At 66.1% G+C, this 114,659-nt stretch carries 106 protein-coding genes and 1 pseudogene (1 of these 107 running past the window's edge); 60 read left to right on the top strand and 47 right to left on the bottom strand.

Annotation, left to right across the window (positions count from 1 at the left end; all coding sequences use genetic code 11):
• A protein-coding gene (locus DFR24_RS12040; RefSeq protein ID WP_133881669.1) for a YCF48-related protein crosses the window boundary here: on the top strand, window positions 1-1,082 show its 3' portion. It extends 4 nt beyond the left edge of the window; the window shows 1,082 of its 1,086 coding nt (coding positions 5-1,086); its start codon lies off the left edge, out of view; the stop codon is at window positions 1,080-1,082.
• An 86-nt stretch (window positions 1,083-1,168) separates the two neighbouring features.
• Window positions 1,169-1,483, top strand: a complete 315-nt coding sequence (locus DFR24_RS12035; protein ID WP_133881668.1) for a hypothetical protein — start codon at window positions 1,169-1,171, stop codon at window positions 1,481-1,483.
• 372 nt (window positions 1,484-1,855) lie between these two features.
• Here DFR24_RS12035 and DFR24_RS12030 read toward each other — a convergent pair whose 3' ends face one another.
• The 4 genes from DFR24_RS12030 to DFR24_RS12015 form a co-directional block, all read right to left on the bottom strand.
• Window positions 1,856-3,295 carry a UdgX family uracil-DNA binding protein gene (locus DFR24_RS12030; protein WP_133881667.1) on the bottom strand — a complete coding sequence of 480 codons (1,440 nt, stop codon included), beginning with the start codon at window positions 3,293-3,295 and terminating at the stop codon, window positions 1,856-1,858.
• The gene (locus DFR24_RS12025; protein WP_133881666.1) at window positions 3,292-4,506 is read right to left on the bottom strand and encodes a putative DNA modification/repair radical SAM protein; all 1,215 of its coding nucleotides are present in this window, start codon (window positions 4,504-4,506) and stop codon (window positions 3,292-3,294) included. Before DFR24_RS12025 ends, DFR24_RS12030 begins: the two co-directional genes overlap by 4 nt.
• 76 nt (window positions 4,507-4,582) lie before the next feature.
• Window positions 4,583-5,524: a prolyl aminopeptidase gene (gene pip, locus DFR24_RS12020; protein ID WP_133881665.1), complete on the bottom strand. Its 942-nt coding sequence runs from the start codon at window positions 5,522-5,524 to the stop codon at window positions 4,583-4,585.
• Window positions 5,521-5,979 carry a hypothetical protein gene (locus tag DFR24_RS12015; RefSeq protein WP_133881664.1) on the bottom strand — a complete coding sequence of 153 codons (459 nt, stop codon included), beginning with the start codon at window positions 5,977-5,979 and terminating at the stop codon, window positions 5,521-5,523. Before DFR24_RS12015 ends, pip begins: the two co-directional genes overlap by 4 nt.
• 245 nt (window positions 5,980-6,224) lie before the next feature.
• Between DFR24_RS12015 and DFR24_RS12010 the strand changes: the two genes are divergently transcribed.
• A complete protein-coding gene (locus DFR24_RS12010; protein WP_246051638.1) occupies window positions 6,225-7,982 on the top strand; it encodes a lytic transglycosylase domain-containing protein in 1,758 nt (585 codons plus the stop codon).
• A gap of 123 nt (window positions 7,983-8,105) precedes the next feature.
• On the opposite strand, the gene DFR24_RS12005 is transcribed toward DFR24_RS12010, so the two are convergent.
• Window positions 8,106-8,249: a DUF3096 domain-containing protein gene (locus DFR24_RS12005; RefSeq protein WP_133881662.1), complete on the bottom strand. Its 144-nt coding sequence runs from the start codon at window positions 8,247-8,249 to the stop codon at window positions 8,106-8,108.
• A 41-nt stretch (window positions 8,250-8,290) separates the two neighbouring features.
• Window positions 8,291-8,794 carry a DUF456 domain-containing protein gene (locus DFR24_RS12000; protein ID WP_162851180.1) on the bottom strand — a complete coding sequence of 168 codons (504 nt, stop codon included), beginning with the start codon at window positions 8,792-8,794 and terminating at the stop codon, window positions 8,291-8,293.
• Between the two features lie 326 nt (window positions 8,795-9,120).
• Between DFR24_RS12000 and DFR24_RS11995 the strand changes: the two genes are divergently transcribed.
• Complete coding sequence (locus DFR24_RS11995) at window positions 9,121-10,560, top strand: DUF3336 domain-containing protein (protein ID WP_246051636.1); 1,440 nt, start codon at window positions 9,121-9,123, stop codon at window positions 10,558-10,560.
• 277 nt (window positions 10,561-10,837) lie between these two features.
• Window positions 10,838-11,494, top strand: a complete 657-nt coding sequence (locus DFR24_RS11990; protein ID WP_133881660.1) for a TetR/AcrR family transcriptional regulator — start codon at window positions 10,838-10,840, stop codon at window positions 11,492-11,494.
• Between the two features lie 92 nt (window positions 11,495-11,586).
• On the opposite strand, the gene DFR24_RS11985 is transcribed toward DFR24_RS11990, so the two are convergent.
• From DFR24_RS11985 to DFR24_RS11970, 4 genes are all read right to left on the bottom strand, one after another.
• Window positions 11,587-12,255 (bottom strand): glutathione S-transferase family protein, encoded by a 669-nt coding sequence (locus DFR24_RS11985; protein WP_133881659.1) that lies wholly within the window; start codon window positions 12,253-12,255, stop codon window positions 11,587-11,589.
• Between the two features lie 14 nt (window positions 12,256-12,269).
• Window positions 12,270-13,115: an AAA family ATPase gene (locus DFR24_RS11980; protein ID WP_133881658.1), complete on the bottom strand. Its 846-nt coding sequence runs from the start codon at window positions 13,113-13,115 to the stop codon at window positions 12,270-12,272.
• Between the two features lie 159 nt (window positions 13,116-13,274).
• Window positions 13,275-14,426: a fatty acid desaturase family protein gene (locus tag DFR24_RS11975; protein ID WP_133881657.1), complete on the bottom strand. Its 1,152-nt coding sequence runs from the start codon at window positions 14,424-14,426 to the stop codon at window positions 13,275-13,277.
• A 43-nt stretch (window positions 14,427-14,469) separates the two neighbouring features.
• Window positions 14,470-15,561, bottom strand: a complete 1,092-nt coding sequence (locus DFR24_RS11970) for a ferredoxin reductase (RefSeq protein WP_133881656.1) — start codon at window positions 15,559-15,561, stop codon at window positions 14,470-14,472.
• A gap of 186 nt (window positions 15,562-15,747) precedes the next feature.
• Here DFR24_RS11970 and fabR point away from each other — a divergent pair, with 186 nt between their 5' ends.
• Together fabR and DFR24_RS11960 are read left to right on the top strand one after the other, a co-directional pair.
• Complete coding sequence (gene fabR / locus DFR24_RS11965; protein ID WP_162851179.1) at window positions 15,748-16,386, top strand: HTH-type transcriptional repressor FabR; 639 nt, start codon at window positions 15,748-15,750, stop codon at window positions 16,384-16,386.
• A gap of 212 nt (window positions 16,387-16,598) precedes the next feature.
• The gene (locus tag DFR24_RS11960) at window positions 16,599-17,936 is read left to right on the top strand and encodes an OmpP1/FadL family transporter (protein WP_162851178.1); all 1,338 of its coding nucleotides are present in this window, start codon (window positions 16,599-16,601) and stop codon (window positions 17,934-17,936) included.
• A 94-nt stretch (window positions 17,937-18,030) separates the two neighbouring features.
• Here the strand turns inward: DFR24_RS11960 and DFR24_RS11955 are convergent, their stop codons facing one another.
• The 11 genes from DFR24_RS11955 to DFR24_RS11905 form a co-directional block, all read right to left on the bottom strand.
• Complete coding sequence (locus DFR24_RS11955) at window positions 18,031-19,371, bottom strand: phosphohexomutase domain-containing protein (protein WP_133881653.1); 1,341 nt, start codon at window positions 19,369-19,371, stop codon at window positions 18,031-18,033.
• A gap of 27 nt (window positions 19,372-19,398) precedes the next feature.
• Window positions 19,399-20,826 (bottom strand): mannose-1-phosphate guanylyltransferase/mannose-6-phosphate isomerase, encoded by a 1,428-nt coding sequence (locus DFR24_RS11950; protein WP_133881652.1) that lies wholly within the window; start codon window positions 20,824-20,826, stop codon window positions 19,399-19,401.
• A 126-nt stretch (window positions 20,827-20,952) separates the two neighbouring features.
• Window positions 20,953-22,392, bottom strand: coding sequence for an NAD(P)(+) transhydrogenase (Re/Si-specific) subunit beta (locus DFR24_RS11945; protein WP_168710417.1), 1,440 nt, complete (start codon window positions 22,390-22,392; stop codon window positions 20,953-20,955).
• 5 nt (window positions 22,393-22,397) lie between these two features.
• Entirely contained in the window at window positions 22,398-22,706 is a 309-nt protein-coding gene (locus DFR24_RS11940) for an NAD(P) transhydrogenase subunit alpha (RefSeq protein ID WP_133881650.1), read from the bottom strand.
• A 10-nt stretch (window positions 22,707-22,716) separates the two neighbouring features.
• A complete protein-coding gene (locus tag DFR24_RS11935; protein ID WP_133881649.1) occupies window positions 22,717-23,841 on the bottom strand; it encodes an NAD(P) transhydrogenase subunit alpha in 1,125 nt (374 codons plus the stop codon).
• Window positions 23,842-23,940: 99 nt separating this feature from the next.
• Window positions 23,941-25,251 (bottom strand): hypothetical protein, encoded by a 1,311-nt coding sequence (locus DFR24_RS11930; protein ID WP_133881648.1) that lies wholly within the window; start codon window positions 25,249-25,251, stop codon window positions 23,941-23,943.
• Between the two features lie 80 nt (window positions 25,252-25,331).
• Window positions 25,332-25,733, bottom strand: a complete 402-nt coding sequence (gene mscL, locus DFR24_RS11925; RefSeq protein ID WP_133881647.1) for a large-conductance mechanosensitive channel protein MscL — start codon at window positions 25,731-25,733, stop codon at window positions 25,332-25,334.
• A gap of 190 nt (window positions 25,734-25,923) precedes the next feature.
• Entirely contained in the window at window positions 25,924-26,787 is an 864-nt protein-coding gene (locus DFR24_RS11920) for an SDR family oxidoreductase (RefSeq protein WP_133881646.1), read from the bottom strand.
• A gap of 21 nt (window positions 26,788-26,808) precedes the next feature.
• Window positions 26,809-27,300: a DUF4124 domain-containing protein gene (locus tag DFR24_RS11915; RefSeq protein ID WP_133881645.1), complete on the bottom strand. Its 492-nt coding sequence runs from the start codon at window positions 27,298-27,300 to the stop codon at window positions 26,809-26,811.
• Window positions 27,301-27,346: 46 nt separating this feature from the next.
• Window positions 27,347-28,699, bottom strand: a complete 1,353-nt coding sequence (locus tag DFR24_RS11910; RefSeq protein WP_162851176.1) for a DUF1329 domain-containing protein — start codon at window positions 28,697-28,699, stop codon at window positions 27,347-27,349.
• A 57-nt stretch (window positions 28,700-28,756) separates the two neighbouring features.
• Window positions 28,757-29,947, bottom strand: coding sequence for a murein hydrolase activator EnvC family protein (locus DFR24_RS11905; protein WP_133881643.1), 1,191 nt, complete (start codon window positions 29,945-29,947; stop codon window positions 28,757-28,759).
• A 78-nt stretch (window positions 29,948-30,025) separates the two neighbouring features.
• Here DFR24_RS11905 and DFR24_RS11900 point away from each other — a divergent pair, with 78 nt between their 5' ends.
• From DFR24_RS11900 to DFR24_RS11885, 4 genes are all read left to right on the top strand, one after another.
• The gene (locus DFR24_RS11900; protein WP_133881642.1) at window positions 30,026-30,448 is read left to right on the top strand and encodes a rhodanese-like domain-containing protein; all 423 of its coding nucleotides are present in this window, start codon (window positions 30,026-30,028) and stop codon (window positions 30,446-30,448) included.
• Between the two features lie 10 nt (window positions 30,449-30,458).
• Window positions 30,459-30,716 carry a glutaredoxin 3 gene (grxC, locus tag DFR24_RS11895; protein WP_133881641.1) on the top strand — a complete coding sequence of 86 codons (258 nt, stop codon included), beginning with the start codon at window positions 30,459-30,461 and terminating at the stop codon, window positions 30,714-30,716.
• Between the two features lie 78 nt (window positions 30,717-30,794).
• Complete coding sequence (gene secB / locus DFR24_RS11890; RefSeq protein WP_133881640.1) at window positions 30,795-31,322, top strand: protein-export chaperone SecB; 528 nt, start codon at window positions 30,795-30,797, stop codon at window positions 31,320-31,322.
• 10 nt (window positions 31,323-31,332) lie between these two features.
• Window positions 31,333-32,331, top strand: coding sequence for an NAD(P)H-dependent glycerol-3-phosphate dehydrogenase (locus DFR24_RS11885; protein WP_133881639.1), 999 nt, complete (start codon window positions 31,333-31,335; stop codon window positions 32,329-32,331).
• 6 nt (window positions 32,332-32,337) lie between these two features.
• Here DFR24_RS11885 and DFR24_RS11880 read toward each other — a convergent pair whose 3' ends face one another.
• From DFR24_RS11880 to DFR24_RS11865, 4 genes are all read right to left on the bottom strand, one after another.
• The gene (locus tag DFR24_RS11880; protein WP_133881638.1) at window positions 32,338-32,517 is read right to left on the bottom strand and encodes a hypothetical protein; all 180 of its coding nucleotides are present in this window, start codon (window positions 32,515-32,517) and stop codon (window positions 32,338-32,340) included.
• Window positions 32,518-32,677: 160 nt separating this feature from the next.
• The gene (locus tag DFR24_RS11875; protein WP_133881637.1) at window positions 32,678-33,427 is read right to left on the bottom strand and encodes an anti-sigma factor; all 750 of its coding nucleotides are present in this window, start codon (window positions 33,425-33,427) and stop codon (window positions 32,678-32,680) included.
• Window position 33,428: 1 nt separating this feature from the next.
• Window positions 33,429-33,995: a sigma-70 family RNA polymerase sigma factor gene (locus DFR24_RS11870; RefSeq protein ID WP_133881636.1), complete on the bottom strand. Its 567-nt coding sequence runs from the start codon at window positions 33,993-33,995 to the stop codon at window positions 33,429-33,431.
• Between the two features lie 81 nt (window positions 33,996-34,076).
• The gene (locus DFR24_RS11865) at window positions 34,077-34,871 is read right to left on the bottom strand and encodes a sterol desaturase family protein (protein ID WP_133881635.1); all 795 of its coding nucleotides are present in this window, start codon (window positions 34,869-34,871) and stop codon (window positions 34,077-34,079) included.
• 39 nt (window positions 34,872-34,910) lie between these two features.
• Here DFR24_RS11865 and hemB point away from each other — a divergent pair, with 39 nt between their 5' ends.
• Window positions 34,911-35,915: a porphobilinogen synthase gene (hemB, locus tag DFR24_RS11860; RefSeq protein WP_246051635.1), complete on the top strand. Its 1,005-nt coding sequence runs from the start codon at window positions 34,911-34,913 to the stop codon at window positions 35,913-35,915.
• 30 nt (window positions 35,916-35,945) lie between these two features.
• Window positions 35,946-36,836, top strand: coding sequence for a shikimate dehydrogenase (aroE, locus tag DFR24_RS11855; RefSeq protein WP_133881633.1), 891 nt, complete (start codon window positions 35,946-35,948; stop codon window positions 36,834-36,836).
• A gap of 81 nt (window positions 36,837-36,917) precedes the next feature.
• Here aroE and tatC read toward each other — a convergent pair whose 3' ends face one another.
• The 9 genes from tatC to dtd all read right to left on the bottom strand — a co-directional run bounded on the left by tatC (window position 36,918) and on the right by dtd (window position 42,181).
• Window positions 36,918-37,649 carry a twin-arginine translocase subunit TatC gene (gene tatC, locus DFR24_RS11850; protein ID WP_133882518.1) on the bottom strand — a complete coding sequence of 244 codons (732 nt, stop codon included), beginning with the start codon at window positions 37,647-37,649 and terminating at the stop codon, window positions 36,918-36,920.
• Between the two features lie 41 nt (window positions 37,650-37,690).
• A complete protein-coding gene (tatB, locus tag DFR24_RS11845; protein WP_133881632.1) occupies window positions 37,691-38,008 on the bottom strand; it encodes a Sec-independent protein translocase protein TatB in 318 nt (105 codons plus the stop codon).
• A gap of 25 nt (window positions 38,009-38,033) precedes the next feature.
• Window positions 38,034-38,261 (bottom strand): Sec-independent protein translocase subunit TatA, encoded by a 228-nt coding sequence (tatA, locus tag DFR24_RS11840; RefSeq protein ID WP_133881631.1) that lies wholly within the window; start codon window positions 38,259-38,261, stop codon window positions 38,034-38,036.
• A gap of 42 nt (window positions 38,262-38,303) precedes the next feature.
• Complete coding sequence (locus tag DFR24_RS11835; RefSeq protein WP_133881630.1) at window positions 38,304-38,639, bottom strand: phosphoribosyl-ATP diphosphatase; 336 nt, start codon at window positions 38,637-38,639, stop codon at window positions 38,304-38,306.
• A 10-nt stretch (window positions 38,640-38,649) separates the two neighbouring features.
• Window positions 38,650-39,444, bottom strand: a complete 795-nt coding sequence (gene hisF / locus DFR24_RS11830; protein ID WP_133881629.1) for an imidazole glycerol phosphate synthase subunit HisF — start codon at window positions 39,442-39,444, stop codon at window positions 38,650-38,652.
• A gap of 30 nt (window positions 39,445-39,474) precedes the next feature.
• On the bottom strand, window positions 39,475-40,197 hold the full coding sequence (gene hisA / locus DFR24_RS11825) for a 1-(5-phosphoribosyl)-5-[(5-phosphoribosylamino)methylideneamino]imidazole-4-carboxamide isomerase (protein WP_133881628.1): 723 nt from the start codon (window positions 40,195-40,197) through the stop codon (window positions 39,475-39,477).
• 142 nt (window positions 40,198-40,339) lie between these two features.
• Window positions 40,340-40,984 carry an imidazole glycerol phosphate synthase subunit HisH gene (gene hisH / locus DFR24_RS11820; RefSeq protein ID WP_133881627.1) on the bottom strand — a complete coding sequence of 215 codons (645 nt, stop codon included), beginning with the start codon at window positions 40,982-40,984 and terminating at the stop codon, window positions 40,340-40,342.
• Between the two features lie 11 nt (window positions 40,985-40,995).
• Window positions 40,996-41,589, bottom strand: a complete 594-nt coding sequence (gene hisB, locus DFR24_RS11815; protein WP_133881626.1) for an imidazoleglycerol-phosphate dehydratase HisB — start codon at window positions 41,587-41,589, stop codon at window positions 40,996-40,998.
• A 154-nt stretch (window positions 41,590-41,743) separates the two neighbouring features.
• On the bottom strand, window positions 41,744-42,181 hold the full coding sequence (dtd, locus tag DFR24_RS11810; RefSeq protein ID WP_133881625.1) for a D-aminoacyl-tRNA deacylase: 438 nt from the start codon (window positions 42,179-42,181) through the stop codon (window positions 41,744-41,746).
• 103 nt (window positions 42,182-42,284) lie between these two features.
• On the opposite strand from dtd, the gene DFR24_RS11805 reads away from it, so the two are divergent.
• Window positions 42,285-43,157: a lysophospholipid acyltransferase family protein gene (locus tag DFR24_RS11805; protein WP_133881624.1), complete on the top strand. Its 873-nt coding sequence runs from the start codon at window positions 42,285-42,287 to the stop codon at window positions 43,155-43,157.
• Between the two features lie 6 nt (window positions 43,158-43,163).
• Here DFR24_RS11805 and DFR24_RS11800 read toward each other — a convergent pair whose 3' ends face one another.
• Window positions 43,164-43,892, bottom strand: coding sequence for a TetR family transcriptional regulator (locus tag DFR24_RS11800; protein ID WP_162851175.1), 729 nt, complete (start codon window positions 43,890-43,892; stop codon window positions 43,164-43,166).
• 139 nt (window positions 43,893-44,031) lie between these two features.
• On the opposite strand from DFR24_RS11800, the gene DFR24_RS11795 reads away from it, so the two are divergent.
• From DFR24_RS11795 to DFR24_RS11745, 11 genes are all read left to right on the top strand, one after another.
• Complete coding sequence (locus DFR24_RS11795; RefSeq protein WP_210772417.1) at window positions 44,032-44,940, top strand: metal-dependent hydrolase; 909 nt, start codon at window positions 44,032-44,034, stop codon at window positions 44,938-44,940.
• 87 nt (window positions 44,941-45,027) lie between these two features.
• Entirely contained in the window at window positions 45,028-45,855 is an 828-nt protein-coding gene (locus DFR24_RS11790; RefSeq protein ID WP_210772416.1) for an SDR family NAD(P)-dependent oxidoreductase, read from the top strand.
• Between the two features lie 95 nt (window positions 45,856-45,950).
• Window positions 45,951-46,880 (top strand): ferritin family protein, encoded by a 930-nt coding sequence (locus DFR24_RS11785; protein WP_133881621.1) that lies wholly within the window; start codon window positions 45,951-45,953, stop codon window positions 46,878-46,880.
• Window positions 46,881-46,969: 89 nt separating this feature from the next.
• Window positions 46,970-48,511 carry a flavin-containing monooxygenase gene (locus tag DFR24_RS11780; RefSeq protein ID WP_133881620.1) on the top strand — a complete coding sequence of 514 codons (1,542 nt, stop codon included), beginning with the start codon at window positions 46,970-46,972 and terminating at the stop codon, window positions 48,509-48,511.
• 31 nt (window positions 48,512-48,542) lie between these two features.
• On the top strand, window positions 48,543-49,376 hold the full coding sequence (locus DFR24_RS11775; protein WP_133881619.1) for an SDR family NAD(P)-dependent oxidoreductase: 834 nt from the start codon (window positions 48,543-48,545) through the stop codon (window positions 49,374-49,376).
• A 129-nt stretch (window positions 49,377-49,505) separates the two neighbouring features.
• A complete protein-coding gene (locus DFR24_RS11770; RefSeq protein WP_133881618.1) occupies window positions 49,506-50,657 on the top strand; it encodes an alpha-hydroxy acid oxidase in 1,152 nt (383 codons plus the stop codon).
• 33 nt (window positions 50,658-50,690) lie between these two features.
• Window positions 50,691-51,392, top strand: coding sequence for a dienelactone hydrolase family protein (locus tag DFR24_RS11765; protein ID WP_133881617.1), 702 nt, complete (start codon window positions 50,691-50,693; stop codon window positions 51,390-51,392).
• 185 nt (window positions 51,393-51,577) lie between these two features.
• On the top strand, window positions 51,578-52,660 hold the full coding sequence (locus DFR24_RS11760; protein ID WP_133881616.1) for an LLM class flavin-dependent oxidoreductase: 1,083 nt from the start codon (window positions 51,578-51,580) through the stop codon (window positions 52,658-52,660).
• Window positions 52,661-52,682: 22 nt separating this feature from the next.
• Window positions 52,683-53,369 (top strand): SDR family oxidoreductase, encoded by a 687-nt coding sequence (locus DFR24_RS11755; RefSeq protein ID WP_133881615.1) that lies wholly within the window; start codon window positions 52,683-52,685, stop codon window positions 53,367-53,369.
• Between the two features lie 51 nt (window positions 53,370-53,420).
• Window positions 53,421-54,272: a glutathione S-transferase C-terminal domain-containing protein gene (locus DFR24_RS11750; RefSeq protein ID WP_133881614.1), complete on the top strand. Its 852-nt coding sequence runs from the start codon at window positions 53,421-53,423 to the stop codon at window positions 54,270-54,272.
• 4 nt (window positions 54,273-54,276) lie between these two features.
• Entirely contained in the window at window positions 54,277-55,071 is a 795-nt protein-coding gene (locus DFR24_RS11745) for an SDR family NAD(P)-dependent oxidoreductase (RefSeq protein ID WP_133881613.1), read from the top strand.
• A gap of 9 nt (window positions 55,072-55,080) precedes the next feature.
• Here the strand turns inward: DFR24_RS11745 and gcvA are convergent, their stop codons facing one another.
• The 4 genes from gcvA to DFR24_RS11725 all read right to left on the bottom strand — a co-directional run bounded on the left by gcvA (window position 55,081) and on the right by DFR24_RS11725 (window position 59,883).
• Window positions 55,081-56,073, bottom strand: a complete 993-nt coding sequence (gcvA, locus tag DFR24_RS11740; protein ID WP_133881612.1) for a transcriptional regulator GcvA — start codon at window positions 56,071-56,073, stop codon at window positions 55,081-55,083.
• Window positions 56,074-56,346: 273 nt separating this feature from the next.
• Window positions 56,347-57,513, bottom strand: coding sequence for a serine hydrolase domain-containing protein (locus DFR24_RS11735; protein WP_133881611.1), 1,167 nt, complete (start codon window positions 57,511-57,513; stop codon window positions 56,347-56,349).
• 103 nt (window positions 57,514-57,616) lie between these two features.
• A complete protein-coding gene (locus DFR24_RS11730) occupies window positions 57,617-58,237 on the bottom strand; it encodes a response regulator transcription factor (protein WP_133881610.1) in 621 nt (206 codons plus the stop codon).
• Window positions 58,237-59,883, bottom strand: coding sequence for a PAS domain-containing sensor histidine kinase (locus tag DFR24_RS11725; protein ID WP_162851174.1), 1,647 nt, complete (start codon window positions 59,881-59,883; stop codon window positions 58,237-58,239). The genes DFR24_RS11730 and DFR24_RS11725 overlap by 1 nt, the downstream gene beginning before the upstream one ends.
• 203 nt (window positions 59,884-60,086) lie before the next feature.
• On the opposite strand from DFR24_RS11725, the gene DFR24_RS11720 reads away from it, so the two are divergent.
• From DFR24_RS11720 to DFR24_RS11660, 13 genes are all read left to right on the top strand, one after another.
• The gene (locus DFR24_RS11720) at window positions 60,087-61,643 is read left to right on the top strand and encodes an AMP-binding protein (protein WP_133881608.1); all 1,557 of its coding nucleotides are present in this window, start codon (window positions 60,087-60,089) and stop codon (window positions 61,641-61,643) included.
• 265 nt (window positions 61,644-61,908) lie between these two features.
• Window positions 61,909-63,813: a DUF1302 family protein gene (locus DFR24_RS11715; RefSeq protein ID WP_133881607.1), complete on the top strand. Its 1,905-nt coding sequence runs from the start codon at window positions 61,909-61,911 to the stop codon at window positions 63,811-63,813.
• Window positions 63,814-64,151: 338 nt separating this feature from the next.
• Window positions 64,152-65,072 (top strand): hypothetical protein, encoded by a 921-nt coding sequence (locus tag DFR24_RS11710; protein ID WP_133881606.1) that lies wholly within the window; start codon window positions 64,152-64,154, stop codon window positions 65,070-65,072.
• Between the two features lie 455 nt (window positions 65,073-65,527).
• Window positions 65,528-67,597: an acetophenone carboxylase subunit alpha gene (apcA, locus tag DFR24_RS11705; protein WP_162851173.1), complete on the top strand. Its 2,070-nt coding sequence runs from the start codon at window positions 65,528-65,530 to the stop codon at window positions 67,595-67,597.
• A 104-nt stretch (window positions 67,598-67,701) separates the two neighbouring features.
• Window positions 67,702-68,583 (top strand): alpha/beta hydrolase, encoded by an 882-nt coding sequence (locus tag DFR24_RS11700; protein ID WP_162851172.1) that lies wholly within the window; start codon window positions 67,702-67,704, stop codon window positions 68,581-68,583.
• Between the two features lie 138 nt (window positions 68,584-68,721).
• The gene (gene apcB, locus DFR24_RS11695) at window positions 68,722-69,105 is read left to right on the top strand and encodes an acetophenone carboxylase subunit beta (protein ID WP_133881603.1); all 384 of its coding nucleotides are present in this window, start codon (window positions 68,722-68,724) and stop codon (window positions 69,103-69,105) included.
• Window positions 69,102-71,324 carry an acetophenone carboxylase subunit gamma gene (gene apcC / locus DFR24_RS11690; protein ID WP_133881602.1) on the top strand — a complete coding sequence of 741 codons (2,223 nt, stop codon included), beginning with the start codon at window positions 69,102-69,104 and terminating at the stop codon, window positions 71,322-71,324. Before apcB ends, apcC begins: the two co-directional genes overlap by 4 nt.
• A gap of 56 nt (window positions 71,325-71,380) precedes the next feature.
• Window positions 71,381-73,438, top strand: a complete 2,058-nt coding sequence (gene apcD, locus DFR24_RS11685; protein WP_133881601.1) for an acetophenone carboxylase subunit delta — start codon at window positions 71,381-71,383, stop codon at window positions 73,436-73,438.
• 229 nt (window positions 73,439-73,667) lie between these two features.
• On the top strand, window positions 73,668-74,681 hold the full coding sequence (locus tag DFR24_RS11680) for an NADP-dependent oxidoreductase (RefSeq protein WP_133881600.1): 1,014 nt from the start codon (window positions 73,668-73,670) through the stop codon (window positions 74,679-74,681).
• A gap of 25 nt (window positions 74,682-74,706) precedes the next feature.
• Window positions 74,707-75,624: an acetophenone carboxylase subunit epsilon gene (apcE, locus tag DFR24_RS11675; RefSeq protein WP_133881599.1), complete on the top strand. Its 918-nt coding sequence runs from the start codon at window positions 74,707-74,709 to the stop codon at window positions 75,622-75,624.
• Window positions 75,625-75,696: 72 nt separating this feature from the next.
• The gene (locus DFR24_RS11670; protein WP_133881598.1) at window positions 75,697-76,719 is read left to right on the top strand and encodes a CobW family GTP-binding protein; all 1,023 of its coding nucleotides are present in this window, start codon (window positions 75,697-75,699) and stop codon (window positions 76,717-76,719) included.
• A gap of 56 nt (window positions 76,720-76,775) precedes the next feature.
• Window positions 76,776-77,693 carry a BKACE family enzyme gene (locus DFR24_RS11665; RefSeq protein WP_133881597.1) on the top strand — a complete coding sequence of 306 codons (918 nt, stop codon included), beginning with the start codon at window positions 76,776-76,778 and terminating at the stop codon, window positions 77,691-77,693.
• A 22-nt stretch (window positions 77,694-77,715) separates the two neighbouring features.
• The gene (locus tag DFR24_RS11660; protein WP_133881596.1) at window positions 77,716-77,967 is read left to right on the top strand and encodes a hypothetical protein; all 252 of its coding nucleotides are present in this window, start codon (window positions 77,716-77,718) and stop codon (window positions 77,965-77,967) included.
• 58 nt (window positions 77,968-78,025) lie between these two features.
• On the opposite strand, the gene DFR24_RS11655 is transcribed toward DFR24_RS11660, so the two are convergent.
• The 4 genes from DFR24_RS11655 to DFR24_RS11640 form a co-directional block, all read right to left on the bottom strand.
• Entirely contained in the window at window positions 78,026-78,820 is a 795-nt protein-coding gene (locus DFR24_RS11655) for an alpha/beta fold hydrolase (protein WP_133881595.1), read from the bottom strand.
• 179 nt (window positions 78,821-78,999) lie between these two features.
• Window positions 79,000-80,640: a chaperonin GroEL gene (groL, locus tag DFR24_RS11650; protein WP_133881594.1), complete on the bottom strand. Its 1,641-nt coding sequence runs from the start codon at window positions 80,638-80,640 to the stop codon at window positions 79,000-79,002.
• A 394-nt stretch (window positions 80,641-81,034) separates the two neighbouring features.
• A complete protein-coding gene (locus tag DFR24_RS11645) occupies window positions 81,035-82,633 on the bottom strand; it encodes a benzoate-CoA ligase family protein (RefSeq protein ID WP_133881593.1) in 1,599 nt (532 codons plus the stop codon).
• Window positions 82,634-82,805: 172 nt separating this feature from the next.
• A complete protein-coding gene (locus tag DFR24_RS11640) occupies window positions 82,806-83,306 on the bottom strand; it encodes a 4-hydroxylaminobenzoate lyase (RefSeq protein ID WP_133881592.1) in 501 nt (166 codons plus the stop codon).
• Window positions 83,307-83,419: 113 nt separating this feature from the next.
• Here DFR24_RS11640 and DFR24_RS11635 point away from each other — a divergent pair, with 113 nt between their 5' ends.
• From DFR24_RS11635 to DFR24_RS11580, 12 genes are all read left to right on the top strand, one after another.
• Window positions 83,420-84,340 carry a helix-turn-helix transcriptional regulator gene (locus tag DFR24_RS11635; RefSeq protein WP_133881591.1) on the top strand — a complete coding sequence of 307 codons (921 nt, stop codon included), beginning with the start codon at window positions 83,420-83,422 and terminating at the stop codon, window positions 84,338-84,340.
• 74 nt (window positions 84,341-84,414) lie between these two features.
• A complete protein-coding gene (gene boxC, locus DFR24_RS11630; RefSeq protein ID WP_133881590.1) occupies window positions 84,415-86,067 on the top strand; it encodes a 2,3-epoxybenzoyl-CoA dihydrolase in 1,653 nt (550 codons plus the stop codon).
• A 148-nt stretch (window positions 86,068-86,215) separates the two neighbouring features.
• A complete protein-coding gene (gene boxB, locus DFR24_RS11625) occupies window positions 86,216-87,643 on the top strand; it encodes a benzoyl-CoA 2,3-epoxidase subunit BoxB (protein WP_133881589.1) in 1,428 nt (475 codons plus the stop codon).
• A gap of 141 nt (window positions 87,644-87,784) precedes the next feature.
• Window positions 87,785-89,026 (top strand): benzoyl-CoA 2,3-epoxidase subunit BoxA, encoded by a 1,242-nt coding sequence (boxA, locus tag DFR24_RS11620; protein WP_210772415.1) that lies wholly within the window; start codon window positions 87,785-87,787, stop codon window positions 89,024-89,026.
• Between the two features lie 124 nt (window positions 89,027-89,150).
• On the top strand, window positions 89,151-89,942 hold the full coding sequence (locus tag DFR24_RS11615; RefSeq protein WP_133881587.1) for an enoyl-CoA hydratase/isomerase family protein: 792 nt from the start codon (window positions 89,151-89,153) through the stop codon (window positions 89,940-89,942).
• 16 nt (window positions 89,943-89,958) lie between these two features.
• Window positions 89,959-90,393, top strand: a complete 435-nt coding sequence (locus DFR24_RS11610; RefSeq protein WP_133881586.1) for a MaoC family dehydratase — start codon at window positions 89,959-89,961, stop codon at window positions 90,391-90,393.
• Between the two features lie 99 nt (window positions 90,394-90,492).
• A complete protein-coding gene (pcaF, locus tag DFR24_RS11605; RefSeq protein WP_133881585.1) occupies window positions 90,493-91,695 on the top strand; it encodes a 3-oxoadipyl-CoA thiolase in 1,203 nt (400 codons plus the stop codon).
• A 102-nt stretch (window positions 91,696-91,797) separates the two neighbouring features.
• A complete protein-coding gene (locus tag DFR24_RS11600; protein WP_133881584.1) occupies window positions 91,798-92,037 on the top strand; it encodes a hypothetical protein in 240 nt (79 codons plus the stop codon).
• A 54-nt stretch (window positions 92,038-92,091) separates the two neighbouring features.
• Entirely contained in the window at window positions 92,092-92,556 is a 465-nt protein-coding gene (locus DFR24_RS11595) for an OsmC family protein (RefSeq protein WP_133881583.1), read from the top strand.
• A gap of 185 nt (window positions 92,557-92,741) precedes the next feature.
• The gene (locus DFR24_RS11590; protein ID WP_133881582.1) at window positions 92,742-94,028 is read left to right on the top strand and encodes an O-acetylhomoserine aminocarboxypropyltransferase/cysteine synthase family protein; all 1,287 of its coding nucleotides are present in this window, start codon (window positions 92,742-92,744) and stop codon (window positions 94,026-94,028) included.
• Window positions 94,029-94,255: 227 nt separating this feature from the next.
• Entirely contained in the window at window positions 94,256-96,436 is a 2,181-nt protein-coding gene (locus DFR24_RS11585) for a PQQ-dependent dehydrogenase, methanol/ethanol family (protein ID WP_246051633.1), read from the top strand.
• Between the two features lie 240 nt (window positions 96,437-96,676).
• Window positions 96,677-98,866: a PQQ-dependent dehydrogenase, methanol/ethanol family gene (locus DFR24_RS11580; RefSeq protein WP_246051632.1), complete on the top strand. Its 2,190-nt coding sequence runs from the start codon at window positions 96,677-96,679 to the stop codon at window positions 98,864-98,866.
• 240 nt (window positions 98,867-99,106) lie between these two features.
• Here DFR24_RS11580 and DFR24_RS11575 read toward each other — a convergent pair whose 3' ends face one another.
• The 4 genes from DFR24_RS11575 to DFR24_RS11560 form a co-directional block, all read right to left on the bottom strand.
• A complete protein-coding gene (locus DFR24_RS11575; protein WP_133881581.1) occupies window positions 99,107-100,297 on the bottom strand; it encodes an MFS transporter in 1,191 nt (396 codons plus the stop codon).
• A 55-nt stretch (window positions 100,298-100,352) separates the two neighbouring features.
• Window positions 100,353-101,681 (bottom strand): MFS transporter, encoded by a 1,329-nt coding sequence (locus DFR24_RS11570; protein ID WP_133881580.1) that lies wholly within the window; start codon window positions 101,679-101,681, stop codon window positions 100,353-100,355.
• A 148-nt stretch (window positions 101,682-101,829) separates the two neighbouring features.
• Complete coding sequence (locus DFR24_RS11565) at window positions 101,830-102,822, bottom strand: hypothetical protein (protein ID WP_133881579.1); 993 nt, start codon at window positions 102,820-102,822, stop codon at window positions 101,830-101,832.
• 177 nt (window positions 102,823-102,999) lie between these two features.
• Complete coding sequence (locus DFR24_RS11560) at window positions 103,000-104,073, bottom strand: substrate-binding domain-containing protein (RefSeq protein WP_133881578.1); 1,074 nt, start codon at window positions 104,071-104,073, stop codon at window positions 103,000-103,002.
• Between the two features lie 166 nt (window positions 104,074-104,239).
• On the opposite strand from DFR24_RS11560, the gene DFR24_RS11555 reads away from it, so the two are divergent.
• From DFR24_RS11555 to DFR24_RS11515, 10 genes and pseudogenes are all read left to right on the top strand, one after another.
• Window positions 104,240-104,758: a formate dehydrogenase subunit gamma gene (locus DFR24_RS11555; RefSeq protein ID WP_133881577.1), complete on the top strand. Its 519-nt coding sequence runs from the start codon at window positions 104,240-104,242 to the stop codon at window positions 104,756-104,758.
• The gene (locus DFR24_RS11550) at window positions 104,755-106,296 is read left to right on the top strand and encodes a formate dehydrogenase beta subunit (RefSeq protein WP_133881576.1); all 1,542 of its coding nucleotides are present in this window, start codon (window positions 104,755-104,757) and stop codon (window positions 106,294-106,296) included. Before DFR24_RS11555 ends, DFR24_RS11550 begins: the two co-directional genes overlap by 4 nt.
• Before the next feature lie 45 nt (window positions 106,297-106,341).
• Complete coding sequence (locus tag DFR24_RS11545; RefSeq protein ID WP_133881575.1) at window positions 106,342-106,719, top strand: GxxExxY protein; 378 nt, start codon at window positions 106,342-106,344, stop codon at window positions 106,717-106,719.
• 67 nt (window positions 106,720-106,786) lie between these two features.
• Window positions 106,787-109,681, top strand: coding sequence for a formate dehydrogenase subunit alpha (gene fdhF / locus DFR24_RS11540; protein WP_133881574.1), 2,895 nt, complete (start codon window positions 106,787-106,789; stop codon window positions 109,679-109,681).
• Between the two features lie 179 nt (window positions 109,682-109,860).
• A complete protein-coding gene (gene fdhD / locus DFR24_RS11535) occupies window positions 109,861-110,685 on the top strand; it encodes a formate dehydrogenase accessory sulfurtransferase FdhD (RefSeq protein WP_133881573.1) in 825 nt (274 codons plus the stop codon).
• The gene (locus DFR24_RS11530) at window positions 110,682-110,906 is read left to right on the top strand and encodes a formate dehydrogenase subunit delta (RefSeq protein WP_133881572.1); all 225 of its coding nucleotides are present in this window, start codon (window positions 110,682-110,684) and stop codon (window positions 110,904-110,906) included. The genes fdhD and DFR24_RS11530 overlap by 4 nt, the downstream gene beginning before the upstream one ends.
• A 28-nt stretch (window positions 110,907-110,934) precedes the next feature.
• A pseudogene (locus DFR24_RS11525) lies at window positions 110,935-111,336 on the top strand (ketosteroid isomerase-related protein); the annotation flags it as partial.
• Window positions 111,337-111,446: 110 nt separating this feature from the next.
• Window positions 111,447-112,037, top strand: a complete 591-nt coding sequence (locus DFR24_RS24935) for a GNAT family N-acetyltransferase (RefSeq protein ID WP_246051631.1) — start codon at window positions 111,447-111,449, stop codon at window positions 112,035-112,037.
• Window positions 112,034-112,924: a carbon-nitrogen hydrolase family protein gene (locus DFR24_RS24930; RefSeq protein ID WP_246051630.1), complete on the top strand. Its 891-nt coding sequence runs from the start codon at window positions 112,034-112,036 to the stop codon at window positions 112,922-112,924. The genes DFR24_RS24935 and DFR24_RS24930 overlap by 4 nt, the downstream gene beginning before the upstream one ends.
• A 71-nt stretch (window positions 112,925-112,995) precedes the next feature.
• Window positions 112,996-114,105 (top strand): S-(hydroxymethyl)glutathione dehydrogenase/class III alcohol dehydrogenase, encoded by a 1,110-nt coding sequence (locus tag DFR24_RS11515; RefSeq protein WP_133881569.1) that lies wholly within the window; start codon window positions 112,996-112,998, stop codon window positions 114,103-114,105.
• Window positions 114,106-114,659: the final 554 nt, after the last annotated feature.

Genomic DNA, 114,659 nt, shown 5'->3' with positions numbered 1-114,659 from the left:
ACGCGCTCAAGCCAACCCTCATCGCGGCGTCTCTGACAGCCTTGCTCGCGCTCGGCATCGCCGTGGCACAGGACGACACCGCGCCGGCTGCCGCGGAAGCGGCAGCGCCGGCCGAAGATGCTTCCGCTGCCGCCGCGACGACCGCAGAGGCGGCGCCCGCGGAAGAAGCGGCGCCGGCCGAGCAAGCTCCTGCCGAAGCGCTGCCGCCGGTGAAGCCGCGTGCTGCGGAGATCGCGCGGCTGGCCTCGCACACGCTGCTGCTGGGCGTGGCCTGTGCTGGCGACACGCTGGTCGCCGTCGGCGATCGCGGCAACATCCTGCTGTCTTCCGACGGCCAGACCTGGAAGCAGGTCGAGGTGCCCATCAACGTCACGCTGACCGCGGTGGCATTTGCCGACGCGAAGAACGGCTGGGCCGTGGGTCACGACGCCACGATCCTGCACACCACCGACGGCGGAAAGACCTGGGCCCTGCAACGCTTCATGCCGGAGAAGGGCGAGCCGCTGCTGAACGTGTTCGCGGTCGACGCGCGGCAAGCCTATGGCGTCGGCGCCTACGGCATGTTTCTGCAGACCGCAGACGCGGGCGCGACCTGGACCGAGGTCGAAGCCACCCCGATTCGCGAGGACGGTCTGCACCTCAACGCCTTGATCCGGCTGGGCGACGGCAATCTGTTCATCGCCGGGGAGACCGGCCTGATCGGCGTCAGCATCGACGGCGTCACCTGGGAACGCCTGCCGGCGCCCTACGAAGGGTCACTGTTCGGCGCGCTGCCCCATGGCGAGAAGGGTGCGTTGGTCTTCGGCCTGCGCGGCAACGTACTGGTGACCGACGACGTCCGCGCGGGCACCTGGCAGCCGGTCGACATCGGCACCGTGCAGTCCATGTTCGGCGGCGCGATGCTGCCCGACGGCCGTGCGGTGCTGGTCGGATCGGACGGGGAAATCGTCTACATACGCCCCGATGGCACCGCCCATCGAGCGCCGCCCGCATCGGGTTCCCTTTCCGGCGTCGTCGCCGTGGCGGATCACCTGCAGATGGTCGGCGAGGACGGCGTGGCCCGGGCCCCGCTCGGCCAGTAGCGGACGGCCCGGGAACGCGTGGTATCTTTTCGCCCCAGCGAATCCTGGCCCATGCCGCCGGGATCCCACCACCTGTGGAGATACCGATGTTCGCGTTTCGTCGAGTCCTGATTGCCATTTCCATCGCCCTGAGCCTGTTCGCGGTCGGCGGCTGCGCTTCCAAGAAGACGATCGATGCGACCAGCGCCGAGTCGGTCATCTCGGGCGTGAACAAGGGTGACAACGTGCGCATCACCACGCGCAACGATGTGGTCCACAAGTTCGTCGTCACGAAGATCACCAACAAGGCGCTCTACGGCGAGAACGAGCGCGTGGTCTACGAGGACATGTCGAAGGTCGAAGTCCTCAAGAAGGAAAAGGACAAGAAGGAAGGCGAGGGTTTCTGGAGCAAGTTGTTCTGATACCCCTGCGACGGCATCAGGCCGTCGCCCTCGAAGAACCGGTCGTGCCAGGCCTGTTCTTCGACACTCCTTCCCTTGCCCGTCCTGCGCGACGGGTGGCGGCGCCAGTCTGATCGGGGATATGTCGCCCGTACCGGTGACAGGCTCGTCGGCGCCGCGGTCCGCGCCATCGGCGTGTCCAGAAGATCGTTGCGCGTGATCGCAAGGTCGCCCGGCACGTCGACCACGAAATTCCCGAAGCTGTCGCCGACGCCGGGAGTGCGCGGCCCGGGTTGTCGAACGCACGAACGCCGCCCTTGATCAGCACCTGCCGCTGCGAGTCCCCTGCATCGCGAGGCCGCCGCTGGGCCGCGTCGAAATCCTGGCCAGGGGTCAGGGCCGACCTTTGGCCAGTGCGTCGGCAACCTGCCGAAGGTCGGTGACGAAATCCGCGAAGCCCTGCTCGCGCGCAGAGGCATCCGGCAGCCGCAACAGGTAGGACGGATGCACCGTGGCGATCACGCGCGATCCGTCTTCGCCCGTGTGCCAGGTGCCGCGCTGCTTGAGCAACTTGAAGCTGCTGCCCAGCATCGCCGACGCCGCCATGCTGCCCAGGCACAGGATCACGTCGGGCTTCACGCGCTCGATCTCGGCGTCCAGCCAGGGACGGCAGGCCTGCTGCTCGTAGGCATCGGCGCGCTTGTGCAGGCGCGTCTTGCCGCGCGGCTCGAACTTGAAATGCTTCACGGTGTTGGTGACGTACAAGTCCGCGCGATCGAGCCCGGCCTGTTCGAGCGCGCTGTCGAGCAGCTTGCCGGCGGGGCCGATGAAGGGCTTGCCCGCGAGATCTTCCTGGTCGCCAGGCTGCTCGCCGATGACCATCACGCGCGCGTGCGCCGGTCCTTCGCCGAAGACGGTCTGCGTCGCGGGCTTCCACAGATCGCAGCGACGGCAGTCGTGCGCAAGGCGGCGCAGCTCATCGAGGCTGCCCGTCGGCACCGGCAGAGCCTCGGGCGCGACATGACCGCGGATCTTTCGGTTCGGCGCGGCAAACGCCTGCTCGACCATCGCGTCCCGACGCTGCGCGGCCTCGCGAACCAAGCCCGGGATCAATCGCGCCTCCGGGAGATTCTTCCAGTACTTCTGCGGCATCTCCTGGGTCATGGCCTTCACCTTGAGCCGCGCCGGATTGAAGATGCTGGCGTAGTAGGTCCGCCACAGGTCTTCGAGGACGTCGTCCTGCGGCGCATCGCTGCGCAGCGCACCTGGCCCCAGGCTCAACTCCTGCCCGTCCCAGTGGGCGCTGCGATACGGCGTCAGAATCGACCAGCGCATGCCGGCGAAGCGGCCCGCGAAGAACGGTGCGAGCTGCTCGACGACGTAGTGCTCGGGCTCGAACCAGGCGACGAAAACCGGCTCGCCGTCGTGTGCTGCGATCTCGCGGAAGCGCACGAAGGCCTTCATCTTGTGCGCGTCGCGGTGTACGGATTTCTCGCAGGCACGCGCGCGCACGATGTCGGCGTCGGTCACCTGCTCCAGCAGCCGCGGCTCGCCGTGCGTGAGCCGCCACAGGATGCGATACATCAGCGCCGGGCTCTGCGGATCCGAGTGCGCGAGCACGCTGCGGGCCAGCGGCGGAAATTCGCGTGGTACGCGCGCCTGCGCAGCGCCTTGGCCGGTCGACTCCGATATCGGCGTTGCTCCGAGCAGATCGTCCTGCGGCCCGGTGGTCCAGCTCACGTCTTCGGGCGGCACCGCATCCCGCAACAGCGCACGCGCCGCGTCGCGCCAGGCCTCGAAGCCGGCGCCCGGAGGAAAGTCGACCTGCCTCATGCGCCGAACAGGTCGCCCTGCGTCGCCGTGATCTGCGTGCGTCGCAGGTTCGCGGTCTCGGCATCCGCGCGCGGGCGGTGATCGGCCGTGATGATGAAGGGCGCGACGCGCTTCATCGGCACGCGCAGCTTCACGAGATCGTCGTAGCGCAGCGTCTTCACCAGGCGCAGCTCGAGCAGGCGCTCGACGTTGCGCACGCCCAGTCCCGGCACGCGCAGCAGCGTCTCGCGGTCCGCACGATTCACGTCGACCGGGAACTGCTCGCGATGACGAAGCGCCCAGGCCGTCTTCGGGTCGATGTCCGCCGGAAGATCCGGCGCATCCAGCGGCACGATGTCGTCGACGGTGAACCCGTAGAAGCGCAGCAGCCAGTCGGCCTGGTACAGCCGGTGCTCGCGCATCAGCGGCGGCGCCAGCGGCGGCAGCACGCGCGACGCATCGGGGATTGGGCTGAACGCCGAGTAGTAGACGCGGCGCAGCCGGTAGTTGCGATAGAGGTTGTCGCTGGTCTCGAGCACGTCGCGATCCTTCGCCGCGTCGGCTCCGACGATCATCTGCGTGCTCTGTCCGGCCGGCGCGAAACGCGGCGCGCGCTTCTCCTCCAGGGTCTCGTCGATCTTGAGCCGCAGGCTGCCCATCGCGGCGCGGATATCACGCAGATTCTTCTCCGGCGCCAGCGACGCCAGGCCCGTCTCGGTGGGCATCTCGACGTTGATCGACAGCCGGTCGGCCCAGCGCCCGGCCTCGGTGATGAGTTCGGGCGCCGCGTCCGGAATCGTCTTGAGATGGATGTAGCCGCCGAAGCGATGATCCAGCCGCAGCTTGCGCGCGACCAAGCCGAGTTGCTCCATCGTGTAGTCGGGCGAACGGATGATCCCGGAACTCAGGAACAGCCCCTCGATGTAGTTGCGCTTGTAGAAATCCAGCGTGAGCTTCACGACCTCGTCGACGCTGAAGCGCGCACGCGCCACGTTGCTGCTGCGACGGTTGATGCAATACGCACAGTCGTACGTGCAGAAGTTCGTCAGCAGGATCTTGAGCAGCGAGATGCAGCGTCCGTCCGGCGCGTAGGCGTGGCAGATGCCCATCCCTTCGGTCGACCCGATGCCGCCCGATTTGAGCGAATCGCGCTTCGGGCCGCCGCTGGACGCGCAGGAGGCATCGTACTTGGCGGCATCGGCCAGCACCGCGAGTTTCTGGACGATTTCCATGACGGTTAGATGGTGCCGGGGGCGCAGGTTTGCAACGCGCCGGACGACGCAAGACCTGCTCCCGGCTTCGAGAGACTCAGTCGCGTGCGAAGCGGTTCGTCGCCTCGATGAGCTGCGCCAGCGTGCCGTGCTCGCTGGCGGCATGGCCGGCGTCGGCGATGACACGGAAGTCCGCCTCGGGCCAGGCGCGGTGCAGGTCCCAGGCCGAGCGCATCGGGCACACCACGTCGTAGCGGCCCTGCACGATCACGGCCGGGATGTGGCGGATGCGGTGCACGTTCTCGATCAGCCAGTTGTCGGTCTCGAAGAAACCGTTGTTGACGAAGTAGTGGCACTCGATGCGCGCGAACGCCTCGGCGAAGCGGCTCTCGCCGAAGCGCATGACCATGTCGCTGCTGGGCAGCAGCTTGCTGGTCGAGCCTTCCCAGATGCTCCAGGCGCGCGCCGCCTCGCTGCGGATGCGCGCATCGGAACTCGTCAGGCGCCGGTGATAGGCCATCACCATGTCGTCGCGTTCCGCCTCCGGGATCGGGGCGAGGAAATGTTCCCAGGCATCCGGGTACACCCAGCTCGCGCCCTCCTGGTAGAACCAGGCGATCTCGGCACGGCGCAGCAGGAAGATGCCGCGCAGGACCATCGCGCTGACCGCCTCGGGATGGCGCTCGGCGTAGGCCAGCGCCAGCGTCGATCCCCAGGAGCCGCCGAACACCAGCCATTGGTCGATGCCCAGGTACCGGCGGATGCGCTCGATGTCCGCCACCAGCTCCCAGGTGCCGTTCTCGCGCAGCTCGGCATGCGGCGTGGAGCGCCCGCAGCCGCGCTGGTCGAACAGCACGAGGCGGTACTTCGCCGGATCGAAGAATTCGCGATGCCAGGGTTCCGAGCCGCCGCCGGGCCCGCCGTGCAGGAAGACGGCCGGCACGCCCTGCGGATTGCCGCACTCCTCGATGTGGAGCTCGTGCAGGTCGCTGACCCGCAGGCGGTGCGTACGAAAGGGCTCGGTGGCGATGAAGCTCACGACGGCAATCCCGTGCCCGGAAGGCTGACGACGAAACCGTAGAGCAGCACGGCGAAGCCGCCGATCTCGGCCGCGGCCAGCAGCCACATGAAGCCGTGTATCGCGATGCCCGGCAAGGTCAGCTTGCCGAGCCGGTGCGGCGAACGCAGCTGATTGTCGGTGTCCTGCAGGATGCCGTGGACGATGTACATCACGATCGCCGTGGCGAAGAACAGCAGCGGCAGGCCGGCGGCCCACAGCGTGCCCGTCGGCGACAGCGGCGAGTAAGGAACGAACTCGCGCAGCAGGATCGCCGAGAAGGCGTACATCAGGCTCGCCCGATGGGCGATGTCCACGTACACCGGCGCGATGGCCTCGGGCGATCGTGCGATGCAGGCGTATTTCCAGAATCCGGTGAGCAGTCCGGAGGAGAAGAAGGTACCGGCGGCCAGCAGGCAGAGTTGTTCGGCGTTCACGCGGCGGTTTCCAGGGCAGGTCGGCGATGGTAGGCGCTGGCGTGGAATTTTTCGCGTCGCGCAGGTCGTCGGCGCGCCGGCGCCGGGTATCGGCGGCGGCCTCGTCGCGACCTCGATTTCCTGCAAGATTTTCGTTGATGATGTCGAGTGACCGCGTTAGCATCGCGTGCAGTTCCGGAACGCGATGCATGACGCTCGCGAGACACATTTTTCCGGAGAATTCTGCGGTATTGGCGGCGAGGTGGATGATGGCGGTGACCCAGTGGCTGTCCCGGTTGTGCGTGGCGGCAACCTGCCTGGGAGGGATGACCGCCAAAGCCGACGAAACCTCGACGAACGCGGCGCTCGACGCCGGCATCAGGACCGCCCAGTCCGGTGCGATCCTCGCTGCAGATCCGGCCGTGGCGCCTGCGCCGGTTCCGCCGGTGCGCCGTCCCGATCTGGCCAAGGCCGACGCCGACGACATCCTGTTCCCGCGCTATCCGATCCTGGCGCCCAACGTGGCGTTCTGGACCAAGGTGTTTTCCGAATACTCGGAGAACCAGAGCGCGATCCACGACATGAACAACCTCGACATGGTGTTCGAGGTGCTCGATTTCACCAGCGAAGCCGCGTACATGGACCCGGGGTCCCTGCGCCGGCTGAAGAACGCCGAGGAAGCCGCCGCGCTGACGCGCACGCGCAAGCTGCTCGAAGAGGTCCACGAAGCCCGCTACCAGCCCGAAACGCTGAACGTCGAGCAGCGCCGCATCTTCGACCTGTTCTCGAAGAACACGGACGACGCCCGCTTCGCCAACGCCGCGAAGGCCTTGCGTTCTCAGCGCGGCCTGCGCGAGCGCACGCAGATGGCGCTGGAGACCTCGGGCAACTACCTGCCGGCGATGGAGGGCGTGTTCCAGTCCTACTCGCTGCCGCTGCGGCTGACGCGCCTGCCGCTGGTGGAGTCGAGCTTCAACGTCGAGGCCTATTCGAAGGTCGGCGCCGCGGGCCTGTGGCAGTTCATCCCGTCGTCGGCGCGCATCTACATGCGCCTGAACGACGTCGTCGACGATCGTCGCGATCCCTGGACCAGCACCGACGGCGCCGCGCGCCATCTGCGTGACGATTACGCTGCGCTCGGCGCCTGGCCGCTGGCGCTCACGGCCTACAACCACGGGCGCGGCGGTATCGCGCGTGGCCTGTCGCAGACCGGCGGCACCGAGCTGCCGGACCTCATCCGTGGCTACAACGCCAAGAGCTTCGGCTTCGCGTCGCGGAATTTCTACGCCGAGTTCCTCGCGGCCTCCGATGTCGAGCGCAACTGGCGCAAGCATTTCGGCGAGATCCAGCGCAAGACGCCGCTCGAGTTCGACGTCGTCGAGACCCAGCACTACGTGCCTTACGAGACGCTGCGCCGGCTCTGCAATGCCGACGACGAGGTGTTCCGCAAGCTCAATCCCGCGTACCGGCCCGAGGTCATCGCCGGCAAGCTGTACGTCCCGCCGGGGCATCTGATCCGCGTGCCGGCCGGCGCCGCGCAGAACTTCACGGTCGGCTACGCGCAGCTCGGCGACCACGAGCGCTTCGACCAGCAGCGCGTGAATTACCTGCTGCACAAGGTCAAGCGCGGGGACACGCTCTCCAAGATCGCGTCGCGCTACGGCGTCACCCAGGCCTCGATCCGCAACAACAACCGCGTCGGCAAGAAGGGCGTGCGTGCCGGGCAGGTCCTCAAGATCGTGCCGCACAGCGAAGCGCGCCCGGGGCCGGTGACGGTCGCCGTCGGCGAGTCCAAGCCGGGTCTGACGCGTGCCGAGAAGCATGCCTCCGATGCGGTCGCCAAGGCGGTGCCAAAGCCATCGAAGGCCGGGTATCGGACGCACAAGGTCCGCTACGGCCAGACGCTGACCTCTATCGCGCACACCTACAAGGTGTCGCTGCGCGATCTGCGCCAGGCCAACGACATGGGCAGCTCCAGCGAGATCCGCGTCGGCGACAAGCTGCGCGTGCCGGTCAGCCGGTAGGGACAGTCGGCGCAGGTCTGGGCAAGGCTGCCCGTCCGGAGCCATCCCGTAGCCCGGACGAAGCCCGGGGCTGCGCTCCGTATGCGAAAGGAACCCCCGGACTTCGTCCGGGCTACGGCGTAGCTAGCGGCCGATCAGTCCGAACACGCCCACGGCGATCAGATAGAACGCCACGATGTAGTTCAGCAGTTTCGGCCGTACCAGGATCAGCACGCCCGCGATCAGCGAAATCACGGGTACGACTTGCATGTTGATGTGCAGGGTCATCGTGGTCGGAGGATGTGGGGACGATCGATTGTAGGTCCCGCTCAGGCCGGGGCCAGGTTCACGAAGTAGTCGAACGCGAACACGCCGATCATCACCAGCGCGATGACGAGCTTGGCAACGATGCCCAGCATCAGGCCGATCCAGGCGCCGACACCGGAGACCGCGGCCTGGCCGACGGTGCGCCGGGCCTTGAGCTCGCCGAGCACGGCGCCGACGAAGGGGCCGAAGACCAGGCCGGGCAGTCCGAAGAACATGCCGACAAAGGCGCCGACCAGCGACCCGGCGATGGCCTCGGGGCTCGCGCCGAATTTTTTCGCCCCCAGGCTGCCGGCGATGAAATCCAGGGCCAGCCCGATGACCAGCAGCACGACCAGCACCGACAGCGTGAACATGCCGACGCGGGTGTACTGCGTGGCATAGGCCAGCGCCCAGAGCCCGCCGAAAACGAACGGCAGGCCCGGCAGCGCGGGCAGCACGGCGCCCGCAAGGCCTACCGCGACGAGCACGAAGCCGAGCAGCGTGAAGAGGAGGTCGATGTTTTCCATTTCGATGGCGCGGATCGTCTACGGCACTGGCCCGACCGCCGCTGAACCGGATCACTCACGCCGACAAGTCGGTGGGCGCAGACCTGCGCTGAACCGGGCTCCCCGGTTTTTGGGGGGCCGCGTCCTGCGCCTGCCGGAAGTCTAAGCGGATACCGGGCGGGTCTCCCGCGTGGATCGCGCGGTGCCGGAACCTGGGCGACGGCGCCGTCACATGGTCCGTGAGGGCTCGCGGCAAGGCTGTCCGGCCATGCGGAGTGAAACAGGCCATGGCTTAAACTTCCGCGATGCTGGCCTATCGTTCTGTTCGCAGTCCCCTGACGTCCCGGTTGCGCGAGCTCGACAATGCGCAGGGATACGACGAATGGCGCGAGATCGCGCTGGATGTCGACCGCCTTGAAGGTGCCGAAGCCTGGAAGCAGGACGAAGCCAGCGACGACTACGATCACCTGCTGATCCGCGAGCGCCTGGCCGAGATGCGGCGCCTGCGCTCGGCGGGCGAAGTCCAGCGGCTGGTGCACGCCCTGAACGAGGGCCTGCACGGAAATCTCGGCAACGTCACCGCGCCGTCGCTGTACGGTTTCGCGCGTGTCGGCACGAAGCGCCTGATCGAGGAGTACGTCTCGGAAGTGGTGCGCTGTCTGGATTACATCTGCGCCGGTGACTTTCCGGACTTCTCCGAGGACGACAAGATCGTCTTCTTCAAGCGTACCGGCACCAGCTTCGGTCGCAGCGCGCTGCTGCTGTCGGGCGGTGCGACGCTGGGCATGTTCCACCTGGGCGTGATCAAGGCGCTGTTCGAGCAGAAAATGCTACCTCGCGTGATCAGCGGATCCAGTGCCGGCGCGATCATCGGCGGCATGGTCGGTACGCGCACCGACGAACAGATGCCGCAGCTGTTCGACAGTGAATCGCTGAACCTCGGGGCGTTCCAGCGCGTCAGCCTGCGCAACGCGCTCAAGTCCGGCGGCATGATGAATCCGGCGCAGCTCGAACAGTGCCTTGCCACGAACGTCGGCGAAGAGACGTTCACCGAGGCGTTCCAGCGCACGCGCCGGATCATCGGCGTCACCGTCTCCGCGGCAGAGGAGCATCAGCAGGGCCGCTTGCTGAACTACCTCACCGCACCGAACGTGCTGCTCGGCCGCGCGGTGCTGGCGTCCTGCGCCGTGCCGGGCGTGTTTCCGCCGGTGCAGCTCACGGCGCGCGACTTCGAAGGCCAGGTCGTCCCTTATCTTCCGTCGAAGCGCTGGATCGACGGCACCGTGTACAGCGACCTGCCGATGCTGCGGCTGGCGCGTCTGCACAACGTCAATCACTACATCGTCAGCCAGACCAATCCGCACGTGGTGCCGTTCATGGTCAACGACCATGCGCGACGCAGCGGCCTGCTGCCGCTGGCGCGGCAGGTGGTGCTGAACGCCGGCCGTGGCACCGTGCGCCTGGCGCGCACGCACCTGCAGGAGTCGCCGGTACGGCGCGTGGCGGATCAACTCAACGCCGTGATCGCGCAGCGCTACTCGGGCGACATCAACATCCTGCCGCGGCACACACCGCGTCAGTTGTTGCGCATGTTCAGCAATCTCGATGCGCGTGAGCTGGCCAAGTACATCCAGGAAGGCGAGCGCGCGACCTGGCCCAAGCTGGATCGCATCCGCAATCAGACGGCGATTTCGCGCGCCTTCGAGGATTGCACGCTGATCCTCAAGGATCGACACCTGAAGCGGATTTCGGCGCGGCCACGTTCGCGGCTGCGAGTCCTCAGCTGACGACGGCGTCATAGACCGGGTTTCTGCCCGATCGGGCCGCTGGTCGCGTTGGCCACGCGCGTATGCGTCGCGGCTGGGAAAGTGGCCGCAGGTTTGCAGTTCCGGTCCGTTTGGGCCCGGAGCGGCAGATCGGACGCCGCATTGACGCGATCGACCCGAATGCCTGTTCTGCTTGTGCCGTGGGTGGTCGGCGCAGGCCGACATCTTCGATGCGAACCCGTCGTGTGGCGGCTTCCTGGTCCGCGCGAGCGACCTGCTTCCTACAGGAATCGGCCACATGATCCTTGAATCGCCGTTGTCCCAGCATCACCACCATCAACACGAACACATTCCCGCCTCGCAGCTCGAGCCGCTGGTGCCGGCGACGGCGCGCGGTGAAGCGACGCGCCGCAAACTGCTGACCGCGGCCGAAGAAGAATTCGGTAGCAAGGGATTCCACGCCGCGTCGGTGAGTTCGATCACCACGCGTGCGAGCGTGGGTCAGGGGACGTTCTATCTCTACTTCCGTTCGAAGGACGAAGTCTTCGTCACGCTGGTGCGCGAGATCGGGCGCAATCTGCGTCGTGCGATTCGCGAAGCCGCTGCCAATGCGCCGAACCGGATGGCTGCCGAACGCATGGGCATCGATGCGTTCTTCGAATTCTCGTGCACGCATCGCGGGCTGCTGCGGATCGTGCAGGAATCACAGTTCATCGACGAATCGGTTTTTCGCGATTACTACGAGCGCCTGGCCAAGAGCTATGCGGACGATCTCGAACTCGCGGCGCGCAAGGGCGAGCTTGTTTCGGGCAATGCCGAAATTCGCGCCTGGGCCTTGATCGGTGCCGGTCATTTCATCGGCATGCGCTGGTGCCTGTGGACCGGCAAGGTGCCGCCGCCGGCCGAGGTCGACGCGATGATGGACATGGTCGCGCGCGGGATCGCGCCGCGCTGAACCAGGCCGCCGTAGCCCGGACGAAGTCCGGGATGTCGCTTCAAAAATAAGGGGCAACCCCGGACTGCGTCCGGGCTACGGCGATGCGTCGACTATCGCAGCAACTCGTAAGGGCCGCCCTTGGCGAGCGCGCGCTGGTAGGCCGGACGCGCCTGGATCTTCTTCAGGAACGCGCTCAATCGGGGCCGCGAGGCATCCAGGCCGCCGCGGCTCGCAGCGGCTTCCAGTGGAAAGCTCATCTGCACGTCGGCCGCGCTGAACTCGGAGCCGGCGAACCATTCGGACTTGCCCAACTCGGCTTCCATGTAGTCGAGGTGCAGCTTCGTCTGCGGGCCGAGGAAGCGCGTCTTCACGTTGGCGACGATCCCCTTGACCAACGGCCGCACCAGCGCCGGCGACATCGGCACGAGACGGCCGAAGATCAAGGTCATCACCATCAGCGGCATGACCGAGCCTTCGGCGTAGTGCAGCCAGTAGCGATAGCGCAGCCGATCCGGCGTGCCTGCTGCCGGCACGAGTCGGCCACCACCGTGAGTCTCGACCAGGTACTCGATGATGTTGCCGGACTCGGCCACGACGACGTTGCCGTCGGTGATCACCGGCGATTTGCCCAGCGGATGCACCGCCTTGAGTGCCGGCGGCGCGAGCATCGTCTTCTTGTCGCGCTCGTAACGCTTGACCTCGTACGCAACGCCCAGCTCCTCGAGCAGCCACAGCACGCGTTGCGAGCGTGAGTTCTCGAGGTGGTGGACGATGATCACGAGATGGGCGGCGCTCAGTTGTTGTTGCGACGGGCCATGAACGCGATGCGCTCGAACAGGTGCACGTCCTGCTCGTTCTTCAGCAGCGCACCGTAGAGCGGCGGCAGCGTCTTCTTGGTGCTGGCCTCCCGCAGGATCGTCGGGTCGATGTCCTCGGCGAGCAGCAGCTTGAGCCAGTCGAGCAGTTCGGACGTGCTCGGCTTCTTCTTCAGGCCCGGCAGTTCGCGCAGGCCGAAGAACACTTCCATCGCTTCCTTGACCAGGTTCTTCTTCAGGTCCGGGAAGTGGACGTCCACGATCTTCTGCATCGTGTCCTTGTCCGGGAAGCGGATGTAGTGGAAGAAGCAGCGGCGCAGGAACGCGTCCGGCAGCTCCTTCTCGTTGTTCGACGTGATGATGATCACCGGCCGGTTGGCGGCGGTGACGGTCTGGCGCGTCTCGTAGACGTAGAACGCCATCTGGTCGAGTTCGCGCAGCAGGTCGTTCGGGAATTCGATGTCGGCCTTGTCGATCTCGTCGATCAGCAGCAGCGGGCGCTTGCCGGATTCGAAGGCTTCCCACAGCTTGCCCTTGACGATGTAGTTCGAGATGTCCTTGACCTTCTCGTCGCCGAGCTGCGAGTCGCGCAGGCGCGATACCGCGTCGTACTCGTACAGGCCCTGCTGGGCCTTGGTCGTGGATTTGATGTGCCACTCGAAGTACGGCATGTCGAGCTGGGCGGCCACTTCCTGCGCGAGGCGCGTCTTGCCGGTGCCCGGTTCACCCTTGACCAGCAGAGGGCGGGCGAGCGTCACGGCGGCGTTGACCGCCATCTTCAGGTCGTCGGTGGCGACGTAATTATCGGTACCTTCAAAGCGCACGGCAGATCTCGGCGTCGGGGGAAGACCCGCAGTCTAAAGGACGAGTGCCGTGAAACGCTGCTGAACGGGCATGGAAAGCCGGAATACCGAACCCTTCACGGCACTCGCGCGCTGTTCTCCCTCTCCCGCGGCAGCGGGGAGAGGGAGCACGAATGGACTTCAGGCCGCGAGCAGCTCTTCCTCGCGCACAACCGGGCTGGCTTTCTTCGACACCAGCTTCGGCTTTTTCGACGACGGCTTGTCGGACGAAGGCTTGCTCGGCAGCGCATGGCGCAGGATGCGTCCCGCGACCTCGCCGAGCTGCTTGAAGAACGGCTTGCTGTTGTAGTGCTGGCCGTAGCGCTTGCAGATCTCGCGCACTTCCACCGACATCTCGGCGTAGCGACGGCCGGGCACGTCCGGAAACAGGTGGTGCTCGATCTGATGGGAAAGATTTCCGCTCATGATGTGCATGAGCTTGTTGCCTTCCAGGTTGCTCGAGCCCTTGAGCTGGCGCAGGTACCAGTGGCCGCGCGACTCGTTCTCCAGCGACTCCAGCGGGAACACCTCGGCGTCCTCGGTGAAGTGGCCGCAGAAGATGATGGCCGACGACCAGAAGTTGCGGATCAGGTTGGCGCCGACGTTGCCGGCGAACACGATCGGGAAGAACGGGCCGGCGAGTGCCGGGAACAGCAGGTAGTCCTTGGCAATCTGCTTGCGCATCTTCTTCAGGATCGGCTTGGCCTGCTCCTTCACTTCCGCGAAGGTCTTCTCGCCGCTGAGCAGCTTCTCGAGCTGCAGGCTCTGCAGCGCGAGCAGGTGCTGGAACAAGGTCATCAGCAGCAGCGCCATGATCGGGTTGGCGAGAAAGCGCGGCTCCCACTTCTGCTCCGGGAACAGGCGCAGCACGCCGTAGCCGATGTCGTGGTCCTTGCCCATCACGTTGGTGTACGTGTGGTGCTCGTAGTTGTGCGTCTGGCGCCAATGGTCGGCGGTGCAGGCGGTGTCCCACTCGTAGGTCTGGCCGTTGAGTTCGGGATCGTTCATCCAGTCGTACTGGGCGTGCATCACGTTGTGGCCCAGCTCCATGTTCTCGATGATCTTCGAGACACCCAGCGTGATGGTTCCGAGGATCCAGGCCGGCGGGAAGATGCCGGCCATCAGCAGCGCGCGGCCGGCGACTTCGGTGTAGCGCACGGTGCGCACGATGTTGCGGATGTACTTGGCGTCTTCCGCGCCCAGCTTGGCGACGGTGCGCGCGCGCAGCGCGTCGAGCTCGGCACCGAAGGCGTCGATCTCGGCAGGGGTCAGCTTGCGGTCGGGGGTGTTCATTTCAGTGGACTCCGGTTCGTTGCGGGTGACGAACGATCAAGGGTTAGAGGTCGAGCGTGAGGTCCGACTGCGCGCTGCTGACGCAGATGCGCAGGTTGGCTTCCGGTTCGGCGTTCTCGCCGCCGTTCTTCAGGTTGCGGCTCAGACCTTCGCGCTTGCCGCAGGCGCAGGTGTTGCAGATGCCCATGCGGCAGCCCGACGGCGGCTTGATGCCCTGCGCCTCGAGCGCGGCGAGCAGCGGCTCGCCCGAACGCACGGTGACGACGCGGTTGCTCTTGGCGAGCATCAGCGTGACCGTCTGGCTGGACGCGGCCGGCGTGAACGTCGGCGGCGTGAAGGCCTCAGACTGGAAGCTGCGCGCGATTGGCGCGACGAGCGTCTCGACCTGCTCGACGAAGCCGGCCGGGCCGCAGGCGTACACGCTCTGCGAGGACAGCGATGCGACGGCGCTGGCGAGCAGCTCGCTGCTCGGGCGACCGCGCAGTTCGTCGGTGCCGATGGCGGCGTCGCCGGTCAGCGCCACCAGGAAGCGGAACTTCGGCTCCTTGGCGGCCAGGGCCTTGAGCTCGGACAGGAAGCAGAGATCGGCGCGGTGACGCGCCCAGTAGATCAGCGTGGTCTCGACCGGCATGCCGCGCTGCGCCAGCTCGCGCGTCAGGCTCATCAGCGGCGTGATGCCGCTGCCGGCCGCCAGGAACAGCAGCGGAGCGGACAGCGTCTCCGGCAGGGTCATCTCGCCGAAGGCCGCGTCGAGCTCGACGACATCGCCGACCTGCAGATTCGAGAACAGATGTGCACTGACCTGGCCGCCTTCGATCTTCTGCACCGTCAGGCTCAAGCTGCCTTCGGCGTTCGGGACGCCGGTGAGGCTGTAGCTGCGCGTGACGCGACGGCCATCGATCTCGACCGTGAGGTTCACGTGCTGGCCAGCCTTGAAGCCCACGAAATGGCGGTTCGGCTGCAGTTCCAAGGTAACCGCGCGGCTGGATTCAGCACGCTTGGCCGTGACGCGGGCCAGCACGCGGTCGCGGCTGGCGGTGCTGCCGACTTCGCGCGCCCAGAAGTTGAACACCGCCGGTTCGACCAGCGGGCCGAAGGCGCGGCGGAGAAATTGGACGGGGCGGGGCGAGGACATCGGTGACTCCGTTTGGGTGAACAAGCGTTCACACGATGCCCGAGGTCCGAAATTCAGTCAACAAGTGTTCACTTATATTCCGACGAGCGGTCACCCTCGATCCTCATGTCCATGAGCGGAATGGACTTTTGTTCCGTACAAGCGTGTTTAAATGGCGCCCCTCCACCCGATCGACCTGCGCCCTCCATGGCGATCCGCGACGAAAAGAAGCAGCAGACGCGGCAATCGTTGCTGGACGCCGCCATCGCGATGGTCGCGACCGGGCGCAGCTTCGCGAGCCTGTCGCTGCGCGAGGTCACGCGCGACGCGGGGGTGGTGCCGGCCTCGTTCTATCGGCACTTCCGCGACATGGACGAGCTGGGGCTCGCGCTCGTGGACGACACCTGCCAGCAGCTGCGCAAGCTGATCCGTGCGGCGCGCACCACGCAGGCGCCGGGCGACAACATGCTGGCCGCCTCGACGAGCACGTTCCTGCACTACGTCAACGCGAACCGCTCGGCGTTCCATTTCCTGCTGCGCGAGCGCTACGGCGGATCGGCGCCGCTGCGTGAATCGATCACGCGCGAGGTGCGTGGTTTCACGATCGACCTCGCCGCGGACTTCGCCAAGTTCCCGCACTTCAGCCAGCTGCCGCGCGACGACGTGGAGATGATGGCGACGCTGCTCGTGAACACCGTGGTGTCGGCGCTCGGCGAACTGCTCGAGCTTCCGATGGATCACCCGGACACGCAGGGCGCCATCGCCAAGACGCTCACCGATCAGCTGCGCGTGATCGTGCTCGGCGGGTTGGCGTGGAAGCCGGGGACGAAACTGCCCATGGGTTGAATCGGGATATCGCGTAGCAGCGCGCGATAGCTGTTCCGCACAAGAAAAATCCTCGACGCCTCTGCGCGTCCGACGCGCGCGTCGATGCTGCGATCCAGCAATACGGAACTGCCCCACTGATGCCCGTGCGGACGCGGACGCGACAATTCCGATGCAGCGGATCTCCACTTCGCAGCGTCATGCATCGTCCGTCCACCACCTCAGGAGAGGAGATGAAACTCCAACACCGCCTGCGCCTCGTGCGCGCCGCGCGCCGCATGGGACTGGTGGCGATGGTGCTCGGGCCCGCGCCGGTGTTTGCGAGCAACGGACTCAACGTCGTGGGATTCGGGCCGGAATCGCTCGGCCTGGGCGGTGCGGACATTCCGGTTTCGCGTGATGGCAATGCCATCAACATCAACCCGGCGGGCATGACGCAGATCAAGGGGACGCGCTACGACGGCTCGCTCGTGCCGTTCTGGGCCTTCAACTACAAGCACGCGGACGAGGTGAACGACGAGGCGTCGATGGATTCGCCGCTCGGCATTCTCGCCAATCAGTCGTACGTCACGCAGGCGTATCACCCCGATCTTCGTTTCGGTGTCGGCGTCTTCGTCTCCGGCGGCACCGGCGTGGGGTACAAGGATCTCAACACCATCTACGGAACGCGTGACGAGTACTCGGCGGTGCTCGGCGTCACCAAGCTCGCGAGCGCGGTGGCGTGGCAGGCCAACGACAAGCTCAGCCTGGGGCTGGGGCTGAACCTGACGTATTCGTCGACGCGCCAGAAGCTGTTTCCCAATACCTCGTTCGATGGACCCGAGCCCACACCCGAGGCGCCCGATCCCTTGCCGGACTTCATCGGCCTGCGCATCGACGGTGCCGACGGGCTGAGCTGGAACGGCCGCGTGGGCGTGATGTACAAGCAGACGCCCAACCTGACGCTCGGCGTGAGCTACTCCACCGAGACGGATCTCAAGTTGCGCAACGGCACGGCCACGCTCAACTACGAATCGCTCGGACTCGGGCGCGTGAAGTATCAGGACGTGCACATCGACGGGTTCGCGCTCGCGCAGGAATTCGGTGCCGGCTTCGCGTGGCAGTTCACGCCGAAATGGATGCTGGCCGCCGAACTGAACTGGCTCGACTGGTCGCATGCACTGCGCGACGTGACGGTCACCGGAACGCGCCCGGACAGCGCCGAGGCGCCGGCCGAGATCTACTTCGCGCAGTCGCTCCAGCACAAGGACCAGTACATCCTCGCGCTGGGCATCGCACACAACTGGAGCGACAAGACGGTGCTGCGTGCCGGCGTGAACATCTCGGGCAACGCGGTTCCCAACGAGACGCTGACCCCGACGCTCAACCTCACCGCCGACTTCGAGGTCGCGTTCGGGTTCTCCCACAAATTCGGCGAGGGATGGGAGTTCGGTTCCTCGATGCAGATCCAGGGCCCGAAAAGCGAGACGTACCGGAATCCCGAGCAGCCTTACGGTCGGCCCGGGACCGAGCGATCGAAAGAGGAATACGGCCTGGCGGCGTGGACGCTGCAGATCAGCAAGAGCTGGTGAGTCCGGCAGGTAGCACTCGCCCGTAGCCCGGACGAAGTCCGGGATCCCCTCGCATGCGGAGCGCAACCCCGGACTTCGTCCGGGCTACGCGGGCTCAGGCGCCGAGCAGGCCCAGCAACTCCGTCGTCTTCGCCTGCATCAGCTTCTCGTCGCCGCGCGATTCCACGTTCACGCGGATCACCGGTTCGGTGTTCGACCCGCGCAGGTTGAAGCGCCAGACGCCGAAATCCGCGCTCAGGCCATCGGTGCGATCGATGGCGGGTGCCTGCGCCGCGTAATGCGCTTCGACCGCGGCGATGGTTGCGGGAATGTCGCGCACGGTGCGATTGATCTCGCCACTGCAGGGGAAGCGCGCCATGCGCTCCGACACCAGTGCGCTCAGCGGCTTTCCGGATGCGGACACCAGCGCGGCCACGAGCAGCCATGGAATGTTTCCGTTGTCGCAGTACGCGAAGTCGCGGAAGTAGTGATGCGCGCTCATCTCACCGCCGTAGACGGCGTTCTCGGCGCGCATGCGCTCCTTGATGAACGCATGGCCGGTCTTGGACAGCACGGGCACGCCGCCGGCGGCCTCGACCATCTCGACGGTGTTCCAGGTCAGGCGCGGATCGTGGACGACTTTCGCGCCGCGATTCTTCGCGAGCAGCGCCTGCGCCAGCAGGCCGACGATGTAGTAGCCCTCGATGAATTCGCCGCGCTCGTCGAACAGGAAGCAGCGGTCGAAGTCGCCATCCCAGGCGACGCCGAAATCGGCGCCGGTGTCGCGCACCGCGCGCACCGTGTCGGCGCGCATCTCCGGCAGCAGCGGATTGGGAATGCCGTGCGGGAACGTACCGTCCGGCTCGTGGTGCACGCGAATGAATTCGAACGGCAGATGCGGCGCCAGGCCATCGACGACGAGCCCCGCGCCGCCATTGCCGGCGTTGACGACGATCTTCAGCGGGGCGAGCCGGGCGATGTCGACATACGACAACAAGTGCTTCACATAGCCCGCGCGAAAATCCGTCGGCGTCATCTTCGGTGCGCCGGCGGGTGCCGTGACGTCCATCGCCAGGACGCGCTTCTCCAGTTCACGCAGCCCGGTGTCACCGGACACGGGAATCGCGCCGGCGCGCACCAGCTTCATGCCGTTGTAGTCGATCGGGTTGTGACTGGCGGTGACTTCGATGGCGCCGTCCACGCCGGGCTGCTGCGCGGCCCAGTACGACTCCTCGGTTCCCGCGAGCCCCAGGTCCAGCACCTCGACTCCGCGTGCGACCAGGCCATGGGCCAGTGCATGCAACAGCGGCTCGGACGACGTGCGCACGTCGCGACCCAGCGCCACCCGACGGGGCCCGAACTGTTCCGCGTAGGCGATGCCCAGGCGATACGCGATGTCCGGATTGAGCTGGTCGGGTACACGCCCACGCAGGTCGTAGGCCTTGAAACAGCTCATCGGATGGAATCCTCGTCGTCTTCGACTTCAGCCGCCCGTGCGGCCGTAGACATCTTCGAAGCGCACGATGTCGTCTTCGCCCAGATAGGCACCCGACTGCACTTCGATCATCTCGAGCGGCACCTTGCCCGGATTCTCCACGCGGTGCGTGGTGCCCAGCGGGATGTACGTCGACTGATCCTCGGTGAGCAGGAAGACCTTCTCGCCGCAGGTGACACGCGCGGTGCCCTTCACGACCACCCAGTGCTCGGCGCGGTGGTGATGCATCTGCAGCGAGAGCTTCTGTCCGGGCTTCACCAGGATGCGCTTGACCTGGAAGCGGTCGGCGATCGCGATGGTTTCGTAGGAGCCCCAGGGTCGCGCGACCTTGGGCAGGCTGTCGGCCTCGGGACGCTTCTCCGACTGCAGCCGCTTCACGATCTTGCCGACGTCCTGCAGGCGATCGCGCGAGGCCACGAGGATCGCATCGTCGCTTTCGACGACGACCGTGTTCTCGACGCCGAGCATCGTCACCAGACGTTTTCCCGTCTGCACGAGATTGTTGCTCGCGCCTTCGAACATCACGTTGCCGCGCGCGTGATTGCCCTGCGCATCCGCGGCGGGCAGCTTGGAGAGGAAGGTCCAGGAGCCGACGTCGTCCCACCCCGCGTCGAGCGGAACCAGCGCGATGTTCCGGCTCTTCTCCATCACCGCGTAGTCGATCGAATCGCTGCGGCAGGCCTTGAACGCGGTGGGTTCGAGGCGCACGAAATCGAGATCACGCGCGCCGGCGGCGAGCGATTCTCCGGCCTTGGCGTGCATCTCGGGTTCGAGCTTCTCGAGCTCGCCGAGCATCGTGGAGGCGCGAAACATGAACATGCCGCCGTTCCAGTAATAGCCGCCTTCGCTGAGATACCCCTGCGCGCGTTCGAGCGAGGGCTTCTCGAAGAAGCCGGACACTTCGAATGCACCGGTCACGTCGGCGAGCGGTGCGCCTACACGGACATAGCCGAATCCGGTCTCCGGGCCCTGCGGCTGGATCCCGAACGTCACCAGGCGGCCGGCCAGCGCCGCCTTCACCGCGAGGTTGGCGCTGGTGACGAAGGTCGGCGCATCCGCGATGGTCTGGTCCGCCGCCATCAGGAAGACGATCGCGTCGGGCCCGTACTTCTGGGCGACGTAGTGCGCGGCAACCGCCGCCACGGGCGCGGTATTGCGGCCTTCGGGCTCGAGCAGGATGTCCGGATGCTCGTATCCGATCTCCTGGAGCTGCTCGGCAATGATGAAGCGATGCTTCTCGTTGCCGATCACCAGCGGCGGTGTCGCGCCCGGGATCTGGCGCGCGCGTCGCACGGTGGCCTGCAGCAGGCTGTCGTGGTCGAGCAGGCGCAGGAACTGTTTCGGGTACGAGGCGCGCGACAGCGGCCACAGGCGCGTGCCGGAGCCGCCAGCCATCAGGACAGGAACGACGGTCATGAAAGAGGCTCTACGCCTATCCGTGGGAACGACGGCCAGCGTATGCAATAACGGGGGCGGGCGAAACGGCCCCCGCGTCCGGGCAGTGCAACGGGCGGGTCCGGCGGTGAGGCCGGACCCGGATTCTCAATGTCCGCCGCCGTCGAGCGACTTCACGGCCTGGATCATCGACACCATGACCTTCTGGGCGTCGCCGTACACCATGTTGGTGTTGTCCTTGAAGAACAGTTCGTTCTCCACGCCCGAGTAGCCCTTGCCCTGTCCGCGCTTGACCACGAACACCTGCTTGGCCATGTCGACGTTGAGGATCGGCATGCCGTAGATCGGCGAGGACTTGTTGGTGCGCGCCGCCGGATTCACGGTGTCGTTGGCGCCGACGACGATGGCGACATCCGCTTCCTTGAACTCGGCGTTGATGTCTTCCATGTCGTAGATGATGTCGTACGGCACGCCGGCTTCGGCAAGCAGCACGTTCATGTGGCCGGGCATGCGGCCAGCAACCGGATGGATCGCGAACTTCACGTCGACGTCCGCCGCCTGCAGCAGCTTCACGAACTCGAACAGCTTGTGCTGCGCCTGCGCCACCGCCAGGCCGTAGCCCGGCGCGATGATGACCTTGCTGGCGTAGCGCATCTGGATGCCGGCGTCGCCGGCGTCGATCGGCTTCATCGAGCCCTTGATCTCGCCCTCGGCTTCGCCGCCGGTGGCGCCGAAGTTCGAGAAGATCACGTTCGACACACTGCGGTTCATGGCCTTGGCCATCAGCAGCGTGAGCAGCGTGCCGGCCGAGCCGACCACCATGCCCGCGATCATCAGCGCCGGGTTCTGCAGCACGTAGCCTTCCATGCCGACGGCCAGGCCCGTGAAGGCGTTGTACAGCGAGATCACGACCGGCATGTCGGCGCCGCCGATGGGCATGGTCATGAACACGCCGAACACCAGCGCAGCGACGAAGAAGCCCACCACGATCATCGGCGGTGCGTGCCCGCCGGCAGCGAACACGATCCAGCCGCCGATGCCGAGCGTGATCAGCATCACCGCGCCGTTGACGGCCTGCAGGCCGGTGTAACGCCAGGTGCCCTTGATGCGCTCATCGAGCTTGGCCCAGGCGATCAGCGAACCGGACAGCGAGATCGCGCCGATCAGGCCGCCGAACACGGTGACGCCGTAGTGCAGCAGGTCACCGCTGTGGCCGCCTTCGACCGCCGGCTGCAGCAGGACCATCGCGGCGATGGCGGCGGCCGAACCGCCGCCCATGCCGTTGTAGAGCGCGACCATCTGCGGCATCGCGGTCATCGCGACCTTCTTGCCGCTCCACCAGGCCCAGGACACGCCGATGGCCAGGGCCACCGCCGCGACGATGGCGTTGGTCGTCAGGTGCGGCTTGGCCGCCTCGGCGACGCCGAAGGTGTAGAGGAAGCTCGCGAGTACGGCTACGAGCATGCCCCAGCCTGCGACGACGATGCCCGAGCGCGCCGTCACCGGGGACGACATGCGCTTGAGGCCGTAGATGAACAGGAATGCGGCGGCGATGAACGCTGCGTCGATGATGAATTGCGGGCTCATGGCGCTTATCCCTTCTTCTTGTCGGAAGGCTTGAACATTTCGAGCATGCGCTCGGTCACCACGTAGCCGCCGGCGGCGTTGCCCGCTCCGAGCAGCACGCCGAAGAAGCCGATGGCCTGTTCGAGCATCGTGGTCGCGTTGAGCGTCGCGTAGATCGCGCCGACGACGACGATGCCGTGCACGAAGTTGCTGCCCGACATCAGCGGCGTGTGCAGGATCGACGGCACGCGGCCGATGATCTCGTAGCCGGTGAAGGCCGCGAGCATGAAGATGTAGAGGGCGACGAAGCCCGTCAGGACGGTATGCGCTTCCATGTGATTCCCCTTAGCCCTCGACGGCCTTCTTGGCCATCTCGTTCTTGATTTCGCCGCCGTGCGTCAGGCAGGTCTTGGCCAGCACCTCGTCGGTCCAGTCGATGTTGATCGCCTTGTCCTTCACGAACAGTTCGATCAGGTTGTACTGGTTCTTCGAGTACAGCTCGCTGGCGTGCTCGCCGAGCAGCGACGGCACGTTCAGCGGCGCCACGATGGTGACCTGGCCGACCTGGATCGTTTCGCCCGGCTGCGTGTACTCGGTGTTGCCACCGCCTTCCGCCGCGAGGTCGATGATCACCGCGCCGGCCTTCATGCCGTCGACCTGCGCCTTGCTGATCAGCTTCGGGCTGGGACGGCCCGGGATCGCGGCCGTCGTGATGATGATGTCGGCCGCCTGGATGTGCTTGGTGACGACCGCGGCGATCTTCTCCTTCTCCTCCGCCGTCAGCTCACGTGCGTAGCCGCCGGTACCGCGGGCGTCGACGCCGGTGTCGATGAACTTCGCGCCGAGCGACTCGACCTGCTCCTTGACCTCGGGACGCACGTCGTAGCCTTCCACCTTGGCGCCGATGCGGCGCGCCGTGGCGATGGCGGACAGGCCGGCCACGCCGACGCCCATCACCAGCACGGTGCCCGGACGGATCGAGCCGGTGGCGAAGGTCGTCATCGGCATCATGCGCGCGATGCTGGTCGCGCCGGTGAGCGCGCCGTAGTAGCCGGCCAGAGCAGCCTGGCTCGACAGCGCGTCCATCGCCTGCGCGCGCGTGATGCGCGGCACCAGTTCCATCGCGAAGCAGGTGATCTTGCGATCGCGCAGCTTCGCGGTGAGTGCGGTTTCCTTGTGGGCATAGATGAAGGAAATCAGGATCGATCCTTCCTTCATCGCGTCGATCACGTCGAGCGGCGGTGGCTGCACCGCGAGCACGATGTCCGCGTCGCTCACCAGACCCTGCGGGTTGGCGGCGAAAGTGACGTTCTTGTAGGCGGCGTCGGCGAGTTTCACCGCCAGGCCCGCTCCGGACTGCAGGTACAGCTCCGCGCCGAGCTTGGCGAGCTTGTCGGCTACGGCGGGCACCAGAGCGACGCGCTTTTCGCGCGGCGCCGTTTCCTTGAGCACGGCGATCTTGACCGGCATGCAGAACTCCCTTCCCGGATGATTCGAATAGTGGGCGCCCTCGATGCACCGGGGCGCCGCTGAGGGCACAAGTCTAGCGGAAGCGCGTTGCAGAAAGCCCTAGTTCGTAGGCCGCCGGGGCTCCGTTTCGCGGGCCTGGCCGGTCGTCGTCGCCGCTCCGGTCGCTCCGACCGCCAGCACCTGGGCGTAGGTCTCCAGCTCGGCGGCTTTCGGATGGCCGTCGAGGCTGCCCAGGCTCGCCAGCAGGCGGCGGGCGGCCGCCTCGTCGCGGTCGAGTTCCATGAGCTTGCGGACGTGGATGCCGTCCAGCAGCTTCAGCGCCTGGTCGCCGTCGAACGAGGCCTGGGCCGACTCGAGCAGGCGGCCCAGCAGGCGCGTCTGCCGCGTCTCGAAGGCCCGTTCGGCCAGCGGCGGCAGGTGCAGCGGGGACTCGCAGCGGAAGCTCGCGTCGAGATCCAGTGCGTTCTCGAAGATCTCCAGCGCGCGATCCACCTGCTTGCGGTCGAGCAGGAACGGGATCATCCGCGCTGCCTGCGTCAGCGCCAGGCCTCGCGCGGGCAGGGCCTTGAGCCGCTCGTACAAGTCCTCGTGGAAGCGCCGGGCGTCGGCGGGGCCGGGTGCCGTTTCGTGCATCAGCTTGGCGGCGGCCTCGTTGTCGCGCCGGGTGCGCAGCGTCGTGATCTGTGCGAGCAGGGCTTCGAGGCGCTGGCTCTGCGCCTCGTCCAGCTCGCGCTCGCGGGAAGGCCGGACCACGTGCACCCCCAGGCCCAGGCGCTCGTGACGGTGATAGGCGACGAAGCCGAGCAGATGGCAGGCGGCGAACAGCAGATACAGCCAGGCAGCGACGACCAGCAGGCTGGAGACGTGCGCCGAGAGCCAGTCGCCGAGCAGTGCCGCGCCGATCAGCAGCGCGCAGGTCCCCACGTACGCCACGCCGGTGACGCCGATGATGTGGAGCAGTCGCAGCGGGTGGCTGGCGGCCACCAGGCTTCGCGTCGTGGCCAGCGCGATCCAGTGGGCGGGCAACAAGGCTGCGAGCAGCATGACGGTGACGCCCGGCGCCTTCAGGTGCAGAACCAGCAGCAGGGCCGGCGCAACCAGGGCTGACCAGGTCATCGCATCGGCCAGCATCAGCGCGTCGCCGGTCAGGCGCGGCGGCGCAGCGTGACCGTAGCTGGTGTTCTCGATGACGCGTACCGCGTAGTGCGCGGCCCACAGCACGCCCACGATTAGCGGCACCAGCGCGACGATCGAGCGACTGCCGATGCCGAGCAGCAGCGTCACCAGCAGGATCACCGGCGGGCAGTGACCGCGCAGCGGGTACAGCAGGATTTGCGGCAGGTAGGCCGCCAGGTTCGAGGCCGACATGCGCTGATCGGCCGCCTCGTCGTGGATCCCGAATCCGTTCACGGTATCCCTGTGGTGGCGCCGCAGGCCTGGAGCGGCAGAAAGAAAGAGGCCCGCTTGCGCGGGCCTCTGGAGCAGCGTTCCTACTTCTTCAGCAGGTCGCGGATTTCCGCGAGCAGCTTCTCTTCGTTGCTCGGACCCGGGGGCGGCGGAGGAGGGGGAGGAACCTCGGCCTTCTTCATCCGGTTGATGCCCTTGACCACCACGAAGATCGCGAACGCCACGATCATGAAGTCGAAGGTCGACTGCACCAGCTTGCCGTAGCTCAGCAGCACCGCAGGCGTTTCACCTTCGGCGGCCTTGAGCGTGATGGCCATGTCGGAAAAATCGACGCCGCCGACGATCAGGCCGAGCAGCGGCATGACGACATCGCCGACCAGCGAGGACACGATCTTGCCGAAGGCCGCGCCGATGATGACGCCGACCGCGAGATCGACGACGTTGCCGCGCATCGCGAACTGCTTGAACTCCTGAACCATGCTCATCTGAAATCTCCAGCGTGCGACCGACGAGGCCGGTTCGACGAATTCTAGCCATCAGTGGAAGGCATCGCGATGCCGGACGCTTCGTGGGAAGGCCGTGTGGTCGCAGCATCGCGACGAGATGACGTGGGCCGGGAGCGAGCGTTCGATCGTGGCCCGGCGTTGCACGTCGTGCCCGATACCGGCGCGGGCTCTACTCGAGGCAGCTGCGCAGACCGGCTGCGAGATTCGGGTAGCGCAGGTTCACGCGCAGATCCGCGTGCATGCGGGTCGTCAGCAGACGCTTGGATTCCTCGAGAAACGAGAGCAGCGCGGGGGTCAGCTGCATGCGTGCCTCGGCCAGCGTGATGCGCGGTGGCTCGGGCATGCCGAGCAGGCGCGCCGATTGCGAAAAGTAGTCCGTCATCGTCGTCGGCTGCCCGTCGGCGACGTTGTAGGCGGCGCCCGCGCATCCCCGATCCATGGCGGCGAGCGCAACGGCGGCGAGATCCTCCGAGTGGATGCGGTTGGTCCACGGGCATTCGGATTCCTGCACCACCGGCAGCTGCCGGCGCAGGCGTTCGATCGGCAGGCGGCCGGGGCCGTAGATGCCGGGCACGCGCAGGACTACGACTTCGCAGCGGGTCTGTCCGCCGAACTCGTCAAGCGCGCGTTCCGCATCGAGCCGCCTCTTGCCGCGCTCCGACTGCGGCTTGAGTGGTTCGTCCTCATCGATCCATCGGCCATCGCAATCGCCGTAGACGCCCGACGTCGAGATGTAGACGAAGCGGCGCGGCAAGCGCGAGCGCAGCGCAGCCAGACCGCGTCGCAGGCGCGGATCGTGCTCCCCCTGCGTGGGCGGCGGTGCGAACCAGAACACGCGATCAGCGGCGGGCAGCGTGAGGGTGGGGGAGTCGAGATCGATCGTCTGCGCGTCGAGTCCCTGGGCGTGCAGCGCGGCGGCGGATTCGGACGAACGTACGAGCCCGGTCACGCGTGCCCCCGATTTCTGGAGCAGACGCGCCACGCGCATCCCGATATCGCCGCACCCGACGATCAGCACCGCTGCGTCACTCATCGAAGCCGCCGCCAAGAAGGATCAGGACTTGCCGCAGTTGTCGGCGACGTCTTTCTTCGCCGCATCAAGCCGCTTCAGGAATTCGTCTTCCGGGACACGCGCGTAGTTGCCGTCGTCCGCCTTGGTGACGAGCCTGCGTGCGGTGCGTTCCTCGAGGAAGCTCACGCGATCGCGCGCCGCGGTGCATTTGCGCACGGACTCTTCGCGGGCAACCTTCTCTTTTTCCCGGGCCTCGTTCTTCGCGCGCCGGTCGGCTTCGGCCTTTTCGATGAACTGCTTTTCCCGGGCACGGACGTCCTCGGCCGAAGGTCCCGCCGGGGTCGCATCGTCTCCCGTGGGCGTCGTCGACGCCGCGCGCTTGCCCTGGATCATGTCGTACTGCTTGCCGGCGCCCGGTGGCGTCTGGCTGAAATGCACCTGGCCCGTCGCGTCGGTCCACCGGTAGACGGTGGCGTCCGCCAGCGCCATCACCGGCAGAAGCAGCAGGGGTGCAAGCCAGAAAGACCGTTTCATGGGGTTCCGCTTACGGTTGCATCAGGGTCGAATCATCATACGCGGGTCATTTTTTGGGCGCGGAATCGCGCGCGCCCGACACCGTGAAATGTTCCGGGTTGAAGGCCATCTCGGCACGCTCGGGGTCGTTCTCGTCGATGCCCTGCAGCAGGTAGCGCGAAGAGGCCAGGTCGTACTGCACTTCCACGGCCGGCATCAACGTGGCGCGGTCGTAGGCCATCAGCGGATGGATTTCCTGGAAACGCCACAGCTTGTCGGTGCGGTCGTACAAGTCGACCATCAGGAGCTGCCAGCTGTCCTCGTCGAAGTAGAACGTGCGGCGCTTGTGACGGTGGAGGGCCTGCGGCTTGAGCTCCGCCTCCACCACCCACACGCGATGCAATTCGTAACGGACCAGCGCGGGATCGAGATGCGCCGGGCGGATGATGCTGCGCAGCGTCTTGCGGCCCGAGTGCAGCGCGTAGCTGTTGTACGGCACCACCATCGGGCGGCGCGCCACGATGCGCCAGGTGTAGCGCTCGGGACTGCCGAAGAACCCGTCGAGCTGGTCTTCGAAACGCAGGTCATCGGACAGCATCATGTTGTTGTCGAAGCCGAACATGCGCGACTTGCGCATGCGCCGGGCGACTTCGCCTTCGCGCGGCTGCTGGCGCCAGGCCGTCAGCGGCACGCCATCGCCGTCGATCGAATCCTTGACCATCATCAGATAGCCCTGCAGGCGCTCGGGCAGCAGGACCACCCACAGCCACTGCTGCGCCACGCCGTCCTCGCCCAGTTCGCCGCGGGCGTACGGAAAGTCGGCATCCTCGCGCAGGGACAGCAGGGTCGCTTCGCCGGAGGGGGTTACCGAGGCCTGGGTGAGGACGCGGCGGTACGCCGGGCCGCGCCAGCGCAGGCGGTGGTTCCACACCACTTCGGCCCCAGCCGTCGGCATCGGGAAGGGGACGGCGATCCGCGCCTCGCGAACCGCGTTGCCGCCCGGAGACAGGGTGGCCTTGATCGCGTTCTGGTAGGCGGCGTCGTAGACGGCGCCGGGATTGGCGAACGTGCGGCGCGAGGGGTACAGATTCATCTGAAACGTCTTGCGATTGGCTTCGAGCAGCGCGATGTGGCCGGCCGACAGGTAGTCGCGCCATTCCTCGCGCGTACCTGTGGTGATCGTCACGTAGGGTTTGTCCTCGGGGTGAGGATCGCAATACCGCCCGCCGGCGACGTAGCAGGGCGGGGGCGCGGTCATGCCTCCACGCCACTCCGGGATGGTCCCGTCCTCGTCGCCCGCGCGCTCGGCGCCCATCGGCGTCAGCCGGTTGCGCAGTTGCTGGGCGTCCTCTTCGGTCACCTTCGCAATCGACACCATCGGCACGCAAGCCAGTACCAGGCCCCACAGCAGTCGCCTCACCCTCATCTCTTCAACCCACCGTCGTTGTGCGTTTTGACCACCAGAACGCGGAATTTATCAGGGGACCAGCCAGGGACGCGGATCGACGGCGTTGGTTCCCTCCCGAATCTCGAAGTAGACACCACTCTGTTCATGCCCGCCGGTGGCGCCGGCCGACGCGATGCGCGTGCCGGCGTTGACCACTTCGCCCACCTCGACTTCGGTGTCATCGAGGTGCCCGTACAGCGACAGGTACTGTCCCGGGTGGTCGAGGATCACCATCAGGCCGTAGCGCTGCATGCGCCCGACGTAGACCACGCGGCCGTCGGCGACGGCGCGAACCGGGGCACCGCTGCTGGCCTGGATCCACCAGCCGCTCCAGGTCAGCGGTCCGCCGCCCTTGAGCGCGCCGAACCTGGCCAGCAGCGGACCCTTGAGCGGCCAGGGCAGCCGGCCCTTCTGCGACTTGAACGGCGTGCCGCGCTCGAACTTCATCGGCGAGTCCTTCAGCGCCCGCCGCAGATCGTCGAGCAGCTTCTGCACGCGGCCCTGTTCGGCGCGCGCCTGGGCCAGTTCGGCGGCGCGGTCGGTACCCCGTTTGGCCAGCTGGCCCAATTTTCCGCGTCGCTCTTCCTGGGCGGTCTTCAAGGCCGCCAGCGCCTCGCGCGACTCGGCGCTTCGCGCGGCCAGCGCTTCGCGCTCCTGCGCCAGCGTCGTCTCGGCGATCTTGAGCTGCTCGATGGTGGCCTGCAGGTCGGCCAGGCGCTTCTGCAGCGCACGGGCGACCGCGCTGGAGTCGGCGTCCAGCCGATCGAGCGCGGCCAGCTGGTCGAGTCGGAAGATCAGTTGCATCCGCCCGGGACTGCCGGCCATGTAGTGGGCCCTGAGCGCACGGGCGAGATCCTCGCGGCGCTGGCCGACCTGGGCTTCGGCGGCGGCGCGCGCGCGCTGCGCGCTTTCGACCTCCCGGGTCTGGGCGGCGACCTCGGACTCCGCCTTGCGCACACGGCGGGCAGCGGCGGTCAGGTCCTCTTCGGCGGATTCGATCTCTCTTTGCAGCGAATCCTGGCTGCGGCGGTCGGTGGCCATCGCCCGGTCGAGTTCGGCGATGCGCTCCCGAAGCTGCTTGAGTTCGGTTTCGCGTCGTGCCTCGTCCGAGGCCGCCTGCGCGGGCGGCACGACGTTTGCAAGTCCCAGCAGCGCTACCAGCAGCAGCGTTTGGAGCGCCCGGGGACGCGATGCGATAATCGGCATACGCGATGGTGTCACGCCCGGCGCACCCTCCGCAGCTTCCCTGGTTCTTGCAGTTCGTGTCCGGTGCCCCGATTCGCGAATCGTTCCCCCCTCATGCAGCAGTTCATCGACTTCTTCGGCAATCATCTGGCGTTGTTCGCCGCGTTCGGCACCGTGCTGCTCGCGATCGTCGCCAACGAGGTGCACGGCAATGTCACCGGCGGCAAGCGTGTGGGGCCGCTCGAGGCGGTGCGGATGATCAACGACCGTGAACCCGTGATCGTCGACCTTCGAGCGATGGCGGATTTCAAGAAGGGCCACCTGCTCAACGCCATCAACATTCCGGCGGCCAAGATCGAGGAGCGCGCGACCGAGTTCAAGGACAAGGCCCGTCCGATCCTGCTGTATTGCGCGCTGGGCGGCTCCAGCGTCGAGGCGGCGGGCAAATTGCGCAAGCTCGGTTTCTCCGAGGCTTATCCCATCCGCGGCGGTCTCAACGGATGGATGCAGAGCAACCTGCCGGTGACGGCCAAATAACGGACACCCCATGCACGCCGTACGCGTCTACAGCTCCCTCATGTGCCCCTACTGCGTCATGGCCAAGCGCCTGCTCGACGACAAGGGTGTGCGCTACGAGGATCTGCGTGTGGACCGGGATCCCGGACTGCGTGAGGAGATGATGCGGATCACCGGCCGGCGTACCGTTCCGCAGATCTTCGTGGGCGAGACGCACGTCGGCGGGTTCGACGATCTTTCGGCTCTGGATCGCGCTGGCAAGCTGGACCCGCTGCTCCAGGGCGGCTGATCGGGGACCGAGGGCGCGTTATCCTTGCGCCCCCGCCGGGTACCCCGGCGGATCCTCACCCCAGACGAGAACAAGATTATGGCCGAACAAGGCCCCGCTTCCGGCACCGCCGATCCCGCCGGCCAGGCGCCGACCCGCCAGGTGATGCTGCAGAAGATCTACGTCAAGGACGCCTCGATCGAGGTGCCCGGCGCGCCGCTGATCTTCTCGAGCACCGCGCAACCGCAGATCGACGTCAACGTTTCCACGCAGACGAGCAAGCTCGAAGGCGATCACTTCCACATCGTGATCACGATTACGGTGACGGCGAAGCACGGGGACGAAACAGTCTTTCTCGTCGAGGTCCAGCAGGGCGGCGTTTTCCTGGTGAGCGGCTTTGCCAACAACGCCGAACGCGGCGCGATTCTCGGCGGCTATTGCCCCAGCCTGCTGTTCCCGTTCGCCCGCGAGGCGGTGGCGGACTTCGTGCAGAAGGCGGGCTTCCCGCAGCTCCTGCTGCAGCCGATCAACTTCGAGGCGATGTATCTGGAGCATCTGGCCCGCCAGCGCGCCGAAGCCGAAGGCAATCGGGCGGTCGCGGATCCGAACGCGGCACCCGCACACTGAGTCCAGCGCCATGATCGGCCTGGGGGTGCTCGGTGCGGGTTCCTACGGTACGGCCATGGCGATCCAGCTGGCGCGCAGGGGAACACCCACGCGCCTGTGGGGCCGCAACGAAGCCGAGCTGGCGGCGATGCAGCAGGCCCGCGTCAACGCGCGCTATCTGCCCGGCTGCCACTTTCCGATTTCGCTGACGGCGACGTCCGATCTCGAGGCAACGGTGCAGGGCGCGGCACACGTGCTGATCGTCGTGCCCAGCCACGCGTTGCGCGAGACGCTTGAGCGCATCGCCCCGCTGCTGGGTCCCGAGCAGGGCCTGGCCTGTGCCTGCAAGGGGCTCGAGCCGGGCAGCGGGCGGCTGGTGCACGAAGTCGTCGCCCACGTTCTGGGCGAGGCACGGCCACTGGCCGTGATTTCGGGGCCGACGTTCGCCAAGGAAATGGGCCTGGGATTACCGACCGCCGTGACGGTCGCCTCGCTCAACGAGTCCTTCGCAGACCTGATCGCGCAGTCGCTGCACGGCGATGGTTTTCGCGCCTACACCTCGGACGATGTCGTCGGCGTCGAGATCGGCGGATCGGCGAAGAACGTCATGGCGATCGCCGTGGGCATCGCCGACGGCATGAGCCTGGGGGCGAATACGCGCGCCGCGCTGATCACCCGTGGCTTGGCCGAGACGATGCGGCTAGGAGAGGCGCTGGGCGCGAAGCCGGAGACGCTGATGGGTCTGGCCGGCATGGGGGACTTGGTGCTGACCTGCACCGACAACCAGTCGCGCAATCGGCGCATGGGTCTGTTGCTGGCACAGGGCAAGACCGTGCCGCAGGCGATCGAGGAGATTCAGCAGGTCGTCGAGGGCGTGAAGGCGGCGCCCGAAGTGCTGCGCCTGGCGCGCAGCGTCGGCGTGGACATGCCGATCACCGAGCAGGTCGTGCGGCTGATCGCCGGCGAAATCACGCCGGTGCAGGCGGTGAAGAACCTCGCGACGCGTCCGTCGAAGGCCGAGACGGAGTAGTTCGCTTCAGCCCGGTCGTGGCGCGGTCGGCTCGCCGATCGGCAGATCGGGAATCACGGTGTTGCGATCACCGATCGGCAGGCCATCGGCGTCGAGCAGTTCCCACACGTGGCCGATCAACTCCAGCCGCTGTGCGGGGCTGAGCGATTCGAGCTGGTCGAGCAAGGTCTTTTCGAGCATGGCCAAAGGCTAGCGCCGCGGGTGCGATGCTCCCAGCGTGCGAACGCACGACACAGGCGTCGAGAAAAGGGCTCACGTAGCCCGGACGAAGTCCGGGATTTCTCTCGATGAAGAGGAAAAACCTTCCGGACTTCGTCCGGGCTACGGTTCGATCCGTTGCGTCCGATCAGACCGACGGAACCAGTGGCGCGGCCAGCAACACCGGACCGCTCGGTCCGTTTTCGGCCTGCGATCCGCCTGCCTGTTCGAGACTCACGGCGACGCGGCCGCTGGCCTTCACGCGCAGATGCAACGGCAACAGCACCTGCCATGCGCCTTCGCGCGGCAGCAGGCCAAGCGACGTGACCGAGCCGTCGTCCGCCATCCACCACAGCTCGTAATCCTCGTCTTCCTTGAGCTTCGCGGGTTCGCTGGCGATCACGCGCAGCGCGCGCGAGTCGGGCAGTACGCTGACGGTCCACTGGCCGTCTTCGTTCGGCAGCTTCAGCGCCGCGACGTAGGCCTGGGCCTGAACGAGTCGCTCGACCACCTGCGGACGATCCGGCAGCAAAGGCGCGCGCGCCGGCTGTTCGCGCACCAGCATGACCGCCAGGACCACGGTTGCCGCAGTGGCAAGGCCAGCCCACAGGCGCCAGAACATCAGGCTGCGCTGCTGACGCTTGGCGACGATCGGGATCACGTTGCCCGCCGTCTGGTAGATGCGCTGCTCGATCTCCGTCCACACCAGCTCGCGAGGCGGAACGGGTTCGAAAATGCCGAGGTCGCCGAAGCGTTCTTCCCAGTACCGGACTTCCTCCAGCAGCGTGGGGTCCTCCGCCATCAGCCGTTTGAAGCGCTTGCGTGCGGCGCCGATCAGCGTGCCTGCCACGTACTCGGAGGCAAGGGCTTGTCGCAGCTTGGTCGATCGGTAGTTCATGTCATCGATCCAGCGCTTCGCGCAGTCGCGCCAGACCGCGGCGCACCCAGCTCTTGACGGTACCCAGCGGCGCGTTCATCCGCGTCGCGAGCTCCTGATGCGTATACCCCTCGTAGTAAGCGAGCAACACGGCCTGGCGCTGCTCGGTCGGCAATTCCCTCAGGCATTCGCGCATGCGTGCGATGCCCTGCGTTTCGCTGGCACGCGCCAGCGGATCCTGTCCCTCGTCCTGCAGCGTCAGCGGCGGCAGCGAGGCGCCCTCTTCGTCGTTGTCCGGCAGTTCGACTTCAGGACGCTTCACGCGGAGAAGATCCAGCGCTCGATAGCGCGCCACGCTGAGCAACCAGGTGAGCGGAGCACCTTTGTCCGCTTCGTAGGTTTCGGCCTTCTGCCATATCTTGATGAAGCAGTCCTGGAGCGCTTCTTCCGCCCAGTCCCGTCGTTGAAGCATACGGATCAGCAAACCGTACAGATGCGAACTCGTGGCGCGATAGAGCTCCGAGAACGCGCGCTGATCTCCGCGCGCGGTTGCGTGCAGCAGGCTCCTCAGGTGCTCTGCGTCGGCCATCAGGCTCGTTCTTGGAATAGTGACGGGATGATAGCGGCCCGGGCGCGTTCGCAGTGCGTCGACGCGTCCGGGACGGCGATGTCATCGTTCGAGCGGCTGCACCAGCAGCGCGCGCAGCGACTGGTGACCAGGTACGCGAAATCCCGGCAAACCGATGCACATGTCGCGTGGCGGTTCGCGCGACTGGGCCGAGTAGCTGGCCAGCAGGCGATCCCACCCACTCAGCACGTTGCCGAAGTTGGAGTTCATCTCGTCGGCATGTACCGAGTGATGCGTGCGGTGCATGTCCGGCGTGATCACCAGCGCGCGCAGGATGCGTTCGAGGCGTGGCGGGAGGCGAACGTTGGCGTGCGTGAGCAGCGTGAACAGCGCGAGGCTGATCTCGAACGTCAGCACGGCGACCCACGGCGCGCCGACCAGCAGGATCGCCCCGAGCTTGAAGAGCTGTGACAGCAGGACTTCGCCCGGATGGAAACGCAGACCGGTGGTCACATCGAACTCGACATCGCTGTGATGAACGCGGTGCAGCGGCCACAGCCAGGGAATCTCGTGAAGCGCGCGATGCTGCGCGTACATCGCCAGATCCAGCAGCAGCCATGCGAGTACAGCCTCGACCCACGGCGGCGCGTCGACGTGATGGAACAGTCCAAAACCCGCGTGCTGCGCCCACAGCGCGCCGCCGAGCAGACTCAGCTGCAGCAGCATCGTGATGACCAGACCGATCGCGACCAGCGACAGGTTGGACGGCCAGCGCAGCAGACGCTGCGGATCGCTCAGGCGCAGCGGCCGCCACTGTTCCAGCATGCTGACCAACACCAGCAGGCCGAAGAACAGGGCGGGACGCAGCAGCTCGATGAGCGCGGGATGGGTGTCCATAACGTTATGATTTGCGCCGAATCACTGACGAGCAATCCCTTGAAAGCGCCAAGCCCTGCGCGATTTCCGCTGACCCGCCCCCGCCGCCTGCGCCAATCCGCCGCGATTCGCGCCCTGGTGCGTGAAACGAGCCTGTCTGCAGGACACCTGATCCAGCCGCTGTTCGTCGCCGAAGGCGCGGAAAAGGGCGCGGTCGCGTCCATGCCGGGGGTCGTCCGCTTCGATCTCGAGGAGCTGGTGCGCGAATGCACCGCGCTGCAGGCGCTGGGCGTGGGCTGCGTGGCGCTGTTTCCGGTGATTCCGCAGGCGCTCAAGAACGATCGTGGTGACGAGGCGCTGAATCCGGAAGGCCTGGTGGCGCGCGCCATCAAGGCCGTGAAGCAGGCCTGTCCGCAACTCACGGTGATGGTCGACGTGGCGCTCGATCCGTTCACGACGCATGGACACGACGGCGTGCTAGGCGCGGATGGCGATGTCGACAATGACGGCACCGTCGAGATGCTGCGCAAGCAGGCGCTGGTCAACGCGCGCGCCGGCGCCGACATCGTCTCGCCCAGCGACATGATGGACGGCCGCATCGGCCAGATCCGCGACGTGCTCGAGCGCGACGGCCAGAAGAACACGCTGATCCTGTCGTACGCGGCCAAGTACGCGTCGAGCTTCTACGGGCCGTTCCGCGACGCCGTGGGTTCGGCGCGAAACCTCGGCAAGGCGGACAAGCGCACGTACCAGATGGATCCGGCGAACACCGACGAGGCGCTGCGCGAGGTTGCGCTCGACATCGCCGAGGGCGCGGACATCGTCATGGTCAAACCCGGCATGCCCTATCTCGACATCGTGCGCCGCGTGAAGGACACGTTCGGCGTGCCGGTGGCGGCGTATCAGGTCAGCGGCGAGTACGCGATGCTGCGGGCCGCCATCGCCAACGGCTGGCTCGACGAGCGTGGCGCATTGATGGAGGCCTTGCTGTGCTTCCGTCGCGCAGGTGCCGACATGATCCTCAGCTACTACGCCAAGCAGGCCGCGACCTGGCTGGCCGAATAAGACCACCGTCTCTCGAACGCGCATTCCGCCATGGATAGGTACGCCGTCATCGGCCAACCCATTTCGCATTCCAAGTCGCCCTCGATCCATGCGTTGTTCGCGCAACAGACGGGGCAGGATCTGGGTTACGAGGCCATCGAAGTCGCACCCGCATCGCTTGCTGCCGAGCTGCAGCGGCTGCATGGCGAAGGTCTGCGCGGATCCAACGTCACGCTGCCGCACAAGCAGGCGGTGGCCAAGCTCTGCGAATCGGTGTCGGATCGCGCGCAGCTCGCCGGTGCGGTCAACACGCTGGTGCGCACGGACAGCGGGTGGACCGGCGACAACACGGATGGCGAGGGCTTCGTCACCGATCTTGCGCGGCTCGGCATCACGCTGACCGGCCGGCGCGTGCTGGTGCTCGGCGCGGGCGGCGCCACGCGCGGCATCCTGGCGCCCATCCTCGAGGCCAGGCCGGCCCAGCTGGTCGTCTCCAACCGCAATCCCTGGAAGCCCGAAGAACTGGCCGAGCTGTTCAAGCCGGTCGGCGTGGTCACGCCGCGTACGCATCTGGCGCTGAAAGGCGATCGCTACGACGTCGTCATCAATGCCACATCCGCCGGACACACGGGCGGCCTGCCACTGTTACCGGGCCGCCTGATCGCCGACGGCGGCGACTGCTACGACCTGAGCTACGGCGACGCGAGCGTGCCGTTCCGCCAGTGGGCGCGCTCTCAGGGCGCCTCCCACATCGAAGATGGGCTGGGCATGCTGGTGGAACAGGCAGCCAGCAGTTTCGCGATCTGGCGCGGCGTGCGTCCCGAAACGGCGCCGGTGCTCAAGGAGCTTCGCCGTCTGATGCGCGGTCACGGAGAGTGCGAAGCAGTCGGCACGCACCAGCCGGTGCGCCGTTCCCACGTCGAGTTGCCGCCGCAGGACTGAGCCGGGAGTTTCAAGGCGTGCCAGTGGCACGCCTTGCCCGGCGGAGGCCCGGGGCCGGCCCCCGGGCATGCGAAGCGCAGCCTATTCGCGCTCTGCGAGCTGTTGCTCTTCGACTTGCTTGATATCGGGCGTCAGGAACTGGCCGGCGATGATGCCGATCTCGTAGAGCACGTAGGTAGGCACCGCGAGCAGGAACTGCGACACGATGTCGGGCGGTGTCATCACCGCCGCCACGACGAAGCACCCCACCAGCACGTAGCCGCGATTCTCGCGAAGCTGCTTGGGCGTCACGAAACCCGTGTGAATCAGCAGCACGATCGCCACCGGCGTTTCGAACGCGAGGCCAAAGGCGAGGAAGATCGCCAAAACGAAGTTCAGGTACTTGTTGATGTCCGTCATCACCGCGACGCCCTCGGGCGCCACGCTGATCAGGAACTTGAACACCGTCGGCAGCACCAGGAAATACGCCATCGCCATGCCGGCGTAGAACAGCACGGTGCTGGAGAACAGCAGCGGTGTGACGAGGCGTCGTTCGGACTTGTAGAGGCCCGGCGCGACGAACGCCCACAACTGGAACAGCGTCCACGGCATCGACACCGCGACGGCGAGGATCATCGACAGCTTCAGCGGGGCGAAGAACGGAGAGGCGACCTCGGTGGCGATCATCGAAGTGCCGGGCGGCATCAGCTTCATCAGCGGCTCGGCGACGATCGCGTAGATCTGCTTGGAGAAGTACGCCAGCGGCGCGAAGGCGATGCCCACGCCGTACATCATCTTGAGGACGCGATCGCGCAGTTCCAGCAGATGCGCCATCAGCGGCTGCTCGGGAACCGTCGACTCCTGTTCGGCTTCGCTCACGGGGTGTGGTTCGGGTCTCGCGGGGGCGGCAGCGCGTTCGGATCGCGGTTCACGCTCTCACCGATGCCACGCGCCTCGCGCTGGACGTCGGCGCTGGCCTGGGACAGTTCGCGTTTGGCCTCTTCGAGCTGGCGCTTGATGTCCATGACCTGCGTCTCGCGCTCGAGCTCGCTCGACAGGTTCTTCATGTAGCCGCGCGCCTGGCCCGCCCAGCGGCCGATCGTGCGCGCGATCTTGGGCATCTTCTCGGGCCCGAGCACGACCAGCGCGACCATGAAGCACAAGGCCAGCTCACCAAAACTGATGTCGAACACGGGATTCGCCCCGGCGGCCTGGAAATCAGACCTTGTTCGATTCGCGCTGCTGTTCTTCTTCGGCGACCTTGGCTTCGGCCGCGATCTGATCGGGCGTCTTGGCGGCTTCCGCCTCGCCGTCCTTCATGGCGCCCTTGAAGTTCTTGATCGACGCACCGAGGTCGCCGCCGAGATTGCGCAACTTCTTGGTGCCGAACACGAGCACCACGATGGCGAGCACAACGAGCCAGTGCCAAATGCTGAAACTACCCATGACGGGTCTCCTTTCCGGGTGCGGATTGCTCCGCGGTTTTACCTACTTGACGCGGACGGCCTTCTCTTCAAGCCCGGAACGACCTGCGCGACGTTGTAATTCTACGGCCAGATCGGCTGGTTGGATGCCTTCCCGGGCCATCAGCACGAACAGGTGGTACAGCAGGTCCACTGTTTCGTAGACAAGTTCCGACCGCGATCCGTTCTTGGCGGCGATCAATGTTTCTGCCGATTCCTCGCCGATCTTCTTGAGGATCGTGTCCAGCCCCTTCTCATACAGGCTTGCCGCGTAGGACTTGGCCGGGTCCGCCGTCTTGCGTTCCAGCAGCGTGGCGTAGAGTTCGTCCAGCGCCGCGCCCAGATCCTTGGATTCGCTCATGATGGCGCGCTCAGATGACGAACGCGGGAAGGGCCTGCTCGCGCACGCGTACGCCGCGCTCGGCCATGAACCGCTTGGCCTCGCCCACCGTGTAGGTGCCCTGGTGGAAGATGCTGGCCGCGAGCACCGCGTCCGCATGTCCGTCCTGCAGGCCCTGCACGAGGTGATCGAGGCTGCCGACGCCGCCCGAGGCGATGACCGGAACCGGCACCGAATCGCCGATCGCGCGCAGCAGTTCCAGGTCGTAGCCTTCCTTGGTGCCGTCGCGATCCATGCTGGTGACGAGCAATTCACCCGCGCCCTTCCTGACCATGAGCTGCGCCCAGCCGATGGCCTCGATCCCGGTGGTCTTGCGACCGCCATGGGTGAAGATCTCCCAGCGCGGCGGCTCTTTCTTCTTGTTGACGCGCTTGGCGTCGATGGCCACGACGATGCACTGCACGCCGTAGCGGCTCGCGGCCTCGGTGACGAAGTCCGGGTTGTGCACCGCGGCGGTGTTGATCGAAACCTTGTCGGCCCCGGCCTTGAGCAGGGCTCGCACGTCGGCGCTGGTGCGCACGCCGCCACCGACGGTCAGCGGGATGTAGATCTCGCGCGCGACGGCTTCGACGGTCTGGAACAACGTCGGGCGGTCGTCGCTGCTGGCGGTGATGTCGAGAAAGACCAGCTCGTCCGCGCCCTGGCGGTCATAGCGGCGCGCCACTTCGACCGGATCACCCGCGTCGCGGATCTCCTCGAACTTGACGCCCTTGACCACGCGGCCGCGGTCGATGTCGAGACAGGGAATGACGCGCTTGGCCAGCATGGGGAGAGTTCGGGAAAGGTGGTGACCGGCTCAGCGAGCCGCCGCCAGACAATCCTTGAACGAGAGCCCGCCTTCGTACAGCGCCCGGCCGATGATCGCGCCGGTGACTCCGTCGGATTCGATTTCCTTGAGGACGCGGATGTCTTCCAGCGACGACACTCCGCCGCTCGCGATCACCGGCGTGTTCACGGCCTTGGCGAGCTTCTGCGTCGAGGCGGAATTGAAGCCGTTCATCATGCCGTCGCGGCCGATGTCGGTGTAGATGATCGCCTCGACGCCGTCGCGTTCGCAGTGCTGCGCCATCTCGACCACATCGTGGTGCGTCACCTTGGCCCAGCCGTTGAGGGCGACGCGGCCATCCTTGGCATCCAGGCCCACGATGATGTGGCGCGGGTACTCGATGCACAGGTCGCGCAGGAAGTGGGGCGTATTCACCGCCTTCGTGCCGATGATCACGTATGCCACACCGGCATTGAGGTAGCGCTGCACGGTTTCCTCGTCGCGTACGCCACCGCCGACCTGGACGGGAATCTTCACCGCTTCGGCGATCTGCTCGACGACCTTGATATTGACCGGCTGGCCCTTGATGGCGCCGTCGAGGTCGACGACATGCAGGCGCTCGGCGCCTTCGTCGGCCCAGCGCTTGGCGACGGTCACCGGGTCATCGGAATAGACCGTGACGTCATCCATACGGCCCTGGCGCAGGCGCACACACTGGCCATTCTTGAGATCGATTGCGGGGATCAACAACATGCGAGCGGGGCCGGCCAGAAGGGTTCGCGAAGGAGAGGGCGCGGTGCGCGCAGAAGCAGATTTATAGGGATTCCCCGATGCGCCGGACTGTGCCTCAAGTGGCGGCAGCGAGGCAATAGGGAGGGGGTTCGCCTGGCGGCGTTTAAACCGTCCCGTCCCAGTGGGCGAAGTTGGACAGCAGGCGCAGGCCCGCTCCCTGGCTCTTCTCGGGGTGGAATTGGAAGGCCACGAGGTTGTCGCGCGCGATCGCACAGGTGAAATCGTGCACGTACTCGGACGTGCCGATGGTGTGTTCCGGCTGCTTGGGCCGCGCGTGGTAGCTGTGCACGAAATAGAACCAGCTGTCGTCCGGCACGCCGTCCCAGACCGGGTGCGGGCGCACCTGGCGCACGCGGTTCCAGCCCATGTGCGGAACCTTGAGCCGTTCTCCGGTGCCCTCTTTCGGCGGATCCGGGAAACGCACGACCTCGCCAGGGAACAGCCCCAGCGCCGGAACGCCGCCGTTTTCCTCCGAGAATTCGAGCATCACCTGCATGCCCAGGCAGACGCCGAGCATCGGCACCTTCTGCGAGGCCTCGATGACGAGATCGTTGAGTTCCAGCCGGCGCAACTCGTTCATGCAGCCCAGCACGCCGCCCACGCCGGGCAGGACCAGCTTGTCGCAGCGGATCAGTTTTTCGGGATCGAAGGAGATCTCGATGCGATCGGAACCCGCGACCCGCTCCAGCGATTTGCCGAGCGAGTGCAGGTTGCCCATCCCGTAGTCGATGACGCCAATGACGGCCATGGGCTATCCGCTCAGAGCGAGCCCTTGGTCGAGGGCATCACGTCGCCCATGCGCGGATCCGGCGTGCAGGCCACGCGCAGCGCGCGGCCGAAAGCCTTGAACACGGTTTCCGCGATGTGATGCGCGTTGCGTCCGCGCAGGGCGTCGATGTGCATCGTCGCCTTGGCGTGGTTGATGAAACCCTGGAAGAACTCGCGGAACAGGTCGACATCGAAGTCGCCGATGCGGGCGCGCGGGAATTCCACGAACCATTCGAGGCCCGGGCGGCCGGACAGGTCGATCACGACGCGCGACAGGGCCTCGTCGAGCGGCACGTAGGCGTGGCCGTAGCGGGTGACGCCCTTCTTGTCGCCGATGGCCTGGTCGAAGGCCTGGCCGAGCGTGATCCCGATGTCCTCTACGGTGTGGTGCGCGTCGATGTGCAGGTCACCGTTGGCCTGGACCGTGAGATCGATGAGCCCGTGCCGTGCGACCTGGTCCAGCATGTGGTCCAGGAACGGCAGGCCGGTGGCCAGTTGCGCGACGCCGGTGCCGTCGAGATTGATCTCGACGCGGATGGTCGTCTCTTTGGTCTGACGCGAGACGCTGGCGGTGCGGGCTGGCATTACGGCTGGCGGGTGTTGCGGGGGCGCAAGGATACCCCCGGCGGGTCCGCTTTTGAACCGACATTCAATTCCCGGCCTGCCGATTTTTCAGAACCTTGCCCGCTTCGCGGGTGTGCCGGCGCGCCGTTTGCGCGCAAACCGGGGCGCGACCGCGTCATGTCTCGATCCAGAATGTCACCGGGCCGTCGTTGATCAGGCTCACCTGCATGTCGGCGCCGAACCGGCCCTGGGCCACGTCCGGATGCACCGCGCGGGCGCATCGGACCAAGTGGTCGAACAGCGCCGTCGCCCGTTCCGGCGCGGCGGCGGTCGAGAAGCCGGCCCGCGTGCCCCGGCGGGTATCGGCGGCCAGTGTGAACTGGGGGACGAGCAGCAGGCCGCCCGCGATGTCACGTGTCGACAGATTCATGCGTCCGGTGTCGTCGGGGAATACGCGATAGCCCAGCAGGCGCTCGAGCAGGCGTTCGGCGCGCGCCTCGTCGTCGTCGGCCTGCACGCCGATCAGCACCAGCAGGCCGCGATCGATCGCGCCGATGCTCTGACCTGCGACGTGTACTTCGGCCCGCGTGACGCGCTGCAACAGTCCGATCATCGTGCGAACTTCGTCTCCATGTCGCCAGCATGCAAGTCGCAGCGGATGCGTCAAGCCGACCCGCCGCCTTTCGCTGCGTCGCGCGATGCCCAACAATCACCGGATGCGATCTCTTTTGCGCGGCTTCCTGGTCGCCCTCGGATACCTGCCCCTGGTGGTTGTGCACGGCCTCGCCTCGATGATCGGCGGCCTGCTGTGGGTGCTGCCCAATTCACGCAAGCGCGTTGCGCTGCGGCACCTCGACCTGTGCCTGCCCGAACTTCCGCAAGCGGAACGGCGCGACATCGCGCGCCGTTCGCTGGGTCATTTCCTGAAGGCGGTGCTGGAATCCCCGGCGATCTGGTTCGGTCCGGAGCGCCGCCTGCGCCGCTGGCTGCACGACCCCGTAGCGGCCGCGCGGCTCCGTGAACTGGCGGGCGAGAACGGCACGATCGTGCTGTGTCCCCACATCGGGTCCTGGGAACTGGCCGGCATGTTCTGCGCGTCGGTGGGCCGCATCACCTCGCTGTACAAGCCGCAGAAGGGCGCGATCGACGCGCTGATCGTCGAAGGCCGTTCGCGCCTGGGTGCCAACCTCGTGCCCACCAGCGGCGCGGGTGTGAAGGCTCTGCTGCAGGCGCTGCATGCCGGCGAGATGATCGGCGTGCTGCCGGACCAGGATCCGCCGCGCGGCTCGGGTGTGTTTGCGCCGCTCTTCGGTATTCCGGCGCACACGACCGAACTGGTCAGCAAGCTGGCGGCGCGCACGCACGCCTCGGTCTGCTTCTGCTATGCCGAGCGCCTGAACTGGGGGCGGGGATTCCGCTTCCACGTCAAACCGCTCGGAGGCGGGATCGCCGACATGGCCGAGGGCGCGGCGGCGCTCAACCGCGGCATCGAGTCGGTGCTCACGCACCTTCCGGAGCAGTACTGGTGGAGCTACAAGCGCTTTCGACGACGGCCGGACGGGGAGCGGCGCATCTATCCGCGCCGCTGAGCCGGTTCAGATGGCCGGGAACTTCAGCCCGGACTGTGCCAGCAGCGCCGGGGCGCGTGCGGCGATCGCGCCCCAGAACAGCAGAAGGATGAAACGCTCCGCCTCGCGCTTGATCTCCTGCTGGCGCGCGGGCTGGTCGAGATAGTCCATCGAGAAGAACACCATCTGGCGCACGATCACGCGCGCCACCTCGATCATCTCCTCGGGCGTGACGGCCGGAAGCTTGAGCACACCCAGCAGGTCCTCGGTCATGTCCTTGGCGATGTCTTCGAGCATCTGCTGCATCGCCTTGCGCATCACCGGGCTGGTGCCGTGCAGTTCGCGGATGCCGACGATGTAGGCCTCCCGGTGATCCTTGACGAAGTCGAGGACCAGCCCCACCGATTCGCGCGCCAGCGCCTGCGCCTGGGCCAGGCCTTCGGCGGGATTGCTCAGGTCGGACAGGCGGAATCCCTTCGCCGCCGGGCGCATGCGCCGCTCGCGCAGGCCGGTGCGCAGCTCGGTGCCCAGCTCCTTGAGCATGGCCACGCCCAAGTCGTCGAAATCCTTGAAGTGCCGATAGAAGGTGTTCGGGTTCAGGCCTGCGTGCCGGGCCACCTCGCGCAGCCCCAGAGTCGCGAGGCTGCGGGTGCTGGCGGCCAGCGCCAGCGCCGACTCCATCAGTTTCTGGCGGCCGCTCGTGGGACGCTCCGGAAGCTTCGCTGGGCTCTTCTTTTTTTCGGAATTATCAGCCATGACAGCGACTTGTAAAGTTACCATTGAACAATGGCACATGACGTATTGACGTCGAAGTCTACAGTCGTCTACTGTGCCGGTAGACGAGTGTATACCTTGCGTCGCCCCCGCGACGCGATGCCGCAAGAGGAGATTGCACATGAGCGCCACGAAGTCCGTGAAGTCCGTGAAATCCAACCCGCGCAACGCCAAGTCGGAGTCGGTGATGCCGATCCGTCGCGACCTTCAGTTCCCGCTGCCCGCCGACCGCGTGCAGGACTGGGTCGGCAACGGTGGCGTGCAGTTCACGCACCTGATGAACACGATGTCGCTGGTGATCCCGGTCGGCGAGCGCTTCTTCATCGACGCGGTGCGTCACTACCGTGACCAGATCCAGGATCCCGAGCTGAAGAAGGCCGCCACCGCCTTCATCGGCCAGGAAGCGATGCACGGCCGCGAGCACGACGAATACAACGCGAAGATGTTCGAGCGCCTGCCGTCGGCCGCCGTGTTCGAGAAGCGCGTCAAGACGCTGCTCGATGTGTTCCAGAACAACACGTCGCCCTCGTTTCGGCTGTCCGCCACGATCGCGCTCGAGCATCTGACGGCCATCATGGCCGACGGCCTGCTCAAGGAGCCGGCGCTGGCCCAGAACGCCGAGCCGGGCTATCACGCGCTGTGGAAGTGGCATGCGCTCGAAGAGACCGAGCACAAGGGCGTCGCGTACGACGTGTGGGAAGCCACGCAAGGCCGCGGTGTGAAGGCCTACACGATCCGTGCGTTCGGCTTGGTGTTCGCCACGGCGATCTTCTGGGGCATGGTGCTGCCGCACTACGCCAACTTCGTGCGCCAGGAAGGCAAGCTCACCGACGTGAAGGGCTGGAAGTCGATGTGGCGGATGGCTTTCGGCGAAATCGGCTTCCTGCGCAAGATGGCGCGTCCCTGGTTCTCGTATTTTCGTCCCGACTTCCACCCCTGGGACGAGGACAACAGCCACTACCTGGCCGGTATCGAGGGCTTCAGCGCCCCGTACGCGCGCCGCCAGGCGTCGCTGTCCGCGGCCGCGTAAAGCGGGACCCGCGCAGGTCCTGCACACGCCCCGCGCCGCATGGCCGGCGCGGGGCGTTCTTCCATCGGGTCAACGAAAGGAGACGTCGTGGCCAAGCAGAAACTCACCTCGAATGCCGGGGCCGTCGTCACGGGTGCCGGCAGCGGCATCGGCCGCGCCTTCGCCCTGGAACTCGCGCGCCGCGGCGGACGCGTCGTGTGCTCGGACATCAACCTCGCCTCGGCGCGGGAGACCGTCGCGCTGATCGAGGCCGACGGCGGAGCGGCAACGGCCGTGCAGACCGACGTCTCCGATCTCGCGCAGGTCGAGGCGCTGGCTATCGAGGCCGAGCGCTGGCTCGAGTCCCCGATCGACGTCGTGATCAACAACGCCGGCGTCGGCGCCGGTGGTTCGCGCGTGGGCGACACCACGATGGACGACTGGAAGTGGGTGCTGGGCGTCAATCTCTGGGGCGTCATCCACGGCTGCCACGTGTTCACGCCCAGGCTGCGCGCGCAGCGGCGCGGCGGAATCATCAACGTGGGTTCCACCGCGAGCTTCGCGGCGGCGCCGACGATGGGTCCGTACAACGTCAGCAAGTCCGCCGTGCTGGCGCTGACCGAGACGATGGCCGCGGAATTCCAGGGCAGCGGCCTGCACATCACGGCGCTGTGCCCGACATTCGTGAAGACCAACATCGTGCGCGACGGCCGTATCGCCGGCAGCGCCACCGGCTTCGCGGACAAGATCATGAAGTGGACCGGCATCGAAGCCGAGGGCGTCGCGAGGCTCACGCTCGATGCGCTCGACCGCAACCAGCTCTACGTCCTGCCGCAGCTCGACGCCCGCACGATCTGGCGCATGAAGCGGCTCGCGCCGTCGCTGTACGCGCGTGGCGCCGGCGTGCTGAACCGGCTGCTCGCCGCCAAAAGCTAAAACAATTAAACGCAGAGGCGCAGAGGTCGCAAAGAACCTCTGTCGAGCGCTTTCCTTTGCGACCTTTGCGTTGAACGCTTCCGAGGAGAACTCCAATGCAACTCGACCTGACGAAGATGCTGGCCAAGATCAAGGACAGCCAGTGGGCACTCGCGGACATCGACTGGGATGCGCCCGGGCGCGAGCTGGTCACCGAGAACGCCGAGCTGTATCCCAAGCTCAAGGCCTTCATGGCCGATCTGATGTGGATCGAGCATGTCGGCGCACGCGGTTTCGCCGCGATGGCCAAGAAGGCGCCGACCGAGGAACTGCGCGAGATCTACCGCTACTTCCACGCCGAAGAGCAGAAGCACGCCAACGCCGAGATGGCGCTGATGAAGCGCTGGGGCATGCTCGACGACGCCGACACGCTGCCTGAGCCCAACATCAACATCCGGCTGGTCGTCGAGTGGCTCGACACGTATTCCGACCAGATGCCGCTGTCGGTGCTCGGCTCGGTGATCCCGATGCTGGAGATCACGCTCGACGGCGCGCTGTGCAAGTTCCTGCTCGACACGGTCGATGATCCGGTCTGCCACGCGGCGTTCGAGAAGATCAACGCGGATGAGGCGCGCCACCTGGGCGTGGACTTCCACGTGCTGGAGATGCTCGGGCACGGGCCGTTGTATCGGCAGGGGCTGGAGTTCGTCGCGAAGTTGCTCGATCCGCGCCTGATGATCGGCATCGCGTCCTACCTGCCGCTGCTCAACAAGATGCGCGACAACCTGGTGAAGCTGGGGCTCAAGGAAGAGAAGCTCTACGAGGCGATCCGCAAGTACGAGCGTGTCGGTGGCACGCCGGGCGGGCGCCGCAACCCGTGGTTCCAGCTCATTTCCCGACAGGGGCGCTGGGTGATCGACCGCGCCAACTGGGCTTATCACGTGCCGGTGGATGCGCTGGTCAAGCTCACGGCGCGGATTCCGGCGAGCGCGTTGCCGGCGGTGCCGACGTGGGTCAAGCAATTGACCTGGAAACCGGCGGCCTGAGGCCGTCGTAGCCCGGACGAAGTCCGGGATTCCCCTTTCCCCGAGCGACAACCCCGGACTTCGTCCGGGCTACGGCTGACGAGGTTCTCATGAACGACTTTCGAATCCCCACGCTGAAGCGCAAGAAGAAGGTGGCCGCCGTTCCGGCGACGCCGGAACCGGTCGCCGAGATGACGACCGTCGACGTGCTGATCGTCGGCGCCGGCTTCGCCGGTCTTGGAACCGCGATCCGCCTGCAGCAGGCGGGCGTGAAGAACATCGCGATCCTCGAGCGCGGTAGCGAAGTGGGCGGAACCTGGCGCGACAACCAGTATCCTGGCGCCGCCTGCGACATCCCGTCGAATCTGTATTCCTATTCCTTCGCCCAGAATCCCGAGTGGTCGCGCGGATTCTCCGGCAGCCGCGAAATCCTCGGTTACGTGCATCAGCTCGTGCAGCGCTTCGACCTCGCGCCGCTGGTGCGCTTCGGGCAGAACGTCGTCTCGATGGACTTCGACGAGGCTTCGGGGCGGTGGAGCGTGCGCACCGACAACGGTCAGACGCACCGCGCGCGCAGCGTCGTGATGGCGCAGGGCCCGTTGTCGAATTCGAGCTGGCCGAAGATCTCCGGCCTGGAGACCTACGAGGGCCACAAGATCCACAGCGCGCGCTGGGATCATTCGTACGACTTCACCGGCAAGCGCGTGGCCGTCGTCGGAACCGGTGCCAGCGCCATCCAGATCGTGCCCGAGCTGGTGAAACAGGCGGCGCACGTGAAGGTTTTTCAGCGCACGCCGGCCTGGGTCATGCCGCGGCCCGACTACGCGTCGCCGGAATGGAGCAAGAAACTGTTCGGGCGCATTCCGCGCGCGCAGACCGCGTTTCGGGAGTTGCTGTACTGGGTGCACGAGTCGATGGCCGTCGGCGTGGTGTGGACGACGCCGGTGACGCGCCTGTTCGAACGTCTCGCGAAGCTCTACCTGCGCTCGCAGGTGCCCGATCCCTGGATGCGTCGGCAGCTCACGCCGGAATTCCGCCTGGGCTGCAAGCGCATCCTGATCTCGAACGACTGGTACGCCGCGCTGCAGGCGCCGAACTGCCAGCTCGTCACCTGGCCGATCGCGAATCTCGCGCCCAAGGGCATCCGCACCGTCGAGGGCATCGAGCATCAGTTCGACTGCATCGTCTTCGCCACCGGCTTCGACGTTTCCAAGTCCGGCGCGCCGTTTCCGGTGACCGGCTTGGGCGGCCGCAAGCTCGACGCGGAGTGGTCGCGCGGCGCACAGGCCTACAAGAGCGTCAGCGTGTCCGGCTACCCGAACGTGTTCCTGACCTTCGGCCCGAACTCCGGCCCCGGCCACAATTCGGCGCTGGTCTACATGGAAGCGCAGATCGACTACATCGTGCAGGGCGTCAAGAAGCTGCTCGACGAGAACCTCAAGGTGCTGGACGTGCGCGCCGAGGTGCAAAAGGCCTATAACGCTGGAATCCAGAAGCGGCTGCTGCGCACGAACTGGAACTCGGGCTGCAGGAGCTGGTATCTGACCGAGGACGGCTTCAACTCGACCATGTACCCGGGCCTGGCCACGCAGTACCGGGCCCAGATGGCGCGTTTCGAAGCCAACGACTACCGGACCATGCGGGCTGCATAGCGATGCGGGCGTGACCCGCGAGAGGCGAACGATGAGCAACAAGCAGCAGAACATCGCGGGCAGAACCATCGTCGTCACCGGCGCCTCGAGCGGCATCGGCGAATCGGCGGCGCTGCAACTGGCGGCCCGTGGCGCTCGCGTGTGCCTCGTCGCGCGCCGGACCGAGGAACTCGACCGCGTGCGCAACGCGATCCGCGACGTCGGCGGCGAAGCCTGGAGCTACGCGGCGGACCTGTCGGTGGACGGCGAGGTCGATGCCTGCGCCGCGATGATCCTGTCCGATCATCCGGAAGTGGATGTGCTGGTGAACAACGCCGGCCGCTCGATCCGGCGCGCCGTGAAGGATTCGTTCGACCGCTTTCACGACTATCAGCGGGTGATGCAGCTCAACTACTTTGCGGCGATTCGGCTGACGCAGAAATTCCTTCCGGGAATGCTGGCGCGCCGTCGCGGGCATATCGTCAACGTCTCCAGCCTGTCGGTGCAGTTCGCGACGCCGCGTTTCGCGGCCTACGTGGCGAGCAAGTCGGCGCTCGAAGGTTTCTCGCGCTGCCTGGCCATGGAGATGGTCGGGAAGGGCGTGGCGGTGACGGTGATCAGCTATCCGCTGGTGAAGACGGCGATGACGGCGCCGACCGAGATCTACCGCTACGTGCCGCAGATGAAGGTGCAGCAGGCCGGTGGCTGGATCGTGCAGGCCGTCGAGAAGCGCAGTCCGCGCATCGGCCCTGCGTTCGGCGATGTCTGGGGTGCTGCCAGCATGGTGATGCCGGCTACGACGACGGAACTCACCGGACGGGCCTTCAACTACATCGGCCGGCGGCTGCAGGCACGCGCCAATCGCGAATCGGGCGACAAGGACTGACCCGTAGCCCGGACGAAGTCCGGGGTTGTCACCTTGTAGGTGGAGGCATCCCGGACTTCGTCCGGGCTACGGGGGACGCGTACCGCGGTACGCTTGATCGGCACCCGGCCCTCTTCGCGAACCGATCCGATGTCCCTGCAACGTTGCTTCAACGTACGCGACCTGCGCAGCGCCGCCAAGCGCCGTCTTCCTGCGCCGCTGTTCCATTACATCGACGGAGGCTCCGACGACGAGTGGACCCTGCGCCGCAATACCGAGGCCTTCGACGACTACGTGTTGCGGCCGGCGGTGCTCGCGGACGTGGCGAACATCGATCTGCGCACCTCGGTGCTGGGTTGCGCGCTCGACCTGCCGTTCTTCCTGTCGCCGACCGGCATGTCCAAGCTGTTCCATCACGAGCGCGAATTGGGCGCGGCGCGCGCGGCGGCGAAGTTCGGCACCTTGTACGCCTTGTCCGCGATGGGCACGACGCGCATCGAGGACGTGGCGGCCGCCACGAGCGGCCCGAAGATGTTCCAGATCTACATCTTCAAGGATCGGGCTCTGACGAAGGAATTCGTCGAGCGCTGCAAGGCCTCCAAGTACGACGCGCTGTGCCTGACGGTGGATACGCCGCTGGCCGGCAATCGCGAGCGCGATCGTCGAACCGGCATGGTGATGCCGCCGCGCCTGACCTTGAAGAGCCTCGCCAGTTTCGCCGCGTCGCCGGCCTGGGCCTGGCACTTCCTGCGCGATCCGGATTTCAGCATCGCCAACGTCACGCATCGCGTGAACGCACTGGGCAAGGGCATCGGCCTGATCGACTACATCAACCAGCAGTTCGATCGCTCACTGGGCTGGAAGGACGTGGAGTGGCTGCGGCAGTGGTGGGACGGGCCGCTCGTCATCAAGGGTGTATCGACACCCGAAGACGCGCGTCTCGCACGCGACGCCGGCGCCACGGCGCTGATGATCTCGAATCACGGTGGACGCCAGCTCGACGGCAGCGCCGCGCCGATCGAATGCCTGCAGCCGATCCGCGACGCGGTGGGGCGCGATCTGCAATTGATCGTCGACGGCGGCGTGCGCCGCGGCACGCACATCCTGAAGGCGCTGGCACTGGGCGCCGATGCGTGCTCGGTGGGACGTGCCTATCTGTACGGCCTGGCGGCGGGCGGACAGGCCGGTGTCGAACGGGCGCTGGAATTGCTGCGCGACGAGTTGCTGCGCGACATGGCATTGCTCGGCTGCACACGCATCGCCGACGTCGTACCGTCGAAGGTCGCGCGTCTGCCATCCTGAATCTGCGATTGAAACGTGACGAGGAGCGGGAACATGAATTCGAAGTGGATCGACGTGAAGGCAGGCGACGGCGGAACGTTCAAGGCTTATCTCTCCTTGCCGCCGACAGGACGCGGGCCGGGCATCCTGCTGATCCAGGAAATATTCGGCGTCAACGAACACATCCGGGGCGTGGCCGATCAATACGCGATGGATGGCTACACCGTGCTGGCGCCCGACGTGTTCTGGCGCGAGGAGCCGGGCATCCAGCTCGGCTACGACAAGGACGGCTTCGCGAAGGGATTGGATCTGGTCCGGCGCGCGAAATTCACGCAGTGCACGCAGGACCTCGCTGACGCGTTGAAGCTGCTGCGCGGACTGCCCGAGTGCACAGGCCCTGTTGCATCGATGGGCTACTGCATGGGCGGACGCCTGTCGTATCACTTGGCCGCGGAAACGGATGTCGACGCTGCGGTGTGCTACTACGGCGGCGGCATCCCGACGGTGCTGTCCGAGGTTCCGAAGATCCGCGCGCCGATCCTGCTGCACTTCGCGGAGAACGACAGCTTCATTCCGCTGCCCTCCGTCCAGTCGGTGCGCGACGCGTTCGCGGGTCGCGACAACGTGATGATCGAGGTCTACGAGGGCGTCGAGCACGGCTTCAACTGCTGGTCGCGCTCGAACTACAACCAGACGGCGGCCGCGCTCGCACGTGGGCGCACCCTGGCTTTCCTGGCGACGAACCTGCCCGGATGACCGGGCGGAAGTTCATCCCGACGGCGGCTCGACGACGTCCCGATCGAGGGTGCCTGCGTCCTACCCTCGGGGGTGAGGGAGCCCCCTAGTTCCTCGGTCCTGATGACGGGCGCAAACTCCGTCGACTTCCGGAGGGCTGGCCTCGAGCACGGCCCCTGAGACCGCGCAACGGACGGAGACCGCGCATGCACGTCGGAGCTTGCCCCATCTTCCAGGCCGTTGGCCGCACGGACGACGCCGAGATCTATCGCAATGAACTGCGCCTGGGCGATCTGATCGAGCCATTGGGTTTCGACTCCCTGTGGGGCGTCGAGCATCACTTCACCGATTACACGATGTGCCCGGACGTGTTCCAGCATCTCGCGTACTTCGCGGGCCGCACGCGCAAGGTGCAGCTCGGCACGATGGTGGTCGTGCTGCCGTGGAACGATCCGATGCGGGTCGCCGAGAAAGTCTCGATGCTCGAGCACCAGAGCAACGGCCGCGTGATCCTGGGCATCGGTCGCGGCCTGGGCCGCGTCGAGTTCGAAGGCTTCGGCGTCGACCAGAACGAAAGCCGTCCGCGTTTCATCGAGTCGGCCGAGATGGTGCTCGAAGGTCTCGAGCGCGGCTGGTGCGAATACGACGGCAAGTACATCAAGCAGGTGAGGCGCGAGATCCGTCCTCGTCCGATGAAGGGCTTCCACGGCCGCAGCTACGCGGCCGCGATGTCGCCGGAGTCGCAGCCGATCATGGCGCGCCTGGGCGTCGGACTGCTGGTGATCCCGATGAAGCCTTGGGAAGAGCACGCCGCCGAAATCGCAGCGTATTCCGCAGCCTTTCGCGAGTATCAGAAGGCCCCTGCGCCCGCCCCATGGATCACGGCATGGACCTTCTGCGACGACAACGCGGATCGTGCGGAAGAGAAGGCGCGCAAATACATTGGCGGCTATTGGCGGTCGGTGATCGAGCACTACGAACTGGTGGGCGACCACCTGGGCAAGACCAAGGGATACGAGTCCTACAAGGCGATGCAGGAAGCGGCCAGCACCGCCGGCGGTGTGGACGCCCTGGCCGAGATGTTCGTCAACCTGCACGTCTGGGGAACGCCGGAGCAGTGCTACGAGAAGATCGTGAGCACCTGCCAGAAGACCGGCGGCGACGCATTTACCGGCGTCTTCAGCTATGCGGGCATGCCGTACGAGGACGCCGAGCGCAGCATGACGCTGTTCGCGAAGAAGGTGATCCCCGAACTGCGCACACTCGGAACGCAGGCCAAGGCGGCCTGACGAAAACAAGGTAGCGAACAACATGGCGATATGGGTTGTCACGGGTGCTGACCGCGGTATCGGCGCGGCGATGTGCGTGCAAGTGGGTGCTCGGGGCGACACCGTCATCGCGGCCTGTCTCGACGATGCGTCGGCCGTCCGCGGCAAGGCCGGTGTCGAGGCGGTCAGCGGCGTCGACGTCACGTCGGAGTCCGGCGTCCACGCGCTGCTGCGGCAGATCGGCGATCGCCGCGTGGACGTCGTCGTCAACAATGCGGGCCTGGTCATCGAGCGCAAGCTCGGCGAGTTCGACTACCAGGCATTCCAGCGCGAGTTCGCGGTCAACACGCTCGGACCGCTTCGAGTCACCGAAGCCCTGCTTCCGAGAATGGGGCCGGGCGGCAAGATCGGCATCGTCACCAGTCGCGTCGGCTCGCTGTCCGAGAACGGCAGCGGTGGCTTGTACGGTTACCGGATCTCGAAGGCCGCCGCGAACATGGCCGGCATCAACCTGTCGCACGAACTGAAGCCCCGGGGCATCGCGGTGATCCTGCTGCATCCGGGCAGCGTGCGAACCAGGATGACGGCCGCGCTCACCGACCAGGCCACCGTCGGCATGCTGGTGGAGCCGGAAGTCTCGGCGAAGGGCCTGATCGCGCGGGTCGACGAATTGAGCATCGAAACGACGGGCACGTTCCGTCACGCCAATGGGCAGTCACTGCCCTGGTAACACCGTATCAATCAGCGGCCGTCAGTGCCGCGACCATGAGGAGAAGACGCGATGATGACCCTGTATGGCTACCTGCCGGCGTGGGGCTGTTCGGACATGAGCCCCTTCGTGTCGTACACCGACGCCTACCTGCGAATGGCGAAGATTCCGTTCAAGGCGGTGATCCTGGAGAAGGGCGATCTGACCAAGACGCCGAAGGGCAAGCTGCCCTGGATCATCGACACGGATGGGACGAGCGTCGACGACACGCAGCTCATCCAGTACTACCTCGAGGAGAAGTACGGCGATCCTCTCGACAACTGGCTGACCAAGGAGCAGCGCGGCGCCGTGACGCTGATGCATCGCATGATCGGCGAGTGCTGGTACTGGATTGTCGTTCAGACGCGCTATCGGCGTGACGAGGATTTCGCGATCTACGATCCGCTCTGGGTCAAGTTCCTGTCCTGGCTTCCCGAAGAGCAGCGCCGCGCGCCTGTCGAAGCCTTCCGTGATCACCTGCTCACGCAGTTCTGGTGGCACGGCGCGGGTCGCAACACCGAGGCCGAGATCGAGTTCACCGCGCGCAAGCTGACCGACGCGATGTCAGATCTGCTCGGCGACAAGCCGTACCTCTACGGCGACCGGCCGTGCTCACTCGACGCCAACGTGTATGCCGGCCTGGCGCATGTCGCACTGACGCCGTTCCCGAGCCCGATCGGCCAGTACGTGCGGTCCAAGCCCAATCTCGCGGCCTACCTGAAGCGGATCTTCGACAAGTACTACCCGGACCTGCGCCAGGATCGAGAGGAGGCCGAGGCCTACCTGCAGGCGAACCTGAAGAAGCCGAGGATCAACGACGCAAGAGCGGATCACCGGCTGCGCGGGCTGTTCGATCCCACCAAGCCGAAGTTCAAGGAGTCTTGAGTCAATGACACAGCGCAAGCTGGAAGGCCGAAAGGCGCTGGTTTCTGGCGGTGCTTCGGGCATTGGCGAAGCCTCTGCACGACTGCTCGCGGCCGAAGGCGCCGCCGTGATGATCTCGGACATCGACGATGCCAACGGCGAGCGCGTCGTGCGCGAGATCTGCGAGGCGGGCGGCGTGGCGCACTACCGCCACGTCGATGTCACCAACCGCACCGCGGTGCGCCGGATGGTGCATGACGCCGAGGCCACGCTTGGCGGACTGGGCATCCTGATGAACAACGCGATGACCAATCCGAGCGCGGACTACACCGAGGATCAGCGCTGGGACCTGATGCTCGAGAGCGGGCTATCCGCTTACTGGGCGGCGGCGACCGAAGCCGCACCGATCCTGGCCCGTTCGGGGCACGGCGCGATCGTCAGCATCGCGTCGATCGCCGGCGCGCGGCTGGGCATCGACTTCGCAAGTGAGGCCTACAGTGCGGCGAAGGCCGGCACGATCGGGCTGAGCCGCAAGCTCGCCAAGCGATTCGGCCCGAGCGGTGTGCGCTCGAACGTGATCTGTCCCGGCGTGATCGAAACCCCGCGCTGGCGCTCGCCAGGGTCGCCGGAGCCGCAGTTCGCGCGGCGTTACCGTCAGATGGCGCCCCTGGGCCGGTTCGGACAGACCCCGGAAGTGGCGAAGCTCGTGCTGTTCCTCGCCAGCGACGATTCTTCCTACATCACCGGGCAGGACATCGCGATCGACGGCGGATTCACGATGGCGTTCCGCTTCGAGTCGGTGGACTTCGACGCGGAGTAGCCGCTCGCATCAGTCGGTGTGCGGCGCCGGCAGGTCGGGCGAACGTTCGGACGGCGGGTCCGCCCAGCGTTCGCCGCTGGCCTCGGACAGCAACCAGTCGCGCATCGCCGCGACGCTGGGTTCCCGGGCCGCCTTCTCGGCGTGGATCAGGTAGTACGAAGCCGCGATCGGCAGGCTGAGCTGGAATGGCATGACCAGGCGGCCGGACTCGAGATCCGCTGCCGCCACCACCGGAATGCCCAGCACCACGCCGAGGCCGTCAGCGGCGGCTTCCATCGCCATCTGGACCTGGTTGAACGTCGGCCCGCGCCGTGCGTTCACGCCTTCGACGCGCGCCGCCTTGAGCCACGCCGCCCAGTTGGGCCGTTCCGAATCGGTCTGGTCCAGGCCTGTTTCGTGATGCAGCAGCGTGTGGTGCCGCAGATCCTGCGGCGTGCGCAGGGGATTGGCGCCCGCGAGCAGGCGAGGGCTGCACATCGGCGTGGCATAGATGCGGAACAGGGGGTCGACGACGTAACCCTCGTACTCGCCGTGGCCGGACCGGATGGCGAGGTCGGCGTTCTCCATCAGATTGCCGCCTTCGCCGCTGTCCTCGCGTACGGTATCGATCAGCGTGCTCTCGGCCGTGATGTGCAGATCGATGTCCGGATAGAGCGCTGCGAAGCGATGAAGCCTCGGCGCGAGCCATTTGGACGCCAACGCTGGCGGGGCGGCGACCGTCACCTGCCCGGAGTGCTTGAGCCGGCGTACCGCGGCGACGGCTTCGGACATCTGCTCGAAGGCTTCGGTCAGGCGCGGCAGCAGCGCTTCCCCGGCGGCGGTCAGTTCGATGTGCTGGGGAAGACGCTTGAACACCAAGGTCTCGAGCGACCGTTCAAGGGACTTGATCTGGTGGCTGATCGCCGCGGGTGTGACGTGCAGTTCCGCGGCCGCCTTGCGCAGGCTGCGGTGGCGGGCAGCGGCCTCGAAGGCACGCAGGGAGTTGAGAGGGGGAAGACGCATCGCCGGGTTATTTTTTCTAAACGAGCCTGCTAAAACAAATCAATTGCTGCGATGCAACACGATGGGTAGAGTACACCCATCGAAGCGCGGCACGGGAAGCAAAGGCTCCTCACCGCAACGCCAGCGGACTTGGCCTTCGAGATTCGAAGTACTCGGTTCCGTCACCGCAAAAGCGAACAGAATCAGTAAGTCGGAAAGTCTCCTCCAGTCCCGCCTCATGCGGGACCGCACTCAACGCCACCGAAAGGTGGCGTCTTTTTTTGTGCGTTCGATTTAGCTCCGCGACTGATAGACCGCGGTTTCGAGATCCTCGAACAGCTTCACGACCGGGCCGTCGTAGAACGGCAAAATCTGGGTGGAAACGGCGCCGGTTACTTTTTTGACGGGGTCGATCCAGTAATAGCTGTTGGCCAGACCGGCCCACATCAGGCTACCCGCGGACCGTCCCTGGGGGGTCGCCTTGGTGTTGATCAGGAAGCTCAGACCCCACTTGCAGGTTACGCCCGGCCACCAGTTGACGGCATTCGAATAAGGCTGGGCCTCTGGCAGGTTGGTGACGTCCAGGGCGCCCATCTGGTTCTGCGACATCGCCGCCACGGTCTTGGCCTCGAGCACGCGATTGCCGTCCAGCGCGCCGCCCCCCAGAACCATTCGAGTGAACCGCAGATAGTCCGGCAGCGTCCCGTAGAGCGCGTGGCCGCCCATCTCGATCGGAGATTCCTGGCCGACCTCCAGCGGGTAGGGAACAATCGTCCCGTCCGGCGTGCGCGCATGCAGGCCGGCCAGGTTCTCGCGATGCTTCGCGCCGAGCCGGAAGGTCACCGACTTCATTCCCAGCGGCTCGAACAGGTTCTGGCGCATGAAATCGCCGAGCTTCTGGCCGCTGGCCTCCTCGACCATGCGTCCCGCGAAGTCGATGCCGGGGGAGTAGTCCCAGCTCGTATCGGGATCCCGCATCAACGGACGGTCGAACGTCGCCTGGGTGCCGCTCAGGATGTTGCCGGCGCCCCGGCTTTCCAGCTCGCGGGCCGCTACGGGATTCCAGATTTCGTAGCTGAACCCCGAGCTGTGGGTCAGCAGATTGCGCAGGGTCACGGTGCCCTTCGCCGGCCGCAACTTCGGCTTGCCGGCGGCGTCGAAGCCCTCCAGCACCTGGATGTTGGCCAGCGAGGGAAGGACCTTCGCGGCGGGGGCATCGAGCGACAGCTTGCCGCGCTCGACCATCTGCATGGCGGCGGCACCGGTGATCGCCTTGGTCATCGACGCGTACCAGGCCACCGTGTCGACGGTCATCTTCTCGGGCTTGTCGCAGGCGCGCAGCCCGGCGGCGCCTTCATAGATCACGCCCTTGTCGTCGGCCACCGTGGCGACGACGCCCGGAATTCGGTTGCCCGCGCAGGCGTCGGTCAGCAGCTGGTCCAGCGTCTTGTTCAGGTTCATCGCTCGTTCTCCTCTCTCGGTTCTATTGTTGCCGCGTACCGCCGGTCTCGAATCATGCCCGCCCCGCGGGCGTCGTAGCGCCTACCCGAACGAGGAGCGCTGCTCAGGAATCCTTCTTCACCGCGGCGCGAAAACGACTGGTGAGTTCGCGGGCATTCGCGACCTCGAGCTTTCGCAGGATGTTCGCGCGGTGCACATCCACCGTCTTCGGGCTGATGTCGAGCTTGCGTCCGATCTCCTTGCTGCTGCCGCCGTCGAGCATCAGTTCCAGCACTTCGCGCTCGCGTCCAGACAGGCGCGCAAGGCTTTGATCGTAGTCGCGCCGCTTGAGCCATTCCGCGTGCCGCTCCACGGCGCCCAGGCGCGCGCGGTTGATGCATTCCAGGAATTGCTGGGGGTTGAACGGTTTCTGCAGGAAGTCGAAGGCGCCGAGCTTCATCGCCCGCACCGCGCTCGGCACATCCCCGTGCGCCGACAGGAAGATGATCGGCACATCGGGACGGCGCGCCACCATGCGTTCCATGACCTCGATGCCCGACAGTCCGGGCATGCGCAGATCGAGCACGGCGCAGGCCGGTCCGCTGTGCCGCTCGAGGCTCTCGAGAAACGAGCCCGCCTGCTGGTGCGCTTCGGCCTGCAGGTTGACCGACTCGAGCAGCCAGGACAGCCCGCGCGTGACGTCGGGCTCGTCGTCGACCAGGAAAATGTGGATGGTATCGGACATCAGGATTCGTTCTTCTCCACCGGCAGAGTGGCGCGAAAAGCCGCACCGCGTTTGCGTTTGGGATCGATCAGCAGGTCACCGCCATGCGACTCGACGATCGTGCGGCACATCATCAGGCCCATTCCCAGGCCACCGGCCTTGGTCGTCGTATAGGCCTGAAACACCGACTCGCGCATCGCCTCGGGCACGCCGGGTCCGTTGTCGGTGACGACGAGGCGGACGCGCTGGCGCGGCAGCCGCGAGACGCGGACTTCGATCTGTGGCTTGCGGGTGCCGGCTCCACGCATCGCGTCGATCGCATTGGCCAGCAGGTTCACCAGAACCTGCTGCAGCTCGACGCGTGTACCGCGCAGGCGCGGCAGGTCCTCGGCGATGCGCAATTTCACGACGACCGCGGCTTCGCGCAGCTGCAGCTGCAGCAGATCGACCGTGCCGTGCACCAGTGCGGCCAGATCGATCTCTTCGTCCTCCGGCCTGTGCTTGGCGACGAAGGCCCGCACGTTCTTCACGACATCGCCGGCCTGATGCAGGTGGAGCTGGATGCGCGACAGCGCCTCCTGCGCGTCCGGCCGCTTCTGCAGTTCGGGGCCGAGCCGGTGCTCGATGCCGGCGGCGTAGCTGATGCACGCGTTCAGCGGCTGGCCGAGTTCGTGCGCCAGCGCCGATGCGAACTGCCCCATCATCGAAAGGCGTGTGGCGTGTGCGAGCTGTTGCTGCTGTGCATGTTCGCGTGCGCGCGCACGGCGCTGTTCGGTGCGATCGAGAAAGACGATCGCGCAGCCAAGATCGCGCACCGGCACGCGCACGCCCGCCACGTCGAACCAGCGCGGCTTGCCGTCGGGAGCGGCCCAGCGAGCGGTCAGGTGCTCGACACGCCGCGTCACCGGAGGCGAGCAGGCCTGGATCAGGTCCCGCAGGTTCATCGTGGTGCCGTCGCCGAGCACCGCGCAGCTGGTGTGCGCCGCCATCCGGTTGAAGGCGTCGAGATCGTTGGCGCCGAAGAACCCCTGCATCGCGGGATTGATCTCCACGATCTCGCCGGCGCCGTCGGTGATGACGATGCCGAGCGGGATGTTGCGGATCAGCACGCGGTACTTCTCGCGACTCTCGATCATCGCGCGCTCGGACTCGCGGCGACGCTCCACTTCGAGCTTGAGCGCAGCGTTGGTCTTCTGCAGGTTGAGCGTGCGGCTCTGCACGATCTGTTCGAGCCGCTGGTTGGAGCGGGCGAGCTGGTCCTCGGCCTGCTTCTTCGACGACATGTCCTGCACGATCCAGACCGACGTCGTCTCGGGATCCTGCGGATCGATCATGCGGCCCGAGATCAGGCACCACAGCAGCGAGCCGTCCTTGGCCACCAGCGGTCGCTCGTGCACGTAACGGTTGCTCGTCGGAAAGGTCTCGATGATGCGGCCGACCTCGTCGAAGTCTTCCTGCCGGGAGTAGACCGCCCGTACCGACTGCCCCAGCAACTCGCCCTGCGCGTAGCCCAGCATCTCTTCCATGCGCGCGTTGATGCGCAGGAAGCGGCGCTGCTGCATGAAGCAGATGCCGACCAGCGCGTTGTCGAACACCTGCTCGTAGATCAGCCGGTCCGTTTCCGCGGATCGGACGGCGGTGTCGAGCGGTGCGTTGGGCAAGCCCATCGGGACGCGATTCGGGGCGTACGGAAAGTGGAGGGAGATGATAACGCCGCCGAAGTTATGGCCTAGGGCGCGCCCCAAGTGTCCGCAGTGCGCCCGCGTGCGGATCATCTTCACGAACCGTCCGATCAGGTGGTGTGGGCCGCGCGCCCGGGCTTCAGGATCGGGGTCGAATCCGCAACACCGTCTCCGACATAGGTCATCCCATGCGAATCATCGATTTCTTCGACCGCGGCGTCAGCCTCGATCCCGACCGTGCGTGCCTCAAGGACGCCAGCGTCACGCACAGCTACGGCGAAGTGCAGAAGCGCAGCTATCGCATCGGCAATGCGCTGATCGCCGGTGGTCTGAAGCCCGAGCACATGGCGGCGGTCTACAGCCCGAACTGCGCCGTGGCGTTCGAATGCCTGCTCGGGATCCTGCGCGCCGGCGGTGCCTGGGTGCCGGTCAACGCCCGCAACGTGGCGGCGGAGAACGCGTACATCCTCGACAACTGCGACGTCGAGGTCCTGTTCTACCACTCGGAATTCGAAGCCAGCGTGGCCCTGTTCCGCAAGGAGTGCCCGAAGATCCGGCAGTACGTCTGCATCGACAAGCCAGGCGCCGTCGCCGGCACGCCCTTCGTCGAGGACTGGATCGCGAACGCTCCGGAGACCGACCCCGACGTGCCGGCCACGCGGGATGCAACCGCTTCGATCTTCAGCTCCGGCGGCACCACCGGGCGGCCCAAGGGCACGCAGTGGTCGCACCTGACGTGGGAGACGATGATCGCGAACTTCTATTCGTCGCTGCCCATCGGCAAGCCGCCGGTGCACCTGGTGATCGCGCCGATGACGCACGCGGCCGGTGGCGTGGCGATGATGCTGATGGCCGCGGGTGCCACGCACGTGATCCTGCCGCACTTCGATGCGGAGCACGTGATGCACGCCATCGAGAAAGAAGGCGTCACGCACCTGTTCCTGCCGCCGACGGCAATCTACGTGCTGCTGGCGCATCCCGATGTGCGCAAGCACGACTACTCGTCGCTCGAGGCGTTCATCTACGCCGCGGCGCCGATGTCGGTGGAGAAACTCAAGCAGTGCCTGGACGTCTTCGGTCCGGTGATGGCGCAGACCTTCGGCCAGGCCGAGGCGCCTATGCTGTGCACCTGCCTGACGCCGAAGGATCACCTCGTGCTGGGCAATCCGAAACTCGAACACCGCCTCGCGAGTTGCGGCCGGCCGACGATGTTCACGAGCGTGGGCATCATGGACGACGACGGCAAGCTGATGCCGCCGGGCGAGCGCGGCGAGATCGTCGTGCGCGGCAATCTGGTGATGCTGCGCTACTACAAGAATCCGGAAGCCACCGCCGAAGCCTCGGCGTTCGGCTGGCACCACACCGGCGATATCGGCTATCTCGACGAGGACGGTTTTCTCTACATCGTCGATCGCAAGAAGGACATGATCATTTCGGGCGGTTTCAACGTCTACCCGAGCGAGATCGAGCAGGTGATCTGGGGCCATCCCGCCGTCCAGGATTGCGCGGTGATCGGCGTGCCGGACGAGAAATGGGGCGAGGCGGTGAAAGCCGTCATCGAACTCAAGCCGGGCGCCAAAGCGACCGAAGCCGAGATCCTGAAGCTGTGCAAGGACACGCTCGGCAGCGTGAAATGCCCGAAAAGCGCTGAATTCTGGGACGCGCTGCCGCGCAGCCCGGTCGGGAAGGTCCGCAAGAAGGACATCCGCGAGACCTTCTGGAAAGACCAGAAGCGCGCGATCTAGCTGCGCCCGAAATCTGGAGAGACAGCCCTGACCCGATAGACGGGTCAGTCGGCTGCTGTTGCGTTGCCGAAAATTGTCCTACAGTGTGGTCAGACGAAGGGCCCAGAGAGCGACTCCTCGTCCGCATAAAGAAATCCGGCCGCCCAGCGAGCCGGGAAAGCATGGGGGATACACAGGCATATAGAGCTGTTCACAAGGACGGTGCGCGAGCGCGGTCGACCGAATGCCGGCCGCGTGCTGTCCTCCAATTCGAGAGGAGAAAACGATGTCGAATCAGGTCGGCGGCAAGGCGTTGTGGTCTTGTATAGCGGCACTGGCACTCGGAGCAGTTTCGATCACGACATCGGTGTTCGCGCAGGAGGCGGCAGCCCCAGCGCCCGAGCCTGCCGCGACTCCCGCGATGGAGGACTCAGGGCCCTCGATGTGGACGACGAGCGGATTCATGCGCGTCGAGTCGGCCTTCCGGACGACCAATGACGAGAACATCGTCAACCAGCGTGGCAACCCCTTCAACGGCAAGACCGTGGCGCGCGACAGCCGGCCCTACGCCGGAGCAGGTGGCGCAGCCGACACGGTCGTTCGCTCGGGCCAGACCGCCGACAACGATTGGAACCTGATGCAGGTCAGGGGCCAATTCGACCTGACCGGTGCACTCAGTGAGAACTTCCGTCTCTTCGCACGTGCGCGTGGCGTGTTCGATTTCGCGCCGTACGACGAGTTCGATCCGGACAAGGTGCCGGGGGCGGATCCGATCGGCTTCAATTATCAGAAACCGGAATACTTCGAGTACCGGAAGTTCCGCGATGGTCATGCCACCAACCCGCTCGAAGTCGCGGGCCGCAAGTACATGATCGATCTGCCGGCGTTCTACCTCGACTACCAGAAGGGTTCGCTGCTGGTGCGCGTGGGTCAGCAGCAGATCGCGTGGGGACAGGCCCTGTTCTTCCGCGTGCTGGATCTGCCCAATGGTCTGGATCTGCGCCGCCACCTGTTCCTCGACTACGCGCCGGAAGAGTACGCCGACGAACGTATCGGGTCGCTGGGTATCCGCACGACGTGGCAGGCCACGCAGCAGTGGGAAGTGGACGGCTTCTTCCAGCGCTTCCTGCCGACGATCTATCCGAACGCGAACACGCCGTACAACGCCATCGCGTCGCAGTTCACGGTCCACGACCAGTGGAATGTGAACTACGATGACAAGTTCAACGGCGGCCTTCGCATCCGCGGCAATCTGGGCGCCTTGAGCGCACAGTTCGTCGCCACCCGTCGCTACAACCCGGACGGCGTGTATCGCTGGACGCGATCGAACATCAATCGCGACCTGCCGGGCGCTGCGGGCTCGGGCGCGGTGCTGCAGGACACGGCGTTCGAAGTCGATCCGACCGGCGTGGTCTCGGCGCAGGAGTGGTTCACCTACGCCGGCAACGCGCGCCTCAACGGGTTGACGGGGTTGAACGCGAGCATCACCGAGTTCCCGGCAGCCGCTCTGCTGGGGGCGAATCCGGTGCCGGACATGGTCACGGCGGGCGGCGAGCTCGACACGTTCTTCCAGGCCTCCGGCGGTCTGCGCGGACACATCGCGCGTGAGTACAAGCGCGAGACCAACCTCGGCGCGGGCATCGGCTACGTCTTCAGTGCAGCGCCCGGGTCCGTGCTCGACCAGTTGATCGTGAACCTCGAAGCGACGTTCACGCCGGATCGCAACTTCACGAACGTCACGCTCTCGAAGAACTACATCGAGGAAGACGAGTGGATCGCGGCGCTGGTCATGGAGAAGTATCAGCGCTTCAGCCAGAGCTTCCCGGCGACCTACCTGGTGTTCCAGTACATGTACCGCTCGGAGTCCGACCTGTTCGGTCGCCACCTGAGCGGCATGGGCGGCAATCGCGACAAGATCGCCAAGGGCGTCGATGGATGGAACGGCGTGGTGTTTGCGATGCAGCAGCCGTCGCCGACACTGACGTGGCGCTTCGACGGCGCCGTGCTCCTCGATACGCGTGGCGGCATCCTCGTGCAGCCGGCGCTGCGGTACCAGCCGAGCACCACCTGGAGCATCGAGACGTTCTACAACTTCATCAACGGCAACGTCTATGGCGACGACAACGAGAACATCATGCAGACGCTGGAGTACGCGGACGAAATCGGCATCCGCGCAGGCTTCCAGTTCTGATAAACGACTGAGGTAACCCCGTGCGCCGGCGATCGCGAGATCGTCGGCGCTTTTTTTGCGCGTCATTGCTGGCGGTGACGCGCCCTCCATCGTCGCCGACGAGCTGCGAGCCTCAGCCCCAGCGCGGGTCCGGCGTTGTCGAGCACGCCGGTCCGGGCAACCGGCGATGCAAAACGCGCGGACGTGGCGCCGAGCCGTGCGATTCGCGGCGATTCGCGCCGCTCTGAGCCGGAAATCGCCGGGCACGGCATCTGCGCTACGGCCAGCACTCAGCGATCGGACACCGTGTCGCTGATCTCATTGGTTGCCGCTGTCCTGACCTTCTGGAGATGTCCAAAATGAAAACGAAGCGATTCATCCTCAAGCCGCTGATCGCGGCCGTTCTTCTCTGTTCGGGCGCCGCGCAGGCTGCGGGCAGCGCGAATACCGGCCTCGCCGGCGTGCTGGGTGGCGTCACCGGGACGGTGAACAACACGCTGGGTGCGTTGGCGGGTAGTTCCTCCAACGCCAGCTTCAGCTCCACCGCCCGCCTCGGCGCGTCGATGTCGGCACGACCCGGTCGTGTGGGCCTCGGTCTGGCCGGCGCGCTGAACGCCGCCAACCTGCGACAGGAAATTGCGGCCAACCGGCTGGAACGGCTCGAAGCGTTGCCGGGTCTGGAGAACCTGGGCGACAACCTGCGTGAGAACCTTCGCGAAGGTCGGCAGGACCGCCTGCAGCTCCTCGAAAATCTGCGCCTGGATCGACTCGCCCGCCTGGAAGACGCACGCGGCGAAGGTCTCGAGCGGCTGCAGAACAGCCTGAACGATCTGAGGCAGGCCAACGCGGAACGCCTCGAGGATCTCAAGCAGGCCAACGCCGAGCGTCTCGAGGCTTTCCAGGACGCGCGAAATGATCGTCTCGAAAACCTGAAGGAAGCCCGCGCCGAGAATCTCGAGCGCCTGGAACAAGCCCGCGAGGACGCCCGGCAGCAGCGCGCCGATCGTCTCGAGGACTTCGAGAACGCCCGTCAGGAACGGCTCGATCGCCTGAACGCGTTGTTCACCGGCAGCACCGATCGCAACGGCAATGACAACGACGACAACGGCTTCCTGGGCATCAAGGATTCGAGCACCTTGGGAACCGATGACAATTCGGATAACGACGGCGGTCTGTTCGGTGCCGGCGATTCGAGCACGCTCGGCACGGACAACAACCGTGACCGCAACGACAACGGCTTTCTCGGCATCGCCAACTCGAGCACGCTCGGTACCGATTGAGCTGGAGCGTCCCGTGTGAGGGCCGATGTAGTGGCCGACGAAAGCCCTGCGTTTGGCGGGGCTTTTTATTGGGCGTCCCGTCGCGAGTTGTTCAATTGAGGTTTCCAAAACACAGGGCGCAGAGCGCCGGGTGAGGGTCGCGCCGGAGCGCGATCGAGCGGCGTCCTCAGATCGCCACTGCCGCGCTCCGCCCGCCCTCATCCCCACCCTCTCCCAAAGGAAGAGGGAGCTAGCCAGTGATCGTCATCCGTTTGGGAACGATCAACAAGCAAGTCGCGCCTGTATCGAGGATGCCTGCTGCCTTGCACACGCAAGCTCCCGATCGAAGCCTAGGGAATCTGCTTAGCCCCTAGGGAATCGCTCCACCTGCCGGTCGCCATGGGCCGGGCTTAGTCTTCATCGCATAACGAGAGGCCGCCCTGCCGCGGCCGACATGAATGGATGGAGGACGAGCGATGCTCACGATCGATATCGATACGGGCGGCACGATGACGGACGCCCTGATCACGGATGGCGCCACGCGCCATTGCATCAAGGTCGACACGACGCCTCACGATTTCACCGTCGCGCTCCAGACCTGCCTGAAGGAAGCCGGCAAGCTCTACGGCATCGACACGCTCGAGGAATTCCTGCCGAAGGTTTCGCTGATCCGCTGGTCGTCGACGATCACCACCAACGTGCTGGCCGAGCGTCGCGGCGCCAAGGTTGGCCTGCTCGTGACGCAGGGCCACGAGGAAGACCTCTACGGAGAAGGCCGCTCCGCGATCATCGACGAGCTGGTCGCGGCCGATGCGGTCATCGGCCTGCCCGAGAATCCGGAACCCCGAGACATCCTGCTGGCGGTCAAGCAACTGCTGGAATCCGGCGTGCGGCGCATCTGCGTGGCGCTGGCCGGTTCGTTCCCGGACAACCGCAACGAGATCGCGATCAAGCGCGTCATCGAGAGCCAGTATCCCGACCACATCATCGGCTCGGTACCGGTGCTGCTCGGCTCCGAGATGGCGCAGATCGGTCATGACCAGACGCGCGCCCACTACTCGGCGATGAACGCGTACACGCACTCGCGCCTCGCCACGTCGCTGTTCAAGGCCGAGGACGTGCTGCGCGACGAGTTCGGCTGGCGCGGCACCTTGCTGATCGGCCAGACCAGCGGTGGCGTGGCGCGCATCGGCAAGACCAAGGCGGTCGACACGATCGAATCCGGACCCGTGTTCGGCACGTTCGGCGGCGCGTTCGTCGCGCGCGAATATCAGCTCAAGGACGTGGTCTGCTTCGACGTCGGTGGCACCACGACCAAGTGCTCGATCGTGCGCAACGGCGAGCCGGTCTATCAGCGCGGCGGGAATCTGATGGAGATCCCGGTGCAGACCTCGTTCGCGATGCTGCGCTCGGCCGCCATCGGCGGCGGCTCGGTCGCGAAGGTCAAGGACGGCCGCCTGCGGCTGGGTCCCGAGAGCCAGGGTGCCGCACCCGGTCCGGCCTGCTATGCGCTCGGCGGTCGCGAGGCGACGCTCACCGACGCGATCCTGCTCCTCGGCTATCTCGATCCCGGCAGCTTCCTCGGCGGCCGTCGCAAACTGTCGGTCGATCACGCGAAGAAGGTCATCGAGAAGAACGTTGCCAAGCCACTGGGCCTGTCGGTCGAGCAGGCCGCGCTGGTCATTCGCGACGAGGCCGTCAGCGTCATGGCGGAACTGATCGCGAACACGCTCGCCGAAGCCGGGCTCCAGGCCGCGGCTACCGCGCTGTTCTCGTTCGGCGGCAATGGCCCGATGTTCGGGGCCCTGGTGGCCGAGCGCCTGGGCATCGCGAAGGCCTACGCCTTCGACTTCGGTCCGGTGTTCGGCGCCTTCGGCTCGTCGGTGTCCGACGTGGCGCACGTCTACGAGCGCGGCGTGGGCCTGAAGTGGGAGGCCGCCAATCAAGAGGCGATCCTGAAGACCGCAGAGCGTCTGCACACGCAGGCGGTTCGCGATCTGCAGGGCGAGGGCTTCGATCCGTCCGCCGCGACGTATCGGTACGAGCTCGAATTCGGCCGGGACGCGAACGTCAGCAGCAACTGCCGGTTCGATCTCATAACCCCCCGTAGCCCGGACGAAGTCCGGGATGCCGCTCGCCCGGAAGGGAGAAGCCCCGCTCTTTCGCTTCGCGAAATTCAACGTCCGGGCTACGCCGTCGGCGATTTCACGACGGCTGCTCAAAATGCACTTGAGCAAGCTGGCCTCGACAAGACCTCGGATCCTCTCCTGCTGATCCGCCTGACCGCGCGCTTCGAAGTCGGAGCCAACCAGCTCCAGCAACGCAGCGAGCGACGCGAGAGCGTCAAGCCCGCCACCCGCCCGATGCAGTTCAACGGCCGCGGCGCCGAGCCGCTGCCGGCGTACGTCTGGGAACAGCTCAACGTTGGCGACACGATCACCGGCCCCGCGGTGATCAACGGCGCCACATTGACCTGCCCGGTGCCGCCCAAGTGGGTGCTGACGGTCGACGCCTACGGCAACGCCACGATGAACAAGCAGGCCTGAGCCCCGGCGCATCCGGGTTCGCCCCAAGCGGTCATGTCCTCTCCTTGCTGCCAACCTCTCGGCCAGCCGGTCCTTTCCGGATGGCACGAACGAGGAGCATTTCAATGAAACAGCGCGAAGTTCATTTCTACAGCGAGGGTTTCAAGATCGTCGGCGATTACTTCACGCCGGACGACATGAAGAAGGGCGAGAAGCGCCCGGGCATCGTGCTGTGCCACGGCTACAGCGGCATCCGTCCGCTGATCCTGCCGGACTACGCGAAGGTCTTCGTCGCCGCCGGCTTTCCCTGCCTGACGTTCGACTATCGCGGCTTCAACGGCAGCGAAGGTCCGAAGTGGCGCATCCAGGCGCTCGAGCAGATCGACGATATCCGCAACGCCATCACGTTCCTGCAGGCGCAGGACGAGATCAATCCTGACCAGATCGGCATCTGGGGCACGTCCAACGGCGGCGCGCACGTCGTCTACACCGCCGGTGTCGACGAGCGTGTGAAGGTCGCGGTGGGACAGGTCGGCTTCGGTGACGGCTGGCGCCTGATGATGGACATCCGCACGCCCGAGGAGCGCAAGGCGCTGCTCGCGAAGATCGCCGAGGACCGCACGCAGCGCGTGCTCACCGGCAAGGGCAGCGGCGCAGACACGGCGAGCCTGCTGGCCAGCCCGCAGACCAAGGAATTCTTCGCCGAAGCGCTGAAGGTGATGCCGGATTTCTACTGCGAGATTCCGTGGCAGTCGGCCGAAGGCACGCTCGAGTACCGCCCGATCGACGTCGCTCACAAGATCTCGCCGCGCGCGCTGATGCTGATCGGCGCCGAGAAGGACGACCTCTGCAAGATCGACGGCTACAAGGCCGTGTTCGACAAGGCCGGCGAGCCCAAGAAGTGGGTGCAGTACCCGATCACGCATTACCAGATCTACACGCCCGAGTGGGTGGCCCCGTCCGCGAAGGTCGCGGCGGAGTTCTTCACCGAGCACCTCAAAAGATGAAGGCAAGCGCAAAGGCGCAAAGGTGAAAAGAAAGGACGCAAAAGAATCGATCGGCAATTCCTCCGATTCTTTGCGTCCTCCTCTTCGCTTTTCTTTGCGCCTTTGCGTTGGCCGTTTGATGTTGGAGGAGCAAACACCGTGGTTGAAAGAATCCGCTTCACCGAATACCTCGACCTCGACATCGATCGCGAGCTGTGGCTCTGCCACACCTGCGACCACGCGCTGATCTCGGCGCGCGAGAACTACAAGAAGGGTTGCCTGGTCGCCGAGCGCGATCCGCGCGAGATCCATGCCCCGGTGCTGGAAGGCGCCTACAGCTTCTCGCCCGATCCGGACTGGTCGCGCATCGTCGAATTCTATTGCCCCGAGTGCGGTCGGCAGATCGAGACCGAGTACCTGCCGCCCGGCCATCCCATCACGCACGACATCGAGCTGGATGTGGACAGCCTGAAGAAGCGCCTGAAATCGGGCGACCTGAGCGTCAAGGACGGCAAGTTGGTGATCGCGGAGGACGTGGCGTGAACAACAAGACCAAGACCACCGCCGTGATGAACTCCATCGACATCGATGTCGGTGGCACCTTCACCGATTTCGTGCTGACGCTCGACGGCGAGCGCACCATCGTCAAGGCGCCGACCACGCCGCACGATCTTTCCGTCGGCTTCGTCAACGCCGTCGAATCCGGTGCCGAGAAGGTGGGGCTGACGATCGAGGAGCTGCTGCCGCGCATCGACATCGTGCGCTACTCGACGACGGTCGCGCTCAATCGCCTGCTGCAGCGCCAGGGCCCTCGCATCGGTTTCATCACGACCGAAGGCCACGAGGACATGATCCACATCGGCCGCGGCGCGCAGTGGGTCGACGGCCAGATCATTTCCGAGCGGCGCAACCTCTGCATGCAGAACAAGCCGCACCCGCTGATCTCGCGCGACCTCGTCGTCGGCGTCAAGGAGCGCATCGACTCCAAGGGCGCCGTCGTGCGTCCGCTGGACGAAGAAGACGTGCGCCGCAAGCTGCGCACGCTGATGGACCGCGGTGCGCGCGCCATCGTCGTGTGCACGCTGTGGTCGTTCGTGAATCCGGATCACGAGAAGCGCATCCGCGAGATCATCCGCGACGAGTACAAGGAATTCCACGTCGGCTTCGTGCCGGTGGTCATGAGCCACGCCGTGACCGCCAAGCTCGGCGAATACGAGCGCGCGATGACCGCGGTGCTCGACGCCTACCTGCAGCACGCGATGCAGACCGAGATCTGCGCCACCTGGGACAAGCTGCGCGACAAGGGATATCGCGGCACGTTCCTGATGATCCACAACTCCGGTGGATCGGCCGACATCTTCAAGACGCCGGCCTCGCGCACGTTCAACGGCGGTCCGGTCTCCGGCCTGATGGGCTCGGCGTTCTTCGCCGAGAAGCTCGGCTATCGCAACGTGATCATGGGCGACGTCGGCGGCACCAGCTTCGACGTGGCGCTGGTCGTCGAGTCCGGCGTGCGCAACTACGAGTTCAAGCCCGTCATCGACCGCTGGATGGTCAACGTCACGATGATGCAGACGATCTCGATCGGCGCCGGCGGCGGCTCGATCGCGGGTGTCGACAAGAACGGGCGCCTGAGCGTGGGCCCGAAGAGCGCGGGATCAATGCCCGGACCCGTCTGTTACGACCTCGGTGGCACCGAGCCGACGACGACCGACGCCGACGTCGTGCTCGGCTACATCAATCCGGACGGCTACTTCGGCGGCCAGATGCCGCTGAACAAGGCCAAGGCCGAGAAGGCGATCAAGGACAAGATCGCCGACAAGCTCGGCGTGAGCGTGCATGAAGCGGCCGCGATGATCCGCAACGTCATCGACGAGAACATGGCGTCCGCGATCAAGCGCGAAGTGCACATGCGCGGCTACCACCCCGAGGAGTTCGTGCTGTTCGCGATCGGCGGCGCCGGCCCGACGCACCTGTGCGGCTTCCAGGCCGACGTGCCGGTGGGCGTGGTGTTCCCTGCGGCGCCGGTGTTCTGCGCGATGGGCAGCTCGATCATGGACATCGTGCATCTGTACGAGCAGAGCAAGCGCCTTGTGTTCATGGAGCCGCTGACCGAGAAGCTGGTCATCGATCGCGCGCAGTTCAATGCCGCGGTCGAGGAGATGATCGCGCGTGCCAACCAGGAACTGGTCTCCGAGAACCTCGATCCGAAGGAAGCGAAGTATTCGCTCGAGCTCGACATGCTCTACGGCGGGCAGGTCAACGTGAAGCGCACGGCCTGTCCGGTGCTGAAGATCGAATCCGACGCCGATGCGCAGGCCGCGTACGACGAGTTCGAGAAGGAATTCTCGGCGGCGTTCAGCCCGCTGGTCGTCAATCGTCCGGGCGGCGTCTACCTCGACAACTTCGTGCTGCGCGTGACGGTACCGGTGAAGAAGCCGCCGATCCCGGAGTACCCGTTGCAGGGCAAGGATCCGGCGGGCGCCAAGACCGGAACGCGCGAATGTTATTGGCGAGAACTGGGCAAGACCGCCGTCACGGCGATCTACCAGTTCGAGAAGCTGCAGCCGGGCAACGAACTGGTGGGGCCCGCAGTGGTCGAGGCTGAACTGACGACGGTGGTCGTGCCCCCGGGGCGCCGTTTGCATATCGACAAGCATCGGCTCGGGATCATGGAGTACCTGCCGGGTGAGAACCCCGCGCAGAAAGCGCTCAACGCAAAGGCGCAAAGGACGCAAAGAGCGGCGAAAGCGTCTGCCTAGTTTTTCTCTGCGACCTCCGCGCCTCTGCGTTCGAACCGTCTTTTAGGAACCAACACATGTCCATTCCCACTCTCGAGCAGAAACTCAACTGGCTCAAGACCGTCCCGCCGACGCCGGAGGTGCAGGCCGCGGCCGACGCCATCGACGCCGCGCGCTTCGAGATCGGCTTCCAGCGCACCAACGACATCCTCGACGAGGGCATGGACGTGTTCATGCGCTCGGTGCGCTGTGCGATGGGTGTGGCCGGCGATTCGCTGGTCGGCATCTGCACCGCGGACGGCGACATCGTCAACGGCTCGATGGGCACCTACCTGCACGCGGTGATTCCGCCGCTGATCATCAAGTACATCATCCACACCTACGGCAAGAACATCGGCATCAACGACGGCGACTACTGGTTCGCCAACGATGCCGTCTACGGCGGTGTGCACAACCCCGACCAAGGCGTGATGACGCCGGTGTTCTACAAGGGCGAGCTGGTCGCGTGGACCGTGGCGCTCGTCCACACCACCGAGACCGGTGCGATCGAACCGGGCGGCATGCCGGTGTCGGCGACGACGCGCTTCGAGGAAGGCATGAACCTGCCGCCGATGCGCATCGGCCAGAACCACAAGCTGTCGCCCGACATCGAGACGATGTTCCAGGCCTTCGGCATCCGCGCGCCGCAGATGATCGCGGTGGATCTCAAGGGCCGCTGCACGACCGCCGACCGCGTGCGCACGCGCGTCATCGAGCTGTGCGAGCGCGAAGGCGTGGACTTCGTGAAGGGCCTGTTCTGCAAGATGATCCAGAGCGCCGACAAGGGCGCCAAGGAACTGATCCGCGCGTGGCCGGACGGCAAGTTCCGCTGCGTGAACTTCTCCGACGGCGTCGGCCTCAAGCAGGGCCTGATCCGCAACTGCTACATGACGCTGCACAAGAACGGCGACCGCATCCTCGTCGACTTCCGCGGCACCGGGCCGGAGACGCCGTCCTCGTACAACGCGCATCCGCAGGCGGCCATCGCGCACTTCACGAACTACATCTACGAGTACCTGTTCCACGAACTGCCGCTGTCCAACGGTACGTTCAACAACATCGACTTCGCATTCGATCCGGGCACCTGCCTGTCGCCCGATCCGCGCGCAGCGACATCGAACTCCGTGATGATCGCCACCGGCATCATGTCGGCGGTGCACAACTGCTTCGCCAAGACGATGTTCTCGACGGACAACTGGAAGCAGGCAGGCGCCTCGATGGCCAACGCCGGCAACGCATTGGTGCTCGCAGGGCTGTCGCAGTGGGGCGTGCCGTTCGCCGACATGCTCGCGTACTCGATCAACTCGGAAGGGCAGGGCGGCCGCCCCACCGAGGACGGCATGGATGCGTACGGATTTCCGTGGGCGCACGGTGGCCGCGCACCGAACACCGAGAACGTCGAGAACGAGTTCCCGCTGCTGATCCCGCTGTCCAATCACTGGATCGACAGTTGCGGCCACGGCAAGTACCGCGGCGGTGTCGGCACCGTGCAGATGTGGATCGCGCACCACGTGCCGCAGGTCTACATGATGAGCATCGCGGACAACAGCAAGCTGCAGACGCCGCAGCCGCTGTTCGGCGGCTACGCGCCCTGCACGGTTCCCGGCATCTCGATCATGAACAGCACGGTGAAGGACCAGCTTCTGAACCAGAAGGATTTCACCGTCGACATGCAGCAGATGCTGTCGGACAAGACCGTCACCGGCGACTACAAGACCGAGTTCCTCGGGCGCTCGGTGCGGCCGTACAACAACGGCGAGGTCATCACGTTCGGCTTTTCGGCGGGCGGCACCGGTTATGGCGACCCGCTGGACCGTGAGCCGGATTCGGTGGCGATCGATCTCGACAAGGGCACGATCACGGCCGAGACCGCCAAGCGCATCTACAAGGTGGTCTGGGACGAGGTGGGTCGTCGCATCGACAAGGCCGCGACCGCCGAGGCACGCAAGGCCGAGTTCGCGGCGCGCAAGAAGCGCGGCCGTCCGTATGCCGAGTTCGACGCCGAGTGGTCGAAGAAGAAGCCGCCCGAGGAGATCCTCGAGTACTACGGCACGTGGCCGGATGCGAAACCGAACCGGGTGTGGATGCGGGCGTGAACCTTGACCGTAGCCCGGACGAAGTCCGGGGCTGTTCGTCCGTCGCGGGAAAACCCCGGACTTCGTCCGGTCTACGCATACCGATCGACCACATCAAAACGGCTAACGCAAAGGCGCAAAGGGCTTGAAGCAAGGACGCAAAGATTTGAGATAGAGCCCGGTTTTCACCCATCCTTCCTCTGCGTTCTCTCTTTTCTTGCTTTGCGCCTTTGCGATCGCCTTTCTTCCCATGCCGACCATCAACCGCCAGTGGCTCCTCAAATCCCGCCCCGAAGGCCCCGCCGTCGAGCGTGAGCACTTCGAGAAGCGCGAGTCCGCCATCCCGACGATCCGCGACGGCGAGTTCCTGGTGCGCAACCGCTGGTTCTCCTGCGACCCCTCGCAGCGCGCGTGGATGGACACCGAGACCTATGTGAAGCCGGTTGCCCTGGGGCAGCCGATGCGCTCCTTCACCGGGGGCGAGGTCGTCGAGTCGCGTCATCCCGGCTTCAAGGCTGGCGACGCCGTGACCGGCACCTTCGGCTGGCAGGATTACGTGGTCTGCGACGGCCGCGACGAACTGGGGACCGTGACCCGGCTGCCGAAGGACATCGACCTGCCGGCGGCGCTCTCGCTGTTCGGCATCACCGGCCTCACGGCGTACTTCGGCATGTTCGACATCGGCAAGCCGCGCGCCGGCGATACCGTCGTCGTCAGCGGGGCGGCCGGCGCCACCGGCGTCATCGCCGCGCAGATCGCGAAAGCGCGCGGCCTGCGCACGATCGGCATCGCGGGCGGTGACGCGAAATGCCGCTGGCTGCGCGAGTCGCTGGGCCTGGACGACGCCGTCGATTACAAGGCCGGCAACATGCGCGACGCCTTGCGCGAGCGTTGCCCGGATGGCATCGACGTCTACTTCGACAACATCGGCGGCGAGATTCTCGACGCCGGCCTCGCCAACCTCGCATCCGGTGCGCGCGTCGTGATGTGCGGCGCCATCGCGGGCTACGGCAACTTCGACGACATGCCGCCGATCCGCCAGTACCACCAGCTGATCCTCAAGCGCGCGACGATGCAGGGCTTCCTGGTGTTCGACTACCTCGCGCGCACCGACGAGGCCGTGGCCGAGATGAGTCCCTGGCTCGCCGCGGGAAAGATCCAGAACCCGGTCGACATCGCAGAAGGTTTCGATGCCGCGCCCGACGCGCTCAAGCGCCTGTTCGCCGGCCAGAACCGCGGCAAGCAGCTCGTGCGGCTCGACTGAGCGCGCGACGGACCAGAACCTCACGATGAGCACCGGACAAGCGAGCCCCTGGCGTCGGCGTCTCTCCGAACTCGGTCGCGGCGTGGGGAAGCCGCATCCGCCGCTGTTCTCGCCGCTGCTGTACGGCGTCAGCGCGCAGATCGAGGCGCTGCCGCCGGCCGAGGTCACGGCGGATCCGACGCGACTCGGCAAGTGCCTGTCCGAACTGCGTCGTGTCACCGGCGTCGCGCCTTTCGTCGTTGCGGCGCCGACCGCGATGGAGGCCGAGGCGCTGGGTGCCGGCGTGGATCGCGAGGTGTGGCCGCCTAAAGTGATGGCGCCCGCGAGTGAAGGCGTCATAGAGCTGGCCGACTTCGACGACGTGTGGTCGCGCTCCGAGGCGCTGTCGGCGAGCCTGGAAACCTGCAAACGCTTGTCGACGACGCAACAGGGCGAACCGGTTCTGCTCGCCGCGCTGACGGGTCCGGCGAGCCTGCTCGCCGAACTGCTCGGAAGCGGCGCGACGCCCGACGCGGCCGCCTACGAATTCGTCGGACGTGCGCTGTCTGCGTTGTCGCGCCAGTTCGCGCAGTCCGGCGCCTCCGCGATCCTGCTGTGCGAGCGCACGCTGCCGGCCGACATCGGCGCGTGGTCGGCTGCGCTGAACACGATCTCCAACATCGCCCGCTTCCATCGCATCCCGGCGCTGCTCGCGTTCGACGGCGTCGTGCCCGGCGAGTGGCCGTCGGCGACGGTGGCCTGTCCGTCGCCGGAGCAGGAAGCGTCGATGGAGAAAGCGCACGGCCTCACCGTCTCCGCAAATCCTGCGGACTGGGCGGATGTGGTCGGCAACACCGGAACGGCGCGCGTCGTGTTCACCGCACGCGAAGTCGCAGCAGATGCCCCCATCGAGGAACTCGGCGATTTCTGTGCCGAAGCCCTCGACATGGAACGGGAGCCGTAGGGTGCGCCCCGCGCACCAAGCGCTCTTCGAAGCCAACCCACGTGCGCCACGCGCACGTCACGAGGACATGCCGTGAGACCTGTCGCCATCCCCGTCACGGTACTGACCGGCTTCCTCGGTTCCGGAAAGACCACGCTGATCAACCGCATCCTCAAGGAAGCGCACGGCCGTCGCTTCGCCGTCATCGAGAACGAATACGGCGAGATCAACGTCGACTCCGATCTGCTGGTGAAGGACGGCGGCGAGACCGTCGTGCAGCTCACCAACGGCTGCGTGTGCTGCACCGTGCGCGGCGATCTGGCGAACGCGCTGAACGATCTGGCCACGCGACGCGAGAAAGGCGAGATCGCTTTCGACCACGTGCTGATCGAACCGACGGGCCTGGCCGATCCCGGACCGATCGTGCGCACGTTCATGGCCGAGACCGAGGTGCTGGCGAAGTATTTCCTCGATGGCGTCGTCACCTTGTTCGACGCCATCAACGGCGAACGCAACCTGGCCGAATCGGTGGAAGCACAGGCGCAGCTCGGATACGCCGATCGCGTGCTGATCACCAAGATCGATCTGCTGCACGAGTTGCGCCCCGGCGACGAGGAGCGCCTGCTCAAGTCGGTTGGTGAGGCCAACACCGTGGCGGCGATCACGGCGCTCGACGTGACGCGCGCCGACTGGAGCGAGGTGTTCGAAAAACTGCTCGAACTGCGCGGCTACCAGTTCGACCGCGTGATCTTTGCTCCGGCGGGCGCGTCGAGCAGCGGTGCGGATCACACACCGGGTGTCGTCAGCGTGAGTTTCCAGGCCGATGCCGAACTCGACGGCATCCGCCTCAACCAGGCGCTTGCCGCGATCAACGATCGCTACGGTGAAGCGCTGTGGCGCATCAAGGGCGTGCTCGCGATCGAGGGGATGCGCAGCCGCGTCATCGTGCAAGGCGTGCAGGGCCTGATCCAGGCCAACCCCTCGACGGTGTGGCGCATGTTCGAACCCAAGGTCTCGCGCCTGGTGCTGATCGGACGCGAGCTCGATCGCGACTGGATCCTGTCCGTGTTGCAGGCCAGTACCAGCGCGCCCGCGCCGACAGTACCGGGTCACTGAATCAATCAACGCGGCGTTCGCACCAGAAGCCGCAGCGGAGCAGGAGGAGAACATCCATGAGCAGCAACAAGGTCATCATCACGATTGCCCCCACCGGCGGCATGGCCAGCAAGAAGATGAGTCCGCATCTGCCGACGCAGCCGGACGAGATCGCCCGCGACGTCTACGACTGCTACAACCTCGGGGCGAGCGTGGTCGCGCTGCATGCACGTCGGCCGGATGACCTGGCGACGTGCAACGCGGACATCTACTACGACCTCAACACGCGCATCCGTCAGAAGTGCGACATCATCCTCAACAACTCCACGGGCGGTGGCGTCAGCGGCGACATGGTGCGCCAGGCGCCGAACGGCTACTGGGAAATCCTGTTCGAAGAGCGGATCAAGGGCATGGAGGCGGGCGCCGAGATGTGCACGCTCGACGCCACGACGATCAACTGCATGTTCGACGGTAAGGAAATCCTGATGAACACCGGTCCGGAGCGATGCCGGATGCTCGCCGTGGAAATGCGCAAGCGCGGCATCAAGCCGGAGTGGGAAGTCTTTTCGCCGACGCACATCGTGCAGGACACCAATGCGCTGATCGAAGCGGGCCTCGACGAGGAGCCTTACTTCATCAACCTCGTGATGGGCATCAGCGCGTTCCAGAACGCGATGCCGTACACGCCGCGCAATCTGCAGACGATGGTGGACCTGCTGCCCAAGGGCGCGATCTTCGGCGTCAGCGGCATCGGCAACGCGCAGCTTCCGGCCGCGATGAACGCGCTGCTGCTCGGCGGCCACGTGCGCGTGGGCCTCGAGGACAATCTCTACTACGCCCGGGGCGACCTCGCGACGAACCAGCGCCTGATGGAGCGTCTCGTGCGCCAGGTGCGTGACATGGGCTACGAGCCGGCGTCGCCGGCCGAGGCGCGCAAGATGATGGGCCTGCCGCTGAAGAAGACGCCGATTCGTGCCGAGTTCGCGCTGGGTTGAGGGGCCGCAGGGTATCGCCAGCGTGAACAGCATTCCGGCCGAGCTCGACGAGCTGCTGTCGCTCTACCTCGACGAGGAAGAGGAGGGCGAGGCCGCCTTGCGTCGCGCCGGGGAATGGGCGGGCAAGCACCCGCTGGATATCGCGGACCTGTTCGATTGGGTGCAGCGGTATCCGGCGAGCAAGGAACGACGCCAGCGTGCGCAGGTCGTGCTGCGTGCGGCGCTCGGTATGCGGCTCGTTCCCGGCCCCGTGTGTCGGCCAACGCCGCCGTAGCCCGGACGAAGTCCGGGGTTTCCCTCGCATACGGAGCGCAACCCGGACTTCGTCCGGGCTACGTTTGCGATATCCACCGCACCGTCGCTTCGATCACCTTCTCCGGTTGATCCCGGTGCGGTGAATGCCCGCAGGCTTCGAGCTTGAGCAGTTCGGCACCGGGCACGAGCTCCGCGATCCGGTCGATCTGCCGCATCGTCCCGTACTCGTCGTTCACGCCCTGGATCGCGAGCACCGGGCAGCGTATCCGCGCGACCTCCTTCTCGATGTTCCAGTCGCGAAACGCAGGATCGAGCCAGATGTCGTTCCAGCCCCAGAACGCCGAATCGACGTCGGCGTGATAGCGCGCGAGCTTCTCGCGCAGCCCGGTCTCCCGGTATGTCGTGCGGACCTTGGCGATGCTGTCGACGCTCAGGTCCTCGACGAACAGGTGCGGCGCGAGCACGACCGCGCCGCTCACGCGGTCCGGATAGCGCGACGCGTGCAGCAACGCGATCGATGCGCCGTCGCTGTGTCCGAACAGCCAGGGCTTCTGTTTCTCCACATCGATCGAAAGGGCGGACAACAGGTCGGGCAGCACCTCCTGCGCCTGCTGGTGCATGAAGCGGGTCGACCATTTCTCGTCCGCCGCGCGCGGCGTCGACAGCCCGTAACCCGGTCGTGAGTAGACCAGCCCGCGAAATCCTCCCGCCTCGCACAGCCGGTGCGGGAAATCGCGCCACATCGAGATCGAGCCGAGTCCTTCGTGCAGGAACACGAGCAATGGCGCATCGGGAGCCTGCGCGTCGATCCACTGGTATTCGATCGTCAGCGGGCGTGTGGCGCCGGGGATCAGTGCGAGTTTCGTCGTCATGTCGAGACGGTTGCGGGATGGATCTTCCGAAGCGTAACCGAGAGCCGGCCTCGCCTTGCCCGGAACGAACGGGTGATCAACGCGGCCACAAAAAAAGAGGCGCCGAGTGGACGCCCCTTTTCCATTCAAGCGGAGAGCCGGGCCGATCAGAAATCGTCGCCCGTCTCCATGCCGCTGGCTCAGCCCATGCCCGGGATGCCGCCGCCGCCGCCGGCCTGGCCGGTGAACGAGGGCGCCGGCGCCGGTACATCGGCCACCATCGCCTCGGTCGTCAGCAGCAGGCCGGCCACCGACGTCGCGTTCTGCAGCGCCATTCGCGTCACCTTGGTCGGGTCGATGATGCCCAGCTTGATCATGTCGCCGTACTCGCCGGTGGCCGCGTTGTAACCGAACGCGCCCTTGCCGGCGGCCACCTTGTCGAGCACGACCGAAGGCTCCCCGCCCGCGTTCTTGACGATCGCGCGCAGGGGTTCCTGCAGCGCGCGCTTGAGGATGTTGATGCCGATCTGCTGGTCCTCGTTGGCGCTCTTGAGCTTGTCGAGCACCTTGGACGCGCGCACCAGCGCAACGCCACCGCCGGCCACGATGCCTTCCTCGACCGCCGCATGCACCGCGTGCACGGCGTCGTCGACGCGCATCGTCTTCTCTTTCATCTCGACCTCGGTGGCCGCGCCGACCTTGATCACGGCGACGCCGCCGGAGAGCTTGGCGAGCCGCTCGTGCAGCTTCTCCTTGTCGTAGTCGGCCGAGGCCGCTGCGATCTGGGTGCGGATCTCGCCGACGCGCGCGTCGATCAGCGCCTTGTCGCCAGCGCCGCCGACGATCGTGGTGTTCTCCTTGTCGATCACGACGCGCTGCGCCGTGCCGAGGTCGGCCAGCGTGGCCTTCTCGAGCGTCAGCCCGATGTCCTCGGAGATCACGGTGCCGCCGATCAGGGTCGCGATGTCCTTGAGCTGCTCCTTGCGACGGTCACCGAAGCCCGGCGCCTTCACCGCGGCGGACTTGAGGACGCCGCGCACGTTGTTGACCACCAGCGTGGCCAGCGCCTCACCCTCGACGTCCTCGGAGATGATGAGCAGCGAGCGGCTCTGCTGGGACGCTTCCTCGAGGATGCCGAGCATCTCGTGCAGGTTCGCGATCTTCTTCTCGGAGATCAGGATCAGCGGATTCTCGAGTTCGACGGTCTGGTTGTCGGTGTTCGTGATGAAGTAGGGCGAGAGATAACCGCGGTCGAACTGCATGCCTTCGACCACGTTCAGCTCGTTGTCGAGACCGGTGCCTTCCTCGACCGAGATCACGCCTTCCTTGCCGACCTTGTCCATGGCGTCGGCGATGATCTTGCCGATGGCCTCGTCCGCATTGGCCGACACGGTGCCGACCTGCGCGATGGACTCGCGCTCGCTGCAGGGCGTCGACAGCTTCTTGAGCTGGGCCACGACGGCCTCGCAGGCCTGGTCGATGCCGCGCTTGATGTCCATCGGGTCGACGCCCGAGGAGACCGCCTTGAGGCCTTCGTTGAAGATGGCCTGGGCCAGCACGGTGGCGGTGGTGGTGCCGTCGCCAGCGTCGTCCGCGGTCTTGGACGCGACCGACTTGACCAGCTGCGCGCCCATGTTCTCCATCTTGTCGGAGAGTTCGATCTCCTTGGCAACCGTGACGCCGTCCTTGGTGACGACCGGACCGCCGAAGGAGCCCTTGTCCAGCACTACGTTGCGGCCCTTGGGCCCGAGGGTGGCTTTCACCGCGTTCGCGAGGATGTTGACGCCGGCGGCCATGCGCGTGCGGGCGCTGTCGGCGAAATTCACGTTCTTTGCTGCCATCTGAAACTCTCCGTTTGTCGTTTTATGTGTGCGGCCGCGGGCGGGAAGCGCCAGCCGGACCGCGAGAATACGCTGCGCGCGCCGGTTCCCGGCGATCGTGCTCAGGTTTCCGCTGAGGTGATGGCGGCGCCTTTGGCGTTCTCAAGGGGCCTCCGGCTCCGAAGGCACGGCCGTGGCCGGATTCCCTGGAGCGCTGCGCCGTGCCGTCGAATACGGATACCGGGCGGGTCTGGATGCCAGCGCACGGCTTCCGTAGCCCGGGTGAAACCCGGGATCGCCCCTATCAATTGGCAAAAGCCCCCGGGTTTCACCCGGACTACAGGGATCAGCGGGTAGCCCGGACGCAGTCCGGGGTTTTCAGGACGGGCGAGCGGAATCCCGGACTTCGTCCGGGCTACGGGGTGGCCGGCTTCAAGGCGGCCATTTCGAGATCCCGCAGCTTGAATCGCTGGATCTTGCCGGTGGGCGTCTTCGGCAACTCGAAAATGAAGTCGATGCGGCGCGGATACTTGTGCGGCGCCAGGCGCTCCTTGACGAAGCGCTTGATCTCCACCGCCAGCGCATCGCTGGCCTCGACGCCCTGCCTGAGCACGACGAAGGCCTTGGACTTGGTCAGGCCGTCGCCGTCGGTGATGCCGATCAGCGCGGCTTCGAGCACGAACTCGTGCTGCATCAGGCAGCACTCGACCTCGAACGGCGACACGTACTGGCCGCTGACCTTGAGCATGTCGTCCGAGCGGCCCGCGTAGGTGTACCAGCCCTGCGCGTCGCGCACGTACTTGTCGCCGGTCTTGGTCCAGCCGCCGAGGAAGGTGGCGCGCGACTTCTCGCGGTTGCCCCAGTACATCAGCGCGGAGCTGTCGCCCTTCACGTAGAGATCGCCGACCTCGTCCGCGCCGACCGGCGCGCCGCTGTCGTCGAGCAGTTGCAGCTCGTAACCCGGCACCGGCTTTCCGCTGGTTCCGTAGCGAAGCTCGTCGGCGCGATTCGACAGGAAGATGTGCAGCATCTCGGTGGAACCGATGCCGTCGAGAATCGGCGCGCCGAAGTGCGCTTCGAACTTCTCGCCGATCTCCTTGGGCAGTGCTTCGCCGGCCGAGGTGCAGCGGCGGATGCGAACGGTCTCGCGTGCGGGGAGGGCGGCGGATGCGAGCATGCCGGCGTACAGCGTGGGGACGCCGAAGAACACGCTGGGCTGGCCGTCGACGAGGCGCTTGAACACGGCGTCGGGCGTCGGGCGCTCGGCCATCAGGATCACCGTGGCGCCGACGCTGAGCGGGAACGTCAGCGCGTTGCCCAGGCCGTAGGCGAAGAACAGCTTGGCAGCGGAGAACGTGACGTCGTCTTCGCGCAGGCCGAGCACGTTCGCGCCATAAGTGGCGGCGGTCGCGAACAGGTTGCCGTGCGTGTGCACGGTGCCCTTCGGACGACCGGTGGAACCCGAGGAATACAGCCAGAACGCGATGTCGTCGCGGCCCGTGGTGGCGGCGACCGGCATCTCCATGCCGGCCGCGAGCAGGTCCTCGAAGCGCTTCGCGCCGATCGGCAGCGTCGCCGAATCCGCGCGCGACACGATCAGGCTCTCCGGCTTCACCGAGGACTGCTGCACCGCGGATTCGATCGTTGCGAGCAGCGCCTGCGAGACGATCACGGCGCGTGCACGCGCGTGTTCGATCATGTACGCGTAGTCGGTCGCCCCCAGCAGCGTGTTGACCGCCACCGGCACGACGCCCGCGTACAGGCAGCCGAGGAAGGCGACCGGCCAGTCGGTGCTGTCGTGCGCACAGAGCAGCACGCGATCCTCGCGGCGCAAGCCGAGGCTTTCGAGCGCGCCGGCGAAGCGGCGGACGGCCCCGGCGAGCTGGCCGTAGCTGAGCGAACCGGCGTCGTCGATGTACGCGAGCTTGTCGGCACGCGACGCGTTGAGGTCGAGCAGGTGCTGCGCGAAGTTGAGCCTTTCGGGCGTGGGCTCGATGCTGACCGCGTGGTTCATCCCTTGTGCTCTCCTCAATCTCGTGTGTGATCGCCGCGTGGACGCGGTCGCTGCAGCAGATGCCGTCGATTCTTCGTTGCCGCGTCGATCACCATCAGGCCCGTCGAGGATGACAGGCTTGCGGCAGAACCTTCGCGCGAGGACCCCCGCAGCAATGCGGGGTCCTCGTCCTTCAATCCGTCTTCGCGTCGTCCGGTCCCGGCGTGAACTGGATCGCGCCCTTCGGCAACAGGTAGAGCACCAGCGCACGGCCGTCGCTGACGGTCGGGTAGTGGGCCGAGCCCGGCTCGTAGACTTTCCATCCCGCCGGGCTGCCGTTGAACCGGGCCTCGCCCTCGAGCGGCATCACCAGATCGATCTCGCCTTCGGGATGGACGTGATGAGGCCCCTTGATGCGGTCCATCTCGACGACGTCGACCGAGAAGCCGTCGATCGCCGGGTCGGGCTTGATCACGCGGCCGTAGCGGATGCCGCCGGCCTCGCGGCTGCACATCCAGCCCTCGGCCACGCCCTGACGGCAGGCGTCGAACAGCTTTGCGTATAGCGGACTGTCCGCGGCCGCCCAGTGGTTCAGATCGGACTGGAGATCCGTGTCGAGTGGTCGGCCCGCGATGTGCCGGGTGACTTCGGCGATCAGATCGCGGAACGCCGCCTGTGAGGTGTCGCTGCTCATGGGTTGGTCCTCTGCCGGGCCTGCCCGTCTTGCGCAGGCCGGAGTTGATGATGTAAAAATGCATCATAGTGCATAAGAAGTAAAGCTGTGGAGGGTGGTCCGCCCGACCCCGAATGCCCCCGAAATCTCCCGATGCCGCCCGGACCGCGCCTGCCGCGACGCCGGACGTGCGTGATCCGTTGCAGGTCGCGTTGGGGTCTCGCGTGCGACGGCTACGCGCACGTCGCGGCATCACGCGAAAGGTGCTCGCGCAGATCGCGGACGTCTCGGAACGACACCTGGCGAATCTCGAGGCCGGCGACGGCAATCCCTCGGTCCTGATCCTGCAGCAGATCGCACAGGCGCTGGATTGCTCGCTGGCCGAACTGCTCGGAGACGAGACCACGGACTCCCCGGACTGGCTGCTGATCCGCGATCTGCTGCACGGGCGCACGCCGGCGCAGCTCGAGGCGGCGCGCAACGCGCTCACCCAGCTGTTCGGCAGTCCGGAGACGCGCGACCACCGACTCGACCGGATCGCGCTGATCGGATTGCGGGGCGCCGGCAAGTCGACGCTTGGAAGAGGCCTGGCGGACCGTCTGCGCCGGCCCTTTGTGGATCTGAATCGCGAGATCGAGCGCGTCGCCGGCTGCCGTCCGGACGAGATCCATTCCTTGTACGGGCCGGTGGCCTACCGGCGCTACGAGCGCCGGGCGCTCGAGGACGCGCTGGAGAAGCATCCGCTGGCCGTCATCGACACGCCGGGTGGCATCGTCACCGAGGCGGCGACGTTCAACCTGCTGCTGTCGAAGTGCTACACGATCTGGCTCACCGCCGCGCCCGAAGAGCACATGAACCGCGTCATCGCCCAGGGCGACCTGCGGCCCATGTCCGGCAACAAGCAGGCGATGGACGACCTGCGCCTGATCCTGCAGGAACGCACGCCGTTCTATGCCAAGGCGGACCTGCTGTTCGATACCAGCGGCAAGCCGCCGGCGGAGTGCCTGTCGGCCGTCGCGACCGCGCTGGAACGGACGATCGCGACGCGCGAGTAAAAGCTTCGGGTTGACATGCACAATAATGCATGCAAAATAATGCATCAACGCGCCAGCGTACTGAGGAGTCCCCCATGCAGCCGTCCGTACCCAACGTCGATTACCGCACCGAGCCCGCGAAGTACCGGCACTGGCGTCTGAGTTTCGACGGCCCGGTGGCGACGCTGGCGATGGACGTGGCCGAGGACGCCGGCCTGCGCCCCGGCTACAAGCTCAAGCTCAACTCCTACGACCTGGGCGTGGACATCGAACTGCACGACGCGCTGCAGCGCGTGCGCTTCGAGCACCCGGAAGTGCGCAGCGTCGTCATCACCAGCCTGAAGGACCGCATCTTCTGCTCGGGCGCCAACATCTTCATGCTCGGCACCTCGTCGCATGCGTGGAAGGTGAACTTCTGCAAGTTCACCAACGAGACCCGCAACGGCATCGAGGATTCCTCGCGGCACTCGGGACTGAAGTTCCTCGCGGCCGTGAACGGCGCCTGCGCCGGTGGCGGCTACGAGATGGCGCTGGCCTGCGACGAGATCTACCTGGTCGACGATCGCTCGTCCGCCGTCTCGCTGCCGGAAGTCCCGCTGCTCGGCGTGCTGCCGGGCACCGGCGGCCTGACCCGTGTCACCGACAAGCGCAAGGTCCGCCACGACCTCGCCGACATCTTCTGCACGAGCATGGAAGGCCAGCGCGGCCAGCGTGCGAAGGACTGGAAGCTGGTGGACGAGATCGCCAAGCCCGCGGTGTTCGCCGACACGGTGAAGAAGCGCGTGCTCGAACTGGCGGCGCAGAGCGACCGACCGGCCGCTGCCAAGGGCGTGCAGCTGACGCCACTGGAGCGCAACGACAGCGCGGACGGCATCGAGTACCGCTACGTGTCGGTGAGCATCGATCGCAACCGGCGTCTGGCCAACCTCACGGTGAAGGCGCCGGAAGCGGCCCAGCCCACCGACATCGACGGCATCCTCAAGGCCGGCGTGAACTGGTGGCCGCTGCGTCTGGCGCGCGAGCTGGACGACGCGATCCTGCATCTGCGGACCAATGAACTCGAAGTCGGCACCTGGCTGCTGCGCACGCAGGGCGATGCGGCGCATGTGCTCGGCTGCGACGCGGCGCTCGATGCGCACCAGAAGCACTGGTTCGTGCGCGAGACGCTGGGCTTCCTGCGCCGCTGCCTGGCCCGTCTCGACGTCTCCTCGCGCACCTTGTTCGCGCTGATCGAACAGGGCTCGTGCTTCGCCGGCACGCTGCTCGAGATCGGCCTTGCCGCGGATCGCAGCTACATGCAGGCGCTTCCCGAGAACGCGCCGAGCCTGCAGGTTTCCGCGCTCAACTTCGGGCACTACCCGATGGTCAACGGCAAGTCGCGCGTCGCGCATCGCTACTACGACGACGCGGGCGAGATCGAGGCCGTACGCAAGACGCTCGGCTCCGCCATCTCGCCGGCCGACGCGCAGAAGCTGGGCCTGGTCACCGGTGCACCGGACGACATCGACTGGGAAGACGAGATCCGCATCGCGCTGGAAGAGCGCGCGGCGCTGTCGCCCGATGCGCTCACGGGTCTGGAAGCCAACCTGCGCTTCGGCATCACCGAGACGATGGAGACCCGTGTCTTCGGTCGTCTCTCCGCCTGGCAGAACTGGATCTTCATCCGCCCGAACGCCGTCGGCGAGAAGGGCGCGCTGAAGGTCTACGGCAAGGGCGAGAAGGCGGCGTTCGATTTCCAGCGAGTCTGAAAGAAAATCTTTTGACGCAAAGGGCGCAAAGGGAAAAGAAAGGACGCAAAGTTTTTCGATTGGCTTTCTTTTCTCTGCGCCCTTTCTTTTCCCTTTGCGCCTTTGCGGTTGATTACTTTCCGCAGCGAGCAACTATCCGGAGTTTCCGATGAGCGCCATCGACTACAGCCAGAAGATCCCGAACAACGTCAACCTCAACAGCGACCGCGTGCTGCAGCGCGCGCTCGAGCAGTGGCAGCCCAACTTTCTTTCGTGGTGGGGCGACATGGGGCCCGAGGGCTCGCATCAGCACGACGTCTACCTGCGCACCGCCACCAGCGCGGAGCCGAGCGGCTGGGCGCACTTCGACTACGTGAAGATGCCGGACTATCGCTGGGGCATCTTCCTGTCGCCCCAGGTTCAGGACCGCAAGATCCACTTTGGCGAGCACATGGGCGAGGACGTCTGGCAGGAAGTGCCGGGCGAGCACCGCGCCAACCTGCGCCGCATCATCGTCACGCAGGGCGACACCGAGCCGGCGTCGGTCGAGCAGCAGCGGCACCTGGGCCTGACGGCGCCCTCGTTGTACGACCTGCGCAATCTGTTCCAGATCAACGTCGAGGAAGGCCGTCACCTGTGGGCGATGGTGTATCTCCTTCACCGCTACTTCGGCCGCGACGGTCGCGAAGAAGCGGACGCGCTGCTGCAGCGCCGTTCAGGCCAGGAGGACAACCCCCGCATCCTGGGTGCGTTCAACGAGCAGACGCCGGACTGGCTGGCGTTCTTCATGTTCACGTACTTCACGGACCGTGACGGCAAGTTCCAGCTCTGTGCACTGGCCGAGTCGAGCTTCGATCCGCTCGCGCGCACGACCAAGTTCATGCTCACCGAGGAAGCGCACCACATGTTCGTGGGCGAGTCCGGCGTGTCGCGCGTCATCGCGCGCACCTGCGAACTGATGAAGAAGCACAACGTCGAGGCGCCGGACCAGGTTCGCGCGCTCGGCGCCATCGACCTGCAGACGATCCAGCGCTATCTGAACTTCCACTACAGCGTCACGCTCGACCTGTTCGGCGCCGACCAGTCTTCCAATGCGGCCACGTTCTACAACACGGGCCTGAAGGGCCGTTACGAGGAGACCAAGCGCGGCGACGATCACCTGCTGAAGGATCGCGGCTACAAGATCCTCAACGTGGTCGACGGCAAGCTGGTCGAGAAGGAAGTGCCGATGCTCAACGCGCTCAACGAAGTGCTGCGCGACGACTTCATCAAGGATTCCGAAGCCGGTGTCGGCCGCTGGAACAAGGTCATCGAGAAAGCCGGCCTGCCGTTCCGCCTGACGGTGCCGCACAAGGCGTTCAACCGCCAGATCGGCACGCTGTCGGGCGTGCGCATCGCGCCGGACGGCCGTCCGGTGTCGCAGGAAGAATGGAACGCCAAGGCCAGCGAGTGGATGCCGACCGCGGCCGACCGCGCGTATGTTGCATCCCTGATGGGCCGCGTCGTCGAGCCGGGACAGTACGCCAACTGGATTTCGGCGCCGCTGTCGGGCATCAACAAGCAGCCGCTGGACATTCCGTACGTGCGGTTTAATTGACATCGTATTGCGGGTGTTTTTACCGCAAAGGCGCAAAGGGAAAAGAAAGGTCGCAAAGGAGCAATGACCTTTTTTGTTCTTTACCTCTGCGTCCTTTCTTTTCCCTTTGCGCCTTTGCGGTGAGGTCTGTCTGATATCGAGATGAGCGCTACGCCCGACATCCTCAAGCAGCACCTGATCGATCCGGTCATCTGCATTCGCTGCAACACCTGCGAAGAGACCTGCCCGGTCGATGCGATCACGCACGACTCGCGCAACTACGTCGTCGATCCGGATATCTGCAACGGCTGCAACGCCTGCATCTCGCCGTGCCCGACGGGCTCGATCGACAACTGGCGCAATGTCGTGCGCGTGAAGGCCTACTCGCTCGACGAGCAGCTGGGTTGGGACGAGCTGCCGCAGGAACAGGAGATCGAGGGCGCCGAGACGGCGACGACGAGCCCCACGGGTGGCGGCAGCGGTGGCGCCGACGAGACTACGTTCACCCCGCCTCCGGTCGACGCCGCGCGCGGCTCCACGGTGCCGCCGAAGTCCGCGCCCAGGCCGGTGGTGAACAGCCATACGCTCAAGCAGCCCGCGGTGGCCACCGTCACCGGCAACTTCCGCGTCACCGAGCTCGGTCGCGATTACGACACGCACCACATCGTGCTGGACTTTGGCTCCTCGCCGTTCCCGGTGCTCGAAGGCCAGTCGATCGGCATCATTCCGCCGGGTACCGATGCGCACGGCCGGCCGCACCACGCCCGCCAGTATTCGATCGCGAGTCCGCGCGATGGCGAGCGGCCCAAGTACAACAACCTGTCGCTGACGGTGAAGCGGGTGACCTCCGATCACGCCGGCAACCCGGTGCGTGGCGTGGCGTCCAACTACGTCTGCGACCTGCAGAAGGGTGACCAGGTGAAGGTCATCGGTCCGTTCGGCAGCAGCTTCCTGATGGCGGACGATCCGAAGGCCAACCTGCTGATGATCTGCACCGGTACCGGCTCGGCGCCGATGCGTGCCATGACCGAACGCCGCCGCCGCCTGCGCAAGGACGGGGACGGCAAGCTGATGCTGTTCTTCGGCGCGCGCACCAAGGAAGACCTGCCGTATTTCGGCCCGCTGATGAACCTGCCGAAGGACTTCATCGACATCCATCTCGCGTTCTCGCGCAAGGAAGGGCAGGCCAAGACCTACGTGCAGGACCTGATGCGCGAGCGGGCCAGCGACGTCGCGGCCTTGCTCACCAACGATGCGACGCACATCTATGTCTGCGGGCTGAAGGGCATGGAGGACGGCGTGATGGACGCGCTGCGTTTCATCGCCGACCAGCACGGCATCGCGTGGAAGGAATTGCATCCGAGGATGAAGGCCGAGGGAAGGCTGCACCTCGAGACGTATTGACGTAGCCCGGGTGCAACCCGGGAGCTTGTTCGTTCCTGCGGGAAGTCACCCCGGGTTTCACCCGGGCTACACGGATGTCCTGCGGAAGACGACACTCGGGTCTGACCCCAGGAGCCGAAGGACCATGGAAACGATCTGCGAAACCCCCGAACTGCGCGTCCTCGTCCGTGACGATGGCATCGCCGAAGTCGTCTTCGGCCCTGCCGGCAGCGTGCCGCTCTGCAGCGCCCCCACGCATCTTGCGCTGAGCCGCATCTGGACGCAGCTCGACGAGCATCCCCGCGTCCGCGCGATTCTCGTGCGCAGCGACGGCAAGGCGTTCTGCGCCGGCGGCGCGCACACGATGATCGAGCAGATGATCGCCACCGAAAGCGTGCGCCTGCAGGTGATGCGCGAGGCACGCGACATCGTGCTGGGCATGCTGAACTGCGACAAGCCGATCGTCTCCGCCATCAACGGAGCCGCCGTCGGAGCGGGCCTCGCAGTGGCGCTGATGGCTGACATCACCGTTGCCGCGCGCGGGGCCAAGCTGATCGATGGCCACACGCGCATCGGCGTGGCGGCGGGCGATCACGCCGCGCTGGTGTGGCCGCTGCTCTGCGGCATGGCGAAGGCGAAGTACTACCTGCTGCTGTGCGAGACGGTCCTCGCCGAAGAGGCCGAGCGCATCGGCCTGGTGACGATGTGCGTCGAACCCGACCAGCTCGCCGCGACGGCGGAGTCGATCGCGCAGCGCCTCGCGCGCGGCAGCGCCACGGCGATCTCGTGGACCAAGCGCAGCCTCAACCACTGGCTGCGGCTCGGCCTGCCGGCGTTCGAGCATTCCGTCGCGGCGGAGATGAACGGCTTCGGCGGCGCCGACGCCCGCGAAGGCCTGGCTGCGATCACCGAGAAGCGCACGCCGCGCTTCGGATGAACCGGGAGATCCGCAGATGAAATTCGCGGAATTCGAGCAGGGCCAGGTGATCCAGCTCGGGCCGGCGACGGTCACCGAGGACGAGATCCTCGCGTTCGCAAGACAGCACGACCCTCAGTGGTTCCACACGGACCCTGCACGTGCGCAGGCGAGCCGCTGGAACGGGCTGATCGCCAGCGGCTGGCATACCTGCTCCATCGCGATGCGGCTGATGGTCGACGCCGTCCTCGGCGATTCGGAGTCGCTGGCCTCGCCGGGGATGAACTACCTGAAGTGGCCGGCGCCGGTGCGGCCGGGTGATCGCCTCGAGTTGAAAGTGACGATCCTCGAAAAGACCGTGTCCGGCAGCGGAAGGATCGGCTCGCTGAAGTGGCGCTGGGAGCTGATCAATCAGGACGGCGTGCTGGTGCTGGATCTCGAAGCGGTGAATCTGTTCACGCTCAAAACCTGAATCCGTAGCCCGGACGAAGTCCGGGACGGTGCTCGTCCAGCCGAGCGCGACCCCGGACTTCGTCCGGGCTACGGGTCCCATCCTCTTACCGAGAACACGATGACCGACGCCTACATCTGCGACGCCATCCGCACGCCCTTCGGTCGCTACGGCGGCGCGCTGTCGTCGATCCGCACCGACGATCTGGCGGCGATTCCGTTGCGCGCGCTGCGCGAGCGCAACCCGGACGTCGACTGGGATGCGCTCGAGGAAGTCTGCATGGGCTGCGCCAACCAGGCCGGTGAAGACAATCGCAACGTCGCGCGCATGGGCGCATTGCTCGCCGGCCTGCCGTTGACGGCCGGTGCATCGACGGTGAATCGGCTCTGCGGCTCGGGACTCGATGCGCTGGCCAGCGCCGCGCGCGCCATTCGCGCGGGCGAGGTGCAGCTGGCGATCGCCGGCGGCGTCGAGAGCATGTCGCGTGCGCCGTTCGTGATGGGCAAGGCGAGCGGCGCGTTCGGCCGCGACCAGCAGCTCTACGACACGACGCTCGGCTGGCGTTTCATCAACGCGAAGCTGCGCGATCTCCACGGCGTCGACTCGATGGCCGAGACCGCGGAGAACGTGGCGAAGGAGTACGGCGTGGCGCGCGAAGATCAGGACCGCTTCGCGCTCGCCAGCCAGACCAAGGCGATCGCGGCGCAGCAGCGCGGCGATTTCGACGTGGAGATCGTGCCGGTGACGGTGCCGGCGAAGAAGGGCGACGCGGTGGTCGTGACGCTCGACGAGCATCCACGCGCCACCACGCTCGATGCGCTGGCCAGGCTCAAGCCGGTGACGCGACCCGACGGTGTCGTGACGGCCGGCAATGCGTCCGGCATCAACGACGGCGCGGCGGCGCTGCTGGTCGCCGGCGAGCAGGCCGTGAAGCGCGGCGGCCTCAAGCCGCTGGCGCGCGTCGTGGCGGCAGCGAGCGCGGGTGTCGCACCGCGCGTGATGGGCATCGGCCCCGCGCCCGCGATCGACAAGGTGTTGCACCTCGCCGGCCTGACGATCGGCCAGATTGATGTCATCGAACTCAACGAAGCCTTCGCCGCGCAGGCCCTGGCCGTGACGCGCCTGCTGGGTCTGGCCGACGATGACGCGCGGGTCAATCCGAACGGCGGCGCCATCGCACTCGGGCATCCGCTCGGGGCGTCCGGTGCCCGGTTGGCGACGACCGCGGTGCGGCAGCTGCACCGCAACGGCGGGCGTTTCGCCCTTTGCAGCATGTGCATCGGCGTCGGGCAGGGGATTGCCGTGCTGATCGAAAAGGTCTGAATTCAGAACGAGAGTTCCGATGCGGGCGCGCGGCGATGAAAGCAGTGGCCTGCCTCTTGCTTCCTCGCCATACTTGAGACCACACGCAAGCAGGCGGCACACATGACCTTGGATCAGATCGAGCGGCGCGTCGCCGCTGCCAGGAGAATGCACTCGCACTACGTCCCGTTCGTGGAGCATTGCGAACGCATCCTCCAGCAGGCGCACGACCTGGGCTGGAAGGTGGCGCTGATGCTCAACGACGAGTGTTCGGTGCGACGCGCGGAGTCCTTGCTGGGCACTCACATCCGCGGTGATTTCCAGGCCAGCACGCCGTTGTCGCGCCTGATCTACGGTATCTAGTCCAGGGTTCGCGTCAGGGCTCCCCGGCACCCACAGGAATCGAAGGAACAGAACATGACGTCGAACGCACGCGGACCCAAGTCGGCTTATGCCCTGCACACCGAGGGTGTCGGCATGGCGCAGACCATCCAGGTGCGCGGCACGCCGCATGTCATCCAAGTCGACGCCGTCGTTGCCTTCGGCGGTCAGGACGCCGCGCCGGGACCGCTCGCCTATGCGCTGGCGTCGCTGACCTCCTGCTCGCAGGCGACCGCGCAGATCGTGGCCAAGGGAATGGGCATTGCGATCGAGCGCATGAGCTTCGACCTCGAGGCCGAGATCGACATGTCGGTGCTCGTGGGCGTGCCGGCGAAAGGTCTTCCGGACTTTCAGCCGGTGTCGATGAACGTCACGGTCGCCACGACCGCCAGCGACGCGGAGCTGGAGAAGCTGCAGGCCGAGACTGAACGTCGCTGCCCGATGTCGCAGGTGTTCGCGCGCGCCGGCGTGCCGGTCAAGGCGCGCTGGAGCCGGGCCTGACGTAGCCCGGGTGAAACCCGGGGCCGTTGCTCGATCGAATGCAAGAAGCCCCGGGTTTCACCCGGGCTGCGCGGCCTGAGCTTGTAAGAACTTCTTCTGAGCCCACCCCGTGAAGGGTCACGGACGCCTGCGGTCGGCTGGCTATACTCGGCCCCGCACCCGCCACCGACCCCAGGGATCTCACGATGTCAGAGCCGACGCTGAAGTTCGAAACCCTCGCCATCCACGCGGGATACAAGCCCGATCCGACCACGCATGCCGTGGCCGTGCCGATCTACCAGACGGTCGCCTTCGCGTTCGACAGCACGCAGCACGGCGCCGACCTGTTCGACCTCAAGGTCGCCGGCAACATCTACAGCCGCATCATGAATCCGACCAACGACGTGCTCGAGCAGCGGCTCGCGGCGCTCGAAGGCGGCATCGCGTCGCTGGCGCTCGCATCGGGCCAGGCTGCGGTCACGTACGCGATCCAGACGATCGCGGCGGCCGGCGACAACATCGTGTCGTCGAGCACGCTCTACGGCGGCACCTACAACCTGTTCGCGCACACGCTGCCGCAGTTCGGCATCGAGGTGCGTTTCGCCGACCCGCGCAAGCCGGAGAGCTTCAAGGGCCTGATCGATTCGAAGACCAAGGCCGTGTTCGCCGAGTCCATCGGCAACCCGCTGGGCAACATCACCGACATCGCGGCGCTGGCGAAGATCGCGCATGACGGCGGCGTGCCGCTGATCATCGACAACACGGTGGCCACGCCCTACCTGCTGCGCCCGATCGAACACGGCGCCGACATCGTCGTGCACTCGCTGACCAAATATCTCGGCGGGCACGGCACGACGCTTGGTGGCGCCATCGTCGACTCCGGAAAATTCCCGTGGGCCGAGCACAAGGCGCGCTTCACGCGCCTCAATGAACCGGACCCGAGCTACCACGGCGTCGTCTACACCGAGGCCCTCGGGCCGGCCGCGTACATCGGCCGTGCGCGCGTCGTGCCGCTGCGCAACATGGGCGCTGCGCTGTCGCCGTTCAACGCCTTCCAGATCCTGCAGGGCATCGAAACCCTGGCGCTGCGCATGGACCGCATCACCGAGAACGCGCTGCGCATCGCCAAGCATCTCAAGGGCCAGAAGAAGGTGAAGTGGGTCGGTTACGCCGGCCTGCCGGAACATTCCGATCACGCGCTGGCCAAGAAGTATCTCGGCGGCCGGCCGTCGGGAATCATCACGTTCGGTCTGGAAGGCGGACGCGAGGCAGGCGGGAAATTCCAGGATGCGCTGAAGCTGTTCACGCGCCTGGTCAACATCGGAGACGTGCGCTCGCTGGCCACGCATCCGGCCTCGACGACGCATCGCCAGCTCTCGCCCGAAGAACTGGTGAAGGCCGGTGTCAGCGAAGACACCGTGCGCCTGTCCATCGGCATCGAGCACGCCGATGATCTGATCGCCGATCTCGATCAGGCGATCGCCGCCGCCTGACACGCACCCGCAGCCCGGACGAAGTCCGGGGTTGCGCTCCGTATGCGAGGGTAACCCCGGACTTCGTCCGGGCTACGGGTCGGATGTGCCGGGAAGAATTCCCGATCTTCGTTCGCTTGCAGGGACGCTGCGTTCGCGCCCCCTAGACTTTCGTTCGGGCCTCTCGGGCCCGTCAGCCGCACAGACGGCTGCATTCGACGAAAACTCTGCAACGAGGAGTACGCGGCATGAACCTTCGCAATCTGCTGTGGCCGATGCTGGCCACGCTGGCATTGAGCGCCTGCGGCAAACCATCCGACCCGGCATCGACGGCCGCGACATCCGAACCTGCCGTCACGGCGCCCGCATCCGACAAGCCGGCCGCCGCGGTGGATGGCGCGCGCATCATCGCGGCCGACCAGGAGCCCGGCTCCTGGATGAGCTACGGGCGTACGTACGACGAGCAGCGCTTCAGCCCGTTGACGAAGATCGACAAGGCGAACGTTTCCAAGCTGGGCCTGGCCTGGCATTACAAGCTCGACGTCGATCGCGCGACCGAGGCGACGCCCATCGTCGTCGACGGCGTGATGTACGTGACCGGTGCGTTCTCGATCGTCAGCGCGCTCGATCCGGTGACCGGCAAGGAGCTGTGGAAGTACGACCCCAAGGTTGCGCGCGACAAGGATCGTGACGGTTGCTGCGACGTCGCCAATCGCGGCGTCGCGGTGTGGAAGGGCCGCGTGTACTTCGGCGCCTACGACGGCCGCCTGATCGCGCTCGACGCCAGGTCCGGAGCCAAGGTCTGGGAAGTGGACACGGTCGTCGATCACGAGCGCAGCTACACCATCTCCGGTGCGCCTCGCGTGGCCAACGGCAAGGTGCTGATCGGCAACGGTGGCGCGGAACTGGGCGTGCGCGGCTACGTCACCGCCTACGACGCCGAATCGGGCAAGCAGCTCTGGCGCTTCTTCACGGTTCCGGGGAATCCCTCGAAGCCGGCGGAGAACAAGGCCATGGAAATGGCCAAGGCGACGTGGAAGGGCGACGTCTACTGGAAGTTCGGTGGCGGCGGCACGGTGTGGGATTCGATCGTCTACGACCCCGAGCTGGATCTCGTCTACATCGGCGTGGGCAACGGCTCGCCGTGGGCGCGCGACGTGCGTTCGCCCGGCGGCGGCGACAACCTGTTCCTGTCCTCGATCGTCGCGCTCAAGGCCGAGACCGGCGAATACGTCTGGCACTACCAGACCACGCCCGGCGACGACTGGGACTACACCGCCACGCAGCACATCATGCTGGCCGAGCTCCCGATCAACGGGACCAAGCGCAAGGTGCTGATGCAGGCACCGAAGAACGGCTTCTTCTACGTGATCGACCGCGCCACCGGCGAGCTGCTGAGCGCGGACAAGTTCGCGCCCGCCAACTGGGCCTCGCACGTCGACATGAAGACCGGCCGGCCGGTGGAGACCGCGGGCGGTGACTGGTCGAAGGAAGGCAAGCTGATTTCGCCCGGACCGATCGGTGCGCACAACTGGCAGCCGATGTCGTACAACCCGCAGACCGGCTACGTGTACATCCCGATGCAGGAGGCGATCGCCTACATGGCGCCGTCGGCAGGCGAGAAGAAGTTCACCGGCAAGGGCAACTGGCATCTCGGTGGCGAATCGATCGCGTTGCCGGAGGATCCCAAGGAGCTCGCGGGTGCGGCCGCCGCGCACAAGGGCCACCTGATTGCGTGGGACCCGGTGGCGAAGAAGGAAGTCTGGCGGCAGAGCTACGAGACGATCTGGAACGGCGGCACGCTCAGCACCGCGGGCGGCCTGGTGTTCCAGGGCACGGCGGACGGGCGCTTCGTCGCCTACTCGGCCGACAAGGGCGAGAAGCTGTGGGAGTCGCCTGCCAACACCGGCGTGATGGCCGGCCCGATGACCTATGAGATCGACGGCGAGCAGTACGTGACCGTCGCGGCCGGCTGGGGCGGTGCGTTCCCGCTCGCACTGGGTGGCATCTACGAACCGGCCAAGGTGCGGGCCGAGGCGCGCGTGCTCACGTACAAGATCGGCGGCACGGACACGTTGCCGCCGCCGAAGAACAACGTGATCGCGCAGCCCGAACCGCCGGAGCTCAAGGCCGACGAGAAGACCGTCGCCAAGGGACGCGAGCTGTACAACGCCAACTGCGGCATGTGCCACGGCCCCAACGCCATCGCCAGCTCCGTGCTGCCCGACCTGCGCTACCTGACGCCCGAGAAGCACCAGATGTTCGCGGGAATCCTCGCCGGCGCGTTCGCGCAGAAGGGCATGCCCTCGGTCATGGACAAGTTCACCGCCGAGGACGTGGAGGCCGTGCACCAGTACGTCATCAAGCGCGCGCACGATCTGAAGAAGGAGCTTTCGGCCAAGGAGGCGGCAGCGGTTCCGAAGACCTGACGCGGCTTTCGTCGTCGTGGTACCCAGCGCCCGGCTCATGCCGGGCGTTTTTTTTGGCCCGGATGAAATCCCGGGACCGTTCCCTTCCCGTTGCCGAAGCCCCGGTTGCACCCGGGCTACCCGGTCCTGGATGCCGGATTCCCCTACGTCGACGTAAGATGCAGGCCGACTCAGGAAAAAGTCCCGACGCTGCCTGCCACCGCGCAGTCGATCGGAACGACGATACCGAAGGAGAAACGCGTGAAACGAATTGCTGCCGCCAGTCTCGTGGTCCTCTTCAGCGTGGCCGGGTGTGGGGAAAAGTCCCCGGCGCCGGGCGCCGAAACCGCCGCACCGCCAGCCGCGGCTGCGAACGACAAGCCGATCGCGCAGGTCGACACCGCGCGCATCGCGGCGATCGACAAGGAGCCGGGCGTCTGGCTCAGCACCGGCCGCAATTACAGTGACCAGCGCTTCAGCCCGCTGGACAAGATCAACGATCAGAACGTCGCCAAGCTCGGTATGGCCTGGACCTACAAGGTCGACGTCGATCGCGGCGCCGAGGCCACGCCTCTGGTCGTCGACGGCATGATGTACACGACCGGCGCGTACAGCATTCTCTACGCGCTCAACGCCAAGACGGGCGAACTGGTCTGGAAGTTCGACCCCGAGGTGCCGCGTTCGAAGTCGGGCAACGCCTGCTGCGACGTCGTCAATCGTGGCGTCGCCATCAGTGGCGGCAAGGTCTTCGTCGCCGCGTTCGACGGCCGCATGATTGCGCTGGACGCCAAGGACGGAAAGAAGATCTGGGAGACCAACGCGGCCGACGGCTCGGGCCGCACGTTCGCGCTCACCGGCGCGCCGATCGCGATCAAGGACAAGGTCATCATCGGCAGCGGCGGCGCCGAGTTCAACGCGCGCGGTTCGGTGTCGGCGTTCAGTGCCGCGGACGGCAAGCTGCTGTGGCGCTGGTACACGGTCCCGGGCGATCCGTCGAAGCCCCAGGAAACCGCGGCGCTCGACAAGGCCGTGAAGACCTGGAAGGGCACCAAGTTCGCGGAGCAGGGCGGCGGCGGCACGGTCTGGAACAGCTTCTCCTACGACCCCGAGGCGAACCTGCTGTACTTCGGCACCGGCAACGGCGTGTCGTGGAATCGCATCGAACGCGGTGAGCCCGAGGACGCGGACAACCTCTACATCTCGTCGATCGTCGCGCTCAATCCGGATACCGGCGAGTACGCCTGGCACTACCAGGAAACGCCGGGCGACAACTGGGACTACGACGCCACCGGCAACATCGTGCTGGCGGATCTCGAGATCGGCGGCAAGCCGCGCAAGGTGTTGCTGCACGCGCCGAAGAACGCCTTCTTCTACGTGCTCGATCGCGTCACCGGCGAACTGCTGAGCGCCGAGAAGTACGTGCCCGCCAACTGGGCAACGCATATCGATCTCAAGACCGGACGCCCGGTCGTCGACCAGAAGATCGCCGACTGGACCAAGGAGCCGAAGCTGCTGATCCCGGGTCCGTTCGGTGGACACAACTGGCATCCGATGTCGTTCAACCCGAAGACGGGGCTGGTCTACATCCCGGCGCAGGAAGCGGCCTCGCTGCTCTCTCCGCACAAGGAAGTGGCCTTCGACAATCGCGAAGGCGTCTGGAACATCGGGCTGGATCTGCCGTACCCGGAAGATGCCAAGGCGGCGGCCGAAGCTGCGGCCAGCTACAAGGGCAGCCTGCTGGCGTGGGATCCCATCGCTCAGAAGAAGGTGTGGGCGCAGGAATATCCCAACATCTGGAACGGCGGCACGATGACCACCGCCGGCAACCTCGTGTTTCAGGGCACCGCGGACGGTCGCTTCGTGGCGTACTCGGCCGACAAGGGCACCAAGCTGTGGGAGGCCCCGACCAATAGCGGCGTGCTGGCTGGCGGCATGACGTACGAGATCGACGGGGAGCAGTACGTTTCCGTGATGGCGGGCTGGGGCGGCGTGTTCCCGCTGATCGGCGGCGTGGTGTCCAACGGCGCCAAGACCCGTCCCGAGGCGCGCGTGATCACCTACAAGCTCGGCGCCACCGGCACGCTGCCGGCGCCCAAGAACGAGGCGGTGCCGCTGCCCGAAATGCAGGAACTCAAGGCCGACGCCAAGACGCTGGCGAAGGGCGAGAACCTGTACGGCAACAACTGCTCGTACTGCCACGGCCTGAACGTGGTCGGTGGCGGCATCATCCCCGACCTGCGCTACCTGACGCCCGAGAAGCACCAGATGTTCGCGGGAATCGTGTCCGGTGCGAAGTCGGATCGCGGCATGCCCTCGTTCGCGGGGCGTCTGAGCATGGAAGAGATCGAGTCGATCCGGCAGTACGTGATCAAGCATTCGCTCGAGCTGAAGAAGTCGCTCGACGCGCTGGCGCCGGCCGAGGCGAAGCCGGCGGCGCCCGCAGCGGGTTGAGGTTTCGCGTTCCGACCCGCAGTTCGAAAACGCCCGGCTTCTGCCGGGCGTTTTCGTTGAAGGCTTCGCTCTGCGTCGCGATCGGTCCGGGCCAGGCCGCGCATTGCGTCGCTGCGCTGCGCCGTCGCCGGCGAATACGACGGTCCGTTCGGCGTTGGCAAGTTCCGCCACCCCGTAGCCCGGGTGCAACCAGGGATGCGTTGCTCGACCCGATAGGAAAAGCCCCGGGTTGCACCCGGGCTACGTCGAGCGTTTCGTTCGCAGCAGCGGCATCAGGGCCCACACGCCCAGCGCAGGCCCGATGCCCAGCCATGGGATCAGCGTCGCCAGCGGAAATTGCTGCGCGAGCCAGACGAAGAGCTGGATGCTGACGATGGAGATCGCAAAACCGATGCTGTTGGTCAGCGTCAGCACGCTGCCCACCAGCGCCGGCGGCGCGTTGCTGGCGGTCAGCGCGGAGAACTGCGGCGAGTCGCCGGAGATCGTGATGCCCCAGATCAGCAGCCAAGCCGCGAACAGCAGCGTCGGGGCACCGAGCGCCCAGGGTGCGATGAAGCAGCACAGCCCGCTGATCGCGAGCTGCACACCGGCGACCGGCGCACTACCGAGGCGCGTCGCGACCCAGCCGCCGCCGGCGCAACCGAGCGCGCCGATGCCCAGCGCCACGAAGGCCGACCAGGAGATCTGCGTCGGATCGCTCAGGTGCGTGGCCAGGATCATCGGCATCAGCACCCAGAAGGTGTAGAGCTCCCACATGTGCCCGAAGTAGCCGAGCACCGAGGCGCGCACCTTCACGTCGCCCGACACCGCCCACAGCGCACGCAGCTGCAGGCCGCTGGCCCGCGCCGCGCGAACGGGCGGCTCCGGAATCAGCAGATACAGTAGCAGGCCCGCCGACGTGGCAATCGCGGCGACGCCGTAGAACACGCTGTGCCACGGCCAGCCCACCGACATCGCGCGCAGCGCATGCGGAAAGGCACTGCCGATCACCAGCGCACCGACGAGCAGCCCCAGCGCGTTGCCCAGGCCCTTCGGAAACCATTGCGCCGCGATCTTCATGCCCACCGGATAGATGCCGGCGAGGAAAAATCCGGTCAGAAAGCGCCACACGCACAGCGCGGCGAACGACTCCGCCGTCGCCATCGCGGCGATCGTGCACACGGCCTGCGCCAGCGAGCAGATCAGGAACACGCGCCGTGTCGAGAAGCGATCGGCGATCGACAGCAAGGCGAACACCAGCGCGCCGATGATGAAGCCGAGCTGCACCGCCGAGGTCAGCGTGCCGACCGAGGATGCGGCCCAGCCGAACGCGGCCTGCAGCTCGGGCATCACTGCGTTGACGGCGAACCAGGTCGAGGTGCCGGCGAGTTGCGCGAGCACCAGCACCGGCAGGATGCGGTGCGGCACCGGCGGTGGTGTTCCGGCGTTCACGAACGCGTTGCTGCGGACGCGCGGCGCCCGGACGTCACGAGCCCGACCTCTACGATCATCGGCCCGCGGGCGGAGAACCGACCTCGTTCAGATCGATGCGCGAGGTCTCGGGCACGAACTGCACCGCGATCAGTCCGAACGAGACCCATGTGACGATATAGGCCGAGATCGCCTTCGAGGTCTCGTAGACCTCGTACAGCGTGGTCGCGATCACCGGCACGAAGGCGCCGCCGGCCAGGGTGCCCACCTGATAGGCCAGCGAGTTGCCGGTGTAGCGCAGGCGCGTCGGGAACAGTTCCGACAGCATGGCCGCGATCGGCGAGTACATCGCCGCCAGCGGTACCGTGAGAATGAACAGGCCCAGTGCCATCAGCACCGGCTGGCGCGTGTCGATCAGCATGAAGATCGGAAACGCCGCCAGCAGGGCCCCGATGGCGCCGCCGATGTAGATGCGACGCCGTCCCCAGCGGTCCGACCATGTCGCGAACAGCAGGCAGGTCACCAGCCACACCGCCGAGGCCAGCAGCACCAGCGTGATCATCGTCTGCTTGGGCATGCCGAGCTGCTTGACGCCGTAGCTCATCACGTACGCGATCAGGATGTAGCCGATCATCGCGGTGCTCGACATCGTCATGCCGCCGGCGATGACCGGCTTCCAGTGCGAACGCATCACTTCGATGAACGGCACCGACTCGTGCTTCGGCGCCGTCGCGCGCGCCTCGGCGAACACCGGCGTCTCCTCCAGTCGCAGCCGGATCACCAGGCCGACGATGACCAGCAGCGCGCTGAGCAGGAACGGGATGCGCCAGCCCCAGGTGAAGAAGTGTTCTTCCGGGACCCAGGCGACGACACCGAGGAAGGCGAGGTTGGCCAGGATCAATCCGGCCGGCGTTCCGATCTGCACGAAGCCGCCGTACAGGCCGCGCCGGTTCGGCGGTGCGTACTCGACGGCCATCAGCACGGCGCCGCCCCACTCGCCGCCCACGCCGATGCCCTGGAACACGCGCAGCAGGACCAGCAGGATCGGCGCCCAGATGCCGATCTGCTCGTAGGTGGGCAGCAGTCCGATGCCGATCGTGGCCAGGCCCATGCAGAGCAGGCACAGCACCAGCATGCTCTTGCGTCCCACGCGATCGCCGAAGTGTCCGATGACGATCCCGCCGAGCGGCCGCGCCACGAAGCCGACCGCGAACGTCGAGAACGCCGCGAGCTGTCCGGCGAATTCCGACACGTGCGGAAAGAACAGCGGACCGAACACCAGTGCGGCGGCCGACGCGTAGATGAAGAAGTCGTACCACTCGAACGTCGTGCCGATGAAGCTGGCGGCGAGGACCTGGCGCGAGGCCTTCACGCGGTCCTGTTCCGATTGCGGCGGGGTCGACATGGAGTGGCGTACCTGGGTCTTCGGGTTCGGCGATTGTTCCCGAGGTGGCCGCGGCGCGATACCCGGCGGTGCCCGTAGCCCGGACGAAGTCCGGGGTTTTCCTCGACCTGTGAGACAAGCCCCGGACTTCGTCCGGGCTACGAGGCGCTCAGGGATCGAAACGCCACGTCAGGCTGACCTTGATCTGCCCATCGAGCTTCGCGCCGGGAGGCAGGTTCGCCGCGTTCTTCGGCTTGAGCACCGTGCTCTTCGAACCCGAGGCGGGACCCTGGCGCATCTGCTGGCTCACCCATTCCAGCGCCTCGGACGTGCTGATGATCTCGGCATCGGTGTTCACCGTCTTGCCCAGCAGCTTGTCGTTGGACTCGTAGCGTCCGCGCACGGCCGGCGTGCCGAAGCCGTCGGTATAGATCGTCTTGGCCTTGACGTCGTAGACGGTGGTCGCGGCCAGGCACTGCATCTTGCGGTCGATGTCCGTGCCCTTGGAGTTGCCGGTCTGCGTCGTGGTCCACGGGATCATGCCGGAGACGTCGGCGTACGCGCCCTCGCTGCGCTGATCGATACGGATATCGATCTCGGTCGGGCAGCCTTCGTAGCCGAAGTAATTCAGGTACCGCTCTTCGTCCTCGGCTTCCTCGTCGGCATCGGGCACTGCACCGCCCGCCGGCGTGCTTCCCGGCGGCAGGATCGCGGCGCTCTGCTGCGAATACTGCATCGCGAGCTGCATCAGGCAGTTCGTGTCGGCCTTGCACGCGGCCTGTCCCTTCTGCATCTGCTCGGCGAGCTTCTTCTGCTGCGCCACGTAGGCTTCCTGTGTCGGCGGTGCCGCAGCGGGCGCACGACCCTGCGCCTTCTGCACCGCTTGCTGTACGCGAGCCGCCTTCTGCATCTGTTTCTGCGCGAACTCCGGGTCCTTGACGTTGACGCTGTCGAGTTCGCCGGTCGACTTCACATGCGTGACGATGCGGTAGTGCTCGGTGGTCGTGGACTTCGACCAGTCGTTGCCGGCACGCCAGCTCTGCTGGCCGTCGACCTTGATCTCCACCGTGTAGCGGCCGACCTTGTCGGCCGCCGACGCGGCTCCCGATGAAAACGTGGACAGCACGGCGGCAGCCGCGCAGAAGAAGGCGCGAAGATGCATCGAAGGGTCCCCTGGGCTCGCCGCCTGCGCGGCTGATCAGCGCAAGGATACGGCGAGGGGCGGGGGTTTCGCATGCGGGCGCTACGTCTTCGTCGCAGCATCCGGTGCGCGGCGTAGCCCGGGTGCAACCGGGGCTTTTCGTTTGGCCACAGAAGAACCCCCCGGGTTTCACCCGGGCTACTGGATCGCTGGGAACGCGGCGGCCAATGTCATCACCTGCCCCGAGGCCATCGCGTCGTAGCCGGGCAGCGCGTTGATGACGGCGCGGAACTCGGCACTGCGCAATTCGGCGAGCACCGGCTGCATCGTCGGCGAGTCGATCGACTCGGCGCGGCAGGCGAAGAAGTAGCGCTCGGAAATCAGCGGCAGGAAATCCAGGGCGAAGCGATGCGCGGGTGTCTCCACGCCGAAGCCGGCGTCGGCCATGCCGCTGGCGATGTAGGCCGCCACCGCTGCGTGCGTGAACTCGTGCGTGTCGTAGCCGCGGACACGACGCGGCTCGATCTTTTCGTGCTTCAGCATCTGGTCGATCAGCAGCCGCGTGCCGCCGCCGGGCTGGCGGTTCACGAAGCGCAGATCCTCGCGTGCGAGGTCCTGCAGGCCGCGCACCTGCTTGGGATTGCCGCGCGCGGTCATCAGGCCGAGCCGGCGCGTGGCCAGCAGCACCAGGCGCGCGTCGCTGGCGCGCAGGTCGCGCAGGTAGTGCGCGAGCGTGGGCTTCTCGTACTCGCCCACCGGCACGTGGAAGCCGGCCATGTCGCAGCCGCCGCGCGCGAGCGCGGTGACGGCCTCGACGCTGGTGCAGTACTTCAGGTCGAGCGGAATCTGCTGGTCGTGGAAGCGACTGCGCAGCGCCTCGACCGCGAAGCCGTGGCTGGCGTGCAGGCGCAGGATGCCCTGCGCATGGGTCAGCGCGCGTTCGATCTCGGTTTCGAGTTCCGAGGCCAGCGAATCGAACACGGGGTTCAGGCGCGCGCTGATCCGGCGGTCGGCCCACACCAGCTTTTCGCCGAGCGGGCTGAGCACCGCGCCACGGCCGCGACGGCTGGCCACCAGCGGCACGCCGAACGCGCGCTGCCCCTCGCGCAGCACGCCCCAGGCGTAGCGATACGACAGGTTCATGCGGCGGCAGGCCTCGCGCAGCGTGCCGGCCTCGTCGATGTGGACCAGCAGTTCGACCAGGCGCGGCAGCACCGCGACGCCCTCGCCACGGTCGAGCTGCCACTGGGGTCGGATGGAGACGCGGAACATGGCGGCAGAATATCGGCTGTCTAGAGCCGATAGAAGTAGCTGGAGCAAGCCGATTGTTGGTTATTTGGCTGCCAGGTAATACCGTGTATCGATGATTTGATGAGCTTTTATCGCTGAGGAGGATATAGGCTCATCCACAACCGATAGCGCCAGCCAGAGCCAGCGTATGAAGCAGGCCAACCGAAAAGTCATCCCGATCCAGCCGGTGCCCGGTGGCAACCTGCCGCCCGAACAGCGCCTGGCCGTCCAGGCGGCCGTGCAGGCGAACCGCGATCAACCCGGAAACCTGTTGCTGGTGCTGCACGCCGTACAGGATCGACTCGGCTTCGTGCCGCCCGATGCCGTCGCGCTGATCGCGTTCGAGCTGAACCTGTCGCGCGCCGAAGTGCACGGCGTCGTCAGCTTCTACCACGCGTTCCGCACCGCGAAGCCCGGTCGCCACGTCCTGCATCTGTGCCGCGCCGAGGCCTGTCAGTCGGTGGGTGCCGCGGCGCTCGAGGCCCACGCCAAGAAATCGCTCGGCGTGGATTTCCACGGCACCACGGCGGACGGCGCGGTGACGCTCGAGCCGGTCTACTGCCTGGGTAACTGCGCGCTCGGGCCGGCGCTGATGATCGACGACAAGCTCTGCGGCCGCGTCACGCCGGCGCGTTTCGATCAGTTCGTCGCGGACATGCGGGCATGAAGATCTACGTTTCGTGCGATGCGGCGGCGCTGTCGGTGGGCGCCGACGAGATCGCGCATGCGATCGCGGCCCACGCCGGTCCACGCGGCATCGAAGTCGAGATCGTGCGCACCGGTTCGCGCGGCATGTTGTGGCTCGAGCCGCTGGTCGAAGTGCAGACCGCGCAGGGTCGCATCGCCTACGGGCCGGTCTCGCTCGAGGACGTCCGCGATCTGTTCGACGCCGACTTTCTGCAGGGCGGCGCGCACCCGCTGAACCTTGGGCCGACCGAACAGATTCCCTACTTCAGCAAGCAGCAGCGCCTGACGTTCGCGCGCTGCGGCATCACCGATCCCTCGAGCCTCGACGATTACCTCGCGCATGGCGGCTATCGGGGACTCGAGCGCGCGCTGTCGATGTCGCCGGCGGATATCGTCACTGCCGTGACCGACGCCGGCCTGCGCGGTCGCGGCGGCGCGGCGTTCCCGGCCGGCATCAAGTGGAAGACGGTGCTGTCCACGACCGCAGAACAGAAGTACATCGTCTGCAACGCCGACGAGGGCGATTCCGGCACGTTCTCCGATCGCATGATCATGGAAGGCGATCCGCTCGTGCTGGTCGAGGGCATGACCATCGCGGGCCTCGCGACGGGCGCGACGAAGGGCTACATCTACCTTCGTTCCGAGTATCCGCATGCGCACAGGGCGCTGCTCGCCGCGATCGACGTGGCGCGTGCCGGCGGCTATCTCGGGCCGGATGTGCGCGGCAGCGGCCGCGCCTTCGACGTGGACGTGCGACTTGGCGCAGGTGCGTACATCTGCGGCGAAGAGACCTCGCTGCTCGAATCGCTCGAGGGCAAGCGCGGGCAGGTGCGCTTCAAGCCGCCGTTGCCGGCCATCTCGGGGTTGTTCGGCAAGCCCACCGTCATCAACAACGTCATCACGCTGGCCTCGGTGCCGGTGATCCTCGACCAGGGTGCCGCGCACTACCGCGACTTCGGCATGGGCCGTTCGCGCGGCACGTTGCCGATCCAGCTCACCGGCAACATCCGTCACGGCGGACTGGTGGAACTCGCGTTCGGAACCACGTTGCGCGAACTGCTGTACGACTTCGGCGGCGGATCGCTCAGCGGCCGGCCGATCCGCGCCGTGCAGGTCGGCGGCCCGCTAGGCGCGTACATGCCGGAGTCGCAGTTCGACACGGTGCTCGACTACGAAGCCTTCGCCGCCGTCGGCGCGATGCTCGGCCACGGCGGCATCGTCGTGTTCGACGACTCGGTCGACATGGCCGCGCAGGCGCGCTACGCGATGGAGTTCTGCGCCGTGGAGTCCTGCGGCAAATGCACGCCCTGCCGCATCGGCTCGACGCGCGGTGTCGAGGTGATCGACCGGCTGGTGGCGGGCCGGGACGTGCAAACGCAGGAGGCCCTGCTGCGAGACCTGTGCGACACGATGACGCACGGATCGCTGTGCGCGCTGGGCGGGCTGACGCCGTATCCGGTGCTCAGCGCCCTGAATCATTTTCCGGACGACTTCTCCCGAGGAGCCCTCGTCCGATGAGGATTTTCACCGCAAAGGCGCAAAGGGAAAAGAAAGGTCGCAAAGGTGACTGAAAATGAGATCTCGCATTCCGTCATCGGCGCTGCGCTGGAGGTGCATCGCATCCTTGGCGTGGGCTTGCTCGAATCGGCCTATGAACGGGCAATGGCGGTCGAGCTCGAACAACGCGGTATCCGGGCGGTCAGGCAGACCCTGTTACCGGTCACTTATAAAGGGGTCGAACTTGATGAGGCGTACCGCCTGGATCTGCTCGTCGAGGATCTCGTCATTGTTGAGATCAAGGCAGTGGCGGCTTTCGCTCCTGTCCATACGGCGCAACTCCTCACCTATCTTCGCCTCGCAAACAAGAAGCTTGGACTCGTACTCAACTTCCATTCGGAATCGATGCGCTCAGGAATCAAGCGTGTGGCGAACAATGTGTAGTCCTTTGCGTCCTTTCTTTTCCCTTTGCGCCTTTGCGGTGAATATCCCGGCAGTACGGAGCTAGGCCATGAGATCGATAGCCGAAAACGACCTGGGCACGCCCGCACGCGAATCCGCGAAGCAGGTGACGCTGATCATCGACGGCCGTTCCGTCAGCGTGCCCGAAGGCACGTCGGTGATGCGTGCCGCCGCGCTCGCAGACCTGAAGATTCCGAAGCTCTGCGCGACCGACCAGCTCGAAGCCTTCGGTTCCTGCCGCCTGTGCCTCGTGCAGATCGAGGGCATGAAGGGCTATCCGGCGTCGTGCACCACGCCGGTCGCCGAGGGCATGAAGGTCACGACGCAGAACGGCAAGCTCGCGCAGCTGCGTCGCGGCGTGATGGAGCTGTACATCTCGGATCATCCGCTGGATTGCCTCACGTGCCCGGCGAACGGCCACTGCGAGTTGCAGGACATGGCGGGCGCGGTGGGTTTGCGTGAAGTGCGTTACGGCTACGAGGGCGACAACCACGTCCACAAGTACGTGCCGGGCAAGGGCGAAGCGAACCCGCGCTTCGTCGCCAAGGACGAGAGCAACCCCTATTTCACGTTCGACCCCTCGAAGTGCATCGTCTGCTCGCGCTGCGTGCGCGCCTGTGACGAGCAGCAGGGAACGCTGGCGCTGACGATCCAGGGCCGCGGTTTCGACTCGAAGGTCTCGGCCAGCGTCGCCGAGTCCTTTCTCGAATCCGAGTGCGTGTCCTGCGGCGCCTGCGTGCAGGCTTGCCCGACCGCGACGCTCACCGAGAAGTCGGTCATCGCCAAGGGGCAAGCCGAGCACAGCGAGATCACGACCTGCGCCTACTGCGGCGTCGGCTGTTCGTTCCGCGCCGAGATGCGTGGCGAAGAGATCATCCGCATGGTCCCGAACAAGGACGGCCATGCGAATCACGGTCATTCCTGCGTCAAGGGCCGCTTCGCGATCGGGTACGCGACGCACAAGGACCGCATCACGAAGCCGATGATCCGCGCGAAGATCAGCGACCCGTGGCGCGAGGTGAGCTGGGACGACGCGATCGCGTACGCGGCCTCCGAGTTCAAGCGCATCCAGGGCCAGTACGGACGCGACTCGGTGGGCGCCATCACGTCGAGCCGCTGCACGAACGAAGAGGTCTACGTCGTCCAGAAGCTGGTGCGCGCGGCCTTCGGCAACAACAACGTCGATACCTGCGCGCGCGTCTGCCATTCGCCGACCGGCTACGGACTCAAGCAGACGCTGGGCGAATCCGCCGGCACGCAGACCTTCGACTCGGTGATGAAGGCCGACGTGATCATGGTGATCGGCGCCAATCCCACCGACGGTCATCCGGTGTTCGCCTCGCAGATGAAGCGCCGGCTGCGCCAGGGCGCCCGGCTGATCGTGGCCGATCCGCGCCGGATCGACCTGGTGCGCACGCCGCACATCGAGGCGGCGCATCACCTGTCGCTGCGTCCCGGTACCAACGTGGCGCTGATCAATTCGATCGCCCACGTCGTCGTCACCGAAGGCTTCGTCAACGAAGATTTCGTGCGCGCGCGTTGCGACCTCGCGTCCTTCGACAAGTGGCGCATTTTCGTCTCCCAGGAGCGCCACTCGCCCGAGGCGATGCAGGACGTCACCGGCGTGCCGGCGGCTGAAGTGCGAGCCGCCGCGCGGCTGTTCGCGTCGGTGCCCAACGCGGCGATCTACTACGGCCTGGGCGTCACCGAGCACAGCCAGGGCTCGACGATGGTGATGGGCATCGCGAATCTGGCGATGGCCACCGGCAACGTCGGCCGCGAGGGCGTGGGCGTGAACCCGCTGCGCGGCCAGAACAACGTGCAGGGTTCCTGCGACATGGGTTCGTTCCCGCACGAACTGCCGGGCTACCGCCACGTGTCGGACGATGTCGCGCGCGGCGCGTTCGAGGCGGAATGGAACGTGAAGCTGTCGCCCGAGCAGGGGCTGCGCATCCCGAACATGTTCGAGGCGGCGCTCGATGGTGAGTTCAAGGGCCTCTACGTGCAGGGCGAGGACATCGCGCAATCGGACCCGAACACGCAGCACGTGACCGCTTCGCTGTCGGCGATGGAGTGCATCGTCGTGCAGGACCTGTTCCTCAACGAGACGGCCAAGTTCGCGCACGTGTTCCTGCCGGGCTCTTCGTTCCTCGAGAAGGACGGCACGTTCACGAATGCCGAGCGTCGCATCTCGCGCGTGCGCAAGGTCATGTCGCCGAAATCCGGCGTCGGCGAATGGGAGGCCACGCAGAAACTCGCCAACGCGCTCGGCTATCCGATGAACTACACGCATCCGTCCGAGATCATGGACGAGATCGCGCGGCTGACGCCGACGTTCCATGGCGTGAGCTTCGACAAGATCGATCGCCTGGGCTCGGTGCAGTGGCCCTGCAACGACGCCGCGCCGGAAGGCACGCCGCTGATGCACGTCGATGCGTTCGTGCGCGGCAAGGGTCGCTTCCTGGTCACCGAGTACGTGCCGACCACCGAGAAGGTCAACGCGAAGTACCCGCTGATCCTGACCACCGGCCGCATCCTGAGCCAGTACAACGTCGGCGCGCAGACGCGTCGCACCGAGAACCTGGCCTGGCACAGCGAAGACCGCATGGAGATCCATCCGCACGACGCCGAGGTGCGAGGCGTCGTCGAAGGCGACTGGGTGGGCGTGACCAGCCGCGCCGGCGACACCGTGATGCGCGCGCACCTCACCGATCGCGTGCAGGCCGGCGTCGTCTACACGACGTTCCATCATCCTTTCTCCGGTGCCAACGTCATCACCACCGACAACTCGGACTGGGCGACGAACTGTCCGGAGTACAAGGTCACGGCCGTCGAGGTCACGCGCGTCAGCCAGCCCTCCGAGTGGCAGAAGCGTTATCGCGAGTTCAGCGATCGGCAGCAGGAGCTGCTGCGGGCGGCGGTCACGGATGTGTCGGTGAAGTAGGGAAAAGCTTTGGACGCAAAGGTCGCAAAGGAAAAGATGAAGCAAAGGTCGCAAAGGCAGGAAAGGAGTGGGTGCGTCCGCCCCGAGGATGCGTGTTTTCACTTCACGCATTTCTTTGCGTCCTTTCTTTTCCCTTTGCGCCTTTGCGGTGATGAATCTTGTTGCACGAAGAAGATCCCATGACCGTCCCGAAGCACTCCACCGTCCAGGTCTGGCGCGAAGATGGCCTCGAGCCGGATCGCGTGGCCGAAGAGGTGCCGGTCGCGCTGCTGTTCAACGGGCAGGCCCACGTGGTGATGATGTGCACGCCGGCTGACCTCGAGGATTTCGCGCGGGGCTTTGCGGTCACCGAGGACATCGTCGCGGGCGTCGACGAGATCGAAGGACTCGTGGTGACGGAGCTGCCGGAACAGGGCGGCTACGAGGTCGACGTGCGCATCCCCGAAACGCGTGCGGAGAAGCTCGCCGGACGCCAGCGCAATCTGCAGGGTCGCACCGGCTGCGGCCTGTGTGGCGCGCAGACCATCGAGGCGGCGATCCGCCCGGTGCGGCGTGTTCCGGCCGGTACGCGACTGGGCTTGCCGGCGATTCGCCGGGCGCTGGAAGCGCTGCGCCGCCAGCAGCCGCTGAACGCGGAGACCGGCGCCACGCACGCGGCCGCGTGGGCGACGCCGGACGGACTGATCGTGGCCACCCGCGAGGACGTCGGCCGCCACAACGCGCTGGACAAGCTGATCGGGCATTTGCTGGTCACGCGCCAGGATCTGTCGCGCGGCTTCGTCGTCATCACCAGCCGGGCGAGCTACGAAATGATCCAGAAGGCGAGCTGCGTGGGGATGCCGGTGGTCGTCGCGATCTCGGCGCCCACCGCGTACGCCGTGCGCCTCGCCGAGGAAGCCGGCATCACGTTGATCGGGTTTGCCCGCGCGGACCGTCAGGTCGTCTATGCCTGCCCGGGCCGGCTGTCGCAAGGCGGATCGGGCGCAGAGGCGCCCAAAGCATGAACCTGGAACGGCTCGTGATCATGGCCAACGACATCGGCGGCTTCTTCGGCGGCGAGCCGACGGCCGAAGAGCGCATCGCCGGCGTCTCCAACCACCTCGCGAAATTCTGGGACCCGCGCATGCGGCGCCAGATCGTGGCCTATGCCCGCGAAGGCGGTGCCGATTTGTCGGATCATGTGCGTGCCGCCGTGCTGCGGTTGGACGTACCTCCGAAGACCTGAATTCCTTCACGCAACACCTAGAAGCCACATGCAAGACGAAGACACCCGCAAGCTGCTCGAGAACTATTACGCCGCCTTCAACCGCGGCGACTGGAGCGTGTTCCTGGACATGCTCACCGACGACGTGATTCACGACGTCAACCAGAGCGGCCGCGAAGTCGGACGCGAGGTCTTCGGCCAGTTCATGCAACGCATGAATCGCTGCTACTCGGAGCAGATCGCGGACATCGCGATCATGGTGGCTCCGGGCGGCGCCCGCGCCGCAGTGGAATTCACTGTCCTCGGCACCTACCTGAAAACGGACGAAGGACTGCCCGAAGCCACCGGCCAGACCTACAAGCTGCCCGGCGGCGCGTTCTTCGACATCCGCGGTGGCAAGGTCGCGCGGGTCACCAACTACTACAACCTGCAGGACTGGTTGCGGCAGGTCGGCGCCGACACGGTGCCTGCGGAGCAGCGGGTGCGGGAGGCGCCGAACACGGCCGAGCCGACCCTCGCTGGATCCCAAGCGAACCCCACGGCTCGGCCCGGCGCCGCTTGATGGCAGAGGTGCGGATCGAATTGCTGCGCGGCGCGCAGATCGCGACGCAGCTCGATGCGCTGGCGGCGCTGCGCATCGCCGTGTTTCGCGAATGGCCCTACCTGTACGAGGGCACGATCGAGTACGAGAAGAAGTACCTCGGGACCTACCTGCGCAGCCCGCGCAGCCTCGCGATCCTCGCCTGGGACGGCCAACACTGCATCGGGGCTTCGACCGTGCTGCCGCTGGCGGACGCCGAGCCGCAGGCGCAGGCGCCGTTCCTCGCGGCCGGCCTGCCGATCGACCGGATCGACTATTTCGGCGAGTCGGTGATCCTGCGGCCCTGGCGCGGCATCGGCCTGGGCGTGAAGTTCTTCGAGCTGCGCGAGGCGCACGCACGCGAGCAAGGACTTTCGACCTGTGCGTTCTGCGCGGTGGAGCGTCCGTCCGATCATCCTTCGCGCCCCGTCGATTACACGCCCAACGATGCGTTCTGGAATCGACGCGGATATCGCAAGGAGCCGGCGCTGCGCACCCGCTACGACTGGCTCGACGTCGGCGACGCGCAGTCTTCGGCCAAGCCGATGAACTTCTGGATGCGCGACCTGTGAGCACCTTCCTCGTCGCCACGGCGCAGTACCCGGTGAGCGCGCCCGAGTCCTGGGCCGCGTTCGAGGCGGGCGTGACGCGCTGGGTGGACGAGGCGGCGGACCGCGACGCGAAGCTGCTGGTGTTTCCCGAATACGCATCGATGGTGCTGCCGGCGCTGTTCGCCGAAGCGGTGCAAGCCGACCTCATCGCGCAGCTCGACGCCATGCAGGGCCTGCGCGATGCCTACGTCGACCTTCATCGGCGCCTGGCGCGCGAGCGCGGCGTCTATCTGCTCGCCGGCAGCTTTCCGTGGCGGCTGGAAGACGGCCACTTTGTGAATCGCGCGTGGTTCTGCGCGCCGTCGGGCGACGCCGCGTTCCAGGACAAGCAGGTGATGACGCGCTTCGAGCGCGAGCACTGGAAGATTTCCACCGGCGAGCCGCTGCGCGTGTTCGAAACCTCGCTCGGTGTTATCGGCATTGCGATCTGCTACGACTCGGAATTTCCGCTGCTGGTGCGGGCCCAGGTCGAAGCTGGCGCCGAGCTGCTGCTGGTGCCCTCGTGCACGGACGCGGCTCCCGGCTATCACCGCGTGAGGATCGCGGCTCGCGCCCGCGCGCTGGAGAGCCAGTGCCCGGTGGTGATGTCGCCGCTGGTGGGCGCCGCACCGTGGTCGCCCGCCATCGACACGAACACCGGGACCGCCGGCGTCTACGGGCCGCCGGATCGTGGCTTCCCGGACGACGGCGTGATCGCCCAGGGCCAGCTCGATGTGCCGGGCTGGACCTATGCACGAATCGACCTCGCGCCGACGCGAGAGGTGCGCCGCGACGGCCAGGTGCTGAATCTGCGGCACTGGCCAGAAGGATCGGTGACCGCAGCCGTCGAGCGCGTCAGCATCACGTAGGAACATGGCAGCGCTCCCGGCGCTGCAACCCCTCAAACGCGACACCCACTGCAACAAGGAAGGAGAGAACGATGGACGTACGCGCCGCGATCGCGCTGGAAGCCGGCAAGCCGCTGGTGGTGGACACCGTGCAGCTCGACGGGCCCAAGGCCGGCGAAGTGCTGGTCGAGATCAAGGCCACCGGGCTGTGCCACACGGACAAGTACACGCTGTCCGGCGCCGACCCCGAGGGCATCTTCCCGAGCATCCTCGGGCACGAGGGCGCCGGCATCGTCGTCGACGTGGGACCGGGCGTAACCTCGCTGAAGAAGGGCGATCACGTCATTCCGCTGTACACGCCGGAGTGCCGGCAGTGCAAAAGCTGCAACTCGCACAAGACCAACCTGTGCACGGCGATCCGTGCGACGCAGGGCAAGGGGCTGATGCCGGATGGGACGAGCCGCTTCTCGTACAAGGGCAAGCCGGTGATGCACTACATGGGCTGCTCGACGTTCGCCAACTACACGGTGATGCCGGAGATCGCGCTCGCCAAGGTTCGCGAGGACGCCCCGTTCGACAAGATCTGCTACATCGGCTGCGGCGTGACCACTGGCATCGGCGCGGTGCTGTTCACGGCCAAGGTCGAGGCGGGTGCGAACGTCGTCGTGTTCGGCCTGGGCGGCATCGGCCTGAACGTGATCCAGGGCGCGAAGATGGTGGGCGCCAACATGATCGTCGGCGTCGACGTGAATCCGGCCCGTGAGCAGATGGCGCGCGGGTTCGGCATGACGCACTTCGTCAACCCGAAGGAGATCCAGGGCGACTTGGTCGCGCATCTTGTGGAGCTCACCGGCGGCGGCGCCGACTACAGCTTCGAGTGCGTCGGCAACACCACGCTGATGCGCCAGGCGCTCGAGTGCTGCCATCGCGGCTGGGGCGTCTCCACGATCATCGGCGTCGCTGCGGCGGGGCAGGAGATTTCGACGCGTCCGTTCCAGCTGGTGACGGGCCGGCGCTGGCAGGGCACGGCGTTCGGCGGCGCCCGCGGACGCACGCAGGTGCCGCAGATCGTGGACTGGTACATGGACAAGAAGATCGAGATCGACTCGCTGATCACGCACGTGATGCCGCTCGAGAAGATCAACGACGGATTCGACCTGATGACGCGCGGCGAGTCGATTCGCGGGGTCGTGGTGTTCTGATCGAGGTCTGCGACGACCGAGCCGGCTCCGAAGGGAGCCGGCTTTTTTATTGCGCTAAAAAACGCAGCCGTCGCCGCCGGCTGCGCTTCCATCGACAGCTTGGTGTCGAGAATCACGATTGCGATCGCATTTGAGCCGAATATGGCTTTCGCGGCTCATCGTCGTCGTTCGTATTTCGCCTCGCATCGGGAGCGAAATCGCGAGCGAAAAAGCGCATGTATTTTGATTGCGATAAAACGCGCAGATGCACAAATTGTCCTGCAATCCCCTATGCCTGTAGGACAACCGAACACTGTTATTTCGCCGTGAAAAGTGTGCCTCCGCTTAGGACCAACCCTCGCGAGGGGACACCCTAATTGCTGAGGTTTGGGTCGAAATTATATTCGCCACACGTCCCCGTCCGTTCTGGCCGGTGCGACGAATTCCACCAAAACAACGAGGCGGACTCCATGTCCATGCTGATCAGTATCGATAACGGCGGAACGCTCACCGACGCGTGCGTGATCTATGGTGCCAAGGTGTTTCGCGCCAAGACGCTCACCACGCCGCACGAT

Source organism: Panacagrimonas perspica (assembly GCF_004364935.1).
Lineage (GTDB): Bacteria > Pseudomonadota > Gammaproteobacteria > Nevskiales > Nevskiaceae > Panacagrimonas > Panacagrimonas perspica.
The sequence above is the reverse complement of the archived record's forward strand: the minus strand, read 5'-3'. Positions and strand labels throughout refer to the sequence as shown.

Excerpts from the sequence above, each read along its gene's own strand:
- DFR24_RS12035 (WP_133881668.1), top strand. The coding sequence starts at position 1,169 with ATGTTCGCGTTTCGTCGAGTCCTGATTGCCATTTCCATCGCCCTGAGC.
- DFR24_RS12030 (WP_133881667.1), bottom strand. The coding sequence starts at position 3,295 with ATGAGGCAGGTCGACTTTCCTCCGGGCGCCGGCTTCGAGGCCTGGCGC.
- DFR24_RS12025 (WP_133881666.1), bottom strand. The coding sequence starts at position 4,506 with ATGGAAATCGTCCAGAAACTCGCGGTGCTGGCCGATGCCGCCAAGTAC.
- DFR24_RS12010 (WP_246051638.1), top strand. The coding sequence starts at position 6,225 with ATGATGGCGGTGACCCAGTGGCTGTCCCGGTTGTGCGTGGCGGCAACC.
- DFR24_RS12005 (WP_133881662.1), bottom strand. The coding sequence starts at position 8,249 with ATGACCCTGCACATCAACATGCAAGTCGTACCCGTGATTTCGCTGATC.
- DFR24_RS12000 (WP_162851180.1), bottom strand. The coding sequence starts at position 8,794 with ATGGAAAACATCGACCTCCTCTTCACGCTGCTCGGCTTCGTGCTCGTC.
- DFR24_RS11990 (WP_133881660.1), top strand. The coding sequence starts at position 10,838 with ATGATCCTTGAATCGCCGTTGTCCCAGCATCACCACCATCAACACGAA.
- DFR24_RS11975 (WP_133881657.1), bottom strand. The coding sequence starts at position 14,426 with ATGAACACCCCCGACCGCAAGCTGACCCCTGCCGAGATCGACGCCTTC.
- DFR24_RS11970 (WP_133881656.1), bottom strand. The coding sequence starts at position 15,561 with ATGTCCTCGCCCCGCCCCGTCCAATTTCTCCGCCGCGCCTTCGGCCCG.
- fabR (WP_162851179.1), top strand. The coding sequence starts at position 15,748 with ATGGCGATCCGCGACGAAAAGAAGCAGCAGACGCGGCAATCGTTGCTG.
- DFR24_RS11960 (WP_162851178.1), top strand. The coding sequence starts at position 16,599 with ATGAAACTCCAACACCGCCTGCGCCTCGTGCGCGCCGCGCGCCGCATG.
- DFR24_RS11955 (WP_133881653.1), bottom strand. The coding sequence starts at position 19,371 with ATGAGCTGTTTCAAGGCCTACGACCTGCGTGGGCGTGTACCCGACCAG.
- DFR24_RS11950 (WP_133881652.1), bottom strand. The coding sequence starts at position 20,826 with ATGACCGTCGTTCCTGTCCTGATGGCTGGCGGCTCCGGCACGCGCCTG.
- DFR24_RS11945 (WP_168710417.1), bottom strand. The coding sequence starts at position 22,392 with ATGAGCCCGCAATTCATCATCGACGCAGCGTTCATCGCCGCCGCATTC.
- DFR24_RS11940 (WP_133881650.1), bottom strand. The coding sequence starts at position 22,706 with ATGGAAGCGCATACCGTCCTGACGGGCTTCGTCGCCCTCTACATCTTC.
- DFR24_RS11935 (WP_133881649.1), bottom strand. The coding sequence starts at position 23,841 with ATGCCGGTCAAGATCGCCGTGCTCAAGGAAACGGCGCCGCGCGAAAAG.
- mscL (WP_133881647.1), bottom strand. The coding sequence starts at position 25,733 with ATGAGCATGGTTCAGGAGTTCAAGCAGTTCGCGATGCGCGGCAACGTC.
- DFR24_RS11920 (WP_133881646.1), bottom strand. The coding sequence starts at position 26,787 with ATGAGTGACGCAGCGGTGCTGATCGTCGGGTGCGGCGATATCGGGATG.
- DFR24_RS11915 (WP_133881645.1), bottom strand. The coding sequence starts at position 27,300 with ATGAAACGGTCTTTCTGGCTTGCACCCCTGCTGCTTCTGCCGGTGATG.
- DFR24_RS11900 (WP_133881642.1), top strand. The coding sequence starts at position 30,026 with ATGCAGCAGTTCATCGACTTCTTCGGCAATCATCTGGCGTTGTTCGCC.
- grxC (WP_133881641.1), top strand. The coding sequence starts at position 30,459 with ATGCACGCCGTACGCGTCTACAGCTCCCTCATGTGCCCCTACTGCGTC.
- secB (WP_133881640.1), top strand. The coding sequence starts at position 30,795 with ATGGCCGAACAAGGCCCCGCTTCCGGCACCGCCGATCCCGCCGGCCAG.
- DFR24_RS11885 (WP_133881639.1), top strand. The coding sequence starts at position 31,333 with ATGATCGGCCTGGGGGTGCTCGGTGCGGGTTCCTACGGTACGGCCATG.
- DFR24_RS11875 (WP_133881637.1), bottom strand. The coding sequence starts at position 33,427 with ATGAACTACCGATCGACCAAGCTGCGACAAGCCCTTGCCTCCGAGTAC.
- DFR24_RS11870 (WP_133881636.1), bottom strand. The coding sequence starts at position 33,995 with ATGGCCGACGCAGAGCACCTGAGGAGCCTGCTGCACGCAACCGCGCGC.
- DFR24_RS11865 (WP_133881635.1), bottom strand. The coding sequence starts at position 34,871 with ATGGACACCCATCCCGCGCTCATCGAGCTGCTGCGTCCCGCCCTGTTC.
- aroE (WP_133881633.1), top strand. The coding sequence starts at position 35,946 with ATGGATAGGTACGCCGTCATCGGCCAACCCATTTCGCATTCCAAGTCG.
- tatC (WP_133882518.1), bottom strand. The coding sequence starts at position 37,649 with ATGGCGCATCTGCTGGAACTGCGCGATCGCGTCCTCAAGATGATGTAC.
- tatA (WP_133881631.1), bottom strand. The coding sequence starts at position 38,261 with ATGGGTAGTTTCAGCATTTGGCACTGGCTCGTTGTGCTCGCCATCGTG.
- DFR24_RS11835 (WP_133881630.1), bottom strand. The coding sequence starts at position 38,639 with ATGAGCGAATCCAAGGATCTGGGCGCGGCGCTGGACGAACTCTACGCC.
- hisF (WP_133881629.1), bottom strand. The coding sequence starts at position 39,444 with ATGCTGGCCAAGCGCGTCATTCCCTGTCTCGACATCGACCGCGGCCGC.
- hisA (WP_133881628.1), bottom strand. The coding sequence starts at position 40,197 with ATGTTGTTGATCCCCGCAATCGATCTCAAGAATGGCCAGTGTGTGCGC.
- hisH (WP_133881627.1), bottom strand. The coding sequence starts at position 40,984 with ATGGCCGTCATTGGCGTCATCGACTACGGGATGGGCAACCTGCACTCG.
- hisB (WP_133881626.1), bottom strand. The coding sequence starts at position 41,589 with ATGCCAGCCCGCACCGCCAGCGTCTCGCGTCAGACCAAAGAGACGACC.
- dtd (WP_133881625.1), bottom strand. The coding sequence starts at position 42,181 with ATGATCGGACTGTTGCAGCGCGTCACGCGGGCCGAAGTACACGTCGCA.
- DFR24_RS11805 (WP_133881624.1), top strand. The coding sequence starts at position 42,285 with ATGCGATCTCTTTTGCGCGGCTTCCTGGTCGCCCTCGGATACCTGCCC.
- DFR24_RS11800 (WP_162851175.1), bottom strand. The coding sequence starts at position 43,892 with ATGGCTGATAATTCCGAAAAAAAGAAGAGCCCAGCGAAGCTTCCGGAG.
- DFR24_RS11795 (WP_210772417.1), top strand. The coding sequence starts at position 44,032 with ATGAGCGCCACGAAGTCCGTGAAGTCCGTGAAATCCAACCCGCGCAAC.
- DFR24_RS11785 (WP_133881621.1), top strand. The coding sequence starts at position 45,951 with ATGCAACTCGACCTGACGAAGATGCTGGCCAAGATCAAGGACAGCCAG.
- DFR24_RS11780 (WP_133881620.1), top strand. The coding sequence starts at position 46,970 with ATGAACGACTTTCGAATCCCCACGCTGAAGCGCAAGAAGAAGGTGGCC.
- DFR24_RS11775 (WP_133881619.1), top strand. The coding sequence starts at position 48,543 with ATGAGCAACAAGCAGCAGAACATCGCGGGCAGAACCATCGTCGTCACC.
- DFR24_RS11770 (WP_133881618.1), top strand. The coding sequence starts at position 49,506 with ATGTCCCTGCAACGTTGCTTCAACGTACGCGACCTGCGCAGCGCCGCC.
- DFR24_RS11765 (WP_133881617.1), top strand. The coding sequence starts at position 50,691 with ATGAATTCGAAGTGGATCGACGTGAAGGCAGGCGACGGCGGAACGTTC.
- DFR24_RS11760 (WP_133881616.1), top strand. The coding sequence starts at position 51,578 with ATGCACGTCGGAGCTTGCCCCATCTTCCAGGCCGTTGGCCGCACGGAC.
- DFR24_RS11755 (WP_133881615.1), top strand. The coding sequence starts at position 52,683 with ATGGCGATATGGGTTGTCACGGGTGCTGACCGCGGTATCGGCGCGGCG.
- DFR24_RS11750 (WP_133881614.1), top strand. The coding sequence starts at position 53,421 with ATGATGACCCTGTATGGCTACCTGCCGGCGTGGGGCTGTTCGGACATG.
- DFR24_RS11745 (WP_133881613.1), top strand. The coding sequence starts at position 54,277 with ATGACACAGCGCAAGCTGGAAGGCCGAAAGGCGCTGGTTTCTGGCGGT.
- gcvA (WP_133881612.1), bottom strand. The coding sequence starts at position 56,073 with ATGCGTCTTCCCCCTCTCAACTCCCTGCGTGCCTTCGAGGCCGCTGCC.
- DFR24_RS11735 (WP_133881611.1), bottom strand. The coding sequence starts at position 57,513 with ATGAACCTGAACAAGACGCTGGACCAGCTGCTGACCGACGCCTGCGCG.
- DFR24_RS11730 (WP_133881610.1), bottom strand. The coding sequence starts at position 58,237 with ATGTCCGATACCATCCACATTTTCCTGGTCGACGACGAGCCCGACGTC.
- DFR24_RS11725 (WP_162851174.1), bottom strand. The coding sequence starts at position 59,883 with ATGGGCTTGCCCAACGCACCGCTCGACACCGCCGTCCGATCCGCGGAA.
- DFR24_RS11720 (WP_133881608.1), top strand. The coding sequence starts at position 60,087 with ATGCGAATCATCGATTTCTTCGACCGCGGCGTCAGCCTCGATCCCGAC.
- DFR24_RS11715 (WP_133881607.1), top strand. The coding sequence starts at position 61,909 with ATGTCGAATCAGGTCGGCGGCAAGGCGTTGTGGTCTTGTATAGCGGCA.
- DFR24_RS11710 (WP_133881606.1), top strand. The coding sequence starts at position 64,152 with ATGAAAACGAAGCGATTCATCCTCAAGCCGCTGATCGCGGCCGTTCTT.
- apcA (WP_162851173.1), top strand. The coding sequence starts at position 65,528 with ATGCTCACGATCGATATCGATACGGGCGGCACGATGACGGACGCCCTG.
- DFR24_RS11700 (WP_162851172.1), top strand. The coding sequence starts at position 67,702 with ATGAAACAGCGCGAAGTTCATTTCTACAGCGAGGGTTTCAAGATCGTC.
- apcD (WP_133881601.1), top strand. The coding sequence starts at position 71,381 with ATGTCCATTCCCACTCTCGAGCAGAAACTCAACTGGCTCAAGACCGTC.
- DFR24_RS11680 (WP_133881600.1), top strand. The coding sequence starts at position 73,668 with ATGCCGACCATCAACCGCCAGTGGCTCCTCAAATCCCGCCCCGAAGGC.
- apcE (WP_133881599.1), top strand. The coding sequence starts at position 74,707 with ATGAGCACCGGACAAGCGAGCCCCTGGCGTCGGCGTCTCTCCGAACTC.
- DFR24_RS11665 (WP_133881597.1), top strand. The coding sequence starts at position 76,776 with ATGAGCAGCAACAAGGTCATCATCACGATTGCCCCCACCGGCGGCATG.
- DFR24_RS11655 (WP_133881595.1), bottom strand. The coding sequence starts at position 78,820 with ATGACGACGAAACTCGCACTGATCCCCGGCGCCACACGCCCGCTGACG.
- groL (WP_133881594.1), bottom strand. The coding sequence starts at position 80,640 with ATGGCAGCAAAGAACGTGAATTTCGCCGACAGCGCCCGCACGCGCATG.
- DFR24_RS11645 (WP_133881593.1), bottom strand. The coding sequence starts at position 82,633 with ATGAACCACGCGGTCAGCATCGAGCCCACGCCCGAAAGGCTCAACTTC.
- DFR24_RS11640 (WP_133881592.1), bottom strand. The coding sequence starts at position 83,306 with ATGAGCAGCGACACCTCACAGGCGGCGTTCCGCGATCTGATCGCCGAA.
- DFR24_RS11635 (WP_133881591.1), top strand. The coding sequence starts at position 83,420 with ATGCCCCCGAAATCTCCCGATGCCGCCCGGACCGCGCCTGCCGCGACG.
- boxC (WP_133881590.1), top strand. The coding sequence starts at position 84,415 with ATGCAGCCGTCCGTACCCAACGTCGATTACCGCACCGAGCCCGCGAAG.
- boxB (WP_133881589.1), top strand. The coding sequence starts at position 86,216 with ATGAGCGCCATCGACTACAGCCAGAAGATCCCGAACAACGTCAACCTC.
- boxA (WP_210772415.1), top strand. The coding sequence starts at position 87,785 with ATGAGCGCTACGCCCGACATCCTCAAGCAGCACCTGATCGATCCGGTC.
- DFR24_RS11615 (WP_133881587.1), top strand. The coding sequence starts at position 89,151 with ATGGAAACGATCTGCGAAACCCCCGAACTGCGCGTCCTCGTCCGTGAC.
- DFR24_RS11610 (WP_133881586.1), top strand. The coding sequence starts at position 89,959 with ATGAAATTCGCGGAATTCGAGCAGGGCCAGGTGATCCAGCTCGGGCCG.
- pcaF (WP_133881585.1), top strand. The coding sequence starts at position 90,493 with ATGACCGACGCCTACATCTGCGACGCCATCCGCACGCCCTTCGGTCGC.
- DFR24_RS11600 (WP_133881584.1), top strand. The coding sequence starts at position 91,798 with ATGACCTTGGATCAGATCGAGCGGCGCGTCGCCGCTGCCAGGAGAATG.
- DFR24_RS11595 (WP_133881583.1), top strand. The coding sequence starts at position 92,092 with ATGACGTCGAACGCACGCGGACCCAAGTCGGCTTATGCCCTGCACACC.
- DFR24_RS11590 (WP_133881582.1), top strand. The coding sequence starts at position 92,742 with ATGTCAGAGCCGACGCTGAAGTTCGAAACCCTCGCCATCCACGCGGGA.
- DFR24_RS11585 (WP_246051633.1), top strand. The coding sequence starts at position 94,256 with ATGAACCTTCGCAATCTGCTGTGGCCGATGCTGGCCACGCTGGCATTG.
- DFR24_RS11570 (WP_133881580.1), bottom strand. The coding sequence starts at position 101,681 with ATGTCGACCCCGCCGCAATCGGAACAGGACCGCGTGAAGGCCTCGCGC.
- DFR24_RS11565 (WP_133881579.1), bottom strand. The coding sequence starts at position 102,822 with ATGCATCTTCGCGCCTTCTTCTGCGCGGCTGCCGCCGTGCTGTCCACG.
- DFR24_RS11560 (WP_133881578.1), bottom strand. The coding sequence starts at position 104,073 with ATGTTCCGCGTCTCCATCCGACCCCAGTGGCAGCTCGACCGTGGCGAG.
- DFR24_RS11555 (WP_133881577.1), top strand. The coding sequence starts at position 104,240 with ATGAAGCAGGCCAACCGAAAAGTCATCCCGATCCAGCCGGTGCCCGGT.
- DFR24_RS11550 (WP_133881576.1), top strand. The coding sequence starts at position 104,755 with ATGAAGATCTACGTTTCGTGCGATGCGGCGGCGCTGTCGGTGGGCGCC.
- fdhF (WP_133881574.1), top strand. The coding sequence starts at position 106,787 with ATGAGATCGATAGCCGAAAACGACCTGGGCACGCCCGCACGCGAATCC.
- fdhD (WP_133881573.1), top strand. The coding sequence starts at position 109,861 with ATGACCGTCCCGAAGCACTCCACCGTCCAGGTCTGGCGCGAAGATGGC.
- DFR24_RS11530 (WP_133881572.1), top strand. The coding sequence starts at position 110,682 with ATGAACCTGGAACGGCTCGTGATCATGGCCAACGACATCGGCGGCTTC.
- DFR24_RS24935 (WP_246051631.1), top strand. The coding sequence starts at position 111,447 with ATGGCAGAGGTGCGGATCGAATTGCTGCGCGGCGCGCAGATCGCGACG.
- DFR24_RS11515 (WP_133881569.1), top strand. The coding sequence starts at position 112,996 with ATGGACGTACGCGCCGCGATCGCGCTGGAAGCCGGCAAGCCGCTGGTG.